The sequence below is a fragment of the Pseudonocardia sp. ICBG1293 genome, assembly GCF_020131355.1.
GTDB lineage: Bacteria > Actinomycetota > Actinomycetes > Mycobacteriales > Pseudonocardiaceae > Pseudonocardia.
The window spans coordinates 56,778-150,600 of sequence record NZ_JAHLEL010000020.1 but is presented as its reverse complement, the minus strand read 5'-3'; the positions used below and the strand labels follow the sequence as shown (position 1 = coordinate 150,600).

Genomic DNA, 93,823 nt, shown 5'->3' with positions numbered 1-93,823 from the left:
GTTGAACGGCGAGGTCAGCTGCAGCATCGAGGGCAGCACGGGCGCGCCGTCGTGCTCGGTGGCGCCGATCGGGGTGGCCCGTAGCCGGGTGGTGGGGCACAGCAGCACGTCGCACGAGGCGCCGAGCCGGTCGAGCAGGCGCGGCCGATCCGGCGCCGGTCACGGCGGGCGTCGACGTAGACGTGGGCGGGCACCTCCGCGTGCGGGGCGAGCCGGGCGGCGGTCGCGGGCTGGTACTCGTCGCGGCGCTCGGTGAACCAGCGTCGGTGGGTCGCCCACGCCTCCGCGCCGGTGATCACCGGGTAGGTGGCGGCGAGCTCGGCGACGCCGGGCGTGTCCTGCCCCGCGACCGCGCGCCGAGCGCGGTGAGCGCATCCGCGGCGGCCCGCACGGCACGGCGCCGGCATCACCGGGTCGTGCGGGCGCCACCAGTCGTCGTCGGCGACGCCGATGCGGGGGCAGCACCGCGGCGGCCGAGGTGCCGGGCTCCCCGAGCGCGGTCCGGGCGACGGCGAGCGAGGCGGCGTCGGCGGCGAGCAGCCCGACGGTGTCGAACGACTCCGCCAGCGGGAACACCCGCTCGCCCGGGATCGCGCCGCGGCGCGCGGCTTGAGCCCGGCGACGCCGCACAGCGCGGCCGGGGTGCGCACACTGGCCCCGGTGTCGGTGCCGACCGCGAGCGCGAGGTGCCCGGCGGCGACGGCCGCGGCCGACCCGGACGAGGAGCCACCGGTGATCCGGGTCGGGTCGTGCGGTTGCGGGCCGGCCCGGTGGCGGCGACGTCACCGGTGGGGCCGTAGGCGAACTCGTGGGTGTGCAGCTTGCCGACGACGACCGCCCCGGCCGCCCGCAGCATCGTCACCACGGGCGCGTCCGCCGTCGCGGGGGCGGCGTCGGCCAGCAGCCGCGAACCGCAGCGGGTGGGCAGCAACCGGTCACGTCGACCAGGTCCTTGATCCCCACCGCGACGCCGTGCAGCGGGCCGAGCCTGCGCCCCGCCGCGGACAGCGCGGTCAGCTCGGCGGCGCGCTCGCGGCCCGCTCGGCGTCGAGGGTGACCACGCACCCGGTCGTGTCGGCGTCGAGCCGGACAGCACGTCGTCGACGTGCTCGGACGGCGACAGGTCGCCCGAGCCAGGGCCCGCAACAGATCGGGGAGCGGCAGCACGCGCTCAGCGTGCCGTCGCTCCCCGACTCCGACAACCGGTGATCAGCGCGCGGCCATCTCCCTGGCGATCTCGCGGGCCTCCTCCGGCGACGACGCCGACGGCTGCCCGTCACGCAGCGGACGGCGTGCCGTCTCGGGCAGGAACAGCAGCGTCACGACACCGATCACCCCGGCGGCGATCAGGTAGTAACCCGGCCACAGCAGGTCCCCGGTGGCGAGCACGACCGCGGACATCACCAGCGACACGGTGCCGGCGAACGCGGAGACGAAGATGTTGAACGCGATCGACAGGCCGCCGTAGCGGAGCTGGGTCGGGAACAGCGCCGGCAGCGTCGACGGGCCGGTGGCGGAGAAGCAGATCAGCAGCAGGCCCATGAGCAGCAGCCCGAGGAACACCGAGGGCACCGAGCCGTTCTGCATCAGCAGGATCATGGGGATGCCGAGCACGATCAGCCCGGCCGCCCCGGTCCACATGATCGGTTTGCGCCCGACCCGGTCGGAGAACCGCCCGAGCAGCGGAATCACCAGCACCGCCAGCCACAGCACCGCGATCTGCAGCCAGGACGACGTCGTGGAGTCGATCGAGGTGCCGCCGTGCTGGTCGACCGTGGTCTCCAGGTAGGTCGGCATGTAGCTGGTCAGCATGTAGGGCGTGTCTCCTAAAGTGCGCAACCAGGTGACGATGGCCTTCAGTGCAACTCCGCCGCGGTAGGTCAGGGCGAGTTTGTCGTAGCGGGTCGCGAGGCCGCGCCACTGCTTGACCTCGCAGAACCCGCGTTCGACGACGTTGCGGCCGCGGTAGTCGACCCGGTCGAACGCCGGTGGTCGGCCGCCGCGTGTGCCGCGTCGTTTCCGGTGTCCCTGCTGGTCAGCCGGCTCCGGGATGACCGCGACGATCCGTCGTCTGCGCAGGTGGGCGCGGATGGCGCGTGAGGAGTAGGCCTTATCTGCGCGGACCCGCTCGGGCCGGGTCCGCGGTCGGCCCGGACCGACCCGTCCGACGCTCAGATGTGACATCAGGTGCGCGAACATCGGGGCGTCACCGGCCTGTCCGGGGCCGACGAGTACGACCAGCGGGCGGCCGTGTCCGTCAACGAGCTGGTGGATCTTCGTGCCGAGCCCTCCGCGGGAGCGGCCCAAGGCGTGATCGGGCGGCTCGATCAGCAGATTCTTGTAGTTCGATCCGGCCCCCTGTGTCCCGCTGCAGGGTCGCGGCGTGTTGGTGAGCGCGGATGATCGTCGAGTCGACCGACACGGCCCAGTCCACGAGACCGGCGGAGTCGGCATCGGCGAGCAGAGCTGCGAGAACCTGGTCCCAGGTGCCGTCACCGCAGTAGCGGCGGTGGCGTTTCCATAGGGTCTGCCACAGCCCGAACTCGACCGGGACATCACGCCAGGCCAGCCCGCAGCGGAACCGGTAGATGATCCCCTCGATCACTCTGCGGTGATCGGCGAACGGGCGCCCTGGCATCCCGTCCGACGAGGGCAGTAACGGCTCGAGTCGGTCCCACTGGGCATCGGTCAGGACGGCACGGCGCGACACCTACTGATCATCGCGCAGGCCCGACCAGCCGGGTTAGGAGACGCGCCCTAGTTCGTGACGTTCCACGCGACCACGACGCCACCGACCAGAACGAAGGTCGGCAGGTACCTGGTGAAGATCAGCTTGAGCCCGTCCTTCACCTGGGTGCCCTCGCGCTCCTCGGACTCCGAGAGCAGGGTCTGGAAGGCCGGGGTCTCCTCCAGCTTCACCCGCAGGTAGACCCCCACGATGCCCAGCGGCAGCGCGACGAAGAACGGGATCCGCCAGCCCCAGCTCGACATGGCGTCCGGGCTGAGCAGCAGCGGCAGCACCGAGGCGATGGTGGCGCCCAGCGCGTAGCCGACGAAGGTGCCCAGCTCCAGGAAGCTGCCGAAGTACCCGCGACGCCGGTCGGGGGAGTACTCGGCGATGAAGGTCATCGCGCCGGCGTACTCGCCGCCGGTCGAGAAGCCCTGCAGGACGCGGTCGGCGACGAGCAGGATCGGCGCGGCCAGCCCGATCGAGGCGTAGGACGGGATGAGTCCGATCAGGAACGTGCCCAGCGCTATCAGGATGACCGTGATCGACAGGACCTTGGTCCGGCCGATGCGGTCTCCCAGCGGGCCGAAGAACAGGCCGCCCAGCGGGCGGAAGAAGAACGCGATCGCGAACGTCGCGAACACGGCCACCTGGGACAGCGGTCCGGGTGGGAAGAATTCGGCCTCGATGGTCGTGGCGAGATAACCGTAGACACCGAAGTCGAACCATTCGGTGATGTTTCCGACCGCGGCCGCCGCAACAGCGCGGCGCATGGTTGCCGGGTCGGTGACGGTGACGCCGTCCACCGTCCCCTCTGCTGTGTCGTCCACGTCGTTCCCCCTAACGACAGGGCACGTCACGGCGACGCTTTCGTCAGGAAACTGTCGGTCCGTGGCGTTCTGTCCGTTTCGTTGAATGGTTCTCCCCGACGTTAACGAGACCTCGCTCCCGGTGCCGGACGGGGCATGTCCGGTATCTGTGAGCGGAGTCATCCGATTCGGTGCTCCGGCAGGCGGGACAGTGCTTTTCCGGCGTGGGACCGTGGTCGGCGGGCGCAGGCAGCGCCCGTGGGACTCGCAAGCGCCGCGACTCCGCCCGGGTCATCCGGACCCGGTCACCGGACCCGGCGCGTGCCCGTGTGAGGAGGAGCCGTCATGGCTGTGTCGAGCGCCGTTTTCCTGTCGATCATCGCGAGCACGGGGGTGGGCCTGGCGGTCACCTCCGCGCTGGCCGCCTACGCCCAGCGCCACTGGAAGGGCTACGACCGCGACCACGGCGCCGCGTCCCCTCCCGGGGGCGCGGCGCCGTCGTGCGTTCAGCCCGTCGCGGCCAGGGCGAGACCGGCGTACACGGCGACCCCGGCCGGGAACGCCGCCTCGTCGAACACCACCCGGTTCGAGTGGTTCGGCGGCGCGAGGGCCGGGTCGACCGACGGCGGCCGTGCCCCCAGGAACGCCAGCGCGCCCGGCACCCGGTCCAGCACGTAGGAGAAGTCCTCCGCGCCCATCAGCGGATCCGGCATCGCGACGCAGGCCCCCCGGCCGAGGACCGCCTCCGCGACGCGCACCAGCCCGGCGGTCGCGCGGTCGTCGTTGCGGGTGACGGGGTAGCCCGGGTCGATCACCACCTCCGCCGTGCAGCCGTAGGCGAGCGCGGTGTGCCTGCAGTGCTCGGTCACCGCGTCGTGCAGCAGCGTCCGGACCGGCCGGGAGAGTGTCCGCAGCGTCCCGGTGAGCTCCGCGGTCTCCGGGATGACGTTGTCGGTGGTGCCCGCCTCGATCCGGGACACGGTGAGCACCGCGGACTCCGCCGGGCCGACCCGGCGGGTCAGCAGGGTCTGCAGGCCGCCGACCATCGCCGCGGCGGCGGGGACCGGGTCGCACGCGTCCTGCGGCGCGGAGGCGTGCCCGCCACGACCGGTCACCCGGACCCGCAGGACGTCCGCGGCCGCCATGATCGGCCCCGGGCGGTGGTGGAGCTGCCCGGTCGGCACCGTCGAGCTGATGTGCAGGGCGTAGGCCAGCTCGGGGTCCTCGTCGAGCACACCCTCGTCGATCATGTGCCGGGCGCCGTGGAAACCCTCCTCGCCCGGCTGGAACATGAACACCACCCGGCCGGCGATCCGGTCCCGCCGGTCGGCCAGGAGCCGGGCGGCCGAGGCGAGCATGGCGGTGTGGGTGTCGTGCCCGCACGCGTGCATGACGCCGGCGGTGTCCGAGGCGAAGTCCAGGCCGGTCCGCTCCGGTAGCGGCAGCGCGTCCATGTCGCCCCGCAGGAGCACCGTCGGTCCGGGACGCCCGCCGTCGAGCACCGCCGTCACCGAGGTGCAGGACGTGCCGGTGCGGGTCCGCAGGCCCAGCCCGTCGAGCGCCCGCAGCACCGCGTCCCGGCTCCGGGGCAGGTGCAGCCCGAGCTCCGGCGTGCGGTGCAGCTCCCGGCGCAGCGCGACCGTGCGCGGCTGCAGTGCGCGGGCGGCCCCGAGGAGGTCGCCGGGGAGTCCCGCGACCGAGGCGGGCGTGATGGCCATGGACCGATCGTCGCTGATCGGAGGCCGTCCGGCGCCCGCGGGCCCGGTGCGACCACGCGTACCTGGTCGTGGCGTGACTCACAGGCCCGGTGCGACGTACCGTTGGTGCGTGGCCACACAGAGCGTCGAGGCAGCCCCGGGTACCCGTGGCGCCGCCCTGCCCGGATTCGCGGTCGCCGCGATCCGGGAGGAGGGCCGTTGGCGCTGCGTCCGGCTGGGCTCCGAGGCGCTGGTCGACCTCGACGCGGCGATCACCGCGTTGCGCGCGCAGCGCTCCACCGGTGCTGTGCTGGGCCTGCTCGACGTCGACGACGAGTTCTTCGTCCTGCTCCGCCCGTCCGCGGGTGGGGTGCGGCTGCTGATCTCCGACGCGGTCGCCGCGCTGGACTACGACGTCGCCGCCGACGTGCTCGACCTGCTCCGCGTCGAGCTCCCGCCGGACGACGACGCGCTCGACGACGCCTGGCCCGAGGGCGACCTCGGCATCCTGGCCGACCTCGGCCTGCCCGCCGACGAGCTGGAGATCCTCGTCTCCGACCTCGAGCTCTACCCCGACGAGCAGCTGGACACCATCGCCCGCCGCTGCGGGTTCGCCGCCCAGCTGGACGAGCTCGTCGGCTCCTGAGTTGTTCCGCCCGGCCGACCGGCTCGCGCTGGGCCGAGCCCTGGACGTCGCGCGCGGTGCCGCGGCGACCGGGGACGTCCCGATCGGCGCGGTGGTGTTCGCCGCCGACGGCACCGAGCTCGCGGCGGCCTGCAACGCCCGTGAGGCCACCGGCGACCCGACCGCGCACGCCGAGATCCTCGCGCTGCGCGCCGCCGCGGCCGTCGTGGGCGAGTGGCGGCTGGCCGGGACGACGCTCGCGGTGACCGTCGAGCCGTGCACCATGTGCGCCGGCGCGATCGGGCTGGCCCGGGTCGAGCGCGTCGTGTTCGGGGCCTGGGAGCCCAAGACCGGTGCCGCGGGTTCGCTGTGGGACGTGCTCCGCGACCGCCGCCTCGCGCACCGGCCCGAGGTCGTCGGCGGGGTCCGCGCAGGTGAGGCCGCCGCCCTGATGCGCGGGTTCTTCGGTCGGACCCCGTGCGCCGGATGCGACTGACCCTCTTGTACCGTTGTCGGCGGTAGCGTGTCCGAGCGGCCGAAGGAGCGCGCCTCGAAAGCGCGTGAGGTTCACGCCTCCGTGGGTTCAAATCCCACCGCTACCGCTGGTCGGAGGGCCGGATCCCCGGGTCGGGGGTCCGGCCCTCCGACGTCGTCGGCGATGAGTTCCCGGCGGCGCGGCGGTCCCAGGCAGCAGTCGATGATCTGCCCACCGCCCGGGAGGCCCCCGTGTCCGAGGTCTGGAAGCTCGTCCACGCCGAGCGTGCCGCACTGCTCGCCGACCTGCGGGAGCTCCCCGAGGACCGGTGGGACACGCCGTCGCTGTGTCCCGGATGGACCGTCCACGACGTGCTCGCGTACCTCGTCGACACCGCCCGGACCACCCGGACCCGGTTCGTCCTGGGCATGCTGCGCGCCCGGATGGACTTCGACCGGCAGAACGCGGCCGGCGTCGCGCGCGAACGCGGCGCCACCCCCGCGCAGACCCTGCGCCGGTTCGCGGCCTGCCTGCCGCTGACCGCCACGCCGCCCGCTCCGCCCGCGACCCGCTGGGTCGAGATGGTGGTGCACGGCGAGGACATCCGGCGTCCGCTGGGGATCGCCCGGCACTACGCGCCCGTCGCGGTCGCCGGCGCGCTGGCGCTGCAGGCCCGCACGTCGGCGTCGTTCGGGGGTGCCCGGGAGACCGTCGCCGGTCTCCGCCTGACGGCGACCGACTCCGACCTCGTGATCGGTTCCGGCACGGAGGTGACCGGGACGGTGCTCGCCCTGCTCCTCGCGGTCTCGGGGAGGCCGGTGCGGCCGGGAGAGCTCGACGGCCCCGGCGCGGCCGTGCTCGCGCGGGCGGAGTGATCTCCGCCCGTCTCAGCCCGTGGTCCGACGCCGTGGATCGTTCCCGGCTCCGATGTGGCCGACCCCCTCCGGCGGGGACAGTGGGTGCACACCCCCACACGAGGAGCTGGAGATGACCACGATGACCGTGACCCCGGAGCCCACCCGGCCCGGCGACCCGGACGCCTACCCCGTTCTCACCGTCCTGATGCTGATGCTCGGCGGGTTCGTCCTGCCCGTCGTCGGCTGGCTCGCCGGTGTCGTGATGCTCTGGACCGGTCGCTCCTGGACGGTCGGGGAGAAGTGGCTCGGCACGCTGGTGTGGCCGGGCATCGTCGCGGTCCCGGTGCTGGTGCTGGCCGCCGGCTTCGTGGCGACCCCCGAGCCCGGCGCCGCGCACTGGGCGATCGTCGCGGCCGGGCTCGTCGGTGTCCTGGGCGCCCTGGTCGTGCTGCCCTGGACCTTCGTCCGGCTGCTGCGCGCCGGCCGTCGCACCTCCTGACGGGGGTGGTCATGCCGGACACCCCCAGGTCCCGCGCCCGTCGCCCGGGAGTTCCGGCGGCGGGCGCGGCCGTTCGGCGGCCGCGCCGGACCGATCCGATCCGCCGGTCGGATCACCCGTACGAGTGGTTCGTGGCCCGGCGAGACAACCGCCCTCTGCGGACTTCGGGGCGGCGCGTCGTCCGCATCTGCGGGTAAGGGAACCCTCAGTGCTAAGTCGTTGACCTGCGAATCAGTCGATCTCCCGTGGTACGACCAGCGGTTTTCTCTCCACAGGTGTCGCGCGTACCGACGCGTATCCGTCGAATCAGACGCGTCGTTGATCGCCCGAATGCCCCGCGGACGTCCCCCGCTCCCCGCTCCGGACGCCCCTCGGGTCGTGCACCGCAGCACAGTCGGAGAGGACAACGATGCCCGCTCACAGCGCCACCGCCCCCGAGCGCCCGGCGTCCGGGGACGGCCGCAAGAACGTCAGCCGCCGCCGGTTCCTCGGCTACCTGGTCGCGGCCCCCACGCTGGTCGTCGCGGCCGAGATCGGGCGCCAGACCTACTTCCCCGGTGTTCCGCAGGCCAACGCGGCCGCGATCCCGTCGCCGCCCCTGCCCGCCGAGCTCTACGACCTGCTCGACCTCCTCCGGGACTCGATGCGCCCGACCGCGAACCTCATCCGGATCGAGGTCAACCGGGACGGCACGGTCTCGTTCGCCATGCCGCGCTCGGACAACGGCCAGGGCATCATCACCTCGACGCAGATGATCATTGCGGAGGAGATGAACCTGGATCCCGACCAGGTCATCGTCACGCTGGCCGATGCGCGCCCCGAGCTGGTGTTCAACCAGCTGACGGCCGGCTCGAGCACGACCTTCTCCACCTACACGCCGATCCGGGTGGCGGCCGCGCTCGCGCAGAAGCGGCTGCTCGACGCGGCCGCGAACGAGCTCCGCCAGGACGTCAACGTGCTGCGCAGCCGCCAGGGCCTCATCACCGGCAACAACGGTGAGGAGCTGCCGTTCGGCGAGCTCACCGAGCTGGCGTCGAGCGGGGTCAACGAGGCCGTCGACGTCGTGCTGAAGGACCGGGAGCAGTTCACCGTCATCGGCACGGCGCGGACGAAGTCCGACGCCCGCGCGATGGTCACCGGCAAGAAGCAGTTCGCCACCGACCTCGCGATCCCGGACGCGCTGCCGACCGTCATCTGCCGCGGCCCGAACCTGAACTCGGCACCGCAGGGTGCGAACAACATCGACGAGGTCCGGGGCATGCCGGGCGTCACCGACGTCGTCGAGATGTCGACGGGTGTCGCGGTCCGCGCGAAGACCTTCGGCCAGGCCATCGACGCCGTGAACGCGCTCGACGTCAACTGGGACGGCGGCACGGTCGAGGGTGAGAACGACCGCTCGGTGCTGGAGAAGGTGCGGGCCGGCGAGCTGCCGCTGGCCGTCCCGCAGGTCCCCGGCGAGACGGTCGAGGGTGACTTCACCTTCTACTTCCGCAGCAACTCCTCGCTGGAGACGAACTGCGCGATCGCCGACGTCCGGGGTGGCACCGCCGAGATCTGGGGTCCGGCGAAGAACCCGATCGCCGCGCAGGCCGAGATCGCGAAGAAGCTCGGCATCGCGCAGAACGCGGTCACCTTCCACGTCATCGAAGGGGGCGGGTCCTTCGGCCGCAAGCTCTTCTTCGACGCGGCGGAGGAGGCGGCCGAGGTCTCCCAGCTCATGGGCAAGCCGGTGAAGCTGATGTGGACCCGCGCCGACGACTCCCGCCAGGGCCGTACGCACCCCATGGCCACCTGCCGGGTGCGTGCCCAGGTCAGCGGCGACGCCGTCTCCAGCTTCGAGATCCGGCACACGAGCGTCGCGACGGAGGGCAACCCCGGCCTCGGCGAGGCGATCACTGCGGCGGCCCAGAAGGCACCGGGCGGCAACTACACGGTCTCGCAGACCCTGTACCTCACGACGCAGACCAACCCGTACAACGTCGGTGTCGCGACCTCGCTGCTCAACGAGGTCGACATGCGCTTCAACACCTCGTCGATGCGCAACATCTACTCCCCGGACACGGCGACCGCGCGTGAGCTGATGGTCGACCGCGTCGCCGAGAAGATGGGCAAGGACCCGTACGAGTTCCGGTCCGCCTACACCAAGCTGACCCGCTGGAAGAACGTCGTCGACCGGGCCGCCCAGGAGGCGGACTGGGGCAAGTCGATGCCCGCGGGCACCGCCCAGGGCATCGCGATGCACGTCGAGTACAAGGGCGTCGCCTGCGCCGTCGTCGAGCTCGACTGCCGTCCCGAGACCGTCAACCGGAAGATCCGGTCCGCCCGTACCGGGCCACGCGTCACGAAGATCACCTACGTCGTCGACGTCGGCCTGATCATCAACTCGCGGGGCCTGGAGGCCCAGATGATGGGCGGGATCAACGACGGCATCGCGATGACCCTGACCTCGGGTCTGCATCTCGAGGACAGCCACTTCATCGAGGCCAGCTGGGACAACTACTTCTACACCCGGCAGTGGAACACCCCGCCCGAGATGAACATCGTGCTCATCGAGGACTCCGAGGCCCCCGAGCCCGGTGGTGCCGGCGAGTTCGGGGTGGCGGCGACCTGCGGGGCGATCGCGTGTGCCTACGCCCGGGCGACCGGGACGGTGCCGACCGAGTTCCCGATCCTGCACAACGAACCGCTGCCGTTCGAGCCGTACCCGACGATCCCGCCGATTCCGCCGTCGCCCACCAACGGCCTCGACTTCGCCCGCTGAGGAGACTGACATGGGTTCCCACACCTTCACGGTGAACGGTGAGAAGGTCACCGTCGACGTCGAGGACGACGTCCGCGTGCTCTGGGTCCTGCGTGACCTCCTCGGGGTGACCGGCCCCAAGTACGGCTGCGGGATCAACGTCTGCAAGGCCTGTACCAGCCACATCAACGGCAAGGCGTTCAACCCGTGCTCGGTGCCGGTCGGCGCGATCTCGGAGTCCGACGAGATCACCACGATCGAGGGGCTGTCGAACGGCGACGAGCTGCACCCGATGCAGCAGGCGTGGATCGACAAGGACGTCGCGCAGTGCGGCTACTGCCAGCCCGGTCAGATCATGGCCGCGGTCGACCTGGTGAAGCGGTGTGCGGCCGAAGGGCGTTCGATCGACGACGAGGCCCTCGACGAGATCCGCAACATCTGCCGGTGCGGCACCTACAACCGCATCCGCGAGGCGATCAAGGCCGGCGCCGACAACATGTGAGCCCGTGCGGCGTGCTCCGTACGCCGTAGTTCGTTGGGCCGTTAGTGTGAACGGTCTGCTCCCCCGCAATCGAAGGACGGATTCGATGAAGAACCGGATGCGGCGATCGCTGATCGCCGTCGGCGCCCTCACCGCCGTGGCGTTCCCGCTGGCCGGGATCGCCGCCGCCGACACCGGCGACGCCCACGGCTTCCCCAGCACCCAGAGCCCGACCCAGGGCCTCGACGCGGTGGGAGCCACCGTCGAGACCTTCGGGGCGAGCTTCCTCGACGCCGCCGACACCTTCTCGCCGTCCAACCGGCCGGACGGCGTCAACGGCACCGACACCGAGATCCCGCAGGCCGACCCCCGCTTCGTCGAGGGTCCGGTCGGTGGACTGGTGAAGGACGGACCCTTCGAGTAAGAGGTCGCGCGGATTGGTCACAGCTTGGCCGCGGTCGAGTGTCTGGGGGCGAGGGCGGGTACGGGCCTGCCGATCATGAAGTTATCTACGCTTCGTGATCGTCTGGAGGCCGCGTGCCCACCCTGCCATCATGGCTGACCGAGCCGTTGTGGGACCAGTTCACCGCGCTGCTGCCTCATCGAGACGAGTTCGATCCCACCCATCCGCTGGGCTGCCATCGCCGCCGGATCGCGGATCGGATCGTGTTCGACAAGCTCCTGCAGGTACTGCGGTTCGGCTGCTCGTATGAGGGCATCGCTGACAGCACCTGCTCGGCGACCACCATCCGCGATCGTCGTGACGAGTGGATCAGGCTCGGGGTCTTCGCCCAGCTGCGTCGGATCGTCCTGGACGCCTACGACCGCATCGTCGGTCTGCTGCTGCACGACATCGCCGTCGATGGCGCCATCACCAAGGCCCCCGGCGGCGGCGAGGTCGCCGGTCCGTCGCCGGTGGACCGGCGCAAACAGGGTATGAAACGTTCGGTGCTCGTCGAGGGATACGGCATCCCGCTGGGCCGAGTCCTGGCCGGAGCCAACCGGCACGACTCCCCGCTACTGGGCCCCACCCTCGACCGCCTCGATGCTCTCGGCCCGCTGCCCGACGACATCACCGTGCACCTCGACGCCGGCTATGACTCCGGCAAGACCCGCGACACGCTGGCCGAACGAGGCCTGCACGGCGAGATCGCGCACAAGGGTGAGAAAGCGCCGATCCAGGCCACCCGCCGCTGGCACGTCGAGCGGACCAACGCTTGGCACAACAGCTTCAACCGGCTGCAGCGCTGCTACGAACGACGAGAAATCGTCGTCGACGCGTTCTTCGACCTCGCCGACACGATCGTCACACTCCGTAGCTTGATTCGGCAGGCCTGGACCACACACCGCTGGAACGCCCGACCTGCACGACGTCCATGATCACCAACCAATCCGCGCGACCTCTAAGGGGCTCCCCGGCGGCAGGGCCGGCACTCCTCACGGGGTGCCGGCCCTGCCGTCGTTCCCGGGTCAGTGCAGGACCTTCAGCCCCACCACTCCGGCGACGATCGCCAGCAGGCACAGCAGCCGCGCCGTGGTCGCCGGTTCGCCGAGGGCGGCCATGCCGTACAGCGCGGTGCCGACCGCGCCGATGCCGACCCACACGACGTACGCGGTGCCGACGGGCAGGTCCCGCAACGCCAGGGCCAGTCCGCCCATGCTCAGGGCCAGCGCGCCCGCGAACAGCAGCGACGGGCCGAGCCTGCTGAACCCGCGGCTCTGCGACAGCGCGGCGGCCCACACCGTCTCCAGCACACCGGAGACCACGAGGTAGATCCATGCCATGACGAGCTCCTCCCGGAGGGGATGCGTCGTCTTGGCGTTCCGGGTACGGCGCGTCTCGTCCGGGGACGCCACCGGTGGGCGGGTCCGGTACCAGGATGGACGATCCCCGGTCACGGGGCGAGCGATGGTGACCGGTCGGACCGTCCCCTACCGTCGTCGGCATGCTGGTCGTCGGCTCGATCGTCCTGCGCGTCACCGACCTCGCGCGGCAGGTCCGGTTCTGGAGCGCGGCGCTCGACTACGAGGCCCGCACCCCGTCCGACGACGACTTCGTGCTCCTCCGCCCGCGGCGCGGCCGCCCCGGCCCGAACGTGTCGCTCGACGTCGCCCCGGCCGAGCGGGCCCTGCCGCCGCGCATCCACCTGGACCTCTACGCCGACGACCAGCGGGCCGAGGTCCGGCGTCTGGTCGCCCTCGGCGCGCAGGAGGTCCCGTGGCGGCACCGGCCGGCCGACGCCGACTACGTGATCCTGCAGGACCCGGAGGGCAACCGGTTCTGCGTCGTCGACGGCGGGGACCGGCGCGCCCCGGCCTGAGGACGGACGGGGCCGGCCCCGGCTACCGGTCGAGGCCCACCACGACACCGAGCACGACCAGCGCGATGCCGATCGTGGCGTTCAGGGCCCGGTGCTCGGCCAGGATCGCGACGAACTCGCGCAGGGTGGCGCTGGGCCGGTAGTACCGGGCGGTCGGCGAGCCGACGACCTGGCCGTCCACCCCGGCCCGGCGAGCGGTCAGGGCGGCCCGGAAGGCGTGGAAGTCGTTGGTGACGACGGCGCACCGGGGATCGGGCACCCGTTCGGCCATGAGCGCCAGGCTGAACACGAGGTTCTCCCGGGTCGTCCGCGACCGGTCCTCGCGCAGGATCCTCTCCGACGGCACACCCCGGGCGACGAGGTGGTCGGCCATCGCCACGGCCTCGGCGACCGGCTCGTCGGGGCCCCGGCCGCCGGAGGTCACCAGCATCGGGTCGCCACCGCGCTCCCGTTCCCGCTCCCACAGGGCCGCCGCACGGTCCAGACGGGAGGCGAGCAGCGGCGGCACCACACCGCGGACGAGCCCCGACCCGAGCACCACGACGAAGTCGACCCCGGGACGGAACCCGACGCTGCGGTAGACGACGGCGTAGGCCAGCAGGCTGCACAGCAGGAAACCGAGGTAGGCCGCCAGCAGCAGCGTCACGTAGGTGACCGTGGTCAGGAACCGGTTCTCCAGACGCAGCGTGAGCGGGACGAGCACCACGACCGCGAGGCAGGCCAGACCCGCGAGCAGGGACAGCAGGTTCGCCGGCCGTCGTCCCTCCCTGCGCGTCATGACGATGCCGTTGACCAGCAGGAAGCCCGTCAGCACGAGCACGAACACGCCCAGCAGCGCCGCGACGAGCGCCGTCGCCAGGTCGACGACGCCGACGTCGAACCGGGGGAGCTCGGCGATCAGCGCCATCAGGAGCAGGACCACCGCCGTGCCGCCGGCCACCGCGTTGCGGAACCGCCGTCGCTCGACGAGCACGCCGACCACGCACAGCGCCGCCGACAGCGCGGCCAGCGCCACCAGGACACCGGCAGCCGTCACCGGGCCACCCGCGTCCGGTCCGGGACGGGGCGACGGCGACGGAGCCACACCGCGACCACGACACAGCACACGATCGCGAGCAGGACCGCGACGTCGACCGCGGTCGTCCCGCTGTCGCGGGCCGGGGCGGCCGGATCGGCCTGGAGGTTCTGCACCGCGTTCCAGACGGTGTGGAAGGAGCAGGCGGCCCACAGCCCACCCCGGCCCAGCGAGATGACGCCCAGCAGGGCGCCCAGCGCGACGGTCGTCGCCACGTAGACGACGGTGGCGCCGGAGTTGAACGAGTGGCACAGGCCGAACACGACCGAGCTGAACGCGACGGCGACACCGCTGCCGAACCCGGTGCGCACCGTGCCGAGCAGGTAGCCGCGGAACAGCAGCTCCTCGGTGGAGGCCTGCACGGCGGTCGCGGCGAGTACGAGTACCAGGGCGAACACCCCCGGGATCGCGGTGGCCCCGTCCGGGGCCTGCCCGTCACCACCACCGTCGTCGCCGGCGACGAGCGCACCGGCGACGGCGGCCACCGCGAGGACCAGCAGGGCCAGCAGCCCCGCACCCAACACCGCCCGGACCGGCCGGCGGACGGGGACCCCGAGGCCCGACGGCCCCCGGCTCTCCCACAGCCGCAGCCACAGCACGAGCAGGACCAGCGACACGCCGAAGGGGACGACCAGCTCGGTCGCCTGCCACAGTCGCATCCCGTCGGACGGGGGCGCCGGCGGACGCACCGCCACCCAGAGGAACTGGCCCGCGAACACCGCAGCCACGACGACCACCGTCGCCACCGCGGCGCGTCCCCAGCGGCTGTCCCCGGCCCGCGTGCGGTTCTCGCCGGTCATCGGTCCTCCTCGTGGTGACGGGCCGCCGCTCGTGCGGTCGCGCCCGTCCGATCATGGCGCTCGGTCGACCGCCCGGCGGGAAGAATGCACGTCCGGGTGACCGTCGTCGGCCCGCGCCATCCGTGCGGGTGACCACCAGGAGATGCTGCGCCACAACCACCCCACCGGTCCGTACCGGAAACGCCGCAGCCACCGGCGGCTCAGGACGACCTGGAGCGTGAGGATCGCCGCGGCGAGGGGCAGCAGAGCGCGGTACCCGTCCGGACCGGAGAACGCCGGCACCGTGGTGAGCAGCACGACCAGCACCGTCGCCGTGAGGTAGTTCGTCAGGGCGAGGCGCCCGAGCGGGGCGAGGACCGACGTCACCCACGGCCCGACGGGGGAGGCCGTCAGCAGGACCAGAGCGCTCGCGTACCCCACGGCCATGACGAGCCCGGCGGTCGAGGACGCGTGGTCGAAGCCGCTGTACTCGATGGTGTCGACCTGGATGCTCAGCAGCGGCACCGCCACGACGACCGCCCCGGCCAGCACGGCGGCCCACACGGCCCGGTTCGGCGCCGCGATCGCGTGGTGCAGGCCGTAGCGGGCGGCGGCGAACCCCAGCAGGAACAGACCGGGGACCAGGAGGAGCCCGCCGCTGGTGAACGCGAGCGCCAGTCCCGTCGCGACGGCTCCGCCGAGCGCGATCACCGGGCGTGGCAGCCAGGTCGCAGGGAGCAGCACGACCGTGCCGACGATCGCGTACGGGAGCAGGGCCTCGCCGGGCTGCAGGAGATGGTGGGCGGCGCCGAGCACGCCGAGGGCGAGCAGCCGGCGCAGCAGTACGAGCCGCGGGCGGGCGGTCCGGCGGGCGGCCCCGTCCAGGAACAGTGCCGTGCCGAGTCCGAACAGGAACGAGAACAACGGGAAGAAGCGCTGGTGCGCGGTGAGCTCCAGCCACTGGGGGATCGTGCCGCGCCAGGGGCCCGCGTCGAGCGGGAGCTCGGCGATCGCGGGCATGTTGACGAGCAGGATCCCGCACAGGGCCAGCCCGCGGAGGGCATCGAGGGCCTCGACCCGGCCCGGGGCGGCGGTCGTCCGGGCCGTGGGGGCGCCCACGTCTGTTCGGTCCATGTGTCCAGCGTGGCGGTCGTGCCGCGGGCGCGGATCGGCCCGCGGGCCGATCCCGGCCGTGGGCAGGTCGTACTTTCGGCCGGCGGGTCCCTCCCGTCCGCGAAACGGGGTGACCACGCGTCCTCCCGGTGCGACGCTGCGCCGATGCCACCGACCCGGACCGAGCTGCTGCGCCGGCAGTTCCACCTGACCTGGGCGCTGTTCGAGTACCACCTCGACCGGCTGCACGACGAGGACATGCTGTGGGAGCCGGCGCGCCTGTGCCGGACCGTGCGCCGGTCCGACGACGGGACCTGGCTCCCCGACTGGGCGGACACGGAGCCCGACCCGGTCCCCGTGCCGACCGTCGCCTGGGTCACCTGGCACATCGGTTGGTGGTGGTCGGTGGCGACGGACCACCTGCGGGGCAGGCCGCCGCGGGACCGCACCGACGTGGTGTGGCCCGGCGACGCCGCGTCGACGGTCGCCTGGATGCGCGCACTGCACGACGGGTGGACGGCCGTGCTGGACGGCCTGGCCGACGACGACCTCGCGGCGGGGGCGACGTTCCCGTGGGGGGAGGGCGCGGACATGACCGTCGGGGACACCCTGGCCTGGGTGAACACCGAGCTGACCAAGAACGTCGCCGAGATCGGGCAGCTGCGGCTGATCCGGGCCGCGCGGTGACGCGGCCGGACCGCGGCCCGGTGCCGTCGTCCCGGCCCACGCGAGCGGTTCGTGGGCCGGGGCGGGACCGGCCCCACCCGGAGCGGCCCCCGCCCTAGCTCCGCAGGCCGCCCGACGCGGTGAGGCGCTCGCCCGTGACCCATCCGGAGGCGTCACCGGCGAGGAACAGCGCCACCCGCGCGAGGTCCTCGGGCCTGCCGAGGCGACCCAGCGGGGTACGTCCGATCATCTCGGTCTCGGCGTCGCTCCCCATGAAGCCGCTGGCGTGGATGCCTTCGGTCTCCACTCCACCCGGAGCCAGGGTGTTGACCCGGATCCCCCGGGGACCGAGCTCGGCCGCGAGGACCCGCGTCAAGGCGTCGACGGCGCCCTTCGTCGCGGCGTACACCGACATCCCGGGTACCGCCCGGGCACTGTCCAGCGAACCGATGTTGAGAATCGAACCACCGTCCGGCCCGAAATGCCGCAAGCTCGCCCGGATCATGAGGATCGTGCCGACGACATTGATCGAGATCTGTCGGTCGATCTGTTGTCGGGTGTAAGAGCGCCCGGCAAATGAGGTCGTGGGGGTGTCGTTGCAGGTAGAGGCACGGACTCTCCAGGCGACCATCAGGACATCAGCAATCCCATGATCACTTGCAGGTCCGTGTCTCTACCAACACCGACACACGGCCACCTCTACTGCCGGACGCTCTAAGAGGTCGTTTCAGAACGACTTGTCGAGTTTCCATTGACCCCTCGACGACAGATCAAACGGCAGGTCAGATAGCCGCTTGTCGTCTACAACAGACACGTCGACCTCGTTCTGAAATGACCTCTAAGACGAAATCCCGCGCGGGCCGGCGGGGAATTGGGCTCCCGGATGCGCTGGTGGAACTGTTGAAGAGGCATCGCGAAGCGCAGGCGCAGGAACGCGCCGCCGCCTGCGAGATGTGGGACGAGGGCGACTACGTCTTCACCAGTCCGACGGGGCGCCCGCTGAATCCGTCCACGGATTACCACCGCTGGAAGAAGTTGCTCGACAGAGCAGGCGTCCCGGAACGCCGGCTGCACGATGCCCGGCACACCGCGGCGACCGTGCTGCTCCTGCTCGGAGTTCCGGAGCGCACCGTCATGTCGGTCATGGGGTGGGCGAGCACCGCGATCGCGGCCCGCTATCAGCATGTGGTTGCAGCAGCGCGGCGAGACGTGGCGGTCCGTGTCGGCGACCTGATCTGGAAGCCGAACGAAGGTGGGGGAGGGGCGTCACCGGCCGCCTGAGGGGGCCGACTGCAACCACAACTGCAACCACAACGCCGAACGCCGGGGGCTCCGCGTGGGAGCCGCCCGGCGTTCTGGCTGTTCAGGCTGGCGGAGGATACGGGATTTGAACCCGTGAGGGATTGCTCCCAACACGCTTTCCAAGCGTGCGCCCTAGGCCACTAGGCGAATCCTCCGCGGAAGAGGTTACGCGACGCTCCCGGTGATCCGTCGCGGCCCCCTCACGTCCCGGCGGGGTCGTCCGTGGCACACTGTCCGTGGACCCCGTGCGGCGTCCATCCTGTGAACTCCCCCAGGGCCGGAAGGCAGCAAGGGTCAACAGGCTCTGGCGGGTGCGCGGGGTCCCCTTCTGTCTCCGAGCGGGTCCCGGAAGTGTCGGACCCCCTGGGTAGCCTTCTCCTCGTGGCTCTGGCTCTGTACCGCAAGTACCGCCCGGCCAAGCTGGCCGACGTCGTGGGGCAGGAGCACGTCACCGAGCCCCTGGCCACCGCCCTCACCGCGGGGCGGATCAACCACGCGTACCTGTTCTCCGGGCCGCGGGGCTGCGGGAAGACGTCCTCCGCCCGCATCCTGGCGCGCTCGCTGAACTGCGAGCAGGGGCCGACGCCCGACCCGTGCGGCGTCTGCAACTCGTGCATCGCGCTCGCTCCCGAGGGATCGGGCAGCATCGACGTCGTCGAGCTCGACGCCGCGTCCCACGGTGGCGTGGAGGATGCGCGTGAGCTGCGGGACCGGGCCTTCTACGCACCGGCCGAGTCGCGCTACCGCGTGTTCGTCGTCGACGAGGCGCACATGGTCACCACCCAGGGCTTCAACGCGCTGCTCAAGATCGTCGAGGAGCCGCCGGAGCACCTGGTCTTCGTGTTCGCGACGACGGAGCCGGAGAAGGTGCTCCCGACGATCCGGTCGCGGACCCACCACTACCCGTTCCGGTTGATCCCGCCCGGGACGATGCGCGCGCTGCTGGAGCGGATCTGCGGCGAGGAGCAGGTGACCGTCGCGCCGCCGGTGTTCCCGCTGGTCATCCGCGCGGGGGGTGGCTCGGCCCGGGACACGTTGTCGGTGCTGGACCAGCTGCTCGCCGGTGCCGGTCCGCAGGGCGTGACCTACGAGCGGGCGGTCGCACTGCTGGGGGTGACCGACTCCGGCCTGATCGACGACACCGTCGACGCGCTCGCCGCTGCCGACGGTGCGGCCGTCTACGGTGCGGTGGACCGCCTCGTCGAGGCCGGGCACGACCCGCGCCGGTTCGCCTCGGACCTGCTGCAGCGCTTCCGTGACCTGATGCTCGTGCAGGCGGTGCCCGACGCCGCGGAGCAGGGCCTGGTCGACGGCGCCGAGGACGAGCTGTCCCGGATGGCCGACCAGGCCGCCCGGCTCGGCCCGGCGACCCTCACCCGCTACGGCGAGATCCTGCACCAGGGGCTGATCGAAATGCGCGGGGCGACCGCGCCGCGGCTGCTGCTGGAGCTGCTGGTCGCCCGGATGCTGCTCCCCGCGGCCACGACGTCCGACGGCGGGCTGCTCGAACGCCTGGAGCGCATCGAGCGGCGCAACGCCATCGCGCCCGACGCCGCCCCGTCCGACGGCGGCGGCGCCACGCGGTTCGTGCGGCCCAGCGAGCGCCCGGCGGCTCCGGAGCCGGCCGGTGGTGCGTCGTCGCGTTCCGCCGAACGCGAGGCCGGCGCCCCGGCGTCCGTGCCGGCACCCTCCCGGCCCGCCGAGCCCGCACCGGGTCCCGCCGCCCCGGAGGCCGCGGGGACCCGGCAGGAGGCGGGCGCGGCGCGTGCCGCGGAACACGACGACAGCCGGGCCACGGCCACCGCAGCTGCTCCGGCGGCGGCCTCCGGTGCGGACCGGAGCGGCGACGCCCCGGACCGGGACGGTGCGGACCCCGGCCGAGGCCCCGCGTCCGACGAGGCCGGGGACCGTCCGCCGGGCGCCCCGGCACCCCACGCCGACGGGGCGACCGGACCACGCGGACACGGGAGCGCGCCGACGCAGGCAGCGGCGGCCGCTGGCACGGAGTCCGGCGCGGGGCGTTCCGCGGAACGCGCTCCCGCCACCGCGGGCCCCGGTGCGCCCTCCGAAGCGACCGGCGTCCCGGCCCCGACGGACGGCGCAGGTGCGGACGGCCCGGCCGCAGAGGGTCGGCCGGCGGACGACCGCAGGGCGGACGGGCCGGGAGCGGGCGGGGCCGAGGAGCCCGCTGCGCAGGAGGCCCCACCCCGCCGGCCCGCGCCGCCCCGCGACGGCGCCCCCGCCGACGCCGTGCCCCCGGAATCGGCACAGCCGGTCTCGTCGGCGTCGTCGCTGGACGCGACGGCGGTCCGCCGGGTCTGGCCGGAGATCCTGGCCGCTGTGCGTCAGCGCAGCCGCAGCACCGAGGCGCTGCTGGTCAACGCCACGGTCCGGGCGGTCGACGGCGACACCCTGGTCCTCGCGATCGGCGCCCCACCGCTGGCCCGGCGGCTGTCCGAGGCGCGCAACACCGACGTGATCGCCGACGCGCTGCGTGCCGTCCTCGGGGTCCAGTGGCGGGTCCACTGCGACACCGGGGAGGCGGCGACCGCGCGTCGCGCCGCACCGGAACGCGCGCAGCGCTCGGTGCCGCAGCGACCGTCGCAGCGTGACGCGCCGCAGCGCGAGCAGGGCGGGCGGCCCGCTCGCCGTCCTGCCGGCGGCTCGGACGTGCCGCTGCCGCCGGAGCCGCCGCCGGAGGACGCGCCGCCGGACCCTCGTGACACCGGACCGCAGGGGGGCGACGGTCCGGGCGCACGACCGGCCCCGGTACGGAACCAGGCCGCCGAGGAGGAGGACATGCTCGCCGAGGCCGCGGCCGAGGCGGCGTCACCGGGCGCCCGTCGCGACCCCGAGGCCGCGGCGCTGGAGATCCTCACCTCGCACCTGGGAGCACGCACGATCGACCCGCGCTGACCCCGCGGCTGAGGTGGGCGGTGGGTCAGCGACCCAGCTGCGTCAGCACCGCCGCGGCCACCGCCGCCGCGATCCGGTCCCGGCCGGCCGGGTCGGTGAGCACCGCGGCGTCGGCGGCGTTGCGCATGTTGCCCGCCTCCACCAGTGCGGTCGGCACCGTCGAGGAGTTCAGGCCGGCCAGGTCGTCACGGCCGTCGAGCCCGTCGCGGCCGATGTAGCCGGCCGGGGCGAACCCGGCCGAGCGCAGTGCGTCCCGCAGCCCGGTGGCCAGACGCCGCGACGCCGGGCCCGTGCCGTGCACCGCGGGTTCGGCGTAGGCGACGTGGAACCCGCGGGCCGAGGCCGCCGCCCCGTCCGCGTGCAGCGACACCGCCAGCGCCGCGCCGGCCCGGCCGCCCGCCGCCGCGCGGGCGTCGACGCAGGGGCCGACGCCCTCGTCGTCGGGGCGGGTGAGCGCCACCCGCACCCCGGCGGCCTCCAGCCGGGCCCGCACCCGGCCGGCCAGGTCCCAGGTGAAGGTGTGCTCGGCATAGCCGGCGTTCGTGGAGGTGCCGGTCGTGTTGCACGGTTTGGTCCCGCCGCGCCCGTCGGGGACCGGTCGGTTCACTGCGGCCGGATCCGCGGCGTTGCCGCCGTTGTGCCCGGGATCGAGCAGCACCACCGGGGCGGGCACCGGCGCCGGGGTGGCCGGCAGGGAGCGGGTCGTCGCGGCCGGGACCGGGGTCGCCCCGACCGCGGGCGGGGCGGCCGGGGACCCCCCGCACCCCGCGCACAGCAGTGCGACGACGACCGGGAGGGCGACGGTGGCGGAACGGATCAGGGCGCGCACGGTCGGTCAGCCTGACACGTCTACGCTGGGAGAAGGACACGTCCGCGCCGGCCGCGCCGGGGAAGCCCCCGATCGCGCGAGCCGGACCCGACAGCGAGGGGTACGCGTGCAACCCGGTCAGCCCGACATGCAGATGATCCTGCAGCAGGCCCAGAAGATGCAGCAGCAGCTCCAGCAGGCGCAGGCCGAGCTCGCGACCGCCGAGGTCACCGGCCAGGCCGGGAACGGGCTGGTCGAGGTCACGGTGACCGCGGGGCTGGAGCCGCGCTCGGTCCGGATCGACCCGAAGGTCGTGGACCCGGAGGACGTCGAGACCCTGCAGGACCTCGTCGCCGGGGCGCTCGCCGACGCGGTCCGCCGCGCGCAGGAGCTGCAGCAGGAGAAGATGGGCCCGCTCGCCGGCGGCCTCGACATGGGCGGCCTGGGCCTCCCGGGCGCCTGAGGTGTTCGAAGGACCGGTCCAGGACCTGATCGACGAGCTGGGGCGGCTGCCCGGGGTCGGTCCGAAGAGCGCCCAGCGCATCGCGTTCCACCTGCTGGCCGCGGACCCGGCCGACATCAACCGGCTCCAGGAGGTCCTGCAGACGGTCAAGCAGGGCGTCGCCTTCTGCGACGTGTGCGGCAACGTGTCGGCCGAGACCCGGTGCCGGTACTGCTCCGACGCGCGTCGTGACCCGACGCTGGTGTGCGTGGTCGAGGAGCCCAAGGACGTCCTCGCCGTCGAGCGGACCCGGGAGTTCAAGGGCCGCTACCACGTGCTCGGGGGTGCGCTGGACCCGCTGGCCGGGATCGGCCCGGACACGCTGCGGATCCGCGAGCTGCTCGCGCGGCTCGGCGGCACCGGTCCGGCGACCGACGAGACCGAGATCTCCGAGGTCATCATCGCGACCGACCCGAACACCGAGGGTGAGGCGACCGCGACCTACCTGGTGCGGCTGCTGCGCGACTTCCCCGGCCTGAGCGTCACGCGACTCGCATCCGGCCTGCCGATGGGCGGCGACCTGGAGTTCGCCGACGAGATGACGCTCGGTCGCGCGCTCGCCGGCCGGCGCGCCCTCTAGGATCCGGACCGCCCGCCCGCCCGCCGGTCGGCGGGCCCGCCGGGCCACCGACACGGAACGGGCCGGCCCGTCCGGGGCCCGTGCCCCGGTCGTGACCGGCCGCCCGGCGCAGCAACCCCCCGTCGCTGCGCCGTCCTTCCTCATGGGACCCGTGAGTGCGGGCGCGTGCACCCGGTCGCTGTCACGGCTCCTTCGGCGAGCCTCAGTCGGTGTCCTCGTCACCCCACGCGTCCACGTGGTGCGACCGGCCGTGGAGCTGGCGCTGCCTGCGCTCCCACTCCCGGCGCCGCTGCTCGGCGATCCGGCGCCACGCCTCACTCTGGCGCCGGTCGGTCACCCCGATCACGATCGCCGAGACGACCAGCGTGGCCAGCCCCGCCAGGGCCACCGCCACCAGCGCGATCACGGCGACCACCGCCCGGTACGGGCGCTGTGGTGCGTGCCTGTGTGCGGCACCTGCGTCCTGCGGATCATGTCCATCTCCCTTCGTGTGTCGCGGTCGGTCCGTGGCCCCCGGTCGCGACGGTCGGTGTGTCCGCCGTCACGTCCGGGTGACTCCAGGATGCACGACGACACGCTCTCGTGCAATTGCAGACGCGGGGGATTGCACGAATCTGTAGATTGCACGGCGGGGCCAGGAAGGGGGCGCGAGGTGGAGCAGGAGCCGACCGGTGCGCGCCGGCGCCTGGGTGCCGAGCTGCGCAGGCTGCGCGTCAACGCCGGTCTGAAGCTGGAGGACGCCGCGGGCGGTGTCGGCTGCTCGACGTCGAAGATCAGCAGGTTGGAGAACGGCAAGGGGGTGCCGCGCCCCGCCGACGTCGCCGCGCTGGTCGAGGTCTACGGCGGTGTCGCCGGCGTCGAGGCGGAGATGCTCGACCGTCTGGTCGCCGAGAGCCGTACCCGTGGCTGGTGGGAGCCGTTCACCGAGGGGCTGCGCAGCGACCCGCACTTCCTGCCCTCGCCCGGGCGCTACGCGGCGGCCGAGACCGATGCGACGGCCGTCGCCGCGTTCGACCTGACGGTGCTGCACGGGCTGTTGCAGACACCCGCCTACGCCGACGCAGCGCTGCGGGCCCGGCTCCCCGGACGTCCGGACTGGGAGATCGACCAGCTCGTCCGGCTGCGCGGGCGTCGTCACGAGGCGCTCACCGCGACCCCGCCGCTGGTGCTCGACGCGGTGGTCGACGAGGCCGTACTGGCACGGGCGACAGGCGGGCCCGCGGTCATGGCCGAGCAGCTCGACCGGCTGCTCGCGCTCGCCGTGCTCCCCGGCGTGTCGGTGCGCGTGCTCCCCTTCGGCGCCGGGCCGCAGCGCGCGCACGCCGGCCGGTTCGCGATCCTGACGGTCCCGGACGCGCTCGGCCCCGACCTCGTCCACACCGAGGGGCATGCGGGGGAGACCTTCCTGGAGTCGCCCGCCGACCTGCGCACCTACCGCGAGGTCTTCGACGAGGTCCGGGCCGCGGCGCTCGGCGAGGACGCCTCGCGGGCCGTGGTGGCGCGTCACCGCGACGCCCACCGGGCGTCGGCCGCCGCCGGTCCGGACGAACGGGACGTGCGTACCAGTTCGTAGCACTATCGTGACGCAAGGGTCTACCGGTTGGTAACGGACCGCTATAGGTTTCCCCGTCATCAGGGGTCCTCACGCACACATCGGGGGGGCGGCTCTGCCGACGAGGGGACCGGAATGCGCAGACGGTGGATGACGGCGGTCATGGCGGGCGTGCTCGCAGTAGGCATGACCGCCTGCGCGAGCTCGGAGCGCGGAGCGGGCGGCGACGCCGCCGGGGGGACGTTCGTGTTCGGTGCCGCCGGTGCACCGAAGAACTTCGACCCGATCTTCAACGACGACGGCGAGAGCTTCCGCCCGGCGCGCCAGATGTTCGACACGCTGATCACGTACAAGCCCGGGACCACCGAGCTCGAGCCCGGCCTGGCGACCGAGTGGACCTCCACCCCGGACGGCAAGACCTGGACGTTCACCCTCCGCGAGGGGGTCACGTTCCACGACGGCACCCCGCTCGACGCCACCGCGGTGTGCGCGAACTTCGACCGCTGGTTCAACATGGCCGGCGCCGCCGCCCAGAGCCAGATGATCTACTACGGCGACGTCTTCGAGGGCTTCGCCAAGAACGAGGGCGACGCCTCGGGTGCCCCGCTCTACAAGTCCTGCACGGCGCAGAGCCCGAACACCGCGGTCCTCGCGCTGAACAAGTTCAAGGGCGCGTTCCCGGCCGCCTTCGGCCTCACGTCGTTCTCGATCTCCAGCCCGGCGGCGCTGAAGCAGTACGACGCCGACGCCGTCACCCAGAGCGGTGACTCGTTCACCTACCCCGCCTACGCGAACGAGCACCCGACCGGCACCGGGCCGTTCAAGTTCGAGAGCTTCGACAAGGCGAACAACACGATCACCCTGGTCCGCAACGACCAGTACTGGGGCGAGAAGGCGAAGCTCGACCGGCTCATCTTCAAGATCATCCCGGACGAGAACGCCCGCAAGCAGGAGCTGGCCGCTGGCACCATCGACGGCTACGACTACCCGTCCCCGGCGGACTACCAGACCCTGAAGGACCAGGGTGACCAGGTACTGATCCGCCAGCCGTTCTCGCTGCTCTACATGGGCATCAACACCAAGAACAACCCGAAGCTGGGGGACCTGCGGGTCCGCCAGGCCCTCGCCTACGCCATCGACCGCGAGTCGCTGGTCCGCACGAAGATGCCCGAGGGCTCCGCGGTCGCGAAGGAGTTCGTGCCGCCGACCGTCGCGGGCTACGCGGACGACGTCACGCAGTACCCGTACGACCCGGAGAAGGCCAAGCAGCTGCTCGCCGAGGCCGGTGCGCAGAACCTGACGCTGAACTTCTACTACCCCACCGAGATCACCCGGCCCTACATGCCGAACCCGGCGGACCTGTTCTCGGCGATGTCGGCGAACCTGCAGGCCGTCGGCATCACGGTGAACCCGGTCGCCCGGCCCTGGAACGGCGGCTACAAGGACGACGTCCAGAAGGCCGGCAAGCACGACCTGCACATGCTCGGCTGGACCGGTGACTACAACGACGCCGGCAACTTCGTCGGCACCTTCTTCGGCCGGGAGAAGGCCGAGTTCGGTCCGCAGGACCCGGCGATGTTCGCCGAGCTGGCCAAGGCCGACTCCATCCCGGACCCGGCCGGTCACGCGGCCGCCTACGAGCAGGCCAACAAGGACATCATGGCCAAGTACCTGCCGGCCGTGCCGATCCTGACCACCGGGCCGGCGATCGTCGTCGGACCGGACGTGCAGGGCGTGATCCCGTCGCCGCTGACCGACGAGCGCTTCGTCTCCGTCAGCAAGAACTGACCGTGCCCCGGGCGCCGCGGAGATCCCGCGGCGCCCGGTCGCGTGTCCCGCCTCCCACCACTGAGGACATCCACGCATGCTGCGCTTCGTCGCGCGCCGCCTGCTCCAGGTCGTCCCGACGCTGCTGATCCTGTCCGTGCTGTTGTTCGCCTGGCTGCGCTCGCTGCCCGGCGGACCGGCCGGCGCGCTGCTCGGCGACAAGGCGACCCCGGAGTCGATCGCGGCACTGAACAAGACGCTGGGTCTGGACCAGCCCATCCCCATCCAGTACCTGCACTACCTGGGCCGGGCCCTGACCGGCGACTTCGGCGCGTCCCTGATCACCGGTGACCCGGTGATCTCCGAGCTGGGACGGGCGCTGCCGGGGACGATCGAGCTATCGCTGTCCGCGCTGCTGCTCGCCGTCGCCCTCGGGATCCCGCTGGGCTATCTCGCCGCCCGCCACCGCGGCGGGATCTGGGACAACCTGACCATCGTCGGGACCCTGGTCGGCGTCGCCGTGCCGGTGTTCTTCCTCGGCTACGTGCTCAAGCAGTTCCTGGCCGTCGACCTCGGCCTGTTCCCGCCGTCGGGTCTGCAGTCGACCGGTATCGACGCCACCTCGGTCACCGGCTTCCCGACCCTCGACGGCCTGCTGACCCGCGAGTTCGACGCCAGCTGGGACTCGCTGCTGCACCTCGTGCTGCCCGCCGTCACCCTCGCCACGATCCCGCTCGCCGTCATCGTGCGGATCACCCGGGCCTCGGTGCTCGACGTCCTGGAGTCCGACTTCGTCCGCACCGCCAACGCGAAGGGGCTCGCGCCGGGCACCGTCCGCGGCCGGCACGTGCTGCGCAACGCGCTGCTGCCGGTCTCCACGACGATCGGGCTGCAGACCGGCCTGCTCCTCGCCGGCGCCGTGCTCACCGAGAAGGTGTTCAACCGGCCCGGCATCGGCACCCTGATCGCCGAGGGCATCGAGCGCCGCGACTACCCGCGGCTGCAGGCGGTGGTGCTGCTCGGCGCGCTCATCTACGTGCTGGTCAACCTGCTCGTCGACCTGTCCTACGCCGTGATCGACCCGAGGGTGAGGCTCCGATGAGCGCACCGACCACGTGGGCGCAGCGGCGCAGGGACCGGATCGACGACACCGCGGGCCGGAGCCTGTCGGCGGACGCGCTGCGACGGCTGCGCCGCAGTCCCACCGCGATCGTCGGGGCCGTGATCATCGGGCTGTTCGTGCTGGTCTCGGTGTTTGCGCCGCTGCTCGCCCCGCACGACCCGGCCCAGGCCTTCCCCCAGCTGCTCGACCAGCTGCGGCCCGGCGCGATCCCCGGCCCGCAGCCGGGCTTCCCGCTCGGCAGCGACCAGAACGGCCGCGACGAGTTCTCCCGGATGATCCTGGCCTCGCGGCAGACCCTGCTCGTGGGCGTGCTCGCCACCGTGTTCGGGCTGGCGGCGGGTGTGGTCATCGGCGTGCTCGCCGGGGCGTTCGGGGGCTGGCTCGACACCGTCCTGATGCGCGTCACCGACGTGCTGCTGTCGATCCCGTCCCTGCTGCTCGCGATCTCGGTCGCGGCGCTCGCCGCCCGCCCCAGCCAGACCACGGTCATCATCGCCGTCGCGCTGGTGAACGTGCCGATCTTTGCGCGGCTGCTGCGCGGGTCGATGCTCGCCCAGCGCGACTCCGACCACGTCCTCGCGGCCACCGCGCTCGGCGTGAAGCGACGGGCGGTCGTGCTGCGGCACATGCTGCCCAACGCGATCGGTCCGGTGATCGTGCAGGCCACGCTGACCCTGGCGACGGCGATCCTCGACGCGGCCGCGCTGTCCTTCCTCGGCCTCGGCGACGCCGACCCGGCCCGCGCCGAGTGGGGCCTCATGCTCGCCTCCGCGCAGCCCTACCTCGACGTCCGGCCCGGGCTGGCGGTCTACCCGGCGATCGCGATCATCGTCGTCGCGCTCGGGTTCACGCTGCTCGGCGAGTCGCTGCGCGAGGCCATCGACCCGAAAGGCCGGAGATGACCACGCCTCCGATGAACCCGCTGTTGCAGGTCCAGGACCTGTCCGTGCGCTTCGTCCGCAAGGGCGAGGCCGACGTCGTCGCCGTCGACGGGGTGTCGTTCGACGTCCGCCCCGGCGAGGTCGTCGGCCTGGTCGGCGAGTCCGGCTGCGGCAAGTCCGTGACCTCCCTGGCGATCATGGGGCTGCTGCCGGGCCGCACCCCCCGGGTGGGCGGCTCGGTGCTGTTCTCCTCCGAGGACGAGTCCGTCGACCTGCTCACCCTGTCCGACGCCGCGCTGCGCGAGCGGCGCGGCCGCGACATCGGGATGGTCTTCCAGGACCCGCTGTCGTCGCTGAACCCGGTCGTCCCGGTGGGTGTCCAGATCACCGAGGCGCTCGTCCGGCACCGCGGGATGTCCAAGGACGAGGCGCGCCGGGAGGCGGTGTCGCTCCTGGAGCGGGTCGGCATCCCCGACCCGGCACGACGGGTGTCGGCCTACCCGCACCAGATGTCGGGCGGGATGCGCCAGCGGGCGCTGATCGCGATCGCGCTGGCCTGCAGACCGAAGCTGCTCATCGCCGACGAACCGACCACCGCCCTCGACGTCACCATCCAGGCCCAGATCCTGGAGCTGCTGCGCGAGCTGGTCGCCGAGACGGGGACGGCACTGATCATGATCACGCACGACCTCGGCGTCGTCGCGGGGCTCTGCGACCGGGTCAACGTCCTCTACGGCGGCCGGGTCGTGGAGCGCGCGGAGCGGCACGCACTGTTCGGGGGGCCGCGCCACCCGTACACCTCCGGCCTGATCCGGTCGATCCCGCGGCTGGACTCCGACCCCGCCGACGAGCTGCCCGCGATCACCGGGTCGGTGTCGGACAACCTGCCGTGGGACCACGCGTGCGCGTTCGCGCCGCGCTGCCCACGGGCGCTGGAGACCTGCACCTCGGTCACCCCGGCGGCCGACGACGAGGCGGGCCGGCTGCTGCGCTGCCACAACCCCGAGCCGATCGGAGCGACGGCATGAGCCCGCTGCTGGAGGTCTCCGACCTGCAGGTGCACTTCCCGATCACCCAGGGGGTGCTCGTCCAGCGCACCGTCGGGCACGTCAAGGCCGTCGACGGCGTCTCGCTGCGGATCGAGCGCGGCGAGACCTACGGCCTGGTCGGTGAGTCCGGCTGCGGCAAGTCCACGCTCGGCCGGGCGGTCCTCAAGCTCACCGAGCCGACCGCGGGGACGGTCTCCTTCGACGGCACCGACGTCGCCGCACTGAAGGGGGAGCCGCTGCGCCGGATGCGCCGCCGGTTCCAGATGGTCTTCCAGGACCCGATGTCGAGCCTCGACCCGCGCCAGTCGGTCGGGTCGCTGCTGCGCGAGGGGCTGGCCGCACACGGCATCGAGGCCGGTCCGGACCGGCTCGCCGAGCTGATGCGCGCGGTCGGTCTGCCCGAGTCGGCCCTGCGCCGCTACCCGCACGAGTTCTCCGGCGGGCAGCGCCAGCGCATCGGCATCGCCCGTGCGCTCTGCGTGGAGCCCGACCTGGTCGTCGCCGACGAGCCGGTGTCCGCGCTGGACGTGTCGGTGCAGGCCCAGGTGCTGAACCTGCTGCGGTCGCTGCAACGCGAGCTGGGTCTGACCTACCTGGTCATCGCGCACGACCTGGCCGTCGTCCGGCACGTGTCCGACCGGGTCGGGGTGATGTACCTCGGGTCGATCGTGGAGGAGGCGCCGGCCCGTGCGCTCTACGACGGTCCGCTGCATCCCTACACCCGTGCCCTGCTCTCGGCCGTGCCGCAGCCGGACCCGACGGTGGAGGACACCCGGGAGCGGATTCTGCTCACCGGGGACCTGCCCTCACCGGCCGCGCCCCCCACCGGCTGCCGGTTCCACACCCGCTGCCCGTGGCGGCAGGCCGACCGGTGCTCCACCGAGCGGCCGCAGCTGCGCGAGCTCGACGGCGGCACCCCCGGCCACCGGGTCGCCTGCCACCACGCCGAGGCGATCCTCGACGGGAGCATCACCCCGCACGAGGTGACCGCCGACGAGGCCGACGCCGCCGTCGCACCGGACGCCGGCCCGCAGGCCCCCGACCGCCAGATCACCCTCGGCGACGCGATCGGCCGCTGACCCGACCCCGCCCCCGTTACCTTCTTGATCAAGCCCGCTGAGGGCTTGCAGGCCGCCGGCCGCGGTATGACTGACTGCCCCTGTCGCCCGATGATCTGGGGGGTGTTGTCGCCGTGGCCGGAGGGCGCCAACGACCGCTGATAGAGACCTGACCCGTGTGGTCTGCTCGTAACGTGGCTGCCGGCGCGGGTGCTCGTGGTCGGCCTGCCGCGACGAGAAGGGAGCGGCGGTTGCCCGATCCTGACCAGCACCCGACCGGGTTCGCGGTGTTCTGCGGCCTGGACGTGGGCAAGTCCGAACACCACGCCTGCGCGGTCGACACCAACGGGAAGCGGGTGCACGACAAGGCCCTGCCCAACGACGAATCGGCGCTGCGCACCGTGCTGTCCGGGCTGGCCGAGCACGGCGCGGTGCTGATGGTCATCGACCAGCCCGCCTCGATCGGAGCGCTGGCCATCGCCGTCGCTCGTGATCTGGGGATCACGGTGGCCTACCTGCCCGGGCTGGCGATGCGCCGCATCGCCGACCTGCATCCCGGGCAGGCCAAGACCGACGCCCGCGACGCCCACGTGATCGCCGAGGCCGCCCGGACGATGCCGCACACCCTGCGCCGGGTCGGCACCGACGACGAGACCCTCGCCGAACTCACTGTGCTCGCCGGTTACGACGATGACCTGGCTGGGCAGAGCACCCGGCTGACGAACCGGCTGCGCGACGCCCTGCTGCATGTTCATCCCGCCCTGGAACGCCTGCTCGGGCCACGCCTGGACCGCGGTGGCGTGCTCGACCTGCTCGCGGCCGCGCCCACCCCGCAAGCCCTGCGAGAGCTCGGCGCTGACGGGATCGCCGAGACGATGCGGGCCCGGTCGCCTCGACTGGCCCGCACCCTTCCCGCCCAGATCCTGACCTCGCTCGACGCCCAGAGCCTGACCGTTCCCGGCACGGCCGCGTTCGCCCGTGTCATCACCGGCGTCGCCGGGCAGCTGCGCCAGGTCCACACCGAACGCGACCAGCTCGCCGACGAGCTCGAAGCCCGCCTGGAGGCCCACCCTCTTGGACCGGTCCTGACCTCGATGCCCGGACTCGGGGTCAGGACCGCCATCAAGATCCTCACCATCGTCGGCGACGGCTCCGGGTTCCCCACCGCCGGGCACCTCGCCGCTTACGCCGGCCTCGCCCCAGTCACCCGCCGCTCCGGCACCTCGATCAAAGGCGAAACCCGATCCCAGCGCGGCAACCACGCCCTGAAATCCGCGCTGTTCCTGTCCGCATTCGCCGCCCTGGCCGACCCCGCCAGCCGCGCCTACTACGACCGCAAACGAGCCGCCGGCAAACGACACAACGCCGCCCTGATCTGCCTCGCCCGACGCCGCACCGACGTCATCTACGCCATGCTCCGCGACCGCCGCCCCTACAACCCGCCCACGGTCAACAACCCCGATCCAGAACTCGCCGCCGCTTGACGAACCCATAGAGACACCCCCCGCCCCGGGGGCCCGGGGCTCGCCCCAACTCCCGCACGAGCGGGCCGTTCGTACGAAAGGTTCGTACGAACGGCCCGCTCGTGAGGTGGGGGCGGGCGGGGCGGGGCCGGGTGGGCCGGGTCAGCGCAGGGCGCGGTTGATCGCGCTCACGACGCCCTTGAGGCTGGCGCTGGTGATCGAGCTGTCGATCCCCACGCCCCAGAACACCTTCTCCTCCACGGCGCACTCGACGTAGGCCGCGGCGCGGGCGTCGTCGCCGCCGCCCATCGCGTGCTCGTGGTAGTCGAGGACCCGGACGTCGAACCCGATGCCGGCCAGCGCGTCGACGAACGCGGCGATCGGCCCGTTGCCCGACCCGGCGATCTCGTGCAGGTCGGACTCGACGCGCACGGTCGCCACGATCTCGTCCCGGCCCTCGCCGTCGCTGTGGACGCGGTGGCGTACCAGCCTGAGCGGGGTCTCGCGGTCCAGGTACTCGACGTCGAAGGCGTCCCGCATCGCCTTCGGCTCCACCTCGCCGCCCTCGGTGTCGGTGAAGGTCTGGATCACGTGGCTGAACTCGATCTGCAGCCGGCGCGGCAGGTCGAGCTGGTGCTCGGTCTTCATGATGTAGGCGATGCCGCCCTTGCCGGACTGGCTGTTGACCCGGATGACGGCCTCGTAGGTGCGGCCGATGTCCTTCGGGTCCACGGGCAGGTACGGGACCTCCCACGTGTGCTCGGTGACCGGGTGCCCCGCCTCGGCGGCGTCGGCCTCCATCGCGGCGAAGCCCTTGTTGATCGCGTCCTGGTGGGAGCCGGAGAACGCGGTGTAGACCAGGTCGCCGCCCCACGGGTGGCGCTCGTGCACCGGCAGCTGGTTGCAGTACTCCACGGTGCGGCGGATCTCGTCGATGTCGGAGAAGTCGATCTGCGGGTCGACGCCCTGGGTGAACATGTTCATGCCCAGTGCGACCAGGTCGACGTTGCCGGTGCGCTCGCCGTTGCCGAACAGGCAGCCCTCGATGCGGTCGGCGCCTGCCTGGTAGCCGAGCTCGGCGGCGGCGATGCCGGTGCCGCGGTCGTTGTGCGGGTGCAGCGACAGGACCAGCGCGTCGCGCCGGGCCAGGTTGCGGTGCATCCACTCGATGGAGTCGGCGTAGACGTTCGGGGTCGCCATCTCCACCGTCGCCGGCAGGTTCACGATCATCGGGTGCTGGGGCGTCGGCTGCCAGATCGCGCTGACCGCGTTGGTGATCTCGACGGCGTACTCCAGCTCGGTGCCGGTGTAGGACTCCGGCGAGTACTGGAAGGTCCAGTCGGTCGACGGGTACTTCTCGGCGAACTTCGCGACCTCCTCCGCCCCGTCGGTCGCGATCTTGGTGATGCCCGCGCGGTCGGACCGGAACACGACCCGGCGCTGCAGGATCGAGGTCGAGTTGTAGAGGTGGACGATCGCGGAGTGCGCGCCCTCACAGGCCTCGAAGGTGCGCTGGATCAGCTCCGGGCGGGCCTGGGTCAGGACCTGGATCTGCACGTCCTCGGGGATCGCACCGTCGGAGATGATCTCGCGGACGAAGTCGAAGTCGGTCTGGCTCGCCGCCGGGAAGCCGACCTCGATCTGCTTGTAGCCCATCCGCACCAGCAGGTCGAACATGCGCCGCTTGCGCAGCGGGCTCATCGGGTCGATCAGAGCCTGGTTGCCGTCGCGCAGGTCGACCGCGCACCACAGCGGCGCGGTGTCGATGACCTTGTCCGGCCAGGTGCGGTCGGGCAGCGATACCGGCTCGACCAGCTGGTGGAAGGGCTTGTACCGGTGGACCGGCATCTGCGATCCGCGCTGGCGGTTCCAGGCAGGCTGCGAGGTGTGCGGCGCGCCCTGCGGGGTGCGGACGTTGCTGCGGGCGCGGGCCTCGTAGGCGTCGGGAGAGGTGGTCACGGGAACTGCTCCTGGGTGTCGGACCGTCGTGACGACCGGCGGACACGCGAGACCCCGCGACGAGGGGCCGGTCGGTTCAGACCCCGCCGCGGCGGCGAAGGAGCAGGCGCGCCATGCCCCCACCGTAGACCCGAACCCCCGTTGCACGGCAACCCGCCACCCGGACCGAGGTGGTTCTCACCCGGACGACGGCACGCAACGAAGTGATCACAACCGAGAGCGTTCTCCCTCGTTGTGAGGGCAGTGAGGGCGCGGCGGTGCGACCATGTCGCCGTCGGAGACAAAGGGGTGTGTGATGGCGGCAACCGTGGGTACGACCGTGCGGCAGGGCATGGGGATCATCGCGACGATCGTGCGGATCGTCGGACTGGTGATCGTCGCCATCCTGGTGGCGCACATCGTGCTGACCCTGCTCGACGCCAACCCGGCGAACTTCCTCACCGAGTTCGTCTCCTCCTGGGCGGCCCAGCTGAACCTCGGCCTCGGTGACCTGTTCACCCCGGCCCAGCCGAAGATGGCCGTCACCCTGAACTACGGGGTGGCCGCGATCGTCTGGCTGATCATCACCACCGTCGTGGTCAGGCTCCTGCGCCGCGTCTGAGGGACCGTCCGCTCCGCCGGCCCGGCCGGTGCCCGCGGGAAGATCCCGGCCGGTGGGGTGACCGGCCCGGCCCCGACCTGCCCCACGCCCGCGCCACGCCGCGGCACCGCGTCACCGGGCCGGCCGTCACCCCGCTGCCGACGGGCCCGAGGCCTGCCGCTCGGCGAGCGCCGCGGTGCCGCGGGCGCTGTGGCTCGCGGCCGACCCGGCGGAACGTGAACGACATGCGGCGGAAACGGCACGACCGACGCGCAGGTGCATCGTGCTGGCGTCACCAGTTCGTGCCAGTGGATCGTCCGGCCGATCGGTAGGAGCAGCCGTCGAGCTGCGCCCCGCGTCTCGATGGCGTGCGGCGGGTCCCCGGTCGCCGAGGTGGAGGGACCGACATGTCGATGTTCAGCTGGGAGAGGGTCGATCCCGGGCCGGGGGAGTCGGTCGGGCCGCGCCAGCGGCTCGCGTGGGGGAAGACCGTCGGGCTGGGGGTGCAGCACGTCGTCGCGATGCTCGGGGCGACCTTCGTGTTCCCCGTGGTGATGGGGCTCGACCCCAACCTCGCGATCCTGTTCTCCGGCCTGTGCACCATCCTGTTCCTGCTCGTCTGCAGGAACGTGGTGCCCAGCTACCTCGGCACCAGCGCCGCCTTCGTCGGCGGGGTGGCGGCCATCCGGGCGGCGGGCGGCGACTCCGCGGCCGTCACCGGCGCGATCATGGTCTCCGGGCTGGTGCTGCTCGCGATCGGTGTGTTCGTGCACGTCGCCGGCGCCCGGCTCGTGCACCGGGTGCTCCCGCCGGCGGTGACCGGCGCGGTCGTCATGCTGATCGGCTTCAACCTCGCCCCGGTCGTCGCCTCGGTGTACTGGCCGGTGGACCAGTGGACCGCCCTGCTCACCGCGACGTTCCTGGTGTGCGCCGCCGTCCTGTTCCGCGGGTTCTGGGGACGGATCGCGGTCTTCCTCGCGCTCGTCTTCGGGTTCGGGCTGTCCTGGCTCCTCGACGTCGTCAGCGGGCCGATCACCTCCTGCGGCGGTGCGGACTGCACCCCGGAGCCGCACCCGCGCGTCTCCTTCGAGGGCCTCGCCGACGCCGCCTGGTTCGGCCTGCCCCGCGGCACCCTCGACGACGGCGTGGCGGCCGTGCACGGCCCGAGCTTCTCGCTGATGTTCGTACTGCTCGTGCTCCCCGGGGTCATCGCACTGGTCGCCGAGAACCTCGGGCACGTCAAGGCGGTCGCCGAGATGACCGGCGACGACCTCGACCCCTACCTGGGCCGCGCGCTCGGTGCCGACGGCGCGGCCACCGCACTGGCCAGCCTGTTCGGCGGGTCCCCGACGACGACCTACGCCGAGAACATCGGCGTCATGAGCGCGACCCGGGTCTACTCCACCGCGGCCTACTACGTCGCGGCCGCCGTCGCGATCGTGCTCGGTCTGTGCCCCAAGTTCGGTGTGCTGGTCGCAGCGATCCCCGGGGGCGTGCTCGGCGGGATCACGCTCGTCCTCTACGGGATGATCGCGCTGGTCGGCGCCAAGATCTGGGTGGAGAACGGCGTCGACTTCGGCGAGCCCCGCAACCTCGTCGGGCTCGCGGCGGGCATGGTCGCCGGCATCGGCGGGGTCGCGCTGGACCTCGGGAACGGGTTCGAGCTGGGCGGCATCGCGCTCGGCACGATCCTGGTGATCCTCTACTTCCACGCCGTCGCGCTGCGCGACCGCCGCTCCGGCGGGCCCGGCCCGTCCGGGACGCCCGCCGGGACGATGGTCACCCGGGCCGGGGACGGGGAGGCGACGGACGCCCCGTGACGTCCGCGAGCTCCTCACCCGACCGCCCGGACGCGTCCGGCGCTCACCGCGACGGTGGTGGTGCGGGGGGTGGCGAGCCGGATCCGCCACGCGCCGCACCGGCAGCGCTGGTAGCGCACCACGCCCTCGGAGGTGCGGTGCCGGGACGTGGTGCGCCACTCGTGGTCCAGGGGTGTGCTCACGATGACCACGCTGCTGTAATGGCTCTGTGCACATCAACCCTTACGGCCGGGATCCCGTCCTGCTGGCGACCGACCTGGTGAACGCACCGCCCTCCTCGACCGGGGAGCTGGTGGAGCGCTGCCTCGCCGCCGGGGTGACCCGTGACTGGCAGCCGGTCGCCGCCGACCTGCCCGCCGTACGGGACTTCCTGCGCCGGTGGGAGGAGGTGGTCGACGCCGCACCCGGCGCGGAGCGGGCACGGCTGCTCAACGTCCTGCTCGCCGAGTCGACCGGGCCGCCGCGGCTCACCGACCACGACGGCCACTGGCACCTGCACCACCGCGACGACGGCCTGGGCCTGGCCGGGGTGCTGCGGGCCCTGCTCGCGACCGGCACCGCCACCCATCTGGCGACCCGGGGGATGGACCGGCTCGGCCGGTGCGCCGCCCCGGGCTGCGACCGCGTCTACGCCGACGTCTCGCGCAACGGCAGACAGCGGTACTGCAGCGCACGCTGCGGGAACACCGACGCGGTAAGGCGGCACCGCGGGAGGCGGCAGACCGTCGGCGCCTGAGCACCCCCGGTCCGGTCCGGTGCGTGCGGCGCGCGCGCATACCCGAGCACGGGGCCGGTGGGCGAGCCCGTGTGGTCTGGGTCATCGGTGACCGTCCAGATCCTGAAAACGGGCGGTGCTCGCCGGTACTGTTCCGTTCCGACCAGCGCCGCCGATGCGTCACCTGCGCATCCCGGCGGTCGAAGAGAGAGCACCCGACGGCTCCCGCCGCGGAGCCAGGATTGGAGGTCGGCGTGGCCCTCGTCGTGCAGAAGTACGGCGGTTCGTCGGTCGAGAACGCGGAGCGGATCAAGAAGGTCGCCGAGCGCATCGTCCGTACCCGCAAGGAGGGCCACGATGTCGTCGTCGTCGTGTCCGCCATGGGGGACACCACCGACGAGCTGACCGATCTCGCCGAGCAGATCTCCCCGAAGCCCCCGCTGCGGGAGATGGACATGCTGCTCACCTCCGGTGAGCGGATCTCGAACGCACTCGTCGCGATGGCGATCCACGCCCTCGGCGCGGAGGCCCGGTCGTTCACCGGCTCGCAGGCGGGCATGCTCACCACCTCGAAGCACGGTGACGCCCGCATCACCGAGGTGAACCCGTGGCGGCTGCGCGAGGCCCTCGACGAGGGCCACATCGTCCTCGTCGCCGGCTTCCAGGGCATGAGCGCGGACTCCCGCGACATCACCACGCTGGGCCGCGGCGGCTCGGACACCACCGCCGTCGCGCTCGCGGCCGCGCTGAACGCCGACGTCTGCGAGATCTACTCCGACGTCGACGGCGTCTACACCGCCGACCCGCGGATCGTGTCCAGGGCCAGCCTGCTGGAGACGGTCACCTACGAGGAGATGCTCGAGCTCGCCGCGTCCGGCGCGAAGGTGCTCCACCTGCGCGCCGTCGAGTACGCCCGCCGCTACGGCGTCCCGCTGCGGGTGCGCAGTTCCTACAACGACAAGCCGGGCACCCTGGTCTCCGGCTCGATCGAGGAGATCCCGTTGGAGAATCCGATCATCACCGGCGTCGCCCACGACCGGTCCGAGGGCAAGATCACCGTCACCGGGGTGCCGGACACCCCCGGCATGGCGGCGAAGATCTTCCGCACGGTCGCCGACGCGGAGATCAACATCGACATGGTCCTGCAGAACATCTCCAACGTGTCGGACAAGAAGACCGACATCACCTTCTCGCTGCCCCGCACCGACGGCGACACCGCCGTCGCGGCGCTGGAGCGCGCGAAGGGCGAGATCGGGTTCACCGAGCTGATCTACGACAACGACATCGGCAAGGTCTCGCTGGTCGGCGCCGGTATGCGCAACCACCCCGGCGTCACCGCGAAGTTCTGCGAGGCGCTCTCCGACGCCGGGATCAACATCGAGACCATGAACACCTCGGAGATCCGGATCTCGGTGATCTGCCGCTCCGACCAGCTGGACGACGCGGTGCAGGCGCTGCACGAGGCGTTCGAGCTCGGCGCCGAGGACGACGCGGTGGTCGCCGCCGGAACGGGCCGGTGAGCTGACATGGCGATGGACAAGCCCGTTCTCGCGCTCGTCGGCGCGACCGGTGCCGTCGGCACCACCATGATCGAGATCATCGACTCCCGCGAGTCGGTGCCGTGGGGCGAGATCCGCCTGATCGCCTCGGCCCGCAGCGCCGGCAAGGTGCTGACGGTCCGCGGCCAGGACATCACCGTCCTGGAGCTCAAGCCCGAGGTCTTCGACGGCGTCGACATCGCGATGTTCGACGTGCCCGACGAGGTCTCCGCGGAGTGGGCGCCGATCGCCGCCTCCCGCGGCGCGATCGCCGTCGACAACTCCGGCGCCTTCCGGATGGACCCCGAGGTCCCGCTCGTGGTGCCCGAGGTGAACCCGGAGAAGGTGACCGAGCGGCCCAAGGGCATCATCGCGAACCCGAACTGCACGACGCTGTCGATGATGGCGGCGATGGGTGCGCTGCACCGCGAGTTCGGGCTCGAGGCGCTGGTCGTGTCGTCGTACCAGGCCGCGTCCGGTGCCGGCCAGCCCGGAATCGACCAGCTGCAGGCCGAGCTGTCCGCGGTGGCGGGCAAGGACCTCGGCAAGGCCTCCGGTGACGTCGCGGCCGTCCTGACCGAGGCCGGGATCCCGGTCGGCGGCGACTCGCCGTTCCCGGCGCCGCTGGCGCTCAACGTCGTGCCGTGGGCCGGCTCGCTCAAGGACGACGGCTGGTCCTCGGAGGAGCTGAAGGTCCGCAACGAGTCCCGCAAGATCCTCGGGATCCCGGAACTCAAGGTCTCCGCGACGTGCGTGCGCGTCCCGGTGGTCACCACGCACGCGCTGGCGATCCACGCGACGTTCTCCTCGGAGGTCGCGGTGGACGCGGCCCGCAAGGTCCTCGGCGCGCAGCCGACGATCGTCGTCAAGGACGACCCGGCCGCCGGTGAGTGGCCGACCCCGGCCGACGCCGTCGGCGGGGACCCGACCGTGGTGGGCCGGATCCGGCAGTCGCTGGACTTCCCGAACACCCTGGAGCTGTTCGTGTGCGGGGACAACCTGCGCAAGGGCGCGGCGCTCAACACCTACGAGGTCGCCGAGACGGTGGCCGCGGCAGGCTGACCCCTCCCGTTCCACGACGACGGCCGCCGTCCCGGATGCCCGGGCGGCGGCCGTCGTCGTGTGCGGGCTACGGCAGGCGCAGCGTCGACACGATGGCGCGGTGGTCGGTGCCCGGCACCAGGTGCGTCGCGAAGGACTCGGCGCCGATCCCGCCGGTGTAGACGATGTGGTCGATCTGCGGCCCCAGCCAGGACGGCGCCCAGGTCGGCCAGGTCCCGGCGAGCCCGTTGCCGGTGGCCGAGCCCGCGTCGCCGCACCCGCGGATCGCGTCCCGGAACACGGAGTGGTCGAGGCTGGCGTTGAAGTCGCCCGCGACGACCGCGGGGGTCGGCCCGGAGCACCACTTCGCGACGGTCTCGAGGTCCGTGCGCCACCGGCCGACCGAGCGGGGCACCGGCGCGACCGAGTGGAACGCGACGAACCGCAGCTCGCCCAGGCCACCGCCGGTGATCTCGATGTAGTCGAAGCGGACGTCCTTGCCGATCCGGGTGCGGACGTCGCCGAGCCGGTCCGCCCAGGCCACCGTGTTGCCGGTGACGTCCCGGTCGCCCCGGTCGACGCTGGCCGCCGTCCGGTAGCCCAGCGGCTCCAGCAACGGGGCGATCCGGCTCTCGTAGCGACCGCCCGCCTCCGGGATCGAGACGACGTCGGGGTTCTCCGCGGCGACCAGCGCGGCGAGGGACTCGGCGTCGGCGTTGCCCTCGTAGACGTTGAGCGCCAGCACCTTCAGCGGGGTCCCGCCGGTGGGCGCGGGGCCCGCCACGGTGCGGGGGAGCACCATCGCCGCCCCGACCAGCGCGACCAGCGCGAGGACGACCGGCACCGGCCAGAACCGGCGGGCGGCGAGCGTCACCAGCAGGCCGATCACCACCAGCACGCCGAGCGCCGCGACCATCAGCGGCCGGAACGCGATGACCTGCGCGAACGGCGATCGTGCGTCGAGACCGACCAGATCGGGCAGCGTCACGAGCGCGGCACCGGCGCCGAGGAGCAGCGCGAACCCCCAGCGCACCCGGCCGACCCGGCGACGGGGCTGCCCACGGGGGATGGGCTGGGTCTCGGAGTCGGGGTGGGGCGGTGCGCTCACTCGGTCCAGTCTGCCCGAGCGGCACACCCGGCCGCCGCGTCCGGACGGTGCTCTGCGCTGATCGTCTGTGGACGCTCTCAGCGTCCGGCTTGCGCGACCGCTGGCCGACCGTTCACCCGTCGGGATGCGGCTCAGGGGGATTCGTGGATCCTCCGGGCCCGCCGAGGTGCATCTCGGTGACGCCGACGCGGGTCGCGGGGCGCCCGGAGAGCCCGGCCCGGTGTGGCGGGGCGCGGCGGTGCCGGGCGTGGTGTGGCGGGGCGCGGTGGCGGGCGGTGACCGGGCGAGCGGGCCGTCAGGTGCGGGCGCGCAGCAGCGGTGCCGCCACCGCGGCCGCGACGACCGCGACCGACCCGCAGGCCAGTATCGCGACGGCGGGGGAGGCCGCGTCGACCAGCGCCCCCGCCAGCGGGGTCGCGATCGCGATGCCGAGCGTCGTCGCGGAGCCCTGCAGGCCGGTGACCAGACCGCGTACCCGGTCGGGTGCGAGGTCGCCGATCGCGGCGCTGCCCGCCGCGAGCGTCGACGCCGTGGCCAGGCCGGCGGGGAGCAGCAGGAACAGCAGGCTCCACCACGACCAGGCCAGGGCGGCCGGGAGCGTCGCCAGCCCGAGGCCGGCGAGCAGCACCGGCAGCGGCAGGCCGCGGCGGGCACTGCCGTAGAGGAACCCGCCGACCAGCGACGCCAGGCACCAGACGGCGTTGACCACGGCGATCGCCCAGGCCTGTCCGGAGGAGGTGAGGGCGGCGATGAAGGCGAACTCGGTGCCCATGATCGCGACCACCGCGGCGGTCACCGCCAGCAGCGCCCCGACCAGCGGCCGGGTCAGCCAGCTACCCAGCGGTGGGCGGGGACCGGCCCGGGTGGTGTCCCCGCCGTCGGCGCGGACCGGGGGGTCCAGCCACCACAGTGCGATCCCGGCCAGGACGAACCCGGCGCCGATCACCCGCATCGTCGTCGCCGACCCCAGCCACACGGTCAGCAGCGACCCGACGGCCGGCCCGGTCATGTAGGAGATCTCGACCGTCATCGAGTCCAGCGCGAACGCGGGACGGCGCCGTCCGGCCGGGACGGCGGCGGCGATGACCTGGCGGACCAGGGAGAACACCGGGAGCGTCAGGATGCCGGCGACGAACGCGGCGCCGAGCAGGCCGGCGTAGCCGAGCACCGGCGCGACCGACCAGAACAGCAGGCCCGCGGCCATCGTCAGCGCCAGCACCGGGCGCAACCCGCGACGGTCGAGGACCGTGCCCAGCAGCGGGGCTCCGATGGCCATCCCGGTGGGGACGGCGGCGGCGACGAGCCCGGCGGCGGCGTAGCCGTGCCCCAGTGTGGTGACGGTGTGCAGGGTCAGCGTGACGCCCACGGCCGTCGCGGGGACCCGGGCGGCCATGCCGATGGCGGTGATCGCACCGACCCCGGGCAGGCGCAGCACGTCGGCGAACGCGCCGAGGCCGGCGCGGGGTGCGGTGGCAGCGCTGTCGGGCACGACCCCATCCTGACCCGCGGGCCGCCGTCGTCGCGCACCGGTTCCACCGGTGTTTCGGCCGCGACCTCCGGGGAAAGTCCCAGGGGACCGAACACACCGCCGACCACCACGCGTCCGCGTCCGCGCGGGCACGTCCCGGTCGACAGGCGAGCAACCACTCGCCCGCCCCACCCACCACGCGCACGAGGAGGCTCGGCCGTGACCACGTCGCACCAGCCCAAGCCCACCACCACGGACTCCGGCAGCCCGGTCGCCAGCGACGAGCACTCGCTGACCATCGGTCCGGACGGCCCGCCGCTGCTCAACGACCACTACCTCATCGAGCAGATGGCGAACTTCAACCGGGAGCGCATCCCGGAGCGGCAGCCGCACGCGAAGGGCGGTGGGGCGTTCGCGCGGTTCGAGACCACCGAGGACGTCTCGCAGTACACCAAGGCCGCGTTCCTGCAGCCCGGCGTGGAGTCCCGCGGCGTCATCCGGTTCTCGACCGTCGCCGGGGAGCGGGGCAGCCCCGACACCTGGCGCGACCCGCGCGGCTTCTCGCTGAAGCTGTGGACGACCGAGGGCAACTGGGACATGGTCGGCAACAACACGCCGGTCTTCTTCGTCCGCGACCCGATGAAGTTCCAGCACTTCATCCGCAGCCAGAAGCGCCGCGTCGCGAACAACCTGCGCGACCACGACATGCAGTGGGACTTCTGGACGCTCTCGCCGGAGTCGGCGCACCAGGTCACCTGGCTGATGGGTGACCGGGGCATCCCGAAGACCTGGCGGCAGATGAACGGCTACTCCAGCCACACCTACAGCTGGATCAACGAGGCCGGCGAGCTGGTCTGGGTGAAGTACCACTTCAAGTCCGACCAGGGCGTGGAGAGCCTGACCCAGGACGAGGCCGACACCCTGGCGGGCTCCGACCCCGACTATCACCAGGCCGACCTGTACAACGAGATCGAGGCGGGCAACCACCCGTCGTGGACGCTGTACGTGCAGGTCATGCCGTTCGCCGACGCGAAGACCTACCGGTACAACCCGTTCGACCTCACCAAGGTGTGGCCGCACAGCGACTACCCGCTGATCAAGGTCGGGAAGCTGACGCTGGACCGCAACGTCGAGGACTACCACGCCGAGATGGAGCAGGCCGCGTTCGAGCCGAACAACCTGGTGCCCGGCACCGGGCTCTCGCCGGACAAGATGCTGCTCGCCCGCGGGTTCTCCTACGCCGACGCCCACCGGGCCCGGCTCGGGGTCAACTACAAGCAGATCCCGGTCAACGCGCCGCGCAGCGAGGTGAACAACTACCAGAAGGACGGCGCCATGCGGATCGCGAACACCCGCGACCCGATCTACGCGCCCAACTCCTACGGAGGCCCGGCCGCCGACCCGAAGCGGGTCTCGGAGGCCCTCTGGTACGCCGACGGGGACATGGTCCGCAGCGCGTACACGCTGCGCGAGTCCGACGACGACTGGGGCCAGGCCGGGATCATGGTCCGCGAGGTGTTCGACGACGCCGCCCGGGAGCGGTTCGTCGGCAACGTCGCGGGTCACCTGCTCGACGGCGTGACCGAGCCGATCCTGCAGCGCGCCTTCGAGTACTGGCGCAACGTCGACAAGAACATCGGCGACCGGATCGAGCAGGCCGTCCGCAACGGCGGCTGACTCCTTCCGCGTACCGGCCGACGGCCCCGGGGGACGCCCCCCGGGGCCGTCGTACGTCCTAGGCTCGGTGCGTGGAGATCTGGCACAACCCGCGCTGCTCGAAGAGCCGCGCCGCCCTCGCGCTGCTGACCGACCGCGGCGTCGAACCGACGGTGCGCCGCTACCTCGACGACCCGCCGACCCGCGCCGAGCTGGAGCGGGCGCTGGCCGCGCTGGGCACCGAGGACCCGCTCGCGATCACCCGCACCGGCGAGCCCGCGTTCGGGGAGCAGGGCCTCGCCGGTGCCGACCGGGACACCCTGCTCGACGCGCTGGCGGCCGAGCCGAGGCTCATCGAGCGGCCCGTGGTGATCGACGGGGACCGGGCCGTCGTGGGCAGGCCGCCGGAGAACGTGCTGGGGCTGCTCGACGGCCCGACGTCATGAGTCAGCCCAGTGCGCGGCGGACGAAGTCGACCTCGGTCGCGATCAGGTCGAGCTGGTCGGACACCACCAGCGAGCCGTGCCCGGCGTCGAACCGGCTGACCTCGTAGGTCACGTCCCCGCGCGCCGCCAGCGCATCCAGGTAGTTGTCGATCTGCCGGATCGGGCAGCGCGGGTCGTTCTCCCCGGCCAGCACCAGCACCGGCACCCGGACCTCGTCGACGTAGGTCAGCGGCGAGGCCTCCCGGTACAGGTCGGGCAGCTCGTCGGGGGATCCGCCGAACAGCGCCCGGTCGAACGAGCGCAGCTGCTCCATCTCGTCGGCGTAGGCGGCGACGTAGTCGGCCACCGGCACCCCGGCGACGGCGGCGGCCCACCGCTGCGGCTGCGTGCCCGCCGCGAGCAGCGACAGGTACCCGCCCCAGGACCAGCCGTCGACCACGCAGCGGGCCGGGTCGACGGTGCCGTCGGCGACCAGCGCGTCCTGCACCGCGGCGACGTCGGCCAGCTCGGTCAGCCCGGGGCGGCCCTCGATCGCGTCCCGCCAGGCAGACCCGTACCCGGTGGAACCGCGGTAGTTCACCTCGACGACGGTGAACCCCGCCTCCACCCAGGTGGCGCGGCCGGCGTCGAAGCGGTCCTCGTCGGCGGCGTGCGGGCCGCCGTGCAGCACGAACACCGCGGGGGCCGGGCCGTCGCCGGTGCGCGGTGCCTCGGCGACGAGGCTGTGCACGGCGCCGCCGGGGCCGTCGGTCCACACGTCGCGCACCGCGACCGAGCCGGGCGGGCGCTCCCCGGGCGGGGCGACCAGCACCTCGTCGGTGCCGTCCGGGCGCAGCGCCCGGATCTGCGACGGCGTGGCCGCGGACGACGCGGAGTACTCCACCGTGCCGTCGTCGCGGACCTCGGCGGAGCCGACGCAGCCGGGCGCGGTCGCCAGCTCGGTCAGCGCGCCGGAGGCGAGGTCGTAGCGGTGCAGCCGGGTACGGGCGGCGTGGGTGTGGGCGACCAGCAGCGCCGAGGCGTCCGGGACGAACCCGCCGACGAGCTCGCCGGGCAGGTCGACCACGAGCTCGGTGACCTCCCCGGTGGTCGGGTCCCAGACCAGCAGCTCGTCGCGGCCGCGGCGCTCGTGCCCGACGAGCAGCCGCTGGTCCCCGGCGAGGGGCGAGAACTCCAGCGCGGCGAGACCCCGGCCGGGGCCGTCGTGCAGCTCGGCGACGACGTCCCCGGTGGCGACGTCGAGCACCCGCAGCGACGGGTGCCGCGAGTCGCCGTGCTCGGAGTGCGAGATCGCGAGGAACGTCTCGTCCTCGGACAGGGCGCCGACGCCGGCGTCCTCGGTGTGCCGGTAGATCTCGCGGGCGCCGGTCCCCGAGCCGCGCTCGTGCACCGACAGGACGGTGCCCTCGTCGGTGGACACCCCGACGGCGGTGACGCGACGGCCGATCTCCAGACCGGCCGGGTACCCGTCGCCGACGCCGGGGACGGCGGGCACCGTGTCGGTGCCCGGACCGGACGACCACGGCTGGGCGACCCAGTGGCCGAACTCGTCGCCGTCGGTGTCGGCGAACCACCACACCTGCTCGCCGTCGGGGGGCAGCACGGCCGAGGTGGTGCCGTTGCGCCGGTCGGTGACCTGACGGTGCTCCCCGGACCCGCGGTCCCAGGCGTGGATCTCGAAGGTGCCGGTCGCGTTGGACACGTAGACCGAGCGGGCCGGTGCGTCGCGTGCCCAGCCCGGACGCGACATGCGCACCGCGGTGAACCGGGACCGCCAGCGCTGCTCGCGCTCGTCGTCGAAGAGCGTCGGGGGAACGGGGGCGCTGGGGTGCGGGCTCACGACCCGATCGTGCCGAATGCCACGAACGGGTGCACCGGGCGGGGTCCTCGACCGCGCATCCGGCAGCATGGAGGCATGCGGAGACCGGCCCGGCTGCTGCTCGCCGGGGTGCTCGTCCTCTCCCCGGCCGCCGCGGGCTGCGGTGCGGCCGGGTCGACGGCGGGCACCGTCGCCGCGGGCCCGACCGTCGCCGCCTCCGCCGACGCGCACGGGCTGACCCCGGTCCGCTTCGACCACTCCGCGACCCGGCCCGATCCCGCGGTCCCGACGGTGCGGGTGCGCCGGGGGACGACGGTGGTGCTCACCGTCGGCAGCGACGTCGCGCGCCGGGTGCTGGTCCCCGAGCAGGGCCGCGCCGTCGACGTCAGCGCCGGGGGCACGGTCACCCTGCGCTTCCTCGCGCTGGGGACGTTCACCGTGCGGGTGGCCGAGCCCGGCGCGGTCCGTGGGGGGACGGTCATCGGCCGGGTCGAGCCCTGGCACTGACCCCCGCCGGGGGTCAGGCGAACGCGTCGGCCCGTTCGGCGATCGCGCGCAGCCCCTCCGCGATGTCCACACCGGACGGGGCGGCGTCGGGGTCGAGCATCCACTGGACCATCAGCCCGGTGAGCAACGCCTGGTAGACGGAGCCGAGCACGTGCACGCGGCGGTCGGCGGCGGCCGGGTCGTCGGGCAGCGTGTGGAAGGTCAGGGCCAGGCCCTCGCGGACCTCCCGCTGGGCCTCGGCGAGCTTCGCGCGCAGCTCGGGCAGCCGCTCGGCCTGGGCGAGCGCCTCGACGTGGGTGGCCCACAGGCGTCGCTGGGTGGAGAACAGGCCGACGACCCGGCTCCAGGTCTCCTCGACCCGGCGCTGCGGGTCGGTGGTGCCGCCCGCGGGCTCGGCGAGCGCCCGGTCGAGTTCCTCGCCCCAGGCCGTCGTCGCCCGCAGCAGGGCCTCGGTGAGCAGCGCGTCCTTCGAACCGAAGTGGTAGCCGATGGACGCCAGGTTCGTCCCGGACGCGGCCACCACGTCGCGCGCGGTCGTGCGGCCGAACCCCTTCTCGTAGAGGCACTGCGCGGCCCCGTCCAGCAGCTCCTCGCGGTGTCCCATGATCGCGAAACCTATCGGGTCGTCACGGACGTCCGTACACCGGCCGTTCACCCTGTCCGCCACCGTCGTGCAACGCTTGCGTGACGCCGGTCACGACGGGTAAGGACTGTCACGGCGGCGTCCTCGACGGAGTGGGCGCCGGAGCGACGAGGAGTCACCGTGAGCAGACTGCGATTCGGCACCTTCCTGGCCCCGTTCCACCAGCCCGGGCAGAACCCCACGCTCGCGCTGCAGCGCGACCTGGAGCTGGTCGAGCACCTCGACCGGCTCGGCTACGACGAGGCCTGGATCGGGGAGCACCACTCCGCGGGCTCGGAGATCATCGCGTCCCCGGAGATCTTCATCGCGGCCGCCGCCGAGCGGACCCGGCACATCCGCCTGGGCACCGGCGTCACCTCGATCGCCTACCACAACCCGCTGTGGGTGGCCGACCGCATGGTGCTGCTCGACCACCTCACCCGGGGACGGGCGATGCTCGGCTGCGGGCCGGGCTCGCTGCCGACCGACTCGGCCATGATCGGCCTGAACCCGACCGACACCCGTGAGCTGCTCGAGGTGAACCTCGACATCATCATGCGGCTGCTGCGCGGGGAGGTGGTCAACGCCGAGACCAGGACGCACACCCTGGTCGACGCGCAGCTGCAGCTCGCGCCGTACTCCGATCCGTGCTTCGACGTCACGGTGGCCGCGGTCGCCTCGCCGACCGGGCCGCGGATGGCCGGACAGCACGGCGTCGGCCTGCTGTCCATCGGCGCGACCCTCACCCAGGACGGCTTCGACGCGCTGGCCCACCACTGGAGCGTCGTCGAGGAGCGGGCCGCCCACTTCGGGCAGCCGACGCCGGACCGCAGCAAGTGGCGCCTGGTGGGGCTGATGCACGTCGCCGAGACCCGGGAGCAGGCCTACCGCGAGGTCGAGTACGGCATCGAGCACTGGTTCCGGTACTTCCAGAAGGTCGCGGCGTTCCCGCAGATGGCGGTCGAGGGCGGCGACGTCAAGGAGATGATCGACTTCATCAACGACGCCGGCATCGGCGCGATCGGCACCGTCGAGGACGCGAGGGCGCAGGTGCGCAAGCTCGTCGACCAGTCCGGTGGGTTCGGTGCGTTCCTGCTGCTCGGGCACGAGTGGGCGAACCCGGAGGCGACGAGGCGCTCCTACGAGCTGATCGCCCAGCACGTCATGCCCGAGTTCCAGGGGCAGTCGGCGGGCACCCTGGCCGCGAAGGACCGGGCCAGCTCGACCCGGGAGAAGCACGCACAGAGCCAGCTCGACGCCGTCGACACCATGACCAAGCGCTACGAGCAGGAGCGCTCGGGCGGCTGAGCGGTCCCGGCGCGGCGGTCAGGCGCCGCCGCGCCGGGCACGACCCGCGCCGGCCACCCACAGGGTCAGCAGCACCGCCCCGGTCGGCGCCGAGAAGATCAGGAACCACAGGGGGCGCAGGTCGGTCAGCAGCGCCAGCACCGCGGTGCCGGCCGCGGCCGCGGCCGTGATGCACAGCCAGATGATCGACAGGACCTTCATGGCGACACCGCCGGGGCCCGCGGCGAACACCACGCCGTCGCGACGGCCCGGATCCGGCTCGGCGGGCAGGTCCCGGGTCACCCGGCCCAGGTCGCCCCGGGTGCGCATCCGCCAGACCTCGGTCAGGCGCTCGTCGTACTCGGCGAGGTCGAGGTAGCCGTCCGCGTGGGCGGCACGCAGACGGTCGGCGACGGCCTGGCGTTCGGCGTCGGAGATACGGAGCTGCTCGGGTCCCACCACCTCGTCCACCTCCTCGATGATGCCTGTCGGTGCCCGGTCCGTGCCAGGATGACCGCTGTGGCGGCGAGGGCGGTCCCGGCGCGGGCGCGGTTCGCGGCCGCCGTCGTCGGCGCGCGTCCGGGCACCCGGGTGCTGGAGGTGGGCTGCGGTCCGGGTGCCGTGGCGTCGCTGGTCTGCCCCCGGCTCGACCGGGTCGCGGGCGGCGCGATGTGGGCGGTGGACCGCTCGGCCGTCGCCGTCGCGCGGACCACCGAGCGCTGCGCGGCCGCCGTCGACGACGGCGTGCTCACCGTGCTGCGGTCGGACCTGGCCGGGCTGCGGCTCGCGGCGGGCTCGGTGGACGTCGCGTTCACGCTGAACGTCAACCTGTTCTGGACCCGTGACCCCGGGCCCGAGCTGGCGGTGCTGCGCGGGGTGCTCGCGCCGGGCGGGGTGCTGCACGTGCTCTACGAGGGCACCCCACCCGCGGCGGTCGCGGCGGGGCTCCGCCGCAACGGCTGGGACCCGGTCCCGGTGTCCGGCGACGGCGGGGCCGGGGTGACGGCCCGGCCGGCCTGAGGGCGCCGGCGCCCCGGCGGGGTCGTCCCGCCGGGGCACCGGGTCGGATCGGCCGGCTCACTCGCAGGCGATGCCGTCGTTGTCGCGGTCGAGGGCCGAGCGGTAGCCCGGGTCGCCGCGGTACAGCGGGGCCGCACCGGCGTTGCGGGCCGCGGTGCAGTTGGCGTAGTAGGCGGACCCACCGCCGGGCGCCGGAGCCGGCGCGGGGGGTGCCGGCGCCACGGGTGCCGCCGGGCGCGGCGCGGGGGCGGCCGGACGCGGCGCCTGCGGGGCGGGGCGGGGCGCGGCGACGGCCGTGCGCGGAGCGGGCGGGGTCGCGACGAGCGGGCGGGCGGGCGCGGGCACGTACGGACGGTCGACGTCGGTATCCACCGGCGCGGCCGCTGCGGCGGCTTCGACCAGCGTGACGGGGGCCGCGCGGTCGTGCGTCGTCGATCCCACCGGGTCCTGCGCGGTGACGGTGCCCGCGGCGACGCCGGCGGCCGCCGCGGACGGCGGGCCGAGCACGACGTGGGTGAAGCCGGCCTGCGCCAGGACCTCGCGGGCCCGGACGTCGGTCATGCCGACGACGTCGGGCACCGTGACCGGAGCCGGGGCGGGTGCGGCGGCGGGGGCGGCCGGAGCCGCGGCCGGCAGCGCCGGCTGCGGTGCGTTCGCCGCTCCGACGACGCCGATGGTGGTCGTCAGCAGGCAGAGCACGCTGCCCGCCACGCCCAGGGCGAGCCCGGCGCCGCTGCGCCCCGCCGTCGTGGCCGCGCCGGTGCGGAACCGGCGCCGACCGGCCTGCGCGAGCGCCCATGCCGGCACCGTGACGAGCAGACCCAGGAACGGGACCCACCCGGCCAGCAGCCCGACGATCCCCAGCCAGAAACCGGCGGTCGCCGGGGCGTTCCCCCGCCGCACGACGGGGATCGGCTGCGTCGCCGGCTCCACGGCGGACCAGGACTGGGTGGCGGTCATGGGAGGTCCTCTCACGGTGGTCCGACCGGAGCTGCCCGCTCCGACGAACGACCTATCGAGAGGTGTGACGCGGCCATTACCGCCCGTCATCAGCGTTGATGACTAGGGAGTGAGCACCAGCTTCCCGACCGCGGAGCGCTCCGCGTAGGCGCGGGTCGCGGCCGCCGCGTCGGCCAGCGGCAGGGACCGCGGGCGGGCCGGGCGCAGCTCCCCGGCGCCGATCCGGCGCAGCACCTGCTCGGCGAGGTCCCGCGAGGCGGCCGGGTCGGTGCGCGACCAGTCGCCCCAGTCCACCCCGACCACCGTCCGGTTCCGCAGCAGCACCACGTTCGCCGGGAGCCGGGGGATCACGCCGGAGGTGAAGCCCAGTACGCAGAACCGGCCACCGGCGCCGAGTGCCCGCAGCGCGGCCTCCGCCGCGTCGCCGCCGACCGGGTCGACCACGACGTCCGCGCCCCCGCCGGTGTGCTCCCGGATCGCGTCCTTGAGGGAGTCGTAGCCGACGGCGGCCTCCGCCCCGGCGGCGAGTGCGGCCGCCCGTTTGTCCGGTGTGGACGCGACGGCGAGTGTCCTGGCCCCGGCGGCGCGGGCGTGGTCCACCGCGGCCTGCCCGATGCCGCCGCCGGCCCCGAGCACGACGACCCACTCGCCAGGACGGACGGTCACCCGGTCGCGGAAGGCGAAGGCCACCGTCCCGTGGCTCTCCAGCGAGCTGGCCGCGACGCCCGCGTCGACGCCGTCGGGTACCGGGACCAGGAGCTCCTCCGGGACGACGACGTGGCTGGCGAACCCGCCGAAGCCCAGGAGCAGCGCGGCGACGCGCCTGCCGTCCGGGGTGGTCCCGGCGACCGCGGTGCCCGGTGTGAACGGCAGCGGCGGCCGCAGCTGGTAGCCGCCGCGGGCGATCAGCCCGTCGACGAAGCTGACCGCGGCCGCCTCCACGGCGACGAGGACCTCCCCCGGTCCCGGCCGCGGGTCGGGCTCGTCCACCAGCTCGAACCGTTCCGGATCGGCGAACTCCCGGCAGACCACCCGTCGCACCACGCCTCCTCGCGTCGTCCACTGCGTCCGCGGGCGAGCCTCGCACGCAGCCTCCCGTCGGTGGCCGCCGGTGTGGTCGCGGTCATGACCGGACCGGGCAGGCCTCCCGCAGGACGTCCCGCACACTGTGCGGGGCGCGCCCGGTGAGCCGGAGCACCGCGTCGCTGGTGCGGGCCTGGGACCCGGCGGCGATGAGCCCGTCGAGCCCGGCGAGCACGGCGGCGTAGTCGGCGGGCATCCCGTCGGCGACGAGCCGGGCGGTCATCGCGGACACGGTCACCGGGCGGTGCCGGGCCGTCCGGCCGGTGACCTCGGTCCAGACCGCGCACACGTCGTCGTAGGACAGGGCCGCGGGGCCGGTGACCACCACGTCCGGTTCCGGCGGCGCCGGGTCGAGCAGCAGCGCGGCGGCGACGGCGGCGATGTCCCCGGCGTCGACGAACGGGACCCGGCCGTCCCCGGTCGCGGTGACCACCTCGCCGGCGCGCAGCCCGCGGGCGGTGAGGTGGTCACCGAGCAGGTTCTGGGTGAACCACGAGGGGCGCAGCACCGACGGCTCCGGGACCGTGCCCAGGACGAGGTCCTGCACCGCGCCCAGCCCGGGCGTGCCGCGTTCGACGGCGGCCGCGCTCAGCAGCACCACCCGGCGCAGGCCGCGCCGGACCGCCCGCTCCAGGACGGGGGCGAGGACGGGTGCCGGGTCGGGGGTGGCGGGCGGCGGGAGCAGGTACAGGCTCTCGGCGCCCTCGAACGCGGCGTCGTGGGTCGCCGGGTCCAGCCAGTCGAACCCGGGGGAGGAGGACCGGGCGGCCCGGCGGACGTCGGCCCCGGCGGTCTCCAGCAGGTCGGCGATGCGGCGCCCGGTGGTACCGGTGGCCTCGGTGACCAGGACGGTCATCGGGTGGTCTCCGCCAGCCCGGTGCGGCCGAGCACCTGCTGGATCTCCAGCGGGCTCCAGTAATCGCGGTAGGCGGTGATGCCCTCCGGGCCGACGGTCACGACCGCGACGTAGCGCAGCGTGTAGTCCGCGCCGGACGCCACGACCGTGCCGCGGACCGCGAACTCCACGACGAGGGTGTCCGGGTCCCCGGTCGTGTGCCGCACCTCGTCCACGACGGCGGCGGGCAGCAGCAGGTCGTTGTAGCCGGCCCCGTAGGCGGCGACGGCGTCGCGGCCCGCGAGCGCCCGCGGGGAGCCGGGCGCGGCGAACGGGAAGGTCATCGTGCCGTCGGGCGCCCAGAGCGCGGCGAGGCCCGCCATGTCGTGGGCCAGGATCCGGTCCAGCGCCGCGTCCACGGTGGCGTGCGCGCGCTGTCGGCGGGTGTCGTCCATGGGGCTTGCTCTCCGTCGCGTCGATACGGTTCCGTCCCGACGAATATGGACGAGACGGGCCCGTCCTGTCCACTCGCTATGCTGTGGGCGTGCCCACCCCGCGCCGCGCCCCCTCCGGAGCTGCCGTCCTGCGTCCCGAGCTGACCGAGGCCGTCGTCGAGGCGGTCCTGTCCGAGCTCGCCGAGGTCGGCCACGGCCGGCTGTCGATGCAGCGTGTGGCGGCGCGCGCGGGCGTCGGGAAGAGCGCGCTGTACCGGCGCTGGGCGGGCAAGGACGAGATGGTCATGGACGTCGTCGGCCGGTTCGGGGTCCCGGCCGAGCCGCCGCCGGACACCGGGTCGCTGTGCGGCGACCTGCGTGCGCTCGTCGTCGGGATGCGGGACTGGCTCGACCACCCCCGGTTGTCGGCGATCGTGCCGGACCTGCTCGCGGAGTCGCGCCGGTCGCCGGGGCTGGCCGAGGCGTTCCGGGAGCGGCTCTCCGGGCCACGCCGGGACCGGTCGCGCGAGGTGCTCGCCCGGGCGGTCGCCCGGGGGGAGATCACGGCGGAGCAGGCGGACGGGGTCGAGGCGGAGCTCGTCGTCGACCTGCTCGGCAGCGTGCCGTTCTGGCGGGTGGCCGTGCACGGCGGCCCGATCGACGACCAGGGGGCGACCGCCCTCGCCGAGCTCGTCGCGCGGGGGATGACCGCGCCACGCTGACCGGGCCGGCGGCGTTCGTGATCCACTGTCGCCGGCGGCCGGTCCTCCCTCCACCGGACCCGCCGAGGGAGGAGCATGGTGAGCGTGTCGTCCGGCCGCACCGACTCCGGGGCCGCGGACGACCCCCGGTCCGACGGTCGCAGTACGCGCTGGGACGCACACCGCGCGCGCCGTCGCGAGCAGGTGGTCGACGCGGCGCTGATCGTGCTGGGGCGGGACGGCCAGGACTTCGGCCTGGACCAGGTCGCGCACGCGGCGGGGGTCACCAAACCGGTGATCTACCGGCACTTCGGTGACCGGGCCGCGTTGCTCGACGCGATGGCCGAGCGGGCCACCGACCGCCTCATGGAGCGGCTGATGCCCGTCCTCTACCGGGAGAGCGCGGCGTGGACGCGGATCCACGACTCGGTCGACGCGGTCCTGGGCTTCCTGGACGACTCGCCGGGTGTCGACCTGCTGTTCCGCCGTCGCCTGCCCGGGCAGCGGGGCGAGGTCGTCGACGCGGGCCGGGAGTTCATCGCCTCGGCGCTGACCGGCCTGCTCGGGTCCTACGCCGTGATGCTCGACGTCGACGAGCCCGACCTGATCCGGGTGTGGTCGCAGTCGCTGGTCGGCGCGGTGCAGGCGACCGCGGAGTGGTGGCTGCGTGGCCGTGCGGCCGGTGACGCCCTGGGGCGGGACGTCGTCGCCGCCCGTCTGACGGACCTGATCTGGGCACAGATCGAGGGGCTGGCGCGACGCCACGGGGTGACGGTGAGTCCCGATTCGCCACTGCCCGTGCGGGTCGAGCCGAAATAGTCGTTACCCCGCGTATAGGGTACCGTCGCGAGCCGGTCGCTCCGGCGGGTCCAGGACCCGCCCGGCGGCCGCCGGATGTATCTGCGCACGGGCCCCGACGTCGGGGAACTCCGGGCGCGCAGTCGTGCGGAGGGGGAGCGATGCCCGAGGAGGCGAACGGCGGGGGCCGGTCGGGTCCGAGACCGGCTCCGGTCGACGAGCTGGCGCCGGGCGGGCCACGGGCGAAGGCCCAGGGCTGCCTGTGTTCGGTGCTGGCGAACGCGGCGTTCCGGGCCGGGGCCGAGAGCAGGCCCTGCATCGACCCCCGCTGCCCGATGCACGCCGGCCCGTCCGAGGACTGATCTGGCCACGGTGGGGCGCCGAGGCGCTCCGCCCTCCCGGGCAGGGCGGGGTTCACCTCGGGGGATGTGTCCCCGTCCTGCCGCTTCCCCTCGCAGGAGACGACCGTGTTCGACCTGGAGCGCGTGACCGCCGAGCTGCACCGCGAGCTCGGTGCGGTCCGCGAGGAGCGTCCCGGTGTCCGGCACGCCGGGCTCGTCACCCAGCTGCGGCTGGCGGGCGAGGTGGGCGTGCACGACGGCCGGACGACGATCCTCGCCGAGTTCGACGCGCCGGCCCCCGCGCTGCGGATGCGCTCCGAGCTCGGGGCGCTGCACGGGCGCGGCGGGATGCGGGCCGAGGTGGTCACGGCCGGCGGCACGACCCTGCGCTACCAGCTGCGGGTCACGGCGCCCGGCGCCGACCTGGCCCGGGCGACGGGCCTGGTCGACCGGATCGGCCGGCCGGTCCACGGGCTGCCGCCCGCCGTCGTCGCGGCGGGGCCGGCCGTGGCCGCCGGGGTCTGGCGCGGGGCGCTGATCGCCCGGGGCCGGATCGTCCGTCCGGCCGGGCGGATCCGGCTGGTCGTCAGCTGCTCCGGGCCGGCGGTCGTGCTCGCCCTCGTGGGCGCGGCCCGCGGGCTCGGGGTGCTGGCCGCGCCGCAGGAGACGGTGACCGGGCACCGGGTGGTCGTGCGGGACCCGGACAGCGCCGAGTCCCTGCTGCGCAGCGTCGGGGCGCCGGGTGTGGCCGAGGCGCTCGGCCGGGTCCCGGCCGTCCCGCGGGAGCCGTCGGCCGCGGACGGCTCGTTGCAGACGGTGAACGCGCACCGGGCCGCGACGGCCGCCGCCGCGACCGCGGAGCGGGTCCGGCTGGCGCTGCAGGTGCTCGGCGCCGACGTCGCCCCCCATCTGCGGGAGACCGCGTTGCTGCGTCTGGAGCACCCGTCGCTGTCGCTGGCCGAGCTCGGCCGCCTCGCCGACCCGCCGCTGACCAAGGACACCGTCGCGGGCCGGCTCCGCAGGCTGGTCCGGCTGTCGGGCGTCGCCGGGCCCGACGAGGACTGAGTCCCACCGCCACGATCCGCCGCTGCGGCGTACTCGGGGTACGGTGTGGACTCAAGCATTCGCCACGTTAATTCATCGAAATCGGGAGGTTGCTCTTCCATGCCTCGGTCCGACTCAGCCACCAAGAATCCGGAAAAGGGATACGTCGCTCTTCTCGGTTGGAGTCTCAGTGCGGTGGAGGCGATCGACCGCTTCGATCGCCGCTATGTCGTCGTCGCCCCGGACTGGGCCGAGGAATATTGCAGGGAGCACGAGATCCCGTACGTCCCGTGGAACTTCGAGCGGCTGAACGACCGCTCGATGGAGATCGCGGAGACGTTGCAGGAGATGGGGGTCGACGTCGCCATCCCGCTGTTCGAGGAAACGGTGGAATGGGCCGGTGCCATCAATTCGGTGCTGCTCGACAACCCGCGGCTGTTCGGCCAGGCGATGCTGCTCCGGGACAAGGCACTGATGAAGCGCCGGGCGCAGCTCGGCGGAATCCGGGTGGGCATCTTCGAGGAGGCCCACGACCGTGACGACATCGTCCGTTTCCTCAAGCGTGTCAACCAGACCCTGCTGAAGCTCGACGGCGACCCGAACGACCCGATCCACATCAAGGCGTTCGACAAGGCGGGCTGCCTCGGGCACCGGGTGGTGCGCACCTACGAGGACATCGACAACATCCCGGACGAGGAGTTCCCGCTCCTGATGGAGTCCCACCTCGACGGGTGGGAGTTCGCGGTCGAGGCGTGGGTGCACAACGGCAAGATCAAGTTTCTCAACATCTCCGAGTACGTCACCCTCGGTTACTCGGTGTTCGTGCCGGCGACCCCGGAGCTGGAGAAGTACCGGCCCGCGATCACCGCCCAGATCGAGAAGCTGATCAAGACCTTCGACATCGAGTTCGGCTTCGTCCACCCGGAGTACTTCGTCACCTCCGACGGCGAGATGTACTTCGGCGAGGTCGCCTACCGGCCGCCGGGCTTCAAGGTCTTCGAGCTGCTCGAGCGCTCCTACGGGTTCAACGCCTACCAGGGCCTCGTGCTGGCGTTCGACCCGAAGACCACCGAGGAGGAGATCGACGCCTTCTTCCCGAAGGAGGTCGAGGGTGCCTCCGGTGTCGCGGGCTGCTTCGGCGTCTACCCGCGCCGCCGCGTCGTCAGCAGCCTGCAGATCCCCGAGGAGACCGAGGACGACGACTACTACGAGTCGCACGACCTCACGTCGCCGGTCGAGGAGACGGTGACCAAGAGGACCGCGTTCGGCACCCACTGGGGTCTGCTGTACTTCTTCGGGGACGACCCCTACCGGATGCGCGATCTGTTGAAGAAGCAGGAAGAACTCGACTTCTACGTCTGAGGGCGGGTACCCGCCCACGGACGTGGAGCCCGAACGAGGGAAGCCGTGTGAAACCGACCGTCGACGTCGCGAGTGGGACCTCCGTGCTGGACAGGCGCCTGGTCTCGCTCGACGACGCCACCCGGGACCTGGCCAGGACCCCGGACTTCGGTAAGACGACGAAGATCCGCAGGGTCCTGGAGCAGCTCCGCCGTGTCCTGCTGCAGGACGGAGGGCCCGCCGCCGTGCAGGCCCGCGCCCGCGAACTGGAGGACGCCGGCGTGTTCGCCGGCACCGACTGGGCACAGCCGGACATCCTGGTCCCGGCCTTCGTCGGGGCCGGGCTGCACAGCGGCGTCGCCGACACCGTGGTGATGGAGGCGACCAGCGAGCTGCGGATGCTCGCGGTCGCCCTGGGGGAGTACGAGCACCCGGGGATCTCGGCCGAGGACGCCCGGCAGTTCCTGTCCCAGGTGCTGGCGATGAACCTCGAGCTGCTGTTCACCCCGCCGACCGAGGCGGAGCGGGTCCACGAGGGCCGGACGGCCCAGATGATCCGCGACCTGTTCCGCCACATCGCCGAGGGCATCGGCTACGACAGCGTCCTGGACAAGCTGGTGGACGAGATCTGGCGGATCCTGCGCCAGCGGCCGATCCAGGTCGACCAGGTGTCGTCACTGATCACCCGGCTGTCGGTGTGGCGCGGGGACCCGAGCGTCGACCTGTCCTCCGGTCAGGGGCTCGACCGGCTGATCACCGCCCTGTTCGGGACCACCGAGGCGAGCCGCGAGGACCCGGGCATCGACGTGTTCCGGTCCCGGCTGGAGGCGATGGACACCGGCGGTCTGCAGTACGAGGCCGCCGGGTTCGCCCGGGCCATGCACGACACCGGGCTGGTGTCGCCGTACCACGCGGAGCTGCTGCAGTTCCTGCGGCACGAGAGCGACTACCTGCTCGCCGAGGCGCTCGGGCTGTCCGACACCGGCAAGAACTGCCTGCTGCGCTTCCGTGACCTGGTCCACCGTCTGATCGAGGAGGCGGTCACCCCGCACACCGCGCAGTGCATCTACGGCCTGTCGCTGCTGCTCGACCGCGGCATCCTCTACGAGCCGCCGGTGGTGCCCGGTCTGTGGCGCCAGATCGCGCTCGAGATCGGTCCGGCGGCCCGGCAGCGCCTGGTCGCGGCGTTCGGCGAGCAGCCCGAGCCCGAGGTCCGGCTGCTGGCCGGTGTGCTGTCGATGCTGGGCCAGCCGCTCGGCGTGGGGCAGGGCGACAACCCCACCTGCCAGTCGGCGCGCGCCCTGTCGATGTGGGCCTACAACGACCCGGACTACCTGCTGCAGATGGTCGTCTGGGCCGCCCGCGACGACGAGATCGTCATGCACTTCGAGGGGCAGCGGATCTCCTCGACCGAGAGCGGGGCCGGGGTCGCGGAGAAGCTGCCGATCGACCTCGACCCGGTGTCGTTGGTCGTCGTGCCGCACCTGGACCGGATCTACGCCGAGATGGGCCGCCGCTGCGCGGACCGCCCCGGGGACCCGCACCGCTGGGTCAACCCGGAGTTCCACGGCTGGTGGGCGGCCCGCGGGTTCCACATCAACGTCGACGTCGAGACGGGCAACCTCACCGACCTCGACGCGTTCCTGCGCCAGTTCCACGCCGGCTACCACCCCGGCTACAACGGCGGGCCGCCGCTCATCCACCCGCAGCCCGCGGGCATCGCGGTCACCGACAGCGCCGCCCGCTACGTCGGCTGGCACGCCATCGCCGTCCTGCGGGTCGCACCGGACCCGAACGACGTGATGCGGGTGTACTTCTACAACCCGAACAACGACAGCGGGCAGGACTGGGGCGACGGCGTGGTCGTCTCGACGGCGGGCAACGGGGAACGGTTCGGCGAGGCGTCGCTGCCGTTCGACCAGTTCGCGTCGAGGCTCTACATCTTCCACGGCGACCCGCTGGAGCACGGCGAGCCCGAGCGGGTGCCCGCCGAGGACATCGCCACGATCGTCGGCTACATCGAGCGCAGCTGGGGTGCCGACCGGCTCCCCGCCGGGGCGCTCCAGGCGTCCGACGGTCCGGCGGGCCCGACCGCCTGACCCCGGCCGTGGGGGAGGAGGACCGCCCGGCCCCGGCACCGCCCGCGATCGGGGCCGCCGGGGCCGTGCCGACGGTGCTCGGCGCCGCCGGGGCGGTGCTGCTGACGGGCGGCGCCTGGGCGGTGGTGCTCCGGCCCGGGTCGCCGGTCGCGCTCGGCGTCGCGGTGACCGGGATGGGGCTGGTCGTCGTGGCCTGGCTGCAACTGGTGCGCACACCGGTGGCCCCGGCACGGGCGGTACGGGTGCTGCTCGCCTGGGGCGCCCCGCTGCTCGTCGCGCCGCCGCTGTTCTCCCGTGACGTGTACAGCTACCTGGCCCAGGGGATGGTCGCGCTCGGCGGGGCCGACCCGCACCGCGTCGGGCCCGCGGCCGGGCTGCCCGCCGGATCACCGGTCCTCGCACGGGTCGACGGCTACTGGCGGGAGACACCGTCGCCGTACGGGCCGGTGACCGACCTGTGGCAGAGGGCGGTCGCCGCCGTCGCCGGGGACGGGGTGGTCGCCGGGGTGGCGGCGTACCGGTTGCTCGCCGTCGTCGCGGTGGCGGGGATGGCGTGGGCCGTGGTGCGCCTGGCCCGCGCGCACGGGGTCCCGCCCGGGACGGCGCTGGTCAGGGGGGGGTCGCGAACCCGCTGGTGCTCTGGCACCTCCTCGGCGGCATGCACAACGACGGGCCGATGCTCGCGCTGGTGCTCGTGGGGCTCGCCACCGCGCAGCGCGGGTCGCGGGCGGCGCTCGTCGCCGGCACCGCGCTCGTCGCGCTGGGGGCGCTGGTGAAGGCCCCCGCGGCGGCCGGTCTGGTGGTCCTGGCGGTCGCCGCGGCCCGGTCCGCGCCCGGCCGTGCCCACCGGTGGGCGGCGGTCGCGGCGGTCGCGGGGGTGTCCGTGGCGGTCGCGCTCGCGGTGTCGGCCGTCGACGCCGGCGGGGGGAGCTGGCTCGGGGCGGTCTCCGCGCCCGGGCAGCTGTTCAGCTGGATGGCGCCGTCCAACTGGGCCGCGGCGCTCGCGGGCCTGCTCGGCGCCGACCCGGCCGCGGCGCTGGGGGCGGCGCTCGCCGCCGGGACGGTGCTCGCCGCGGTGCTCGTCGCCGGGGTGCTCGTGGCACAGGCCCGGGGCCGGACCGGTGCGACGGCGGCGCTCGGCCTGGTGCTCGGTGCCGTTGTCGTGCTCGGGCCGGTGCTGCACCCGTGGTACCTGCTGTGGGCGCTGACCCCGCTGGCCTGCGTGCCGCTCCCGCCGCGGGCGCGGACGGTGCTGACCGGGGTCGTCGCGGTGTTCGCGGTGCTGCTGCCACCGCTCGCCGGGGACTTCTCCGGCCGGCCGGCGCTGCTCGTCGCCGCCTACGCAGGGGCGCTGCTCGTCGTCGCGGTGGTGGTGGCGGTGCTCGCGCGGACCCGGGCGCGGGCCGGTGCAGCGACCGGATCATGCTGACCCCGTGGTGAAGGCACTCGCGCTGCGGATCGCGGCGGTCGTCGTGGGCGGGGTCCTGCTGCACCTGGCGTTCCCGCCCCGGACCGTGTGGTGGACCGCGATCGTGGCGTTCGCGCTGCTCTGGTGGGCGCTGTCCGGGGTCCGGGTGCGTCGGGCCGCATGGCTGGGGGCGGTGTTCGGGTTCGCCTTCTACCTGGCGCACCTGACGTGGATCCAGGAGTTCCTCGGCCGCGACTACGGCCCGTTCCCGTGGGTGGGGCTGTCGCTGGTGATGGCGGGGTTCCCGGCGCTGGGTGGGGCGCTCGTGGCCCTGGCCGCCCGGCTGCCCGCCGCGCCGGTGTGGGGTGCGCTCGCGTTCACCGCGCAGGAATGGGTGCAGAGCCGGTTCCCGCTCAACGGCTTCCCCTGGGGCCGGGTCGCGTTCGGGCAGGTCGAGGGGCCGTTCCTGCCGCTGGCCGCGATCGGCGGGGCCCCGCTGGTGTCGGTCGCGGTGGTCGCGGCCGGGTTCTGCGTGGCGGCGTTCCTGCAGCGTCCCCGCCGGGTCGTCGGCCTCGTCCCGGTCGCGGCGATCGTGCTCGTGCTGCTCGCGGTGCCCACCCCGCCCGTCGACGCGCAGGACGGCACCCGCACCGTCGCGGTCGTGCAGGGCAACGCCCCCGACATCGGGCTCGGCCTGTTCACCGCCGGTAGGACCCTGCGCGCGAACAGCCTCGCCGAGACCTCCGTGTTGATCGACCGGGTCCGGTCCGGCGCGGTGCCGCGGCCCGACCTCGTCGTGTGGCCGGAGAGCTCGCTGTCCACCGACGGCGTCGACCCGGCGGTCGACCGGGTCGTCGACGCGCTCGGCGTGCCGTTCCTGATCGGCGCCGGCTACGAGGCGGGCGCGACCGACACCGAGAACGCGGTGGCCGTGTGGAACCCGGGCACCGGGGTGGGGGAGCGCTACGCCAAGCAGGAGCTCGTGCCGTTCGGCGAGCGCATCCCGCTGCGGTCGGTCACGCAGTACCTGACCCCGTTCGTCGCGCTGGCCGACTTCACCCCGGGTACGGCGCCCGGGGTCCTGCCCGTCGCGGGCACCCGGGTGGCGGCGGCGATCTGCTACGAGACCGCCTACGACCACGTGCTGCGGGACGGCGTCGCCGACGGCGGCTCCCTGCTGGTGATCCCGACCAACAACGCCTGGTACGGGCGCGGCGAGATGACCTGGCAGCACCTCGCGATGTCGCGGCTGCGGGCCGTCGAGCACGGCCGGGCGGCGGTCGTCGCGGCGCTGTCCGGGGCGAGCGCGGTGATCCGCCCCGACGGCTCCGTCGTCGCGCAGACCGGGCTCTACACCGCGGACACCCTGGTCGAGCAGGTGCCGCTGCGTACCGGCCTGACGTTCGCGACCCGCTGGGGTGCCTGGTCCGAGCACGGCCTCGCACTGGCCGGGCTGCTCGCGGCCGTGGCCGGGTACCTGCTGCGACGCCGGGCGCTCAGCCGGACGTCGACCGCCGCATGACCACCCGCCCGAACCCGCCGGACACCCCGGTGGTCGGCGCCGCGAGGGTGAACCCGCCGGCCTCGAACAGTGCGCGGGTGCCGACGTAGGCCATGGTCGGGTCGACCCGGGCGCCCCGGTTGTCGACCGGGTAGCCCTCGACCGCCGGTGCCCCCCGGGCCGCGGCGTAGGCGACGGCGCCGGCGAGCAGGGCGTGTGTGATGCCGCGTCCGCGGTACCCGGAGCGGACCCGGAAGCACCACACCGACCAGACCGGCAGGTCGTCGACGTGCGGGATCGTGCGGGACCGGGCGAACGGCAGGGTCGCGCGGGGCGCGACGGCGGCCCGGCCGACCGGTTCGCCGTCGTCGTGGGCGACGACGCCGGGTGCGACCGCGCGGGTCGTCAGCTCGCGGACGTACTCGCCCCGGGCCCGGCCGGTCAGGGAGCGGTTGGTGGCCGCGGGCACGCGGTGCGAGAGGCACCAGCAGACCGACGCGTCCGGGTCGCGCTTCGGGCCCAGCAGGGTCGCGAGGTCGTCGAACGAGTCGGCCGGACCGACGACGAGGGGCACCGTGCCACGCTGGTCCGGGAAGGCCTCGGCGAGCATCCGGTGTCCATGGGCCTCGAACGGCTCGTCGCCGACCTCCAGGGCCCAGGTCGCGGTGCCGACGGCCTCGGCGACCCATTCGCGGCGCCACGGGCCGGGCTCGCGCGGGTCGCCGCCGTAGCCGTCGTGGTGGGCGGCCTCCAGCGCCGGGTCCCACCGGAACTGGCGGGACGCCAGGCGGACGAGGTCGGTGAGCGGTGGGCGCAGTGCCGCCCGGCCCAGGTCGATCATCGCGACGGCCCCGTCGTGCGCCAGCCAGTTGCGCGGATGCCAGTCACCGTGGGTGGGGACGAGCCGGGCCGCCGGCACCGGCCAGCCGCTCACCTCCGCCCGCAGCCGCGCGAGGATCCCGGGTGCGATGCGGTGCGGACGCCCGAGCCTGGTCAGGACGGTGTCGCGCAACCGGGCGCCGTAGCCGTCGTCGACGACGGCGGGCCGGTCGTGCAGCAGCGCCAGCAGCTCCCCGGCCGCGCGGTAGGTCGACGGCTCGTGCTCGGCGGGTGTGTCCTGCACCAGGGTCCCGGGCAGGTAGCGGGTGACCAGGAGCTTCGTGTCGGCATCGGCCCGGCGGAGCTCCGGCGCACGACCGCGGGCGACGAGCAGGGCCAGCCACTCGCGGTGGGCGCGCAGCTCACGGGCGATGTGGGTGTCGGCGTCGTCGCCGGCCTTCACGACGAGGTCGGAGCCGTCGTGGCGGACCCGCAGCACGGTGGTCCCGACCAGGCCCCAGCCGAGGTCGGCCACGACCTCGTACCCGGGCAGCCAGGCCCCGAGCAACGAGGCCTGACGGGCGGACAGCGGCACGGCACGACGGTAGCGGCCCGGAACACGCCGATGGCGGCATCCCCAGTGGGGATGCCGCCATCGGACGGAGGAACAGTGCCCGGCCGCACGGCCGGGCGGGGGTGTCAGCGGGGGGACACCGAGGAGGCCTGCGGGCCCTTGGCGCCCTGGGTGACCTCGTAGGACACGGCCTGGTTCTCCTGGAGCTCCTTGAAGCCGGTGCCCTCGATCGCCGAGTAGTGGACGAAGACGTCCGCGCCGCCGTCCTCGGGGGCGATGAAGCCGAAGCCCTTCTCGGCGTTGAACCACTTCACGGTTCCGTTGGTCATGGTGACTCCTTGTCATGCAGCATTCGGACGGAACAACCACGTCGTGCGGCTGCCCGGGTCAGAGGAATTCCCAGACGGCAGCCAGCTTCAGCTACACCAAAGACAGCAAGTCCGCCCGCATCATCATTCTGCGAGCGCGCTTGAGACACGAAACTCAGAACTACGGTGACCGAGGGGAACGCTACCGCAGGGCGCGGTGTGGGCCAAACAGCCGCCCCGTCCGGCGGCACCGGACCGATCACTCCCGGGCCCCTGACCTGCTGATCATGAGGCTCATGGTGACCCTGGTCACTCACGGGTCGTCGCCCCGGCGCGACGGTGCCGGGGCGACGACGGCCGTCGCGTACTCAGACGTCGGAGGCGGATCGCTGGCGTACCGCGATGGGTGCGCCGGCGAGGTCCTCCTCGTTGCAGAGCAGTTTGAGCTCGTAGTACGCGGCCTCCGAGGCCTCGTTGTAGTCGAGGTGGATGGCGATCACGTCGACCGGCTCGCCCAGCCACGTCTGGGTCTCACGCAGCCATCCCGCGGCACGCTCCAGCGCTGTCGGGAGGTCGTTGTCGCGGAACTGGACCGGGCGGAACGGTACGTCCTGGATCCCGTCGAGCTGGTGCGCCGGGCGGGGGAGGCCACCGGCCAGTCCCGCGTCGTCGAGATCGAGCGCTACCGGGTTCTCACTCATCCCGCCAGGATCGCGCATCACCCCCCGTCGCCGCACCCCACCACGCCCGGTGGGTCGTCACGTCGCCGTGCCCGGCCGTGGCTCTCGGCGAGCCGACGGAGGTTCAGCAGCTGTCGCCGGGCCATGACGAGGTCGCCGACCGACAGCAGCGGGGCGAGCACGCGGGGACCGCCCATGGACACCTTGAGCAGCAGACGCGTCGAGTCCGGCCCCCGGGGCACGAGGACGTAGGACATGACCGCGCCCAGGACGGTGCCGGTGAGCTCGGTGCCCGGGCGCACCGCCAGGATCCGGCCGAGCCGCCGGCCGCCGGTCGCGGTGAAGGCCTCCCCGACCTGCGGGTCCGGCAGCCCGACCAGGACGGGCGGTGAACGGCGGCCGAGGTTGTCGACCCAGTCGTAGGAGTAGGGGGCGAGCCGGATCTGGGCGACCCACGGCCACACGGCCGTGGCCGGCGCGGTGACCGACACTCCCCGCCAGGCCTGCAGTGCGGGCTCGGGGACGAACTCGTCGCACGGGTAGCGGCGGAGCGTCTCGGCGTCGCTCACGCCCCATCGGTCGCCGATCACGGCCCGATCCTGCACCCGGCAGGGCGCCGCCGCCGGGCGGTCCGACGACGCCCGCGGCCGCCGGCGCGGGCGGTCCCGGTCCCCGGGGGCCCGCGGCCGGTCGGCACCGGGTGCGGCGCGTCCCCGGCCGCCCGGGCGTCGTCACGGGCCGGGTGCGTCGGCCCGGACCGCGTACCGCGCCGACGTCGTGCGGACCGCCTCGGCGACGACCAGGTCGACCCGGTCCGCGTCGACGCTCCAGTCGGGCAGCAGGAGGGCGGGCCAGAACAGGGCGTTGGAGATCATTCCGAGGAACTGCGTGGTCGCGAGCTCGTCGTCGTCGATCCGGGCGGTGCCGGCGTCGTGCGCGGCGGCGAGATGGCGGCGGACGGTCTCGAAGTAGGGCAGCTTGCCGAGCGAGAACTGCGCCCGCGCCAGCTCCGGGAACCGGGGGAGCTCGGCGATGACGATGCGGAACAGGTCCTGCATCTCCTGCCGGCCCAGCAGCGCCGCGTACCGGTGGCCCAGCGTGCGCAGGCCGGTGGTCAGGTCGCCGGTCGGGACGTCCGCGCCACCGTCCCCCTCGTCCCAGGTCGCCGTGATCATGGCTTCGAACAGCGTGGCCTTGGTCGGGAACTGCTTGAACAGCGTCGCCCGTGACACGCCCGCCTCGTCCGCGACCCTGGCGAGCGAGGTGCGGTCGTAGCCGGATGCGAGGAACAGCCGCGTGGCCGCCGCCACGATCAGGGCGCGCTTCTCCTCCGCCATGCGCCGGTGGTAGGTCGGCACGGAAGCATCCATCGGTCGATGGTACCGAGGTGAGTCACTTGACTCACCTCTTCGCCGCCCCTAGCCTCGATGGCGAGGTGAGTGGATCGACTCACCACTTGCTCGCGACAACGGGAGAGCCCAGATGTCTCGCTTCGACCGACAGACCGTCCTCGTCACCGGTGGCACCGGGGGGCAGGGCGCCGGCCACGTCCGCGCGTTCCACGCGGAGGGTGCGAACGTCGTCATCGGCACCACCCGCCGCGAACGGGGGGACCGGCTCGCCGGGGAGCTCGACGGCCGGCACTGTGTCGTGCAGCTCGACGTCACCGACGAGGCGTCGTGGACTGCGGCGGTCGCCGAGGCCGAGGACCGGTTCGGGCAGCTGACCGTCCTGGTCAACAACGCCGGCGTCCAGAACCCACCGGCCCCGATCGAGACGACCGGGACCTCCACCTGGCGGCACGTCCTCGACACCGACCTGACCGGGGCGTTCTTCGGGATCAGAGCGGTCACGCCGGCCCTGCGCCGCGCGGGTGGCGGGTCGATCGTCAACATCGGTTCCGTGATGGGGACGGGGGGTACGGCCCTCTACGCGCCCTACGTCGCGGCCAAGTGGGCGTTGCGCGGGCTGACCAGGACCGCGGCCCTCGAGCTCGGCCGCGACGGGATCCGGGTCAACGCCGTCCACCCGGGGGGCGTCGCCACCCCGTTCATCTCCGAGCCCGCGGCGGGAGCGGCGGCACCGATCGCCGACTTCTACTCGCCCGACCCGTTCGCGGTCCCGCGGCTGGGGGAACCGGCGGACATCTCCGCGCTGGTGCTCTTCCTGGCCTCCTCCGAGGCGTCCTTCGTGACGGGCTCGGAGTACGTGAGCGACGGTGGCCTGCTCCTCGGCCCCGCCCTGAGGTGAGGGCGGGCTCGTCCCGGCGCACCCGCCGGGGCCTTCCGGCACGCCGTCCGGCAGCTGACGGTGCGGGCGCTGCGGCGGTGCGGGCCAGGACGCGACGAAGGCCCAGGTCCGCCGGACCTGGGCCTTCACGATGTCGGGGTGACAGGATTTGAACCTGCGACCTCTTCGTCCCGAACGAAGCGCGCTACCAAGCTGCGCCACACCCCGATCGGCTCCCGGGTCTCCCCGTGAGCCGTGGAGAACTCTACCCGATGCCCTCCGACACCTGCGCGGGGGTTCCCGTGCGCGTATCGGGGCCGGTCGTGCGGGGTACGAGGGTCAGCAGCGACGCCTCGGGCGGGCACGCGAACCGCACCGGCGCGTACGGCGAGGTACCCAGCCCGGCGGACACGTGCAGCCGCATCCGGGTGCCCCAGCGGCTCGCCCCACGGGCCCGGGAGCGGTCGATCCCGCAGTTGGTGACGAGCGCGCCGTAGCCGGGCAGGCGCAGCTGGCCGCCGTGGGTGTGCCCGGCGAGCACGAGGTCGTAGCCGTCGGCGGCGAACCCGTCGAGCACCCGGGGCTCGGGGGAGTGCGTGAGGCCGATGCGCAGGTCGGCGTCGGCGTCGTGGCCGGCGATCCGCGGGTAGCGGTCCCGGTTCAGGCGCGGGTCGTCGACACCCGCGATCCGCACCGTCCGGCCGTCGACCTCGAGCACGTGCCGGGCGTGCGTGGCGTCGACCCAGCCGTGCTCGCGGAACGCGGCCCGCAGGTCGGTCCAGGGCAGGTCCTCCCCGTGCGCCCGCCTGGTGTCCCCGCGGCGCAGGTAGCGGGCCGGGTTCTTGGGGGTGGGGCCGTAGTAGTCGTTGCTGCCGAAGACGAACGCGCCCGGTCGCTCCAGCAGCCTCCCCAGCGCGCTCAACACCCCCGGGACGGCGTCGGGGTGCGCCAGGTTGTCCCCGGTGTCGACGACCAGGTGCGGGTCGAGCTCGTCCAGCGCGGCGATCCAGCGCATCTTGCTGCGCTGGCCGGGGGTGAGATGGAAGTCCGACAGGTGCAGGATCCGCAGTGGACGTGCTCCCCGGTCGAGGACGGGCAGCTCGACCCGGCGCAGCGTCCAGTGCCGGCGCTCGATCCCGGCCGCGTACCCGATCCCCGACGCTCCGATCAGGGCGGCTCCGGCGGCGGTACGAGCGAGGCTCCCGGCGATACTCACGCGATCCACACTACGACGCGGGACTATCGTGGCGAGCCGTGAGCACCCTCAAGGAGCAGCTGCGGGCCGACCTGACCACCGCGATGAAGGCCAGGGACGAGCTGGTCCGGACGACCCTGCGATCCGTCCTGACCTCGATCGGCAACGCCGAGGTGGCCGGTGACACCGCCCGGGAGCTCTCCGACGACGAGGTGCGCGCCGTCATCACCAAGGAGACCAAGCGGCGTGCCGAGTCCGCACAGGCCTTCGCCGACGGCGGCCGCCCCGAGTCCGCCGACCGCGAGCGGGCCGAGGGCGAGGTCCTCGCCCGGTACCTGCCCACCCAGCTCGACGACGACGAGGTGGCCGCCCTGGCCACGGCCGCCGTCGCCGAGGTGGAGGCCGAGTCCGGCGAGAGGCCCGGCATGCGGCAGATGGGCCAGGTCATGAAGAAGGCGAACGCCGCCGCGGCCGGCCGTGCCGAGGGCGGCCGGGTCGCCGCCGCGGTGAAGAAGGCCCTGGCCGCGGGCTGACCCGCGCCCACGCGACGGGCCCCGTCACCGGATCGCTCCGGTACGGGGCCCGTCGTGGCCGGCTCAGGTGGTGGGGGTCTTGCGGGTACGCGTCCCGGTCGACTTCGCCGCGGTGCCCGTCGTCTTCTTCGCCGCTGCCGTGCGGGTACCGGTCCTGGACGCGGTGCCCTTCGCCGCGGTGCCCTTGGCCGCGGTGCCCTTCGATGCGGTGCTCTTCGACGCCGCGGGCTTGCGCGTCGTCTTCTTCGCGGGGGCCTTGGCCCGCCGCTCGGCCAGCAGCTCGGAGGCCCGCTCGTCGGTGATCTCCTCGACGGAGTCGCCCTTGCGCAGGCTGGCGTTCGTCTCGCCGTCGGTGACGTAGGGGCCGAACCGGCCGTCCTTGATCACCATCTTCTTGCCGGTCGAGGCGTCCTCCCCCAGCTCGCGCAGTGGCGGCGCCGCGGCGGCACGGCCTCGCTGCTTGGGCTGCTTGTAGATCTCCAGGGCCTCGTCGAGGGTGACCGTGAAGAGCTGCTCCTCGCCCGAGAGCGACCGCGAGTCGGTGCCCTTCTTCAGGTAGGGGCCGTAGCGGCCGTTCTGCGCGGTGATCTCGTCACCGGAGTCCGGGTCGGTACCGACGATCCGGGGCAGCGACAGCAGTCGCAGCGCGTCCTCGAGGGTCACGGTGTCGACCGACATCGACTTGAACAGCGAGCCGGTGCGCGCCTTCGGCTTGGCGGGCTTCTTCTTGGCGCCCTCGGGCACCTCCGGCTCGGGGAGGAGCTCGGTGACGTAGGGGCCGAACCGCCCCTCCTTCGCCACGATCTCGTGCCCGGTCACCGGGTCGGTGCCCAGCTTGCGGCCCTCCTGCGGCACCGAGAACAGCTTCTCGGCGATCTCCTCGGACAGCTCGTCCGGGGCCAGGTCGTCGGGCAGGTTCGCCCGCTGGGACTCGCCGTCGACGATCCGCTCCAGGTACGGGCCGTAACGCCCGACCCGGACGACGACGTCGCGTCCCTCGGCGTCGGCGAACATCGGGATCGAGTTCACCGTGCGGGCGTCGATCTCCTCCAGGTTCGACCCGACCAGCTTCTTCAGCCCACCGGCCCGGGCGATCTCCGAGCCGCTGCTCGCGCCGTCGGTGCCGAAGTAGAACCCGGACAGCCAGTGCACCCGCGAGTCGTCGCCGGAGGCGATGGAGTCGAGGTCGTCCTCCATGGCGGCGGTGAAGTCGTAGTCGACGAGCTGGCCGAAGTGCTGCTCCATCAGCCCGACGACGGCGAACGCCACCCACGACGGGACGAGCGCGGAGCCCTTCTTCCAGACGTAGCCGCGGTCGAGGATGGTCTTGATCGTCGACGCGTACGTCGACGGCCGGCCGATCCCCATCTCCTCCATGGCCTTGACCAGAGCGGGCTCGGTGAAGCGCGACGGCGGGCTGGTCGAGTGCCCGTCGGGCACCAGCTCGGTGGCGGTCAGCGGCTGGCCCTCGGTCAGCTCGGGCAGGCGGGACTCGGCGTCGTCGGCCTGCTGGCCCGAGGCCTCGTCGTCGAGCGTCTCGACGTAGGCCTTGAGGAAGCCGGGGAAGGTGATCGTGCGGCCGGAGGAGGCGAACACGACCTTCTCGCCGGTCCCCGCGGTACCCGCGATCCGGACGCTCACGGTGGTCCCGCGGGCGTCGTTCATCTGCGAGGCGATGGTCCGCTGCCAGATCATCTCGTAGAGACGGAAGTCGTCCCCGTCGACCTCGCGGGCGATCGCACCCGGGGTCCGGAAGGTCTCGCCCGCGGGGCGGATGGCCTCGTGGGCCTCCTGGGCGTTCTTCACCTTGCGCGTGTACTGGCGCGGCGAGTCCGCGACGTAGGCGTCCCCGTACAGCTCACGGGCCTGGGAGCGGGCGGCCTCGATGGCCGTCGCCGACAGGGTCGTCGAGTCCGTACGCATGTAGGTGATGTAGCCGTTCTCGTACAGGCGCTGCGCGCTGCGCATCGTGCGCTCGGAGGAGAACCGCAGCTTGCGGCCCGCCTCCTGCTGCAGCGTCGAGGTCATGAACGGCGGGTACGGCTTGCGGGTGTAGGGCTTGGAGTCGACCGACGCGACCTCTATCGGACGGTCCTGTAGCCCCTCGGCGAGGCGTCGGGCCTGCGCCTCGTCCAGGGTGACGACCTCGGCGGAGCCCTTCTTCAGCTGCCCGAGCGAGTCGAAGTCACGGCCGGTGGCCACACGCTTGTCGTCGACCTGCAGCAGGCGGGCACCGAACGAGCGCGGCGTGGCCTTCTCCCCGGCGTCGAGGGTCGCGGCGATGTCCCAGTACTCCGCGGAGCGGAAGGCGATGCGGTCCCGCTCGCGCTGCACGATCAGCCGGGTCGCCACGGACTGGACGCGGCCCGCCGACAGCTTCGGCATGACCTTCTTCCACAGCACGGGGGAGACCTCGTAGCCGTAGAGGCGGTCCAGGATGCGGCGGGTCTCCTGCGCGTCGACGAGGTGCTGGTCGAGCTCGCGGGTGTTCTCCGCGGCCGCGCGGATGGCCGACTCGGTGATCTCGTGGAAGACCATCCGGCGGACCGGCACCGTCGGTCGCAGTGTCTCCAGCAGGTGCCAGGCGATGGCCTCGCCCTCGCGGTCGGGGTCCGTCGCGAGCAGGAGCTCGTCGACGGTCTTGAGCGCCTCGCGCAGCTCCGAGACGGTGCTGCGCTTCTCCGGCGTGACGACGTAGAGCGGGCTGAACTGGTTGTCGACGTCGACGCCGAGGCGCGCCCAGGACTCGCCCTTGTACTTGGCCGGGACGTCGGCGGCACCGCGCGGCAGGTCACGGATGTGCCCCACCGAGGACTCGACGACGTAGTCGTTGCCCAGGTACGGCTGGATCTTCTTCGCCTTGCTGGGGGACTCGACGATCACCAGGCGGCGCGTCGGGCGGCCGGTTGCGTTCGCCGTCGAGGTCGGCTTGCGCGTGCTGCCCCCCGACGTGCGTGCCGAACCCGTCGTTCCCGTTGTCGCTGCTGCCACGTGGTCCTACCTCATCTCCTCGGCCGCGTCGCGGTCCCCGCGACGTCGTCGCCGTGTCCCGACCCCGCACTGTGACATCGTGCGGTCCTCCGGGTGTGCCCGGGACGCTCCCGCTGAACGTCCTGTTCGGGGTCGACGATCGCACGATCTCACATCGTCGTCGCTCCGTGTCGTGGCTCGTGCCACGGGTGACGGGCGAGTCGCCAGCGTAGACCCAGCCGGAGTTCGGCAGGTCAGGCGGCCGGTCGGCCGTGGTGGCGGGGCCACTGGGTCGGGTCCGCCATCCGCGGCGCGGGCCCCACGAGTTCCACCAGTCGGGCCAGTCGACGCGCTCCGTGCAGACGCAACGCCGGGCCGGGCGCGCCGTGTTCCCCGGGAGCGAGCCGCGCCGGGGGCAGGCCGGCCCGGGTGGCCGCGGCGATCAGCGGACCGTGCGTCCACGGCGCCTGCGGGTCGAGCAGCAGCAGGTGCCCGCCCCGCAGGTCCGTCGTGCCCGCGGCGAGCGTCCACAGCCGCAGCGTGGCGCCGTCGAGCTGGAAGTCCGGCGGGATCTGTTTGCGTCCGTCCGGCGTGCACCAGCCGCGGGCCAACGGGACCAGGTCACGCCGGAATGCGCTGCGCATCCCGGACGCCCCCGGGGCGAGGGTGACGCCGCGGGCCGCCGCCAGCGCGGCCAGCGCGGTCTCGCGCCCCTCGATGGGCAGCGGGACGTCGAACCGTGCGGTGTCCCCGGCGCCGAACCGCTCGATCCGCCCGGGCCCGCAGAGCAGCCCGGCCAGGTCGGTCAGCCCGGCCGGCCGGGCCTCCGCGGAGAACAGCGACATCTGCGGCACCCGCGAAGCATAGAACGCATGTTCGAGCTTGCCCAGCAGGGAGCGCCGGACGGGTGACGCGACCGGTCAGGCGGGGCCGTTGATCTTCTTGAGCGCGACGCACTTCGGCGCGGTCGCGAACGCCTTGTCCAGCCGCGGGGTGGGTCCGATCCTGTCCAGACCCTGGGCGCCGGAGATGGTCCGCAGCTTCTGCTGGGCGCCGTCGAGCTTGCCCTTGAAGCCCTGGACGTCGTTCGGGTCGATCGCGTCGACGTCGGTCTTGGCCTGGGCGATCGTCGTGCCGGAGCGGTCGAGCATGTCGCGGACCGCGGGCGCCCAGGCGTCACCGCCGCTCACCGGGGCCTCGCCGGCCGCGGCGAGCTGCTTCTTGCCCGTGTCGATGCCGGCCGCCACCTTGCCCAGGTACTCCGACAGGCGCGTCTTGATGCCGGCCAGGTCGGCGCCGTCGTAGTTGGGTGGGGTGTTGAGCGGCTGGTAGTAGGCCAGGGTCGCGCCGCAGACCTTGTCGCCCCAGGCGACCGGGTCGGCGCCGACCCCCGCGGTCGGGCGCGGGGCGGGGTCCGCGGCGGGGGTGCCGGCCACGCTCGACGCGCAGCCGCCGGCCAGGAGCGCGGCGAGCAGGGTGGGGAGCAGGACCCGGGCGGTTCGCGCCGGGCGGGGGGTGGCCATCGTCGGGCTCCAGGGTCGGGGCCCGTCGGGGCCCGGGGCACGGACAGTGGTCGACGGTAGGGCGCCGTCGCCGGTCAGCTGCCTCCACCCTCCCCGATTGACCCGTTCGGAGCAGGTTCGGCTGCGCCGGGCGGCGGTGCAGATCGGGCCTGTTCCGCCGAACGAGTGAGATCGGTGCACACCGGGGAGGCCCGGAAGGCCGCCGCGATCGCCGGGTTGCCGGTCACCTCCTCGAGCGGGCCGGTGGTGCCGCCGAGGCGGGCCAGCGGCTCCAGCGCGGCGGGGAGGTCGCGCTGCACCGCGGCCGGGTCGGCCGCATCGAGGGCGTCGACCCGTGACCGCGCCCCGGAGAACGCCGAGCGGATCTCGCCGAGGCCGCCCTGGAGCCGGGCGGAGAGCGCCTCGCCGTCGTCGACGGGCGCCGGGCCCAGCCGGTCCAGGTCACCCAGGGCGCCGTCGGCGGCCTGGGTGGTGCGGCCCAGGTAGTCCGAGAGGGCCCGCAGCCGTTGCGCGGGATCCTCGGTCCCGGCGGGGGCGTCCACGGCGGTGCGGACGAAGGGCAGCACGGCCGCGCACATCGAGTCGGTCCACTGCTCGACGGTCGGCCCGGTGGGCCCGCAGCCCGCCAGCAGGACGGCCGGTACGACGACGAGTGCGGCGAGACCTGGCGACGTCCGCATCGCTCCTCCGTCGGGGTGATCACTGCCCTCGGGCGGAGAGTATCCGAATCGTCCCGTGGACCACGTCGGCCGCCCGTCCCGATGGGACGAGCGGCCGACGTGGTCCTGCGAGATGTCGCCTCAGCCGACCGAGCTCTCGGCCGGTGCGTCGGTGATCGCCGAGGTGCGGCGCTTCGAGACCACGACCGCGGCCGCGATGATCACCACCGCCGCGAGCGCGATGAGGACGCGGATCACCGGGTTGGCGTCCGGGGTGGACAGCACCACGACCGCGGGGGCGATCAGCACCGAGACCAGGTTCATGACCTTGATCAGCGGGTTGATCGCGGGGCCCGCGGTGTCCTTGAACGGGTCGCCGACGGTGTCGCCGATGATCGTCGCCTCGTGGGCGTCGGAGCCCTTGCCGCCGTGGTTGCCGTCCTCGACGAGCTTCTTGGCGTTGTCCCAGGCGCCGCCCGAGTTGGCCAGGAAGATCGCCATCAGGACGCCGGTCGCGATGGCGCCGGCCAGGTAGCCGGCCAGCGGGCCGACACCGAGACCGAACCCGACCGCGATCGGGGCGAAGATCGCGAGCAGGCCGGGGGTGGCCAGCTCGCGCAGCGAGTCCCGGGTGCAGATGTCGACGACACGGCCGTACTCGGGGCGCTCGGTGCGGTCCATGATCCCGGGGTGCTCCCGGAACTGGCGGCGCACCTCGTAGACGACCGCGCCCGCGGCGCGGGTCACGGCGTTGACCGCGAGCCCGGAGAACATGAAGACCACCGCGGCGCCGATGATCACCCCGACCAGGGTGTTCGGGCTGAACACCTCGTAGGCGAACGCGGTGCCCGCGTCCTGCGCGGCGATGCCCACCCCGTCCAGGGCCTGGCTGATCGCGTCGCGGTAGGAGCCGAACAGAGCCGTCGCCGCGAGCACCGCGGTGGCGATCGCGATGCCCTTGGTGATCGCCTTGGTCGTGTTCCCGACCGCGTCGAGCTCGGTGAGGATGTCGACGCCGTCGCCCTCGACGTCGCCGGACATCTCCGCGATGCCCTGGGCGTTGTCCGAGACCGGGCCGAAGGTGTCCATCGCGACGATGACGCCGACCGTGGTCAGCAGGCCGGTACCGGCCAGCGCGACCGCGAACAGCGAGACGACGATCGAGCCGGACAGCAGGAACGCGCCGTAGACGGCCGCCGAGATGACGAGCGCGGTGTAGACGGCGGACTCGAAGCCGATCGAGATACCCGAGAGGATCACGGTCGCCGCACCGGTCAGCGAGGACTCGCCGACGTCCTTGACCGGACGGTCCTCGGTACCGGTGTAGTAGCCGGTCAGCTTCAGGATGACCGCGGCCAGCACGATGCCGATAACCACGGCCACCGAGGCGATCAGGCGCGGGTCGCCGGCGAGGCCGACGACGCTGGTGTCGGTCGGGTTCAGCAGCTCACCGAAGGTGCCCGGGAGGTAGACGTAGGCGGCGACGATCGACAGCACCCCGGCGAACAGGGCCGACAGGTAGAAGCTGCGGTTGATCGCCCGCAGGGTGTTCTCCCCGGCCCGGGCCTTCGTCAGGTAGACGCCCAGGATCGCGGTGATCACGCCGATCGCCGGGACGATCAGCGGGAACAGCAGACCCTGCAGGCCGAACGCCGCGGTGCCGAGGATCAGCGCGGCGACCAGGGTCACCGCGTAGGACTCGAACAGGTCGGCGGCCATGCCGGCGCAGTCACCGACGTTGTCGCCCACGTTGTCGGCGATGGTGGCGGCGTTGCGGGGGTCGTCCTCGGGGATGCCCTGCTCGACCTTGCCGACCAGGTCGGCCCCCACATCGGCGGCCTTGGTGAAGATGCCGCCGCCGACCCGCATGAACATCGCGAGCAGGGCCGCGCCGAAGCCGAAACCCTCCAGGACGCGGGGCGCCTGGCCGGCGTAGACGAGCACGACGATCGCGGCGCCGAACAGGCCGAGGCCGACGGTGAACATGCCGACGACGCCGCCGGTGCGGAACGCGATGCGGGTCGCCTTCTCCCGGCCGCCGGTCTCGCGTGAGGCCGCAGCGACCCGGATGTTCGCGCGCGTCGCGAGCCACATCCCCAGGTAGCCGATGATCGCGGAGAAGACCGCGCCGACGACGAAGAAGATCGATCGTCCGATGCGTTCACCCAGGTCCTCGGCGGGGAGCGCGAAGAGCAGGACGAACACGATCGCGGCGAAGACGGCGAGCGTGCGGAACTGACGGTTGAGGTACGCCGTGGCGCCTTCCTGGACCGCGCGGCCGATCTCCTGCATGTTCGGGGTGCCCTCGCCGTAGGAGAGCACCTCCCGCAGCAGCAGACCGCCGACGACCAGGGCGACGAGGGCGACCACCGCGACCACACCGACGATGGTGAGGTCCCCCGCGCCGAGCTCGAGGCCCTGGGCGAGGTAGGTGGGCTGGGACATCCGTGTCCTCCCGGTGGAAAGGATCCGGCCGGCGAGGTCCCCGACGGCCGGGACGGGGGTCGTTCTGGCTCGACCCCGTCCGGGCGGCGACGGCCTCGTCGGCGTCGACTGGGCCCGGGCGGCGTCCACCGGTGACCGGGCTGGTGCAGTCTAGGAGTGTGGTGCATCCCTCAGTGCGATTGGTATCACAAGACGTAACGAACTGGCAAAAGTGATCAATCCCACATGATGTCGCGACGCAATCCGGGAACCTGCAGATCACCTGCGGTGCAACGCGTTCCGGGCTTCCCGCGGTCCTGCGCCCTCGCGCCGGCCCGGTGACCGACGGCGGCCTCGGGGCGTTCGAACATCTGTGCCATCGTGGTCGGTCGTGGGAGCGACGGCGGAGAGCACGCAGGGCCCGGACGGGTCGCAGCGCGGGGTGGAGCTGCTGCGCCGCGTGCTGGCGGGCTCGGGCCTCGACCCGGCCCGCGCCGACACCACGTGGGCCTTCGGGGACGCCGACCCGGCGCCGCCGGTGAGGCGGGCAGCCCGACCGGGACCGGGAGCCGGGGCCTTCGCCGCCCAGGACGGCTTCGACGGTCCCGACGTCCCGGGTGGCGACGGCTCGGGTGACCTCGGCCCGGCCGACGACCCGCTGCGGCACGTCGTGCGGATGCCGGCGCGGGCGGGCCGGCCGGTCGACTGGCCGGGCTGGGCGCCCGCGCCGCTGCGCACGGCCTGGGCGGCCCGTGGGGTGAGCCGCCCGTGGTCGCACCAGGCGCACGGGGCGGAGCTGGTGCACTCCGGCGCCGACGTCGTCGTCGCGACGGGGACGGCGTCGGGCAAGTCGCTGGTCTACCAGCTCCCGGTGCTCGCCGGGCTGGCCGAGGACCCGCGGGCCACGGCGCTTTACCTCGCCCCGACCAAGGCCCTCGCCGCCGACCAGCTGCGGTCCCTCGACGGCCTCGCCCCGGACGGTGTCCGGCCCGCCGCCTTCGACGGTGACACCCCGATGGACCAGCGGGACTGGGTCCGCAGGCACTGCCGGTGGGTGTTCTCCAACCCGGACATGCTGCACCGGTCGATCCTTCCCCGGCACGGACGCTGGACGACCTTCCTGCGCCGGCTGCGCTACGTCGTCGTCGACGAGTGCCACACCTACCGCGGAGTGTTCGGCTCGCACGTGGCACTGCTGCTGCGGCGGCTGCTCCGCCTCGCCGCCCGCTACGGTGCGCGGCCCGTGGTCGTGCTCGCTTCGGCCACGGTGGCCCGCCCGGAGGAGTTCGCGTCCCGGCTGACCGGGCGCGACGTCGTCGCCGTCACCGAGGACGGGTCGCCCCACGCGGGACGCACCGTCGCGTTCTGGGAGCCGCCCCTGCTCACCGAGATCACCGGTGACAACGGTGCCCCGGTCCGTCGTTCGGCCGGGGCCGAGGTCGCCCGGATGCTCGCCGACCTCGTGGTGGAGGACGCCCGCACCCTGGCGTTCGTCCGGTCCCGGCGGGCCGCCGAACTCACCGCGCTCGGGGCGAAGCGGCAGGTCGCGGAGGTCGCGCCGGAGCTGGCCTCGCGGGTGGCCGCCTACCGCGGCGGCTACCTGCCCGAGGAACGCCGGGCGCTGGAGGCGGACCTGATGTCGGGCGAGCTGCTCGGGGTCGCGACCACCAACGCCCTCGAGCTCGGCGTCGACATCTCCGGGCTCGACGCCGTCGTGCAGGCCGGGTTCCCCGGAACCCGGGCGTCGTTCTGGCAGCAGGCCGGTCGCGCAGGACGTGCCGCCGACGAGGCGCTCGTCGTGCTCGTCGCCCGCGACGACCCGCTCGACACCTATCTCGTGCACCACCCGCGCTCGCTGATCGGGGCGCCGGTGGAGAGCTGCGTGCTCAACCCGGTGAACCCCTACGTGCTCGCGCCGCAGCTGGCGTGCGCCGCCGCGGAGATGCCGCTGACCACGGTCGACGTGGAGGAGATCTTCGGGGGAGCGCCCGCGGTGGAGGTGCTCGACGCCCTGGTCGAGGAGGGTGTGCTGCGCCGCAGGCCGCACGGCTGGTTCTGGCCCGACACCGGCGACGCGCCCGCCGCCCACGTGGACATCCGGGGCTCCGGGCTCGGGCAGGTCGCGGTGGTCGAGTCGGCGACCGGGCGGCTGCTGGGCACCGTCGACGGGGGCTCGGCCCCGGGCACGATCCACTCCGGTGCGGTGTACCTGCATCGCGGCGACAGCTTCGTCGTCGACGAGCTGGACCTCGACGAGGGTGTCGCGCTCGTGCACGCCGAGGACCCGGACTGGCGCACCGAGGCCCAGTCGGTCTCCGACGTCACCGTGCTCGAGGTGCTGGAGCACCGCCGGCACGGGCCGGTGCAGGTCTGCTTCGGCGCGACCACGGTCACCAGCCAGGTCGTGGCCTACCGGCGTCGCACACCGGACGGGACCGTGCTCGACCAGACGGCGCTGGACCTGCCGCCGCAGAGCCTGGACACCCGTTCGGTCTGGTACACGATCGACCCCGACGCGCTCGCCGACGCCGGCATCGACGAGGCCCGGCTGCCCGGCGCACTGCACGCCGCCGAGCACGCCGCGATCGGGCTGCTCCCTCTGTTCGCGATCTGCGACCGCTGGGACATCGGCGGTCTGTCGACCGCGCTGCACCCCGACACCGGGCTCCCGACGGTGTTCGTGCACGACGGCCACCCCGGCGGCGCGGGCCTGGCCGAACGGGGCCACGAGGTGCTGGGTCGCTGGCTGACCGCGACCCGCGCCGCGGTCGGCGACTGCGAGTGCCGCACCGGATGCCCGTCGTGCGTGCAGTCCCCGAAGTGCGGCAACGGCAACAACCCGCTGGACAAGACGGGAGCGGTGCAGGTGCTCGACCTGGTCCTGGCCGCGCTGCGCGGCGGTGCCCCGACCGGTCCGCGGTGATCGCAGGACCGGGCGGGGTACCACCGGCCCGCCCGTCGGGGGCGGGGGCGGACCGGTGGCAACCACGTGCGACGACATCGGACGGGGGCGCCAGGGGCGCTCCGACGTCGTCGCTGTCTGGGGAGCGTGGTCTTCGTGGCGGGGGCGGACCGGACCCTGCCCGTCCCTGCGACTCCCAGTAGGCCCGAGTGCCGCGACGGTGACCAGATGTGGGGCACGCGACGTCGCTGATCGGTCAGGCCCCCACGACGAACCGCCGTTGCGCTGGGTCTTTCGTCGTAAGCAATCGTGATGACGGCGTGCTCGATGGTTCGCCGTCCGTTCATCCGGGGTCGTGGACCGTTCACCGAGATCCCGATCATGTCCGGGGGTGCTCACGACGGCTCCGCCGCGGAGTCGGGACCGTCCACGGGCCCGCTCGCCGGGAGCGGTCCGGTGTCCACCGGAGCGGGGCCGGCGCGTGCCCGCGCCCGTGCGGGGCCGCGCAGCGGGAGCAGCCCCGACCACGCGATCTGGGTCTCGACCAGCGCGTCCCACCCGTCGAGTCGGCAGGTCAGCAGCTCGGCGCCGTTACGGACGGCGATCTCGGCGGCGCGGCCGCAGGCGGCTGCGGTGCCGTCCACCGACAGCCCCGCTGCGGCGAGCGCGGACAGGTCCGCGGCGGCGGAGGCGACGTGCCGGGCGCGGGCCGCGGCGGCCAGGTCGACCCCGACGGCGCCGACGAGCAGCAGCACCGCCGCGGCCGTCGCGGCCCAGACCGAGGCGACGCCCGCGTCGTCCCCCCGACCCCACGATGCGGGTGGACTCATGACACACCACCGGGCGGACCCGCCCCCGCGCCGACGTCGAGGCGGTCCGGACCGGTCGTGCCGCCGGGCCGTCCCACGTCGGCCGGAGCACCGGACGGCGCCGCGCCGGCGGCGACGCCCGGCTCGACCACGGCGACCGCGGTGCCGCTGATCGTGACCGGCAGCAGCCCGACCGGCCGGACCCGCACCGTCGCGAGGACGAGGTCGCCGTCCAGACGCAGCTCGGGCTCGGCTCCGCCCGGGGCGAGCTGCGCGGCCGCAGCCCGGCCGCGGTCGGTGTCGCCCCGTGCGGCCTGGCGGGCCAGTTCACGTGCGGCGTCGGTGCAGCGGACCCCGGCCGCCACGGCGGCGTCGGCGCCGACCGCCGCCGCCGTGACCGCGACCAGGGTGCCCAGCGCCAGCGCCGCCTCGACCGTGACGGCTCCCGCGTCGGTGTCGGCGGCCGTGCCGCGCGCGGTGCCGCCCTCGGCCTCCTGCTCCTCGCCGCGGGCGCCGGCACGGCCCGTACGGCCGTGGTCAGAGCGTCGTGGACAACGCACGTTGCACGATCCCGGTGAGGGCGTCCAGCACGTCGCCGCCGCTGACGATCGCGTAGAGCAGCGCGGCGAACGCCGCGGCCGCGACGGTCCCGACGGCGTACTCGACGGTGGACATGCCGTCGTCGTCGGCGGCGAGGGCGCGCAACCGGCGGTGCAGCAGGGAACGGGTGGGGGTCATCGGTGTCTCCTTCGTCGAGGGCCCGCGGGGTGCGGGCCCGGTCGTCGTGCGGTGGTGGTCACCACCGCGCGAACGCCTCCCCGGCCAGCCCGATCACGACCGGCACGATGCCGAGGATCAGGAAGGCGGGCAGGAAGCAGAGCCCCAGCGGGGCGGTGATGCGGACCGCGGCACGTTGGGCCCGCTCCTCGGCGAGGTCGGCCAGCCCCGCGCGGAGCCGGGCCGCCTCGGCCGCGGCGGAGCGTCCGAGTACGGCGCCGGTGCGGGCCGACCTGCCCGCGGCGCGGGCGAACCCGGCGAGCTCGGGCACCGGGCCGGCCGCGGCCCAGGCGTCCTCGGGGTCGGCGCCGAGGGCGAGCAGGCCCGCGACACGGCGCAGCACGTCCCCGGCCGGGCCGTCGAGCCGCCGGGCCGCGGCGCCGACGGCATCGGCGACGGCGAGACCGGCGGCCAGACAGGTGGCCAGCAGGTCCCAGGCGGCGGCCAGGTCCGCGGAGTCCACCGTCGGTGCCGCCCGGCGGGTCGTGTGCCGGGCGAGCCACCACAACCCGGCGCCCACGGCGGCACCGGTGACGGCGCCGCCCGCACCGGTGACGGCCGCGCCGAACGCGGCCCCTGCGGGTACGAGCACCGCGAGGACCGCGGTGCGCGGCGGTGCCGCCGTAGCGGTCACCCGGGCGACGGCCCGCAGTCCGCGCAGCCGTCCCGTCCCCGGCCTGCCGCCGGCGACCGCGAGGGCGAGTGCGGCGAGGCCGAGCGCGGCCGCGGTCATCCCGGCACCGCCCCGCGCAGGATCCGGTCGGCCCACACCGCACCCGCGACCGTCAGGACGACCCCGGTCAGCAGCAGGGCCGGTCCGTGCAGGCCGGTGCGCAGGACGGTCAGCGGTGCGATGCCCATCAGCTGTCCGAGGCCGATCCCGGCCAGCGGCAACGCGGTGAGCACCGATGCCGTCGCCCGGGGCCCGGCCAGCTGGGCCCGGACCCGGGCGCCGTGCGCGATCCGCCAGCGGATGTCGTCGAGCAGACCGGTGAGCAGATCGGCGAGCGGGGCACCGTGGGTGTCGGCGAGCTCCCAGGCGGCCGCGATCCGGTCGATGTCGCGCCGGGCGGGGCCGCGCGCGGCCCGGCGCAGCGCCTCGGGCACCGGTTCACCGATGCGCGCGGCGACGGCCGCCGGCTCGAGCAGGGCGCGGGCGAGCGGACCGTCGTGCACGTGGCCCGCGAGCGCGGCCGCGGGGTGCGCGCCGGTCCGCAGCTCGTCGGTGACCCTGGCGAGCGCATCGGCGAGCTCCGCCGCCGTGGCCCCGGCCCGGTCCGCGGCCCGGCGTGCCGCGAGCCGGCGCCGCACACCCCACGCCACCCCCGCCGCGCACACCGCACCGACCGGACCCAGGAGCAGCCCACCGAGCGGGGCCGCGAGCAGCGGCAACGGCACCGTGAGCCGCCCGGCCGCCGGGCGGCCGCGCCCGGCCCCGGTGAGCGCCCGCCACCGGGACCGGCCCGGCACCGGGGGGAGCGCCAGGACGGCCAGTACGAGCAGCACCGGGACCGCCACACCCTGCGGTGTGCCGGGCAGCGCGCTCAGCACGGCGCACCGACCCCGCGCTCGCGCAGCAGCATGACGAGCTCCTCGCGGCCCGGTCCGGCGCCGGTGCCCCGGTTCCAGGCGGCGGTCACCCGCGGGACCCCGTCGTCGGAGCGACCCAGCACACCGATCTCGTCGAGGGTCCGGCCGGCGCCGGGCCGCCGGCGCATGTGCAGCACGACCTGGACGGCCGCGGTCAGCTGGCCGTCCAGGGCGGCCGGGGACATCCCACCGAGCCCGGCGAGGGCACGCATCCGGGCGGGGATCTCGCGGACGGAGTTCGCGTGCACGGTGCAGCCGCCACCGTCGTGACCGGTGTTCATCGCGGCCAGCAGGTCGCACACCTCGGCGCCGCGCACCTCCCCGACGACCAGCCGGTCCGGCCGCATCCGCAACGCCTGGCGCACCAGCTCGCGCAGCGGCACCCCGCCCGATCCCTCGATGTTCGGTGGCCGGGCGACCAGCCGGACGACGTGCGGGTGGCGTGGCGAGAGCTCCTCGACGGTGATCAGACGCTCACCGGGATCGACCGCGCCCAGCAGGGCGTTGAGCAGCGTGGTCTTGCCGCTGCCCGTCCCACCCGCCACGAGGACGGCCAGCCGGGCGGCGACGATCGCGCGCAGCAGTGCCTCCCCGGTCGCGTCGAGGGTGCCCGTCCGCCGGAGCGCGGCGAGGTCGTGCCCGGCGGGCCGCAGCACCCGCAGCGAGATCGCGGTGCCGGCCGCGGCCACCGGTGGGAGGACGGCGTGCAGCCGGACCCCGGCCTCGGGGAGCCTGCCGTCGACGCAGGGACTCGCGTCGTCCAGGCGCCGTCCCGCGGTGAGCGCGAGGCGCTGGGCGAGCCGGCGGACCGCGGCCTCGTCGGCGAAGGTGACGCCGGTGCGGCGCAGCCCGTCGCCGCGGTCGACCCACACGGCGTCGGGCGCGGTGACCAGCACGTCCGTGGTCGCCGGGTCGCGCAGCAGCGCGTCGAGGGGGCCGGCCCCGGTGAACTCCTGACGGAGCGTGCGGAGCGCGGCGAGGACGTCCAGATCGGACGCGACCCCGCCGGACTCGGCGCGGACCGCCGCGGCCACCGCGGCCGGCCCGGTCTCGCCGCCGGCGTCGGCCAGCCGGGCCCGCACCCGGTCGACCAGCGGGTTCACGACGCCGCCCGGCGCGTGCCGGCCGTGCTGCAGAGGCGGTCGTGTACGGCCCGGGCGGCGGTGGCCAGCGGCCCCCGGCCCGAGCCGGGCGTCCGCCCGCGTTCGAGGGCGGCGGCGAGATCCCGCTCCGGGCGCATCGTCGCGAGCAGCGGCAGCCCGAGGGAGGTGACGACCTCGTCCGGCGTGATGCCGCCGGGGGACGGCCCGCGTACGACGAGCTCCACGGCCCGGGCATGCTCGGCGAGCACGTCGGCCACCCGGGCCGCCGCGGCACAGGACCGGAGCCCCGCGGGCACGACCAGCACGGTCAGGTCCGCGGCACCGAGCGTCGCGAGTGCGGCATCGGTGGGGTAGCGGGGGAGGTCGCAGACGACGGTGCCGCCGGTGCGCCGCCCCGCCTCGACGACCGCGGTGACGGCGGCCGGTTCGGGGCCGTGCGGGGACCGTGCGCAGGACAGCACCGACAGCGCGGTGCGCCCGGACCCGGCCCGGGGCAACGCGGCGTGCAGCGACGCCGCACGGACCCGGCCGTCGCCGACCGACAGCTCGGGCCAGCGCAGCCCCGGCTCCTGCTCCAGCCCGACGACCAGGTCGAGACCTCCGCCGAGCGGGTCGCAGTCGACCAGCAGTGCCGACCCGCCGGACCGGGCAGCGGTCGACGCGACGGCGGTGGCCAGTACCGAGGCGCCCGCCCCGCCGCAGCCCCCGACCACGGCCAGTACCCGGCCGGCGCGGCCGTCGCCCGCGGCGCGTTCCCGGGCGTCGGCGAGGATCCCGGCCAGCCCCGACTCGCCCTGGGGCAGCTGCACGACCCGGTCCGCGCCGAGCGCGACGGCGATCCGCCAGTCCTCCGCGGCGGGCTCCCCGGTGACCACGATGACCACCCCGTCGCGACGGGGGAACCCGGCTTCCCCGCAGCGTCGGGCCCCGGCCCGGTCGAGCAGGACGACGGGTGCGCGGGCCCAGGCCCGACGGGCGTCGGCCGCGTCGACCGCCCGCTGCGCGTCCATGTCGGCGGCCGCGGCGAGCCGCAGCAACGCGTCGAGCAGGTCGGGATCGTCGGCCACGATCAGGCAGCGCCGGTCCATCGCGTCGTCCTCCACCCCGGCCCGCCGGTGCGGGCCCCGGCATCGAGCGTGGAGCCCCGGAAGGCCGTCGCGGACCCGGATCACCGCCCTGTGGACAACTCCGGGGAAACGGCTCCGCCTGTGGACGAGCACGCCGATCCGTCGGTGTCGTGCGGGAGGATGGAGCACGGGGAGGGCCCTCGCGGGCGCGCGCCACGGCGGTCCGCCGCGGGAGCCGGAGTGGCACCGCCGGGGAGGGCGGCGAACCGACACGACCGTGTCGCCGCGGCCCCGGACGTAGGACGACCCCCGCCAGGGGGGATTGGCGGGGGCCGTCGGGTGGTTCAGCCCCGGGGGGTCGAGCTGAACCCACTCGGACCAGGTCCGAGCTCGGTCAACTGTAGCCGGAACATGCCGGTCGCGCCCATACTCCGGCCGTGGGCTGCGCCGACCGGTACCGGCGAGGACACCGCTCCCGGACTCGACGGGGTGAACTGCGCCACCGACCGGTGAGCGCGTCCGGGCGACCGGTCGCGTACGGCCGGTCACTCTCCGCTGCTGGTCGGCGGCCGGTTCGTGCCCCTGTCCCGCCCCGCGGGGAGGGGCGCGCGCGATCGGCGGACGGTCGCCCGGGTGTGGACGGGGCCGGGGACCGCAACCGCGGCCGTCACCGGGTCGGGCAGGCTGGCGTCGTGCCCGAGTCCTCCACAGCCCCCGTCGCACCCGACCGCGCCGGCGGTGCCGTCGTGCCGCAGGCGGTGTTCCTCGACCTCGACAACACGATCATCGCCGGGTCGAGCGCGCTGGCCTTCGCCCGCCCGTTCGCCCGGGCCGGCCTCATCGACCGCGCGACCGTCCTGCGCGGCGCCTGGGCGCAGCTGCTGCTCGTGCTCGCCGGGGCGGATGCGTCCACGATGGACACGCTGCGGCGGCGGATGGTGCTGGTCTGCCGTGGCTGGGAGGTGGAGCGGGTCCGCGCCATCGTCGCGGAGACGCTGCAGGAGATCGTCGGACCGCTCGTCTACCCCGAGGCGGTCCGCCTGATCGAGCACCACCGCGCGCAGGGAGCGGAGATCGTGCTGCTCTCGGCGTCGGGGCTGGAGGTGGTCGAGCCGATCGCCGAGCTGGTCGGGATCGAGCGGTTCCGGGCCACCCGGATGCACGTCGAGGACGGCCGCTACGCCGGGGAGATCGCTTTCTACTGCTACGGGGAGGGCAAGGCCGTCGCGGCCCGGGAGATCGCCGACGAGCTGGGTCTCGACCTCGCCCGGTGCGCCGCCTACACCGACTCGATCACCGACCTCCCGTTGCTGGAGGTCGTAGGGCAGCCGTCGGTGGTGAACCCGGACCGGGAACTGCGGGCGATCGCCCGCGAACGGGAGTGGCCGGTCCTGGCGTTCGTCCGGGCCGCGTCGCGCCGGGACCGGCTGTTCCGGCTGCGCGACCGGCTGTCGGACCGCCTCACCACCGGTGCGCCCGGTGGCGCCGGTCGAGTGGCCACCGGTGCCGCCGGTGGCGGCGGTGCCGCCGGTGCCGCCGGTGCCGCCGGTGCCGCCGGTGGCGGCGACACCGGTGGTTCCCCGGGGCCGCGGCGGGACCCGGCTCTGCTCGGTGCGGCCGCGGTGGGCGGGGTGCTCGCGGCCGTGCTGGCGGGTGCGGCCCTCGGCCGGGTCGCCCGTGGCCGCTGACCCGGTCGGAGGTCGGGACGGGGCGGCGCCGACCGCGGTGCGCGGCCCGCGACCGCCGTACGGGCGTCGTCGTCCACCCACCCGTCGGCCGTCCTCGGTCACCCTGTGCTGCTGAACCGGTGCACCCCTCGGCGAGGGTTGCCCGCATCACGTCCCGGGACTACGAAGGGTGGCACGGACCCCGGCCGGGCCAAGGGCGTGTCGGAGGAGAAGAGACGTCCTCCCTGACCGGGCTCCGTACGTGGGGACCGGACCACGTCCACGCCGAGCACGCCGCGGGAGGCATGTCGTCGTGGGCCTGCGAACCGGGACGCCGGGCGCCGAGGCCGCACAACACGGCACGTAGTGCACGCCAGGACGCCGGTCCCCACGTCACGTCGGACCGGGTGGTACCCCTCGGGGTTGCCACCCGGCTCCGTCGTCGGCGGGCTCGTCGGCGGGGCCGTCCGCGGGACGGCCGGCGCGCGCGCAGACCGCGGGACGGGCGGGCTCAGCCGGACTGTGCGGCGGCGATCGACAGTCCCTCCCGGCCGCCCGCCTCCCACTCGGCACAGGTGTGCACGATCCAGCGGGCCAGTCCCTCCGGCGTCCCGGACGCGAAGGCCTGCGCCGCGGCCCGGTACTCCGCGGTGCGGCGCAGGAACCCGACCTCGGGCACGGACAGCCCACGCGGGTCCAATCCGGTCGACATCGCGGTCAGCCGCGCGGCGGCCCGGGCCACGACGCCGTCGGCGGTACCGAACGGCTCCAGGGTCAGCAGCTCGCCGTGGACGACCGCGACGAGCACCGGCGCCGGTACCGAGGTGCCCCCACCGATCAGGTCGGCCAGCGCGGTGAGCCGCCCCGACGTGGCCGGGCGGGGCCTGCCCAGCAGCTGCTCGTGCTCGTCGGCGGGTACGAGGTCGCCGGCGGCCAGGACGTGCAGCCGGGCCAGCCCCTGCAGCGGCGCCCGGCGCCAGGTCTCGAGGAGCCTGGCGCGCTCGTCGGCGATCCGGACGGCGCCCGCGAGGACCGGGTCGGAGACGTGGTCGGCGGTGACCGGCCGTAGCGGGGCCCCGTCGACCGCGGCGGAGGAGCGGGCCGCGCGCAGTGCGGCCTCGGCGGCCGTCGCCGGCCAGCCCCGCCGGTTCACCGGCTGGTTGTGCACCTCGGTCGCCGCGTCGCGGGCGCGGGCGACCGCCTCGGCGACGCCGGGGAGGGCGGCGAGCGGGGCGAGCGGATCGGCTGCGGCGGGGCTGGCCATGGGGTCATCGTCCCAACCCGTGGGTTACCGTCGGGTAGTACCCCTGCGGTGTGGACCGTTCGGCGACCGGTCGTGGTGGTCCACCGACCGCCGGTCGTCCGTCCGTCCGCCGCCGATGGCGCCACGAACCCGGGTGACCCACCCTCGCAGCGCCCCCCGACCGCGTCCGACCTGCACGGACGGTCAGGTGCGACGCCGAGGTCCCGTCCTCACCTGTACCGACAGACGGTGCACGGCGGAGGACGTTTCACTAGCGTCGGACCGCACACGTGCGCGCACACCGAGTGCGCCGGAGGCCGCCACGCCGGCCCGAAGTGACCCGCCGCGTCGAGGAGGACACGAGGACATGGCCGAGTCCGAGAAGAGTTCTGCGCTCAGCGCACTCTCCACCGAGAGCAGGGCGTTCCCGCCGTCGGAGGAGTTCGCGTCGCAGGCGAACGCCACCGCCGACTGGTACGACCGCGCCGACTCCGACCGCGAGGGGTTCTGGGCCGAGCAGGCCGACCGTCTGCACTGGACGAAGAAGTGGGACACCGTCCTGGACTGGGAGCCCCCGTTCGCGAAGTGGTTCGTCGGCGGAGAGCTGAACGTCGCCTACAACTGTGCCGACCGGCACGTCGAGGCGGGCAACGGCGACCGCGTCGCCATCCACTGGGAGGGCGAGCCCGGTGACTCCCGCACCATCACCTACGCCGATCTGCAGCGCGAGGTCTCCAAGACCGCGAACGCGCTGACCGAGCTGGGCGTCGGCAAGGGCGACCGGGTCGCCATCCAGCTGCCGATGATCCCCGAGGCGGTGTTCTCGATGCTGGCCTGCGCCCGCCTGGGTGCGCTGCACAGCGTCGTGTTCGGCGGGTTCTCCCCGGGTGCGCTCAAGGCGCGCATCGAGGACGCCGAGGCCAAGGTGCTGATCACCAGCGACGGCCAGTACCGGCGCGGCAAGCCGGCCCCGATGAAGGAGAACACCGACGAGGCCGTCGAGGGCACCTCGATCGAGAAGGTCCTCGTGGTGAAGCGGACCGAGACCGACGTGCCGTGGACCGAGGGCCGCGACGTGTGGTGGCACGACGCCGTCGACGGCGCCTCCGACCAGCACACCCCGGAGTCGTTCGACTCCGAGCACCCGCTGTTCATCCTCTACACCTCGGGCACCACCGGGAAGCCGAAGGGCATCCTGCACACCTCCGGCGGCTACCTCACCCAGTCCGCCTACACCCACAACGTGGTGTTCGACCACAAGCCCGGCGAGAGCGTCTACTGGTGCACCGCCGACATCGGCTGGGTCACCGGGCACACCTACATCGTCTACGGGCCCCTCGCGAACGGCGCCACGCAGGTCATCTACGAGGGCACGCCGAACACCCCGCACGAGGGACGGCACTGGGAGATCGTCGACAAGTACAAGGTCTCGATCTACTACACCGCCCCCACCCTGATCCGCACCTTCATGAAGTGGGGTGAGGACATCCCCGCGAAGTACGACCTGTCCTCGCTGAAGGTGCTCGGCACGGTCGGCGAGCCGATCAACCCCGAGGCCTGGATGTGGTTCCGGGAGAAGATCGGCAAGGACAACTGCCCGATCGTCGACACCTGGTGGCAGACCGAGACCGGCTCGCAGATGATCGCCCCGCTGCCGGGCGTCACCGCGACGAAGCCGGGCTCGGCGATGCGCGCGCTGCCGGGCATCTCCGCCACCGTCGTCGACGACACCGGCACCCCGGTCGGCAACGGTGAGGGCGGCTACCTGGTCCTCGACAAGCCGTGGCCGTCGATGCTGCGCGGCATCTGGGGCGACACCGAGCGCTACAAGGACACCTACTGGTCCCGCTTCGCCGAGCAGGGCTACTACTTCGCCGGTGACGGCGCCAAGTACGACGACGACGGCGCCATCTGGCTGCTCGGCCGCGTCGACGACGTCATGAACATCTCCGGGCACCGCATCTCCACCACCGAGGTGGAGTCGGCGCTGGTCAGCCACCCGACGGTCGCCGAGGCCGCGGTCGTGGGGGCCTCCGACGAGACCACCGGTCAGGGCATCGTCGCGTTCGTCATCCTGCGCGGCAGCGCCTCGAAGGACGAGGCGAAGGGCGAGGAGGCCATCAAGGCGCTCCGCGACCACGTCTCGAAGGAGATCGGGCCGATCGCCAAGCCGCGCCAGATCCTGGTCGTGGAGGAGCTGCCGAAGACCCGCTCCGGCAAGATCATGCGCCGGCTGCTGCGCGACGTCGCCGAGAACCGGGACGTCGGCGACGTCTCGACCCTCGCCGACTCGTCGGTGATGGACCTGATCTCGTCCGGCATGAGCGAGTCCAAGGAGGACTGAGCCACCGGCCCCGACGGCCGGGCCCGTGCTCCCGGGGGAACCTGCGTGGCGTTCCACGCCTCGACGGTGCCCCCGGGAGCGACGCAGGTGGCCGCCGGGCGGGCGCCGCCGGGCCGATCGGCGACACTGGTCGGTGTGGACGAGGCGATCGAGGTGCGGCGGGGCTTCGTCGTGCCCGCCCGCGAGCTGCACTGGCGGTTCTCCCGCGCCTCGGGGCCCGGCGGGCAGGGCGTCAACACCACCGACTCGCGGGTGGAGCTGTCCTTCGACCTCGCGGCCTCGCCGAGCGTCCCCGAGGACCTGCGCGACCGCGCCCTGTCGCGGCTGGCGAACCGGCTCGTGGACGGGGTGCTGACGGTCGTCGCCTCCGAGCACCGCAGCCAGCTGCGCAACCGGGAGGCCGCCCGCGGGCGCCTCGCGACGCTGCTCGGCGAGGCGACCGCGGCGGGGCCGCGCACCCGTCGCCCCACCCGTCCGACCCGTGGGTCGCAGCGGCGCAGGCTCGACGCCAAGAACCGGCGCGGACAGATCAAGAAGCTGCGCGGCCGCCCGGACGAGTGAGGCGGTGTCCCCGGCGTGGCGTAGCCGAGCGGGTCGGCAGGGCCCGTGGCACGATGGCGGCTCACCGAACGACGGCCGTCCGGGGATCTTCAGTGCCCCGGGTAGGCGAGTGCACCAGCAGGAGGGAAGACGGTGGCCAGCAACAGCCAGTCGGGCAACGCGGAGGTTCCGCCGGTCCTGCCCTCGATCCCGCTCACGAACGAGCCGGGGCCGCGCGACGCGTCCCTCGGTGCCCTCGCGAAGGACGTCACCACCCACCTCTCCACCCTCGTCCGGTCGGAGGTGGAGCTGGCCAAGGCCGAGGTCACGGCCGAGGTGAAGAAGGGCGTGCAGGGCAGCGTCTTCTTCGTGATCGCCGCGGTGATCGGGCTGTTCAGCCTGTTCTACCTGTTCTTCACCCTCGCCGAGTTCCTGTCGCTGTGGCTCAACCGCGCCGCCGGCTTCGGGATCACCTTCCTGTTCATGCTGCTCGTGGCGGGCCTGTTCGGTCTCCTCGGCTACCTGCGGGTCCGCAAGATCCGCAAGCCCGAGCGCACCATCGACTCGCTGAAGGACTCCGCGCAGGTCCTCGCCCAGCGTGGCAACCGTGGCGACCGGGACAACGTGCGCGAGATCGCCGACGGCACGTCCGGGCGGCACACCGCCGCAGGCTGACCCGACCGTGTCCGGAGTGACCGGGACCCCACCCGACCCCTCGGTCGTCCGGGTGCCCGGTCCGTGGCAGCACCGTGCGGTGTCGGCCAACGGCATCCGCATCCACCTCGTCGAGTACGGCCCGTCGACCGGGCCCCTGGTCGTGCTGCTGCACGGGTTCCCGGAGTTCTGGTGGACCTGGCGCCACCAGCTGCTGGCCCTGGGCGACGCCGGCTACCGGGTCGTCGCGCCCGATCTGCGCGGCTACGGCGACACCGACAAGCCGCCCCGCGGCTACGACCTCTGGACCCTCGCCGGGGACTGCGCCGGACTGATCCGGGCGCTGGGTGAGCCGCGCGCGCACGTCGTCGGGCACGACTGGGGCGCCGCGATCGGCTGGACGGTCGCCACCCTGCACCCGCGCCTGGTCCGCTCCCTGACCGGGCTGGGGGCGCCGCACCCGGTGGTCATGCGCGACGCGCTGCTGCGCGACCCGCTCGGGCAGGGCCGGGCCAGCCGCTACATGTTCGGGTTCCAGCTGCCGCGGCTCCCGGAGCGCTCGCTGCGCGCCGACGGCGGCGCCCGCGTCGGCCGGATCATGCGGGCCTGGGCGGGCCCGGAGTGGGCCGCCACCGCCGACTTCGCCGACGTCGTCGAGCGCAACGCCGAGGCGATGCAGATCTCCACCGTCGCGCACTGCAGTCTCGAGTACTACCGCTGGTCGGTGCGCTCACAGCTGCGACCCGACGGGCGCCGGTTCGCCCGTGAGACCTCCCGGCCGGTCGGGGTGCCGGTGCTGCAGGTGCACGGCGCCGACGACCCGTGCGTCTTCGACGCCACCCTGCGCGGCGACGAGCGGTTCGCCGGCGCCGGGCTGACCCACCACACGCTCCCGGCCACCGGCCACTTCCCGCAGCAGGAGCACCCCACCCACGTGACCGCCCTGATCGGTGCGCACCTGCAACGGTGCGACGGCTGAGCGGAGACCGGTTCCCGGTCGCCCGACGTGCACGGATACGCTCGGCCACCGTGCGGATCCTGATCGTGGGAAGCGGTGCGCGCGAGCACGCCATCGCCGTGGCTCTGGCGCAGGACCCGGAGGTGACGGCGCTCGCGGTCGCCCCCGGCAACGCGGGGACGGCTGCGGTGTCCGAGCAGCTCGGGCTCGACGTCACCGACAACGGCGCGGTGGTCGACGTCGCGCGGACCTGGAAGGCGGACCTCGTCGTCGTCGGGCCGGAGGGCCCGCTCGTGAACGGTGCGGCCGACGCGGTGCGCGAGGCCGGCATCCCCTGCTTCGGCCCGAGCGCCGAGGCGGCCCGGATCGAGGGGTCCAAGGCGTTCGCGAAGGCCGTCATGAGCGCGGCCGGGGTGCCGACGGCCTCGTCGGTCGTCGTCGACAACCCTGCCCACCTCGACACCGCGCTGTCGGTGTTCACCCCGCCCTACGTCGTCAAGGACGACGGGCTCGCCGCCGGCAAGGGCGTCGTCGTGTCCGGCGACGTCGAGGTGGCCCGGGCACACGCCCTCGGGCTGCTCGCCGCCGGCCACCCGGCGCTGCTCGAGTCCTTCCTCGACGGGCCCGAGGCGTCACTGTTCTGTCTCGTCGACGACGCCACCGTCGTACCGCTGCTGCCCGCGCAGGACTTCAAGCGTGTCGGCGACGACGACTCCGGACCCAACACCGGTGGCATGGGCGCCTACTGCCCGCTGCCGTGGGCGGGGGAGGGGCTGGCCGAGGAGCTGGTCGCGCGCGTCGTCGCACCGGTGGCCGAGGAGATGGTGCGCCGCGGCACCCCGTTCACCGGGCTGCTCTACGCCGGCCTCGCCCTGACCTCGCAGGGCCCCGCGGTCATCGAGTTCAACTGCCGCTTCGGGGACCCGGAGACCCAGGCCGTCCTGGCGCTGCTGCGCACCCCGCTGTCGCGGCTGCTCCTGGCGACCGCGACCGGCACGCTCGCCGAGCAGCCCGCGATCGAGTGGGCCGAGGGGTCGGCGGTGACCGTGGTGGTCGCCGCAGAGGGCTATCCGGCCACCCCGCGGCTCGGTGACGTCATCACCGGGGCCGAGGGGGAGGGCGTGCTGCACGCCGGCACCCGTCGTCGCGACGACGGCGCGGTGGTCTCCTCCGGCGGGCGCGTGCTGTCGGTCGTCGGCACGGGCACCGACCTCGCCGCGGCCCGCGCCGAGGCCTACGCCCGGCTGGAGCCGGTGCGCCTCGCGGGCTCGCACCACCGCACCGACATCGGGCTGAAGGCCGAGCGCGGAGAGGTCACCGTGCCCGTCGCACAGGGCTGATGTTGCGCCCACGTTACCGCCGAATGGCCTAGTGACATTGGTCCCTATGGACCTGAACAGGCACGACAAGATCGTTCCCGCAGCGATGTACGGCGATGGTGAAGAGCAGGTAAAAACGGACACAAGGGTTTGATCTCCACCGCTGCGTCGGGGAATCGTCCTGTGGCACAGGGGCACAGCCGGTGCCCCTGAATCTCAGGAGGATCACCATGGCCAACGCTCCCCAGCAGGCCCGTCGTCGTCGCGCCCTCGCCCTCGTGGGTGGCGTCGTCGCCGCGCCGCTCGCCGCCCTGGCGTTCACCGGCACCGCGCAGGCGGCCGAGATCACCCCGATCGCCGAGTACATCGACGACACCGTCGCCGACACCGACGCGCAGATCGGCGCCGTCGTCGACGCCCTGGGCTTCGAGGCGGAGTGACACCGGGCGGGCCCCGCGCCCGCCCCGTCAGCTGACGGACCGCGCACCCGGATCAGGGCTCCCGTCCGGGTGTGCGGTCCCGCCCGCCGCCTACGCTCGCCCGTGTGAGCCGTCTGACCGTCGCCGCCCGTGCCGCCGTCGCCCCGTTCCACGTCATGGACGTCTGGGCCGCGGCCGCCGAACGGGACCGCACCCACGGCGACCTGATCAACCTCTCGGCCGGGCAGCCCTCCACCCCCGCCCCGGAACCGGTCCGGGCGGCCGCGGTCGCCGCGCTGGGCGAGCAGGTACTCGGCTACACCGTCGCCCCCGGCATCGCCGAGCTGCGCGAGGCCGTCGCCGGGCACTACCGCCGGACCCGCGACCTGGAGGTCGACCCCGGCGACGTCGTCCTCACCACCGGATCCTCCGGCGGTTTCCTGCTCGCCTTCCTCGCCGCGTTCGACGCGGGCGACCGGGTCGCGATGGCACGCCCGGGGTACCCCTGCTACCGCAACAT

Annotated in this window: 90 protein-coding genes, 3 tRNA genes, 1 other RNA gene, 3 pseudogenes and 1 riboswitch (1 of these 98 running past the window's edge); of the genes and pseudogenes, 53 read left to right on the top strand and 44 right to left on the bottom strand. The window is 73.7% G+C overall.

Translation table 11 applies throughout. The features are described 5' to 3' along the window. Positions 1 to 14 precede the first annotated feature (14 nt). From KPF47_RS40820 to KPF47_RS11620, 5 genes and pseudogenes are all read right to left on the bottom strand, one after another. Positions 15 to 1,096 (bottom strand): annotated as a pseudogene (locus KPF47_RS40820) (amidase family protein). 113 nt (positions 1,097 to 1,209) lie between these two features. Then, a pseudogene (locus KPF47_RS11635) lies at positions 1,210 to 1,797 on the bottom strand (MFS transporter); the annotation flags it as partial. A gap of 21 nt (positions 1,798 to 1,818) precedes the next feature. Beyond that, positions 1,819 to 2,710: pseudogene (locus KPF47_RS11630) on the bottom strand (IS5 family transposase); the annotation flags it as partial. Positions 2,711 to 2,757: 47 nt separating this feature from the next. Further along, complete coding sequence (locus tag KPF47_RS11625) at positions 2,758 to 3,558, bottom strand: MFS transporter (protein ID WP_308015380.1); 801 nt, start codon at positions 3,556 to 3,558, stop codon at positions 2,758 to 2,760. A gap of 485 nt (positions 3,559 to 4,043) precedes the next feature. Next, complete coding sequence (locus KPF47_RS11620) at positions 4,044 to 5,255, bottom strand: M20 family metallopeptidase (protein ID WP_224388862.1); 1,212 nt, start codon at positions 5,253 to 5,255, stop codon at positions 4,044 to 4,046. Positions 5,256 to 5,364: 109 nt separating this feature from the next. Here KPF47_RS11620 and KPF47_RS11615 point away from each other — a divergent pair, with 109 nt between their 5' ends. The 9 genes from KPF47_RS11615 to KPF47_RS11575 all read left to right on the top strand — a co-directional run bounded on the left by KPF47_RS11615 (position 5,365) and on the right by KPF47_RS11575 (position 12,291). Next, positions 5,365 to 5,880: a tRNA adenosine deaminase-associated protein gene (locus KPF47_RS11615; protein ID WP_224388860.1), complete on the top strand. Its 516-nt coding sequence runs from the start codon at positions 5,365 to 5,367 to the stop codon at positions 5,878 to 5,880. Between the two features lies 1 nt (position 5,881). After that, positions 5,882 to 6,355: a nucleoside deaminase gene (locus KPF47_RS11610; protein ID WP_224388858.1), complete on the top strand. Its 474-nt coding sequence runs from the start codon at positions 5,882 to 5,884 to the stop codon at positions 6,353 to 6,355. A gap of 21 nt (positions 6,356 to 6,376) precedes the next feature. Next, a tRNA-Ser gene (locus KPF47_RS11605) sits at positions 6,377 to 6,461 on the top strand. A 124-nt stretch (positions 6,462 to 6,585) separates the two neighbouring features. Then, complete coding sequence (locus KPF47_RS11600) at positions 6,586 to 7,209, top strand: maleylpyruvate isomerase family mycothiol-dependent enzyme (protein WP_224388856.1); 624 nt, start codon at positions 6,586 to 6,588, stop codon at positions 7,207 to 7,209. A 112-nt stretch (positions 7,210 to 7,321) separates the two neighbouring features. Further along, positions 7,322 to 7,690: a hypothetical protein gene (locus tag KPF47_RS11595; protein ID WP_224388854.1), complete on the top strand. Its 369-nt coding sequence runs from the start codon at positions 7,322 to 7,324 to the stop codon at positions 7,688 to 7,690. Between the two features lie 409 nt (positions 7,691 to 8,099). Next, positions 8,100 to 10,451, top strand: a complete 2,352-nt coding sequence (locus tag KPF47_RS11590; RefSeq protein ID WP_224388852.1) for a molybdopterin cofactor-binding domain-containing protein — start codon at positions 8,100 to 8,102, stop codon at positions 10,449 to 10,451. A gap of 10 nt (positions 10,452 to 10,461) precedes the next feature. Further along, on the top strand, positions 10,462 to 10,932 hold the full coding sequence (locus KPF47_RS11585; RefSeq protein WP_224388850.1) for a (2Fe-2S)-binding protein: 471 nt from the start codon (positions 10,462 to 10,464) through the stop codon (positions 10,930 to 10,932). A 97-nt stretch (positions 10,933 to 11,029) separates the two neighbouring features. Next, positions 11,030 to 11,335, top strand: a complete 306-nt coding sequence (locus tag KPF47_RS11580) for a hypothetical protein (RefSeq protein WP_224388848.1) — start codon at positions 11,030 to 11,032, stop codon at positions 11,333 to 11,335. A gap of 113 nt (positions 11,336 to 11,448) precedes the next feature. After that, a complete protein-coding gene (locus KPF47_RS11575) occupies positions 11,449 to 12,291 on the top strand; it encodes an IS5 family transposase (RefSeq protein WP_224386276.1) in 843 nt (280 codons plus the stop codon). A gap of 90 nt (positions 12,292 to 12,381) precedes the next feature. On the opposite strand, the gene KPF47_RS11570 is transcribed toward KPF47_RS11575, so the two are convergent. Next, on the bottom strand, positions 12,382 to 12,696 hold the full coding sequence (locus KPF47_RS11570; protein ID WP_224388846.1) for a multidrug efflux SMR transporter: 315 nt from the start codon (positions 12,694 to 12,696) through the stop codon (positions 12,382 to 12,384). A gap of 20 nt (positions 12,697 to 12,716) precedes the next feature. Further along, a riboswitch (guanidine-III (ykkC-III) riboswitch) is annotated at positions 12,717 to 12,782 on the bottom strand. A 75-nt stretch (positions 12,783 to 12,857) separates the two neighbouring features. Here KPF47_RS11570 and KPF47_RS11565 point away from each other — a divergent pair. Next, positions 12,858 to 13,232: a VOC family protein gene (locus KPF47_RS11565; protein ID WP_224388844.1), complete on the top strand. Its 375-nt coding sequence runs from the start codon at positions 12,858 to 12,860 to the stop codon at positions 13,230 to 13,232. Positions 13,233 to 13,254: 22 nt separating this feature from the next. On the opposite strand, the gene KPF47_RS11560 is transcribed toward KPF47_RS11565, so the two are convergent. From KPF47_RS11560 to KPF47_RS11550, 3 genes are read right to left on the bottom strand one after another with little or no spacing between them, the layout of a single operon-like run. Next, positions 13,255 to 14,268 carry a YdcF family protein gene (locus tag KPF47_RS11560; RefSeq protein ID WP_224388842.1) on the bottom strand — a complete coding sequence of 338 codons (1,014 nt, stop codon included), beginning with the start codon at positions 14,266 to 14,268 and terminating at the stop codon, positions 13,255 to 13,257. Beyond that, the gene (locus KPF47_RS11555) at positions 14,265 to 15,107 is read right to left on the bottom strand and encodes a CPBP family intramembrane glutamic endopeptidase (RefSeq protein WP_224388840.1); all 843 of its coding nucleotides are present in this window, start codon (positions 15,105 to 15,107) and stop codon (positions 14,265 to 14,267) included. Before KPF47_RS11555 ends, KPF47_RS11560 begins: the two co-directional genes overlap by 4 nt. A 51-nt stretch (positions 15,108 to 15,158) precedes the next feature. Beyond that, the gene (locus tag KPF47_RS11550; protein WP_224388838.1) at positions 15,159 to 16,205 is read right to left on the bottom strand and encodes a DUF418 domain-containing protein; all 1,047 of its coding nucleotides are present in this window, start codon (positions 16,203 to 16,205) and stop codon (positions 15,159 to 15,161) included. Between the two features lie 159 nt (positions 16,206 to 16,364). Here KPF47_RS11550 and KPF47_RS11545 point away from each other — a divergent pair, with 159 nt between their 5' ends. After that, positions 16,365 to 16,886, top strand: coding sequence for a DinB family protein (locus tag KPF47_RS11545; RefSeq protein WP_224388836.1), 522 nt, complete (start codon positions 16,365 to 16,367; stop codon positions 16,884 to 16,886). A gap of 94 nt (positions 16,887 to 16,980) precedes the next feature. On the opposite strand, the gene KPF47_RS11540 is transcribed toward KPF47_RS11545, so the two are convergent. After that, a complete protein-coding gene (locus KPF47_RS11540) occupies positions 16,981 to 17,496 on the bottom strand; it encodes an SDR family NAD(P)-dependent oxidoreductase (RefSeq protein WP_224388835.1) in 516 nt (171 codons plus the stop codon). Between the two features lie 200 nt (positions 17,497 to 17,696). Between KPF47_RS11540 and KPF47_RS11535 the strand changes: the two genes are divergently transcribed. After that, positions 17,697 to 18,146 carry a tyrosine-type recombinase/integrase gene (locus tag KPF47_RS11535; protein WP_224388833.1) on the top strand — a complete coding sequence of 150 codons (450 nt, stop codon included), beginning with the start codon at positions 17,697 to 17,699 and terminating at the stop codon, positions 18,144 to 18,146. Positions 18,147 to 18,234: 88 nt separating this feature from the next. Here KPF47_RS11535 and KPF47_RS11530 read toward each other — a convergent pair. Continuing rightward, positions 18,235 to 18,322 (bottom strand) — tRNA-Ser (locus KPF47_RS11530). Positions 18,323 to 18,402: 80 nt separating this feature from the next. Here KPF47_RS11530 and ffs point away from each other — a divergent pair. Both ffs and KPF47_RS38610 read left to right on the top strand, forming a co-directional pair. Further along, positions 18,403 to 18,497, top strand: an RNA gene (ffs, locus tag KPF47_RS11525) — signal recognition particle sRNA small type. Between the two features lie 51 nt (positions 18,498 to 18,548). Further along, positions 18,549 to 21,083: a DNA polymerase III subunit gamma and tau gene (locus KPF47_RS38610; protein ID WP_308015379.1), complete on the top strand. Its 2,535-nt coding sequence runs from the start codon at positions 18,549 to 18,551 to the stop codon at positions 21,081 to 21,083. 25 nt (positions 21,084 to 21,108) lie between these two features. On the opposite strand, the gene KPF47_RS11515 is transcribed toward KPF47_RS38610, so the two are convergent. Beyond that, entirely contained in the window at positions 21,109 to 21,912 is an 804-nt protein-coding gene (locus KPF47_RS11515; RefSeq protein WP_224388831.1) for an N-acetylmuramoyl-L-alanine amidase, read from the bottom strand. 127 nt (positions 21,913 to 22,039) lie between these two features. Between KPF47_RS11515 and KPF47_RS11510 the strand changes: the two genes are divergently transcribed. Further along, a complete protein-coding gene (locus KPF47_RS11510; RefSeq protein WP_060713646.1) occupies positions 22,040 to 22,354 on the top strand; it encodes a YbaB/EbfC family nucleoid-associated protein in 315 nt (104 codons plus the stop codon). A 1-nt stretch (position 22,355) separates the two neighbouring features. Then, positions 22,356 to 22,973 carry a recombination mediator RecR gene (gene recR, locus KPF47_RS11505; protein ID WP_224388830.1) on the top strand — a complete coding sequence of 206 codons (618 nt, stop codon included), beginning with the start codon at positions 22,356 to 22,358 and terminating at the stop codon, positions 22,971 to 22,973. Between the two features lie 202 nt (positions 22,974 to 23,175). Here the strand turns inward: recR and KPF47_RS11500 are convergent, their stop codons facing one another. Next, positions 23,176 to 23,379 (bottom strand): hypothetical protein, encoded by a 204-nt coding sequence (locus KPF47_RS11500; RefSeq protein ID WP_224388828.1) that lies wholly within the window; start codon positions 23,377 to 23,379, stop codon positions 23,176 to 23,178. A gap of 246 nt (positions 23,380 to 23,625) precedes the next feature. Here KPF47_RS11500 and KPF47_RS11495 point away from each other — a divergent pair, with 246 nt between their 5' ends. The 7 genes from KPF47_RS11495 (at position 23,626) to KPF47_RS11465 (ending at position 31,887) form a co-directional block, all read left to right on the top strand. Further along, positions 23,626 to 24,546: a helix-turn-helix transcriptional regulator gene (locus KPF47_RS11495; RefSeq protein WP_224388826.1), complete on the top strand. Its 921-nt coding sequence runs from the start codon at positions 23,626 to 23,628 to the stop codon at positions 24,544 to 24,546. A gap of 114 nt (positions 24,547 to 24,660) precedes the next feature. Next, on the top strand, positions 24,661 to 26,313 hold the full coding sequence (locus KPF47_RS11490; RefSeq protein ID WP_374108829.1) for an ABC transporter substrate-binding protein: 1,653 nt from the start codon (positions 24,661 to 24,663) through the stop codon (positions 26,311 to 26,313). A gap of 76 nt (positions 26,314 to 26,389) precedes the next feature. Continuing rightward, positions 26,390 to 27,394: an ABC transporter permease gene (locus KPF47_RS11485; protein WP_224388824.1), complete on the top strand. Its 1,005-nt coding sequence runs from the start codon at positions 26,390 to 26,392 to the stop codon at positions 27,392 to 27,394. Continuing rightward, entirely contained in the window at positions 27,391 to 28,317 is a 927-nt protein-coding gene (locus tag KPF47_RS11480; protein WP_224388822.1) for an ABC transporter permease, read from the top strand. The genes KPF47_RS11485 and KPF47_RS11480 overlap by 4 nt, the downstream gene beginning before the upstream one ends. Then, on the top strand, positions 28,314 to 29,324 hold the full coding sequence (locus KPF47_RS11475; protein WP_305080431.1) for an ABC transporter ATP-binding protein: 1,011 nt from the start codon (positions 28,314 to 28,316) through the stop codon (positions 29,322 to 29,324). The genes KPF47_RS11480 and KPF47_RS11475 overlap by 4 nt, the downstream gene beginning before the upstream one ends. Next, entirely contained in the window at positions 29,321 to 30,424 is a 1,104-nt protein-coding gene (locus tag KPF47_RS11470) for an ABC transporter ATP-binding protein (RefSeq protein WP_224388820.1), read from the top strand. The genes KPF47_RS11475 and KPF47_RS11470 overlap by 4 nt, the downstream gene beginning before the upstream one ends. 230 nt (positions 30,425 to 30,654) lie before the next feature. After that, positions 30,655 to 31,887 carry an IS110 family transposase gene (locus KPF47_RS11465; protein ID WP_224386690.1) on the top strand — a complete coding sequence of 411 codons (1,233 nt, stop codon included), beginning with the start codon at positions 30,655 to 30,657 and terminating at the stop codon, positions 31,885 to 31,887. Between the two features lie 141 nt (positions 31,888 to 32,028). On the opposite strand, the gene leuA is transcribed toward KPF47_RS11465, so the two are convergent. After that, positions 32,029 to 33,825: a 2-isopropylmalate synthase gene (leuA, locus tag KPF47_RS11460; protein ID WP_224388819.1), complete on the bottom strand. Its 1,797-nt coding sequence runs from the start codon at positions 33,823 to 33,825 to the stop codon at positions 32,029 to 32,031. Between the two features lie 295 nt (positions 33,826 to 34,120). On the opposite strand from leuA, the gene KPF47_RS11455 reads away from it, so the two are divergent. Beyond that, positions 34,121 to 34,426 (top strand): hypothetical protein, encoded by a 306-nt coding sequence (locus tag KPF47_RS11455; protein WP_224388817.1) that lies wholly within the window; start codon positions 34,121 to 34,123, stop codon positions 34,424 to 34,426. A gap of 392 nt (positions 34,427 to 34,818) precedes the next feature. Further along, positions 34,819 to 36,225 (top strand): uracil-xanthine permease family protein, encoded by a 1,407-nt coding sequence (locus tag KPF47_RS11450; RefSeq protein WP_374108830.1) that lies wholly within the window; start codon positions 34,819 to 34,821, stop codon positions 36,223 to 36,225. Positions 36,226 to 36,239: 14 nt separating this feature from the next. On the opposite strand, the gene KPF47_RS11445 is transcribed toward KPF47_RS11450, so the two are convergent. Next, positions 36,240 to 36,407 carry a hypothetical protein gene (locus KPF47_RS11445; RefSeq protein ID WP_224388813.1) on the bottom strand — a complete coding sequence of 56 codons (168 nt, stop codon included), beginning with the start codon at positions 36,405 to 36,407 and terminating at the stop codon, positions 36,240 to 36,242. 26 nt (positions 36,408 to 36,433) lie between these two features. On the opposite strand from KPF47_RS11445, the gene KPF47_RS11440 reads away from it, so the two are divergent. The 3 genes from KPF47_RS11440 to KPF47_RS11430 all read left to right on the top strand — a co-directional run bounded on the left by KPF47_RS11440 (position 36,434) and on the right by KPF47_RS11430 (position 39,540). Continuing rightward, complete coding sequence (locus KPF47_RS11440; RefSeq protein ID WP_224388811.1) at positions 36,434 to 36,961, top strand: CGNR zinc finger domain-containing protein; 528 nt, start codon at positions 36,434 to 36,436, stop codon at positions 36,959 to 36,961. Between the two features lie 233 nt (positions 36,962 to 37,194). Next, positions 37,195 to 38,460, top strand: a complete 1,266-nt coding sequence (locus KPF47_RS11435; RefSeq protein ID WP_224388809.1) for an aspartate kinase — start codon at positions 37,195 to 37,197, stop codon at positions 38,458 to 38,460. 6 nt (positions 38,461 to 38,466) lie between these two features. Then, positions 38,467 to 39,540: an aspartate-semialdehyde dehydrogenase gene (locus tag KPF47_RS11430; protein WP_224388807.1), complete on the top strand. Its 1,074-nt coding sequence runs from the start codon at positions 38,467 to 38,469 to the stop codon at positions 39,538 to 39,540. Positions 39,541 to 39,607: 67 nt separating this feature from the next. On the opposite strand, the gene KPF47_RS11425 is transcribed toward KPF47_RS11430, so the two are convergent. Together KPF47_RS11425 and KPF47_RS11420 are read right to left on the bottom strand one after the other, a co-directional pair. Next, on the bottom strand, positions 39,608 to 40,627 hold the full coding sequence (locus KPF47_RS11425; protein WP_224388805.1) for an endonuclease/exonuclease/phosphatase family protein: 1,020 nt from the start codon (positions 40,625 to 40,627) through the stop codon (positions 39,608 to 39,610). Positions 40,628 to 40,922: 295 nt separating this feature from the next. Then, the gene (locus tag KPF47_RS11420) at positions 40,923 to 42,116 is read right to left on the bottom strand and encodes an MFS transporter (RefSeq protein ID WP_224388803.1); all 1,194 of its coding nucleotides are present in this window, start codon (positions 42,114 to 42,116) and stop codon (positions 40,923 to 40,925) included. 198 nt (positions 42,117 to 42,314) lie between these two features. On the opposite strand from KPF47_RS11420, the gene KPF47_RS11415 reads away from it, so the two are divergent. Both KPF47_RS11415 and arsC read left to right on the top strand, forming a co-directional pair. Beyond that, positions 42,315 to 43,772 (top strand): catalase, encoded by a 1,458-nt coding sequence (locus KPF47_RS11415; RefSeq protein WP_224388802.1) that lies wholly within the window; start codon positions 42,315 to 42,317, stop codon positions 43,770 to 43,772. A gap of 71 nt (positions 43,773 to 43,843) precedes the next feature. Continuing rightward, positions 43,844 to 44,197, top strand: a complete 354-nt coding sequence (gene arsC, locus KPF47_RS11410; protein ID WP_224388800.1) for an arsenate reductase (glutaredoxin) — start codon at positions 43,844 to 43,846, stop codon at positions 44,195 to 44,197. Position 44,198: 1 nt separating this feature from the next. Here arsC and KPF47_RS11405 read toward each other — a convergent pair whose 3' ends face one another. After that, positions 44,199 to 46,037 (bottom strand): prolyl oligopeptidase family serine peptidase, encoded by a 1,839-nt coding sequence (locus KPF47_RS11405; protein ID WP_224388798.1) that lies wholly within the window; start codon positions 46,035 to 46,037, stop codon positions 44,199 to 44,201. Between the two features lie 75 nt (positions 46,038 to 46,112). Here KPF47_RS11405 and KPF47_RS11400 point away from each other — a divergent pair, with 75 nt between their 5' ends. After that, on the top strand, positions 46,113 to 46,523 hold the full coding sequence (locus KPF47_RS11400; protein ID WP_224388796.1) for a hypothetical protein: 411 nt from the start codon (positions 46,113 to 46,115) through the stop codon (positions 46,521 to 46,523). A gap of 13 nt (positions 46,524 to 46,536) precedes the next feature. On the opposite strand, the gene KPF47_RS11395 is transcribed toward KPF47_RS11400, so the two are convergent. Further along, positions 46,537 to 47,127, bottom strand: coding sequence for a TetR/AcrR family transcriptional regulator (locus KPF47_RS11395; protein WP_224388794.1), 591 nt, complete (start codon positions 47,125 to 47,127; stop codon positions 46,537 to 46,539). A 159-nt stretch (positions 47,128 to 47,286) separates the two neighbouring features. On the opposite strand from KPF47_RS11395, the gene KPF47_RS11390 reads away from it, so the two are divergent. Further along, complete coding sequence (locus tag KPF47_RS11390) at positions 47,287 to 48,453, top strand: LLM class flavin-dependent oxidoreductase (protein ID WP_224388792.1); 1,167 nt, start codon at positions 47,287 to 47,289, stop codon at positions 48,451 to 48,453. Positions 48,454 to 48,471: 18 nt separating this feature from the next. Here KPF47_RS11390 and KPF47_RS11385 read toward each other — a convergent pair whose 3' ends face one another. Continuing rightward, entirely contained in the window at positions 48,472 to 48,894 is a 423-nt protein-coding gene (locus KPF47_RS11385; RefSeq protein ID WP_224388790.1) for a DUF1707 domain-containing protein, read from the bottom strand. A gap of 57 nt (positions 48,895 to 48,951) precedes the next feature. On the opposite strand from KPF47_RS11385, the gene KPF47_RS11380 reads away from it, so the two are divergent. Beyond that, on the top strand, positions 48,952 to 49,452 hold the full coding sequence (locus KPF47_RS11380) for a class I SAM-dependent methyltransferase (RefSeq protein ID WP_157818423.1): 501 nt from the start codon (positions 48,952 to 48,954) through the stop codon (positions 49,450 to 49,452). Positions 49,453 to 49,509: 57 nt separating this feature from the next. On the opposite strand, the gene KPF47_RS11375 is transcribed toward KPF47_RS11380, so the two are convergent. The 4 genes from KPF47_RS11375 to KPF47_RS11360 form a co-directional block, all read right to left on the bottom strand. Beyond that, the gene (locus KPF47_RS11375; protein ID WP_224388788.1) at positions 49,510 to 50,412 is read right to left on the bottom strand and encodes an excalibur calcium-binding domain-containing protein; all 903 of its coding nucleotides are present in this window, start codon (positions 50,410 to 50,412) and stop codon (positions 49,510 to 49,512) included. A gap of 102 nt (positions 50,413 to 50,514) precedes the next feature. Next, positions 50,515 to 51,453, bottom strand: coding sequence for a zinc-binding dehydrogenase (locus tag KPF47_RS11370; protein WP_224388786.1), 939 nt, complete (start codon positions 51,451 to 51,453; stop codon positions 50,515 to 50,517). Between the two features lie 82 nt (positions 51,454 to 51,535). Then, on the bottom strand, positions 51,536 to 52,351 hold the full coding sequence (locus tag KPF47_RS11365) for an ergot alkaloid biosynthesis protein (protein WP_224388784.1): 816 nt from the start codon (positions 52,349 to 52,351) through the stop codon (positions 51,536 to 51,538). Beyond that, a complete protein-coding gene (locus KPF47_RS11360) occupies positions 52,348 to 52,785 on the bottom strand; it encodes a nuclear transport factor 2 family protein (RefSeq protein ID WP_224388782.1) in 438 nt (145 codons plus the stop codon). The genes KPF47_RS11365 and KPF47_RS11360 overlap by 4 nt, the downstream gene beginning before the upstream one ends. An 89-nt stretch (positions 52,786 to 52,874) precedes the next feature. On the opposite strand from KPF47_RS11360, the gene KPF47_RS11355 reads away from it, so the two are divergent. The 9 genes from KPF47_RS11355 to lnt all read left to right on the top strand — a co-directional run bounded on the left by KPF47_RS11355 (position 52,875) and on the right by lnt (position 62,018). Continuing rightward, positions 52,875 to 53,486 carry a TetR/AcrR family transcriptional regulator gene (locus tag KPF47_RS11355; RefSeq protein ID WP_224388780.1) on the top strand — a complete coding sequence of 204 codons (612 nt, stop codon included), beginning with the start codon at positions 52,875 to 52,877 and terminating at the stop codon, positions 53,484 to 53,486. Between the two features lie 78 nt (positions 53,487 to 53,564). Beyond that, complete coding sequence (locus KPF47_RS11350) at positions 53,565 to 54,284, top strand: TetR/AcrR family transcriptional regulator (protein ID WP_224388778.1); 720 nt, start codon at positions 53,565 to 53,567, stop codon at positions 54,282 to 54,284. A gap of 140 nt (positions 54,285 to 54,424) precedes the next feature. Continuing rightward, entirely contained in the window at positions 54,425 to 54,625 is a 201-nt protein-coding gene (locus KPF47_RS11345) for a hypothetical protein (protein ID WP_224388777.1), read from the top strand. A gap of 105 nt (positions 54,626 to 54,730) precedes the next feature. Next, on the top strand, positions 54,731 to 55,669 hold the full coding sequence (gene whiA, locus KPF47_RS11340; protein ID WP_224388775.1) for a DNA-binding protein WhiA: 939 nt from the start codon (positions 54,731 to 54,733) through the stop codon (positions 55,667 to 55,669). A 99-nt stretch (positions 55,670 to 55,768) separates the two neighbouring features. Further along, positions 55,769 to 57,010 carry an acetyl-CoA carboxylase biotin carboxylase subunit family protein gene (locus KPF47_RS11335; protein ID WP_255659498.1) on the top strand — a complete coding sequence of 414 codons (1,242 nt, stop codon included), beginning with the start codon at positions 55,769 to 55,771 and terminating at the stop codon, positions 57,008 to 57,010. 47 nt (positions 57,011 to 57,057) lie between these two features. Beyond that, positions 57,058 to 59,088: a hypothetical protein gene (locus tag KPF47_RS11330; RefSeq protein WP_224388771.1), complete on the top strand. Its 2,031-nt coding sequence runs from the start codon at positions 57,058 to 57,060 to the stop codon at positions 59,086 to 59,088. A gap of 8 nt (positions 59,089 to 59,096) precedes the next feature. After that, complete coding sequence (mptB, locus tag KPF47_RS38605; RefSeq protein ID WP_308015378.1) at positions 59,097 to 59,864, top strand: polyprenol phosphomannose-dependent alpha 1,6 mannosyltransferase MptB; 768 nt, start codon at positions 59,097 to 59,099, stop codon at positions 59,862 to 59,864. Beyond that, positions 59,747 to 60,517, top strand: coding sequence for a polyprenol phosphomannose-dependent alpha 1,6 mannosyltransferase MptB (mptB, locus tag KPF47_RS38600; RefSeq protein WP_308015377.1), 771 nt, complete (start codon positions 59,747 to 59,749; stop codon positions 60,515 to 60,517). Before mptB (KPF47_RS38605) ends, mptB (KPF47_RS38600) begins: the two co-directional genes overlap by 118 nt. Before the next feature lie 4 nt (positions 60,518 to 60,521). Next, a complete protein-coding gene (lnt, locus tag KPF47_RS11320) occupies positions 60,522 to 62,018 on the top strand; it encodes an apolipoprotein N-acyltransferase (RefSeq protein WP_224388769.1) in 1,497 nt (498 codons plus the stop codon). Here lnt and KPF47_RS11315 read toward each other — a convergent pair. The 5 genes from KPF47_RS11315 to KPF47_RS11295 form a co-directional block, all read right to left on the bottom strand. Continuing rightward, positions 61,993 to 63,411: a phosphotransferase family protein gene (locus KPF47_RS11315; RefSeq protein ID WP_224388767.1), complete on the bottom strand. Its 1,419-nt coding sequence runs from the start codon at positions 63,409 to 63,411 to the stop codon at positions 61,993 to 61,995. The two genes, lnt and KPF47_RS11315, sit on opposite strands and share 26 nt — an antisense overlap. Before the next feature lie 104 nt (positions 63,412 to 63,515). Then, positions 63,516 to 63,719, bottom strand: a complete 204-nt coding sequence (locus KPF47_RS11310) for a cold-shock protein (RefSeq protein WP_178374807.1) — start codon at positions 63,717 to 63,719, stop codon at positions 63,516 to 63,518. A gap of 347 nt (positions 63,720 to 64,066) precedes the next feature. Further along, positions 64,067 to 64,399 (bottom strand): hypothetical protein, encoded by a 333-nt coding sequence (locus KPF47_RS11305; RefSeq protein ID WP_224388765.1) that lies wholly within the window; start codon positions 64,397 to 64,399, stop codon positions 64,067 to 64,069. Between the two features lie 17 nt (positions 64,400 to 64,416). Next, positions 64,417 to 64,947, bottom strand: coding sequence for a polyketide cyclase (locus KPF47_RS11300; protein WP_224388763.1), 531 nt, complete (start codon positions 64,945 to 64,947; stop codon positions 64,417 to 64,419). Between the two features lie 162 nt (positions 64,948 to 65,109). Continuing rightward, positions 65,110 to 65,748 carry a TetR/AcrR family transcriptional regulator gene (locus KPF47_RS11295; RefSeq protein WP_224388761.1) on the bottom strand — a complete coding sequence of 213 codons (639 nt, stop codon included), beginning with the start codon at positions 65,746 to 65,748 and terminating at the stop codon, positions 65,110 to 65,112. 112 nt (positions 65,749 to 65,860) lie between these two features. Between KPF47_RS11295 and KPF47_RS11290 the strand changes: the two genes are divergently transcribed. Then, a complete protein-coding gene (locus KPF47_RS11290; protein ID WP_224388759.1) occupies positions 65,861 to 66,628 on the top strand; it encodes an SDR family NAD(P)-dependent oxidoreductase in 768 nt (255 codons plus the stop codon). 133 nt (positions 66,629 to 66,761) lie between these two features. On the opposite strand, the gene KPF47_RS11285 is transcribed toward KPF47_RS11290, so the two are convergent. Next, positions 66,762 to 66,835, bottom strand: a tRNA-Pro gene (locus KPF47_RS11285). A gap of 37 nt (positions 66,836 to 66,872) precedes the next feature. Further along, on the bottom strand, positions 66,873 to 67,823 hold the full coding sequence (locus tag KPF47_RS11280; protein ID WP_224388757.1) for a metallophosphoesterase: 951 nt from the start codon (positions 67,821 to 67,823) through the stop codon (positions 66,873 to 66,875). Between the two features lie 38 nt (positions 67,824 to 67,861). On the opposite strand from KPF47_RS11280, the gene KPF47_RS11275 reads away from it, so the two are divergent. Then, a complete protein-coding gene (locus KPF47_RS11275) occupies positions 67,862 to 68,335 on the top strand; it encodes a GatB/YqeY domain-containing protein (protein ID WP_224388755.1) in 474 nt (157 codons plus the stop codon). Positions 68,336 to 68,398: 63 nt separating this feature from the next. Here the strand turns inward: KPF47_RS11275 and topA are convergent, their stop codons facing one another. The 5 genes from topA to KPF47_RS11250 form a co-directional block, all read right to left on the bottom strand. Continuing rightward, a complete protein-coding gene (gene topA, locus KPF47_RS11270; RefSeq protein ID WP_224388753.1) occupies positions 68,399 to 71,218 on the bottom strand; it encodes a type I DNA topoisomerase in 2,820 nt (939 codons plus the stop codon). A 341-nt stretch (positions 71,219 to 71,559) separates the two neighbouring features. Then, positions 71,560 to 72,150, bottom strand: a complete 591-nt coding sequence (locus KPF47_RS11265; RefSeq protein WP_224388751.1) for a hypothetical protein — start codon at positions 72,148 to 72,150, stop codon at positions 71,560 to 71,562. 75 nt (positions 72,151 to 72,225) lie between these two features. Beyond that, positions 72,226 to 72,828, bottom strand: coding sequence for a hypothetical protein (locus tag KPF47_RS11260; RefSeq protein ID WP_224388749.1), 603 nt, complete (start codon positions 72,826 to 72,828; stop codon positions 72,226 to 72,228). Between the two features lie 74 nt (positions 72,829 to 72,902). Continuing rightward, positions 72,903 to 73,508 carry a hypothetical protein gene (locus KPF47_RS11255; protein WP_224388747.1) on the bottom strand — a complete coding sequence of 202 codons (606 nt, stop codon included), beginning with the start codon at positions 73,506 to 73,508 and terminating at the stop codon, positions 72,903 to 72,905. A gap of 120 nt (positions 73,509 to 73,628) precedes the next feature. Next, positions 73,629 to 75,932, bottom strand: a complete 2,304-nt coding sequence (locus tag KPF47_RS11250; protein WP_224388745.1) for a sodium-translocating pyrophosphatase — start codon at positions 75,930 to 75,932, stop codon at positions 73,629 to 73,631. A 370-nt stretch (positions 75,933 to 76,302) separates the two neighbouring features. Between KPF47_RS11250 and KPF47_RS11245 the strand changes: the two genes are divergently transcribed. Continuing rightward, the gene (locus KPF47_RS11245) at positions 76,303 to 78,834 is read left to right on the top strand and encodes a DEAD/DEAH box helicase (RefSeq protein ID WP_224388743.1); all 2,532 of its coding nucleotides are present in this window, start codon (positions 76,303 to 76,305) and stop codon (positions 78,832 to 78,834) included. A gap of 374 nt (positions 78,835 to 79,208) precedes the next feature. Here KPF47_RS11245 and KPF47_RS11240 read toward each other — a convergent pair whose 3' ends face one another. From KPF47_RS11240 to ssd, 7 genes are read right to left on the bottom strand one after another with little or no spacing between them, the layout of a single operon-like run. Further along, positions 79,209 to 79,643 (bottom strand): Rv3654c family TadE-like protein, encoded by a 435-nt coding sequence (locus KPF47_RS11240; protein ID WP_224388741.1) that lies wholly within the window; start codon positions 79,641 to 79,643, stop codon positions 79,209 to 79,211. Further along, entirely contained in the window at positions 79,640 to 80,182 is a 543-nt protein-coding gene (locus KPF47_RS11235) for a TadE family type IV pilus minor pilin (protein ID WP_224388739.1), read from the bottom strand. Before KPF47_RS11235 ends, KPF47_RS11240 begins: the two co-directional genes overlap by 4 nt. Next, positions 80,160 to 80,360, bottom strand: coding sequence for a DUF4244 domain-containing protein (locus tag KPF47_RS11230; RefSeq protein ID WP_224388737.1), 201 nt, complete (start codon positions 80,358 to 80,360; stop codon positions 80,160 to 80,162). The genes KPF47_RS11235 and KPF47_RS11230 overlap by 23 nt, the downstream gene beginning before the upstream one ends. Positions 80,361 to 80,418: 58 nt before the next feature. Beyond that, positions 80,419 to 81,132, bottom strand: a complete 714-nt coding sequence (locus KPF47_RS11225) for a type II secretion system F family protein (RefSeq protein WP_224388735.1) — start codon at positions 81,130 to 81,132, stop codon at positions 80,419 to 80,421. Beyond that, positions 81,129 to 81,950 (bottom strand): type II secretion system F family protein, encoded by an 822-nt coding sequence (locus KPF47_RS11220; RefSeq protein WP_224388733.1) that lies wholly within the window; start codon positions 81,948 to 81,950, stop codon positions 81,129 to 81,131. The genes KPF47_RS11225 and KPF47_RS11220 overlap by 4 nt, the downstream gene beginning before the upstream one ends. Beyond that, positions 81,944 to 83,092 (bottom strand): TadA family conjugal transfer-associated ATPase, encoded by a 1,149-nt coding sequence (locus tag KPF47_RS11215; RefSeq protein ID WP_224388731.1) that lies wholly within the window; start codon positions 83,090 to 83,092, stop codon positions 81,944 to 81,946. The genes KPF47_RS11220 and KPF47_RS11215 overlap by 7 nt, the downstream gene beginning before the upstream one ends. Next, positions 83,089 to 84,180 (bottom strand): septum site-determining protein Ssd, encoded by a 1,092-nt coding sequence (ssd, locus tag KPF47_RS11210; protein WP_224388729.1) that lies wholly within the window; start codon positions 84,178 to 84,180, stop codon positions 83,089 to 83,091. The genes KPF47_RS11215 and ssd overlap by 4 nt, the downstream gene beginning before the upstream one ends. A gap of 671 nt (positions 84,181 to 84,851) precedes the next feature. On the opposite strand from ssd, the gene KPF47_RS11205 reads away from it, so the two are divergent. After that, positions 84,852 to 85,847 (top strand): HAD family phosphatase, encoded by a 996-nt coding sequence (locus tag KPF47_RS11205; RefSeq protein WP_224388727.1) that lies wholly within the window; start codon positions 84,852 to 84,854, stop codon positions 85,845 to 85,847. A 490-nt stretch (positions 85,848 to 86,337) separates the two neighbouring features. Here KPF47_RS11205 and KPF47_RS11200 read toward each other — a convergent pair whose 3' ends face one another. After that, positions 86,338 to 87,090 (bottom strand): oxidoreductase, encoded by a 753-nt coding sequence (locus KPF47_RS11200; protein WP_224388725.1) that lies wholly within the window; start codon positions 87,088 to 87,090, stop codon positions 86,338 to 86,340. A gap of 346 nt (positions 87,091 to 87,436) precedes the next feature. Here KPF47_RS11200 and acs point away from each other — a divergent pair, with 346 nt between their 5' ends. The 7 genes from acs to KPF47_RS11165 form a co-directional block, all read left to right on the top strand. After that, a complete protein-coding gene (acs, locus tag KPF47_RS11195) occupies positions 87,437 to 89,413 on the top strand; it encodes an acetate--CoA ligase (RefSeq protein WP_224388724.1) in 1,977 nt (658 codons plus the stop codon). Positions 89,414 to 89,548: 135 nt separating this feature from the next. Then, positions 89,549 to 89,974, top strand: a complete 426-nt coding sequence (gene arfB, locus KPF47_RS11190; RefSeq protein ID WP_224388871.1) for an alternative ribosome rescue aminoacyl-tRNA hydrolase ArfB — start codon at positions 89,549 to 89,551, stop codon at positions 89,972 to 89,974. A gap of 132 nt (positions 89,975 to 90,106) precedes the next feature. Further along, positions 90,107 to 90,628 carry a phage holin family protein gene (locus tag KPF47_RS11185; protein ID WP_224388722.1) on the top strand — a complete coding sequence of 174 codons (522 nt, stop codon included), beginning with the start codon at positions 90,107 to 90,109 and terminating at the stop codon, positions 90,626 to 90,628. A gap of 16 nt (positions 90,629 to 90,644) precedes the next feature. Further along, the gene (locus KPF47_RS11180) at positions 90,645 to 91,586 is read left to right on the top strand and encodes an alpha/beta fold hydrolase (RefSeq protein ID WP_224388720.1); all 942 of its coding nucleotides are present in this window, start codon (positions 90,645 to 90,647) and stop codon (positions 91,584 to 91,586) included. A 50-nt stretch (positions 91,587 to 91,636) separates the two neighbouring features. Next, a complete protein-coding gene (purD, locus tag KPF47_RS11175; RefSeq protein WP_224388718.1) occupies positions 91,637 to 92,905 on the top strand; it encodes a phosphoribosylamine--glycine ligase in 1,269 nt (422 codons plus the stop codon). A gap of 209 nt (positions 92,906 to 93,114) precedes the next feature. Further along, a complete protein-coding gene (locus KPF47_RS11170) occupies positions 93,115 to 93,324 on the top strand; it encodes a hypothetical protein (protein ID WP_224388716.1) in 210 nt (69 codons plus the stop codon). A gap of 155 nt (positions 93,325 to 93,479) precedes the next feature. Then, positions 93,480 to 93,823, top strand: the start of a protein-coding gene (locus tag KPF47_RS11165) for a pyridoxal phosphate-dependent aminotransferase (RefSeq protein ID WP_224388870.1). Its footprint extends 775 nt past the window's final position; 344 of the gene's 1,119 nt are visible here — the first part of the coding sequence; its start codon is at positions 93,480 to 93,482; its stop codon lies beyond the right edge, outside the window.

Excerpts from the sequence above, each read along its gene's own strand:
- KPF47_RS11590 (WP_224388852.1), top strand. The coding sequence starts at position 8,100 with ATGCCCGCTCACAGCGCCACCGCCCCCGAGCGCCCGGCGTCCGGGGAC.
- KPF47_RS11170 (WP_224388716.1), top strand. The coding sequence starts at position 93,115 with ATGGCCAACGCTCCCCAGCAGGCCCGTCGTCGTCGCGCCCTCGCCCTC.
- KPF47_RS11565 (WP_224388844.1), top strand. The coding sequence starts at position 12,858 with ATGCTGGTCGTCGGCTCGATCGTCCTGCGCGTCACCGACCTCGCGCGG.
- KPF47_RS11620 (WP_224388862.1), bottom strand. The coding sequence starts at position 5,255 with ATGGCCATCACGCCCGCCTCGGTCGCGGGACTCCCCGGCGACCTCCTC.
- KPF47_RS11225 (WP_224388735.1), bottom strand. The coding sequence starts at position 81,132 with ATGACCGCGGCCGCGCTCGGCCTCGCCGCACTCGCCCTCGCGGTCGCC.
- KPF47_RS11480 (WP_224388822.1), top strand. The coding sequence starts at position 27,391 with ATGAGCGCACCGACCACGTGGGCGCAGCGGCGCAGGGACCGGATCGAC.
- KPF47_RS11555 (WP_224388840.1), bottom strand. The coding sequence starts at position 15,107 with ATGACCGGCGAGAACCGCACGCGGGCCGGGGACAGCCGCTGGGGACGC.
- KPF47_RS11580 (WP_224388848.1), top strand. The coding sequence starts at position 11,030 with ATGCGGCGATCGCTGATCGCCGTCGGCGCCCTCACCGCCGTGGCGTTC.
- KPF47_RS11570 (WP_224388846.1), bottom strand. The coding sequence starts at position 12,696 with ATGGCATGGATCTACCTCGTGGTCTCCGGTGTGCTGGAGACGGTGTGG.
- KPF47_RS11545 (WP_224388836.1), top strand. The coding sequence starts at position 16,365 with ATGCCACCGACCCGGACCGAGCTGCTGCGCCGGCAGTTCCACCTGACC.
- ssd (WP_224388729.1), bottom strand. The coding sequence starts at position 84,180 with ATGGACCGGCGCTGCCTGATCGTGGCCGACGATCCCGACCTGCTCGAC.
- KPF47_RS11450 (WP_374108830.1), top strand. The coding sequence starts at position 34,819 with ATGTTCAGCTGGGAGAGGGTCGATCCCGGGCCGGGGGAGTCGGTCGGG.
- KPF47_RS11290 (WP_224388759.1), top strand. The coding sequence starts at position 65,861 with ATGTCTCGCTTCGACCGACAGACCGTCCTCGTCACCGGTGGCACCGGG.
- KPF47_RS11490 (WP_374108829.1), top strand. The coding sequence starts at position 24,661 with ATGCGCAGACGGTGGATGACGGCGGTCATGGCGGGCGTGCTCGCAGTA.
- mptB (WP_308015377.1), top strand. The coding sequence starts at position 59,747 with ATGCACAACGACGGGCCGATGCTCGCGCTGGTGCTCGTGGGGCTCGCC.
- KPF47_RS11485 (WP_224388824.1), top strand. The coding sequence starts at position 26,390 with ATGCTGCGCTTCGTCGCGCGCCGCCTGCTCCAGGTCGTCCCGACGCTG.
- KPF47_RS11200 (WP_224388725.1), bottom strand. The coding sequence starts at position 87,090 with ATGGCCAGCCCCGCCGCAGCCGATCCGCTCGCCCCGCTCGCCGCCCTC.
- KPF47_RS11295 (WP_224388761.1), bottom strand. The coding sequence starts at position 65,748 with ATGGATGCTTCCGTGCCGACCTACCACCGGCGCATGGCGGAGGAGAAG.
- KPF47_RS11395 (WP_224388794.1), bottom strand. The coding sequence starts at position 47,127 with ATGGGACACCGCGAGGAGCTGCTGGACGGGGCCGCGCAGTGCCTCTAC.
- KPF47_RS11335 (WP_255659498.1), top strand. The coding sequence starts at position 55,769 with ATGCCTCGGTCCGACTCAGCCACCAAGAATCCGGAAAAGGGATACGTC.
- KPF47_RS11475 (WP_305080431.1), top strand. The coding sequence starts at position 28,314 with ATGACCACGCCTCCGATGAACCCGCTGTTGCAGGTCCAGGACCTGTCC.
- KPF47_RS11455 (WP_224388817.1), top strand. The coding sequence starts at position 34,121 with ATGGCGGCAACCGTGGGTACGACCGTGCGGCAGGGCATGGGGATCATC.
- KPF47_RS11595 (WP_224388854.1), top strand. The coding sequence starts at position 7,322 with ATGACCACGATGACCGTGACCCCGGAGCCCACCCGGCCCGGCGACCCG.
- KPF47_RS11535 (WP_224388833.1), top strand. The coding sequence starts at position 17,697 with ATGACCTCTAAGACGAAATCCCGCGCGGGCCGGCGGGGAATTGGGCTC.
- KPF47_RS11540 (WP_224388835.1), bottom strand. The coding sequence starts at position 17,496 with ATGGTCGCCTGGAGAGTCCGTGCCTCTACCTGCAACGACACCCCCACG.
- acs (WP_224388724.1), top strand. The coding sequence starts at position 87,437 with ATGGCCGAGTCCGAGAAGAGTTCTGCGCTCAGCGCACTCTCCACCGAG.
- KPF47_RS11375 (WP_224388788.1), bottom strand. The coding sequence starts at position 50,412 with ATGACCGCCACCCAGTCCTGGTCCGCCGTGGAGCCGGCGACGCAGCCG.
- KPF47_RS11510 (WP_060713646.1), top strand. The coding sequence starts at position 22,040 with ATGCAGATGATCCTGCAGCAGGCCCAGAAGATGCAGCAGCAGCTCCAG.
- KPF47_RS11265 (WP_224388751.1), bottom strand. The coding sequence starts at position 72,150 with ATGTCGCTGTTCTCCGCGGAGGCCCGGCCGGCCGGGCTGACCGACCTG.
- KPF47_RS11585 (WP_224388850.1), top strand. The coding sequence starts at position 10,462 with ATGGGTTCCCACACCTTCACGGTGAACGGTGAGAAGGTCACCGTCGAC.
- KPF47_RS11255 (WP_224388747.1), bottom strand. The coding sequence starts at position 73,508 with ATGCGGACGTCGCCAGGTCTCGCCGCACTCGTCGTCGTACCGGCCGTC.
- KPF47_RS11305 (WP_224388765.1), bottom strand. The coding sequence starts at position 64,399 with ATGAGTGAGAACCCGGTAGCGCTCGATCTCGACGACGCGGGACTGGCC.
- KPF47_RS11400 (WP_224388796.1), top strand. The coding sequence starts at position 46,113 with ATGCGGAGACCGGCCCGGCTGCTGCTCGCCGGGGTGCTCGTCCTCTCC.
- KPF47_RS11365 (WP_224388784.1), bottom strand. The coding sequence starts at position 52,351 with ATGACCGTCCTGGTCACCGAGGCCACCGGTACCACCGGGCGCCGCATC.
- KPF47_RS11470 (WP_224388820.1), top strand. The coding sequence starts at position 29,321 with ATGAGCCCGCTGCTGGAGGTCTCCGACCTGCAGGTGCACTTCCCGATC.
- KPF47_RS11345 (WP_224388777.1), top strand. The coding sequence starts at position 54,425 with ATGCCCGAGGAGGCGAACGGCGGGGGCCGGTCGGGTCCGAGACCGGCT.
- KPF47_RS11260 (WP_224388749.1), bottom strand. The coding sequence starts at position 72,828 with ATGGCCACCCCCCGCCCGGCGCGAACCGCCCGGGTCCTGCTCCCCACC.
- KPF47_RS11250 (WP_224388745.1), bottom strand. The coding sequence starts at position 75,932 with ATGTCCCAGCCCACCTACCTCGCCCAGGGCCTCGAGCTCGGCGCGGGG.
- KPF47_RS11240 (WP_224388741.1), bottom strand. The coding sequence starts at position 79,643 with ATGAGTCCACCCGCATCGTGGGGTCGGGGGGACGACGCGGGCGTCGCC.
- KPF47_RS11310 (WP_178374807.1), bottom strand. The coding sequence starts at position 63,719 with ATGACCAACGGAACCGTGAAGTGGTTCAACGCCGAGAAGGGCTTCGGC.
- KPF47_RS11230 (WP_224388737.1), bottom strand. The coding sequence starts at position 80,360 with ATGACCCCCACCCGTTCCCTGCTGCACCGCCGGTTGCGCGCCCTCGCC.
- KPF47_RS11430 (WP_224388807.1), top strand. The coding sequence starts at position 38,467 with ATGGCGATGGACAAGCCCGTTCTCGCGCTCGTCGGCGCGACCGGTGCC.
- KPF47_RS11360 (WP_224388782.1), bottom strand. The coding sequence starts at position 52,785 with ATGGACGACACCCGCCGACAGCGCGCGCACGCCACCGTGGACGCGGCG.